This is a genomic window from Agrobacterium sp. ST15.16.055 (genome assembly GCF_027956555.1).
Lineage (GTDB): Bacteria > Pseudomonadota > Alphaproteobacteria > Rhizobiales > Rhizobiaceae > Agrobacterium > Agrobacterium salinitolerans.
On the sequence record NZ_JAQKGN010000003.1, the window covers coordinates 172,072 to 285,369 of the forward strand.

Annotated in this window: 110 protein-coding genes, 2 tRNA genes and 2 pseudogenes (2 of these 114 cut by a window edge); 66 read left to right on the forward strand and 48 right to left on the reverse strand. The window is 59.6% G+C overall.

Translation table 11 applies throughout. From position 1 onward, the window contains the following. Positions 1-43 carry the end of a UDP-glucose 4-epimerase GalE gene (galE, locus tag PL599_RS06815; protein ID WP_142912717.1) on the forward strand. Its footprint begins 989 nt before the window's first position, so the window shows 43 of its 1,032 coding nt (coding positions 990-1,032); the start codon falls outside the window, past its left edge; it ends in the stop codon at positions 41-43. Between the two features lie 12 nt (positions 44-55). Here galE and PL599_RS06820 read toward each other — a convergent pair whose 3' ends face one another. The 10 genes from PL599_RS06820 to PL599_RS06865 all read right to left on the reverse strand — a co-directional run bounded on the left by PL599_RS06820 (position 56) and on the right by PL599_RS06865 (position 6,905). Further along, positions 56-892 (reverse strand): DUF6030 family protein, encoded by an 837-nt coding sequence (locus PL599_RS06820; protein ID WP_269823350.1) that lies wholly within the window; start codon positions 890-892, stop codon positions 56-58. A 147-nt stretch (positions 893-1,039) separates the two neighbouring features. Next, entirely contained in the window at positions 1,040-1,267 is a 228-nt protein-coding gene (gene yacG / locus PL599_RS06825) for a DNA gyrase inhibitor YacG (protein ID WP_269823349.1), read from the reverse strand. Positions 1,268-1,270: 3 nt separating this feature from the next. Then, positions 1,271-1,894: a Maf-like protein gene (locus PL599_RS06830; protein WP_077985417.1), complete on the reverse strand. Its 624-nt coding sequence runs from the start codon at positions 1,892-1,894 to the stop codon at positions 1,271-1,273. A 33-nt stretch (positions 1,895-1,927) separates the two neighbouring features. Next, a complete protein-coding gene (infA, locus tag PL599_RS06835) occupies positions 1,928-2,146 on the reverse strand; it encodes a translation initiation factor IF-1 (protein WP_003503453.1) in 219 nt (72 codons plus the stop codon). Positions 2,147-2,289: 143 nt separating this feature from the next. Continuing rightward, positions 2,290-2,778, reverse strand: coding sequence for an arsenate-mycothiol transferase ArsC (locus PL599_RS06840; protein ID WP_004432476.1), 489 nt, complete (start codon positions 2,776-2,778; stop codon positions 2,290-2,292). A gap of 2 nt (positions 2,779-2,780) precedes the next feature. Further along, positions 2,781-3,254 carry a UPF0262 family protein gene (locus tag PL599_RS06845; protein WP_137409753.1) on the reverse strand — a complete coding sequence of 158 codons (474 nt, stop codon included), beginning with the start codon at positions 3,252-3,254 and terminating at the stop codon, positions 2,781-2,783. A gap of 3 nt (positions 3,255-3,257) precedes the next feature. Beyond that, positions 3,258-4,556, reverse strand: coding sequence for a histidinol dehydrogenase (gene hisD, locus PL599_RS06850; RefSeq protein ID WP_269823348.1), 1,299 nt, complete (start codon positions 4,554-4,556; stop codon positions 3,258-3,260). Positions 4,557-4,689: 133 nt separating this feature from the next. Further along, positions 4,690-5,130, reverse strand: coding sequence for a DUF2948 family protein (locus PL599_RS06855; RefSeq protein WP_269823347.1), 441 nt, complete (start codon positions 5,128-5,130; stop codon positions 4,690-4,692). Between the two features lie 114 nt (positions 5,131-5,244). Further along, entirely contained in the window at positions 5,245-6,537 is a 1,293-nt protein-coding gene (gene murA, locus PL599_RS06860; protein WP_077985421.1) for a UDP-N-acetylglucosamine 1-carboxyvinyltransferase, read from the reverse strand. Between the two features lie 101 nt (positions 6,538-6,638). Then, positions 6,639-6,905 carry a hypothetical protein gene (locus tag PL599_RS06865; protein WP_077985422.1) on the reverse strand — a complete coding sequence of 89 codons (267 nt, stop codon included), beginning with the start codon at positions 6,903-6,905 and terminating at the stop codon, positions 6,639-6,641. A 155-nt stretch (positions 6,906-7,060) separates the two neighbouring features. On the opposite strand from PL599_RS06865, the gene PL599_RS06870 reads away from it, so the two are divergent. Beyond that, positions 7,061-7,135, forward strand: a tRNA-Thr gene (locus PL599_RS06870). A 188-nt stretch (positions 7,136-7,323) separates the two neighbouring features. Here the strand turns inward: PL599_RS06870 and PL599_RS06875 are convergent. From PL599_RS06875 to flgB, 13 genes and pseudogenes are all read right to left on the reverse strand, one after another. After that, positions 7,324-8,265, reverse strand: coding sequence for a flagellin N-terminal helical domain-containing protein (locus PL599_RS06875; RefSeq protein WP_077985423.1), 942 nt, complete (start codon positions 8,263-8,265; stop codon positions 7,324-7,326). Between the two features lie 241 nt (positions 8,266-8,506). Beyond that, entirely contained in the window at positions 8,507-9,469 is a 963-nt protein-coding gene (locus PL599_RS06880) for a flagellin N-terminal helical domain-containing protein (protein ID WP_269823346.1), read from the reverse strand. A 405-nt stretch (positions 9,470-9,874) separates the two neighbouring features. Continuing rightward, entirely contained in the window at positions 9,875-10,750 is an 876-nt protein-coding gene (locus PL599_RS06885; protein WP_077983415.1) for a flagellin N-terminal helical domain-containing protein, read from the reverse strand. Between the two features lie 372 nt (positions 10,751-11,122). Next, positions 11,123-11,860, reverse strand: a complete 738-nt coding sequence (fliP, locus tag PL599_RS06890; RefSeq protein WP_059760555.1) for a flagellar type III secretion system pore protein FliP — start codon at positions 11,858-11,860, stop codon at positions 11,123-11,125. After that, entirely contained in the window at positions 11,857-12,357 is a 501-nt protein-coding gene (locus tag PL599_RS06895; RefSeq protein ID WP_077983414.1) for a flagellar basal body-associated FliL family protein, read from the reverse strand. Before PL599_RS06895 ends, fliP begins: the two co-directional genes overlap by 4 nt. Before the next feature lie 27 nt (positions 12,358-12,384). Beyond that, positions 12,385-13,104 (reverse strand): flagellar basal body L-ring protein FlgH, encoded by a 720-nt coding sequence (gene flgH, locus PL599_RS06900; protein WP_077983413.1) that lies wholly within the window; start codon positions 13,102-13,104, stop codon positions 12,385-12,387. Beyond that, positions 13,101-13,637 carry a MotE family protein gene (locus PL599_RS06905; RefSeq protein WP_077983412.1) on the reverse strand — a complete coding sequence of 179 codons (537 nt, stop codon included), beginning with the start codon at positions 13,635-13,637 and terminating at the stop codon, positions 13,101-13,103. Before PL599_RS06905 ends, flgH begins: the two co-directional genes overlap by 4 nt. After that, positions 13,634-14,686: pseudogene (locus tag PL599_RS06910) on the reverse strand (flagellar basal body P-ring protein FlgI); the annotation flags it as partial. The gene PL599_RS06905 and the pseudogene PL599_RS06910, both read right to left, overlap by 4 nt. A 65-nt stretch (positions 14,687-14,751) precedes the next feature. Next, positions 14,752-15,240, reverse strand: a complete 489-nt coding sequence (gene flgA / locus PL599_RS06915) for a flagellar basal body P-ring formation chaperone FlgA (RefSeq protein WP_080791378.1) — start codon at positions 15,238-15,240, stop codon at positions 14,752-14,754. Between the two features lie 20 nt (positions 15,241-15,260). Next, positions 15,261-16,049 (reverse strand): flagellar basal-body rod protein FlgG, encoded by a 789-nt coding sequence (gene flgG, locus PL599_RS06920; protein WP_077983409.1) that lies wholly within the window; start codon positions 16,047-16,049, stop codon positions 15,261-15,263. A 17-nt stretch (positions 16,050-16,066) separates the two neighbouring features. Next, positions 16,067-16,402, reverse strand: a complete 336-nt coding sequence (locus PL599_RS06925; RefSeq protein WP_142912753.1) for a flagellar hook-basal body complex protein FliE — start codon at positions 16,400-16,402, stop codon at positions 16,067-16,069. Next, complete coding sequence (gene flgC, locus PL599_RS06930) at positions 16,399-16,818, reverse strand: flagellar basal body rod protein FlgC (RefSeq protein ID WP_065114841.1); 420 nt, start codon at positions 16,816-16,818, stop codon at positions 16,399-16,401. The genes PL599_RS06925 and flgC overlap by 4 nt, the downstream gene beginning before the upstream one ends. Positions 16,819-16,821: 3 nt before the next feature. Continuing rightward, complete coding sequence (gene flgB, locus PL599_RS06935) at positions 16,822-17,214, reverse strand: flagellar basal body rod protein FlgB (protein WP_077983438.1); 393 nt, start codon at positions 17,212-17,214, stop codon at positions 16,822-16,824. 284 nt (positions 17,215-17,498) lie between these two features. Here flgB and PL599_RS06940 point away from each other — a divergent pair, with 284 nt between their 5' ends. After that, positions 17,499-18,149 (forward strand): LysE family translocator, encoded by a 651-nt coding sequence (locus tag PL599_RS06940; protein ID WP_080791375.1) that lies wholly within the window; start codon positions 17,499-17,501, stop codon positions 18,147-18,149. Between the two features lie 166 nt (positions 18,150-18,315). Here the strand turns inward: PL599_RS06940 and PL599_RS06945 are convergent, their stop codons facing one another. From PL599_RS06945 to PL599_RS06960, 4 genes are read right to left on the reverse strand one after another with little or no spacing between them, the layout of a single operon-like run. Beyond that, a complete protein-coding gene (locus PL599_RS06945) occupies positions 18,316-18,879 on the reverse strand; it encodes a hypothetical protein (protein WP_137409759.1) in 564 nt (187 codons plus the stop codon). A 3-nt stretch (positions 18,880-18,882) separates the two neighbouring features. Beyond that, positions 18,883-20,289: a flagellar protein export ATPase FliI gene (gene fliI / locus PL599_RS06950; RefSeq protein WP_077983407.1), complete on the reverse strand. Its 1,407-nt coding sequence runs from the start codon at positions 20,287-20,289 to the stop codon at positions 18,883-18,885. A gap of 11 nt (positions 20,290-20,300) precedes the next feature. Then, on the reverse strand, positions 20,301-21,035 hold the full coding sequence (flgF, locus tag PL599_RS06955) for a flagellar basal-body rod protein FlgF (protein WP_065114846.1): 735 nt from the start codon (positions 21,033-21,035) through the stop codon (positions 20,301-20,303). Between the two features lies 1 nt (position 21,036). Then, entirely contained in the window at positions 21,037-21,816 is a 780-nt protein-coding gene (locus PL599_RS06960; RefSeq protein WP_089153245.1) for a DUF1217 domain-containing protein, read from the reverse strand. A gap of 186 nt (positions 21,817-22,002) precedes the next feature. Here PL599_RS06960 and motA point away from each other — a divergent pair, with 186 nt between their 5' ends. The 29 genes from motA (at position 22,003) to PL599_RS07105 (ending at position 49,496) form a co-directional block, all read left to right on the forward strand. Beyond that, complete coding sequence (gene motA, locus PL599_RS06965) at positions 22,003-22,875, forward strand: flagellar motor stator protein MotA (RefSeq protein WP_020010426.1); 873 nt, start codon at positions 22,003-22,005, stop codon at positions 22,873-22,875. Beyond that, positions 22,872-23,831 carry a FliM/FliN family flagellar motor switch protein gene (locus PL599_RS06970; protein ID WP_162520463.1) on the forward strand — a complete coding sequence of 320 codons (960 nt, stop codon included), beginning with the start codon at positions 22,872-22,874 and terminating at the stop codon, positions 23,829-23,831. The genes motA and PL599_RS06970 overlap by 4 nt, the downstream gene beginning before the upstream one ends. Positions 23,832-23,895: 64 nt before the next feature. Beyond that, positions 23,896-24,435: a flagellar motor switch protein FliN gene (gene fliN, locus PL599_RS06975; RefSeq protein ID WP_077983405.1), complete on the forward strand. Its 540-nt coding sequence runs from the start codon at positions 23,896-23,898 to the stop codon at positions 24,433-24,435. 27 nt (positions 24,436-24,462) lie between these two features. Beyond that, positions 24,463-25,506, forward strand: coding sequence for a flagellar motor switch protein FliG (gene fliG, locus PL599_RS06980; RefSeq protein ID WP_077983404.1), 1,044 nt, complete (start codon positions 24,463-24,465; stop codon positions 25,504-25,506). Positions 25,507-25,631: 125 nt separating this feature from the next. Further along, positions 25,632-26,714, forward strand: a complete 1,083-nt coding sequence (gene flhB / locus PL599_RS06985) for a flagellar biosynthesis protein FlhB (protein WP_077983403.1) — start codon at positions 25,632-25,634, stop codon at positions 26,712-26,714. Positions 26,715-26,719: 5 nt separating this feature from the next. Beyond that, entirely contained in the window at positions 26,720-27,157 is a 438-nt protein-coding gene (locus PL599_RS06990; RefSeq protein ID WP_269823344.1) for a hypothetical protein, read from the forward strand. 308 nt (positions 27,158-27,465) lie between these two features. Next, positions 27,466-28,758 (forward strand): flagellin N-terminal helical domain-containing protein, encoded by a 1,293-nt coding sequence (locus tag PL599_RS06995; RefSeq protein ID WP_271358944.1) that lies wholly within the window; start codon positions 27,466-27,468, stop codon positions 28,756-28,758. 311 nt (positions 28,759-29,069) lie between these two features. Beyond that, positions 29,070-29,720 carry a hypothetical protein gene (locus tag PL599_RS07000; protein ID WP_269823343.1) on the forward strand — a complete coding sequence of 217 codons (651 nt, stop codon included), beginning with the start codon at positions 29,070-29,072 and terminating at the stop codon, positions 29,718-29,720. Beyond that, positions 29,717-31,024 carry a MotB family protein gene (locus tag PL599_RS07005; RefSeq protein ID WP_077983399.1) on the forward strand — a complete coding sequence of 436 codons (1,308 nt, stop codon included), beginning with the start codon at positions 29,717-29,719 and terminating at the stop codon, positions 31,022-31,024. Before PL599_RS07000 ends, PL599_RS07005 begins: the two co-directional genes overlap by 4 nt. After that, positions 31,021-32,298, forward strand: coding sequence for a chemotaxis protein MotC (gene motC, locus PL599_RS07010; RefSeq protein WP_269823342.1), 1,278 nt, complete (start codon positions 31,021-31,023; stop codon positions 32,296-32,298). The genes PL599_RS07005 and motC overlap by 4 nt, the downstream gene beginning before the upstream one ends. After that, positions 32,295-33,656: a flagellar hook-length control protein FliK gene (gene fliK, locus PL599_RS07015; protein WP_269823341.1), complete on the forward strand. Its 1,362-nt coding sequence runs from the start codon at positions 32,295-32,297 to the stop codon at positions 33,654-33,656. Before motC ends, fliK begins: the two co-directional genes overlap by 4 nt. Further along, positions 33,604-34,170, forward strand: a complete 567-nt coding sequence (locus tag PL599_RS07020) for a lytic transglycosylase domain-containing protein (RefSeq protein WP_162520464.1) — start codon at positions 33,604-33,606, stop codon at positions 34,168-34,170. The genes fliK and PL599_RS07020 overlap by 53 nt, the downstream gene beginning before the upstream one ends. A gap of 282 nt (positions 34,171-34,452) precedes the next feature. Then, positions 34,453-35,124, forward strand: a complete 672-nt coding sequence (locus tag PL599_RS07025; protein ID WP_046800597.1) for a response regulator transcription factor — start codon at positions 34,453-34,455, stop codon at positions 35,122-35,124. A gap of 105 nt (positions 35,125-35,229) precedes the next feature. Continuing rightward, positions 35,230-36,510 carry a flagellar hook protein FlgE gene (locus PL599_RS07030; RefSeq protein WP_077983396.1) on the forward strand — a complete coding sequence of 427 codons (1,281 nt, stop codon included), beginning with the start codon at positions 35,230-35,232 and terminating at the stop codon, positions 36,508-36,510. A gap of 22 nt (positions 36,511-36,532) precedes the next feature. Further along, positions 36,533-38,011 (forward strand): flagellar hook-associated protein FlgK, encoded by a 1,479-nt coding sequence (flgK, locus tag PL599_RS07035; RefSeq protein WP_269823340.1) that lies wholly within the window; start codon positions 36,533-36,535, stop codon positions 38,009-38,011. Between the two features lie 3 nt (positions 38,012-38,014). Then, complete coding sequence (locus tag PL599_RS07040) at positions 38,015-39,118, forward strand: flagellar hook-associated family protein (protein ID WP_077983394.1); 1,104 nt, start codon at positions 38,015-38,017, stop codon at positions 39,116-39,118. Positions 39,119-39,152: 34 nt separating this feature from the next. Then, on the forward strand, positions 39,153-39,497 hold the full coding sequence (gene flaF / locus PL599_RS07045) for a flagellar biosynthesis regulator FlaF (protein WP_063949721.1): 345 nt from the start codon (positions 39,153-39,155) through the stop codon (positions 39,495-39,497). Then, a complete protein-coding gene (gene flbT, locus PL599_RS07050; RefSeq protein ID WP_004432543.1) occupies positions 39,494-39,943 on the forward strand; it encodes a flagellar biosynthesis repressor FlbT in 450 nt (149 codons plus the stop codon). The genes flaF and flbT overlap by 4 nt, the downstream gene beginning before the upstream one ends. Further along, complete coding sequence (gene flgD, locus PL599_RS07055; protein ID WP_077983393.1) at positions 39,934-40,404, forward strand: flagellar hook assembly protein FlgD; 471 nt, start codon at positions 39,934-39,936, stop codon at positions 40,402-40,404. The genes flbT and flgD overlap by 10 nt, the downstream gene beginning before the upstream one ends. Before the next feature lie 48 nt (positions 40,405-40,452). Then, positions 40,453-40,719 (forward strand): flagellar biosynthesis protein FliQ, encoded by a 267-nt coding sequence (gene fliQ / locus PL599_RS07060; protein ID WP_077983392.1) that lies wholly within the window; start codon positions 40,453-40,455, stop codon positions 40,717-40,719. A 158-nt stretch (positions 40,720-40,877) separates the two neighbouring features. After that, positions 40,878-42,965, forward strand: a complete 2,088-nt coding sequence (gene flhA / locus PL599_RS07065; RefSeq protein ID WP_137409769.1) for a flagellar biosynthesis protein FlhA — start codon at positions 40,878-40,880, stop codon at positions 42,963-42,965. Further along, positions 42,962-43,717, forward strand: coding sequence for a flagellar biosynthetic protein FliR (fliR, locus tag PL599_RS07070; protein WP_077983391.1), 756 nt, complete (start codon positions 42,962-42,964; stop codon positions 43,715-43,717). The genes flhA and fliR overlap by 4 nt, the downstream gene beginning before the upstream one ends. Positions 43,718-43,732: 15 nt before the next feature. Beyond that, positions 43,733-44,152, forward strand: coding sequence for a hypothetical protein (locus PL599_RS07075; protein ID WP_142912763.1), 420 nt, complete (start codon positions 43,733-43,735; stop codon positions 44,150-44,152). Between the two features lie 114 nt (positions 44,153-44,266). Next, positions 44,267-44,824 (forward strand): rod-binding protein, encoded by a 558-nt coding sequence (locus PL599_RS07080; RefSeq protein ID WP_003503348.1) that lies wholly within the window; start codon positions 44,267-44,269, stop codon positions 44,822-44,824. A gap of 29 nt (positions 44,825-44,853) precedes the next feature. After that, on the forward strand, positions 44,854-45,222 hold the full coding sequence (locus tag PL599_RS07085) for a hypothetical protein (RefSeq protein ID WP_077983432.1): 369 nt from the start codon (positions 44,854-44,856) through the stop codon (positions 45,220-45,222). Then, the gene (locus tag PL599_RS07090) at positions 45,222-45,755 is read left to right on the forward strand and encodes a flagellar basal body-associated FliL family protein (protein ID WP_077983389.1); all 534 of its coding nucleotides are present in this window, start codon (positions 45,222-45,224) and stop codon (positions 45,753-45,755) included. Before PL599_RS07085 ends, PL599_RS07090 begins: the two co-directional genes overlap by 1 nt. 202 nt (positions 45,756-45,957) lie before the next feature. Beyond that, positions 45,958-46,632 (forward strand): WecB/TagA/CpsF family glycosyltransferase, encoded by a 675-nt coding sequence (locus tag PL599_RS07095; RefSeq protein ID WP_077983388.1) that lies wholly within the window; start codon positions 45,958-45,960, stop codon positions 46,630-46,632. A gap of 114 nt (positions 46,633-46,746) precedes the next feature. Continuing rightward, the gene (locus PL599_RS07100; RefSeq protein ID WP_271358945.1) at positions 46,747-48,519 is read left to right on the forward strand and encodes a hypothetical protein; all 1,773 of its coding nucleotides are present in this window, start codon (positions 46,747-46,749) and stop codon (positions 48,517-48,519) included. 77 nt (positions 48,520-48,596) lie between these two features. Beyond that, positions 48,597-49,496, forward strand: coding sequence for a bifunctional methylenetetrahydrofolate dehydrogenase/methenyltetrahydrofolate cyclohydrolase (locus PL599_RS07105; RefSeq protein WP_269823337.1), 900 nt, complete (start codon positions 48,597-48,599; stop codon positions 49,494-49,496). An 18-nt stretch (positions 49,497-49,514) separates the two neighbouring features. On the opposite strand, the gene PL599_RS07110 is transcribed toward PL599_RS07105, so the two are convergent. Beyond that, positions 49,515-50,540: a LacI family DNA-binding transcriptional regulator gene (locus PL599_RS07110; protein ID WP_269823336.1), complete on the reverse strand. Its 1,026-nt coding sequence runs from the start codon at positions 50,538-50,540 to the stop codon at positions 49,515-49,517. A gap of 274 nt (positions 50,541-50,814) precedes the next feature. Between PL599_RS07110 and PL599_RS07115 the strand changes: the two genes are divergently transcribed. The 8 genes and pseudogenes from PL599_RS07115 (at position 50,815) to PL599_RS07150 (ending at position 58,538) form a co-directional block, all read left to right on the forward strand. After that, complete coding sequence (locus PL599_RS07115) at positions 50,815-52,176, forward strand: ABC transporter substrate-binding protein (RefSeq protein WP_269823335.1); 1,362 nt, start codon at positions 50,815-50,817, stop codon at positions 52,174-52,176. Between the two features lie 102 nt (positions 52,177-52,278). Then, positions 52,279-53,292, forward strand: a complete 1,014-nt coding sequence (locus PL599_RS07120) for a carbohydrate ABC transporter permease (protein ID WP_077983385.1) — start codon at positions 52,279-52,281, stop codon at positions 53,290-53,292. 1 nt (position 53,293) lies between these two features. Continuing rightward, positions 53,294-54,454, forward strand: coding sequence for a carbohydrate ABC transporter permease (locus PL599_RS07125; protein ID WP_269823334.1), 1,161 nt, complete (start codon positions 53,294-53,296; stop codon positions 54,452-54,454). A 37-nt stretch (positions 54,455-54,491) separates the two neighbouring features. Then, on the forward strand, positions 54,492-56,147 hold the full coding sequence (gene bglA, locus PL599_RS07130) for a beta-galactosidase BglA (RefSeq protein WP_137410954.1): 1,656 nt from the start codon (positions 54,492-54,494) through the stop codon (positions 56,145-56,147). A gap of 20 nt (positions 56,148-56,167) precedes the next feature. After that, positions 56,168-57,256, forward strand: a complete 1,089-nt coding sequence (locus PL599_RS07135) for an ABC transporter ATP-binding protein (protein ID WP_077983382.1) — start codon at positions 56,168-56,170, stop codon at positions 57,254-57,256. Between the two features lie 239 nt (positions 57,257-57,495). Continuing rightward, positions 57,496-57,852 carry a hypothetical protein gene (locus PL599_RS07140; protein WP_162520486.1) on the forward strand — a complete coding sequence of 119 codons (357 nt, stop codon included), beginning with the start codon at positions 57,496-57,498 and terminating at the stop codon, positions 57,850-57,852. A 125-nt stretch (positions 57,853-57,977) separates the two neighbouring features. After that, positions 57,978-58,241, forward strand: a complete 264-nt coding sequence (locus tag PL599_RS07145) for a type II toxin-antitoxin system ParD family antitoxin (protein ID WP_142912770.1) — start codon at positions 57,978-57,980, stop codon at positions 58,239-58,241. Continuing rightward, a pseudogene (locus PL599_RS07150) lies at positions 58,238-58,538 on the forward strand (type II toxin-antitoxin system RelE/ParE family toxin). Before PL599_RS07145 ends, PL599_RS07150 begins: the two are co-directional and overlap by 4 nt. Before the next feature lie 108 nt (positions 58,539-58,646). On the opposite strand, the gene PL599_RS07155 reads toward PL599_RS07150, so the two are convergent. The 7 genes from PL599_RS07155 to PL599_RS07185 form a co-directional block, all read right to left on the reverse strand. Further along, positions 58,647-59,987: a metallophosphoesterase gene (locus PL599_RS07155; RefSeq protein ID WP_271358946.1), complete on the reverse strand. Its 1,341-nt coding sequence runs from the start codon at positions 59,985-59,987 to the stop codon at positions 58,647-58,649. 196 nt (positions 59,988-60,183) lie between these two features. After that, a complete protein-coding gene (edd, locus tag PL599_RS07160; RefSeq protein WP_077983378.1) occupies positions 60,184-62,004 on the reverse strand; it encodes a phosphogluconate dehydratase in 1,821 nt (606 codons plus the stop codon). A gap of 125 nt (positions 62,005-62,129) precedes the next feature. Beyond that, positions 62,130-62,828, reverse strand: a complete 699-nt coding sequence (pgl, locus tag PL599_RS07165; protein ID WP_269823331.1) for a 6-phosphogluconolactonase — start codon at positions 62,826-62,828, stop codon at positions 62,130-62,132. 10 nt (positions 62,829-62,838) lie between these two features. Next, complete coding sequence (gene zwf, locus PL599_RS07170; RefSeq protein WP_269823330.1) at positions 62,839-64,314, reverse strand: glucose-6-phosphate dehydrogenase; 1,476 nt, start codon at positions 64,312-64,314, stop codon at positions 62,839-62,841. A gap of 78 nt (positions 64,315-64,392) precedes the next feature. Beyond that, positions 64,393-64,779 carry a hypothetical protein gene (locus PL599_RS07175; protein ID WP_142912773.1) on the reverse strand — a complete coding sequence of 129 codons (387 nt, stop codon included), beginning with the start codon at positions 64,777-64,779 and terminating at the stop codon, positions 64,393-64,395. Positions 64,780-64,806: 27 nt separating this feature from the next. After that, positions 64,807-66,093 carry an NAD(P)/FAD-dependent oxidoreductase gene (locus tag PL599_RS07180; protein ID WP_142912774.1) on the reverse strand — a complete coding sequence of 429 codons (1,287 nt, stop codon included), beginning with the start codon at positions 66,091-66,093 and terminating at the stop codon, positions 64,807-64,809. Positions 66,094-66,105: 12 nt separating this feature from the next. Beyond that, positions 66,106-67,545: a glutamine synthetase family protein gene (locus PL599_RS07185; RefSeq protein WP_142912775.1), complete on the reverse strand. Its 1,440-nt coding sequence runs from the start codon at positions 67,543-67,545 to the stop codon at positions 66,106-66,108. Between the two features lie 123 nt (positions 67,546-67,668). Between PL599_RS07185 and PL599_RS07190 the strand changes: the two genes are divergently transcribed. Next, on the forward strand, positions 67,669-68,853 hold the full coding sequence (locus PL599_RS07190; RefSeq protein ID WP_269823329.1) for an NAD(P)/FAD-dependent oxidoreductase: 1,185 nt from the start codon (positions 67,669-67,671) through the stop codon (positions 68,851-68,853). Between the two features lie 236 nt (positions 68,854-69,089). Here the strand turns inward: PL599_RS07190 and PL599_RS07195 are convergent, their stop codons facing one another. Continuing rightward, the gene (locus PL599_RS07195) at positions 69,090-69,320 is read right to left on the reverse strand and encodes a hypothetical protein (protein WP_244634897.1); all 231 of its coding nucleotides are present in this window, start codon (positions 69,318-69,320) and stop codon (positions 69,090-69,092) included. Between the two features lie 83 nt (positions 69,321-69,403). Here PL599_RS07195 and PL599_RS07200 point away from each other — a divergent pair, with 83 nt between their 5' ends. Together PL599_RS07200 and PL599_RS07205 are read left to right on the forward strand one after the other, a co-directional pair. Beyond that, positions 69,404-70,276: a LysR family transcriptional regulator gene (locus PL599_RS07200; protein ID WP_269823328.1), complete on the forward strand. Its 873-nt coding sequence runs from the start codon at positions 69,404-69,406 to the stop codon at positions 70,274-70,276. Between the two features lie 111 nt (positions 70,277-70,387). After that, positions 70,388-70,741, forward strand: a complete 354-nt coding sequence (locus tag PL599_RS07205; RefSeq protein ID WP_269823327.1) for a hypothetical protein — start codon at positions 70,388-70,390, stop codon at positions 70,739-70,741. Between the two features lie 64 nt (positions 70,742-70,805). Here the strand turns inward: PL599_RS07205 and PL599_RS07210 are convergent, their stop codons facing one another. Both PL599_RS07210 and aceA read right to left on the reverse strand, forming a co-directional pair. Continuing rightward, a complete protein-coding gene (locus PL599_RS07210) occupies positions 70,806-71,063 on the reverse strand; it encodes an SMc00767 family acetate metabolism repressor (RefSeq protein WP_003493954.1) in 258 nt (85 codons plus the stop codon). A gap of 84 nt (positions 71,064-71,147) precedes the next feature. Then, a complete protein-coding gene (aceA, locus tag PL599_RS07215; protein ID WP_269823326.1) occupies positions 71,148-72,437 on the reverse strand; it encodes an isocitrate lyase in 1,290 nt (429 codons plus the stop codon). A 253-nt stretch (positions 72,438-72,690) separates the two neighbouring features. Between aceA and PL599_RS07220 the strand changes: the two genes are divergently transcribed. The 5 genes from PL599_RS07220 (at position 72,691) to PL599_RS07240 (ending at position 78,491) form a co-directional block, all read left to right on the forward strand. Further along, complete coding sequence (locus PL599_RS07220) at positions 72,691-74,106, forward strand: helix-turn-helix domain-containing protein (RefSeq protein ID WP_077983369.1); 1,416 nt, start codon at positions 72,691-72,693, stop codon at positions 74,104-74,106. Between the two features lie 152 nt (positions 74,107-74,258). Further along, entirely contained in the window at positions 74,259-75,356 is a 1,098-nt protein-coding gene (locus PL599_RS07225; protein WP_269823325.1) for a polyamine ABC transporter substrate-binding protein, read from the forward strand. Positions 75,357-75,596: 240 nt separating this feature from the next. Beyond that, positions 75,597-76,754, forward strand: coding sequence for an ABC transporter ATP-binding protein (locus tag PL599_RS07230; RefSeq protein WP_077983367.1), 1,158 nt, complete (start codon positions 75,597-75,599; stop codon positions 76,752-76,754). An 11-nt stretch (positions 76,755-76,765) separates the two neighbouring features. After that, a complete protein-coding gene (locus PL599_RS07235; RefSeq protein ID WP_173988157.1) occupies positions 76,766-77,674 on the forward strand; it encodes an ABC transporter permease subunit in 909 nt (302 codons plus the stop codon). Between the two features lie 4 nt (positions 77,675-77,678). After that, positions 77,679-78,491: an ABC transporter permease gene (locus PL599_RS07240; RefSeq protein ID WP_004432617.1), complete on the forward strand. Its 813-nt coding sequence runs from the start codon at positions 77,679-77,681 to the stop codon at positions 78,489-78,491. A 310-nt stretch (positions 78,492-78,801) separates the two neighbouring features. Here PL599_RS07240 and PL599_RS07245 read toward each other — a convergent pair whose 3' ends face one another. Both PL599_RS07245 and PL599_RS07250 read right to left on the reverse strand, forming a co-directional pair. Then, positions 78,802-80,466, reverse strand: a complete 1,665-nt coding sequence (locus PL599_RS07245; RefSeq protein ID WP_269823324.1) for an ABC transporter permease — start codon at positions 80,464-80,466, stop codon at positions 78,802-78,804. 78 nt (positions 80,467-80,544) lie between these two features. Further along, on the reverse strand, positions 80,545-84,318 hold the full coding sequence (locus tag PL599_RS07250) for an ATP-binding protein (protein WP_269823323.1): 3,774 nt from the start codon (positions 84,316-84,318) through the stop codon (positions 80,545-80,547). Positions 84,319-84,633: 315 nt separating this feature from the next. Here PL599_RS07250 and PL599_RS07255 point away from each other — a divergent pair. The 3 genes from PL599_RS07255 (at position 84,634) to PL599_RS07265 (ending at position 87,338) form a co-directional block, all read left to right on the forward strand. Next, positions 84,634-84,710: transfer RNA gene (locus tag PL599_RS07255), tRNA-His, on the forward strand. A gap of 277 nt (positions 84,711-84,987) precedes the next feature. After that, the gene (locus tag PL599_RS07260; protein ID WP_162520467.1) at positions 84,988-86,601 is read left to right on the forward strand and encodes a Ppx/GppA phosphatase family protein; all 1,614 of its coding nucleotides are present in this window, start codon (positions 84,988-84,990) and stop codon (positions 86,599-86,601) included. Continuing rightward, a complete protein-coding gene (locus tag PL599_RS07265; RefSeq protein WP_191217058.1) occupies positions 86,598-87,338 on the forward strand; it encodes an RlmE family RNA methyltransferase in 741 nt (246 codons plus the stop codon). The genes PL599_RS07260 and PL599_RS07265 overlap by 4 nt, the downstream gene beginning before the upstream one ends. Positions 87,339-87,410: 72 nt before the next feature. On the opposite strand, the gene PL599_RS07270 is transcribed toward PL599_RS07265, so the two are convergent. After that, positions 87,411-88,808: an MDR family MFS transporter gene (locus PL599_RS07270; RefSeq protein WP_271358947.1), complete on the reverse strand. Its 1,398-nt coding sequence runs from the start codon at positions 88,806-88,808 to the stop codon at positions 87,411-87,413. Positions 88,809-89,018: 210 nt separating this feature from the next. Between PL599_RS07270 and PL599_RS07275 the strand changes: the two genes are divergently transcribed. The 5 genes from PL599_RS07275 to PL599_RS07295 all read left to right on the forward strand — a co-directional run bounded on the left by PL599_RS07275 (position 89,019) and on the right by PL599_RS07295 (position 94,496). Next, the gene (locus tag PL599_RS07275; RefSeq protein WP_170985445.1) at positions 89,019-90,020 is read left to right on the forward strand and encodes an MBL fold metallo-hydrolase; all 1,002 of its coding nucleotides are present in this window, start codon (positions 89,019-89,021) and stop codon (positions 90,018-90,020) included. A 284-nt stretch (positions 90,021-90,304) separates the two neighbouring features. Beyond that, on the forward strand, positions 90,305-91,810 hold the full coding sequence (gene guaB, locus PL599_RS07280) for an IMP dehydrogenase (protein ID WP_020812622.1): 1,506 nt from the start codon (positions 90,305-90,307) through the stop codon (positions 91,808-91,810). A gap of 112 nt (positions 91,811-91,922) precedes the next feature. Next, positions 91,923-92,324 (forward strand): MAPEG family protein, encoded by a 402-nt coding sequence (locus tag PL599_RS07285; RefSeq protein WP_162520487.1) that lies wholly within the window; start codon positions 91,923-91,925, stop codon positions 92,322-92,324. 149 nt (positions 92,325-92,473) lie between these two features. Then, positions 92,474-93,502: an alcohol dehydrogenase AdhP gene (gene adhP, locus PL599_RS07290; protein WP_077983357.1), complete on the forward strand. Its 1,029-nt coding sequence runs from the start codon at positions 92,474-92,476 to the stop codon at positions 93,500-93,502. Between the two features lie 118 nt (positions 93,503-93,620). After that, positions 93,621-94,496, forward strand: coding sequence for a dienelactone hydrolase family protein (locus tag PL599_RS07295; protein ID WP_271358948.1), 876 nt, complete (start codon positions 93,621-93,623; stop codon positions 94,494-94,496). 234 nt (positions 94,497-94,730) lie between these two features. On the opposite strand, the gene moaB is transcribed toward PL599_RS07295, so the two are convergent. The 4 genes from moaB to PL599_RS07315 form a co-directional block, all read right to left on the reverse strand. Beyond that, a complete protein-coding gene (moaB, locus tag PL599_RS07300) occupies positions 94,731-95,276 on the reverse strand; it encodes a molybdenum cofactor biosynthesis protein B (protein ID WP_269833345.1) in 546 nt (181 codons plus the stop codon). A gap of 26 nt (positions 95,277-95,302) precedes the next feature. Continuing rightward, a complete protein-coding gene (locus tag PL599_RS07305) occupies positions 95,303-96,187 on the reverse strand; it encodes a 4-(cytidine 5'-diphospho)-2-C-methyl-D-erythritol kinase (RefSeq protein WP_271358949.1) in 885 nt (294 codons plus the stop codon). Positions 96,188-96,193: 6 nt separating this feature from the next. After that, positions 96,194-98,089, reverse strand: coding sequence for a tetratricopeptide repeat protein (locus PL599_RS07310; RefSeq protein WP_271358950.1), 1,896 nt, complete (start codon positions 98,087-98,089; stop codon positions 96,194-96,196). A 141-nt stretch (positions 98,090-98,230) separates the two neighbouring features. Continuing rightward, positions 98,231-99,247 (reverse strand): polyprenyl synthetase family protein, encoded by a 1,017-nt coding sequence (locus tag PL599_RS07315; protein ID WP_271358951.1) that lies wholly within the window; start codon positions 99,245-99,247, stop codon positions 98,231-98,233. A 111-nt stretch (positions 99,248-99,358) separates the two neighbouring features. On the opposite strand from PL599_RS07315, the gene PL599_RS07320 reads away from it, so the two are divergent. The 10 genes from PL599_RS07320 to PL599_RS07365 all read left to right on the forward strand — a co-directional run bounded on the left by PL599_RS07320 (position 99,359) and on the right by PL599_RS07365 (position 109,566). Then, complete coding sequence (locus PL599_RS07320; protein ID WP_020813603.1) at positions 99,359-99,589, forward strand: putative signal transducing protein; 231 nt, start codon at positions 99,359-99,361, stop codon at positions 99,587-99,589. A gap of 6 nt (positions 99,590-99,595) precedes the next feature. Continuing rightward, positions 99,596-100,396, forward strand: a complete 801-nt coding sequence (locus PL599_RS07325; protein WP_271358954.1) for a tRNA1(Val) (adenine(37)-N6)-methyltransferase — start codon at positions 99,596-99,598, stop codon at positions 100,394-100,396. A 91-nt stretch (positions 100,397-100,487) separates the two neighbouring features. Next, positions 100,488-101,354 (forward strand): S49 family peptidase, encoded by an 867-nt coding sequence (locus PL599_RS07330; RefSeq protein WP_162520471.1) that lies wholly within the window; start codon positions 100,488-100,490, stop codon positions 101,352-101,354. A gap of 20 nt (positions 101,355-101,374) precedes the next feature. Continuing rightward, the gene (locus PL599_RS07335) at positions 101,375-101,569 is read left to right on the forward strand and encodes an NfeD family protein (protein ID WP_003503256.1); all 195 of its coding nucleotides are present in this window, start codon (positions 101,375-101,377) and stop codon (positions 101,567-101,569) included. 130 nt (positions 101,570-101,699) lie between these two features. After that, a complete protein-coding gene (locus tag PL599_RS07340) occupies positions 101,700-102,632 on the forward strand; it encodes a glycine--tRNA ligase subunit alpha (RefSeq protein WP_077767818.1) in 933 nt (310 codons plus the stop codon). Positions 102,633-102,710: 78 nt separating this feature from the next. Then, positions 102,711-103,262, forward strand: coding sequence for a LemA family protein (locus PL599_RS07345; protein WP_020010489.1), 552 nt, complete (start codon positions 102,711-102,713; stop codon positions 103,260-103,262). Positions 103,263-103,349: 87 nt separating this feature from the next. After that, the gene (locus PL599_RS07350) at positions 103,350-104,627 is read left to right on the forward strand and encodes a 3-phosphoshikimate 1-carboxyvinyltransferase (protein ID WP_269823319.1); all 1,278 of its coding nucleotides are present in this window, start codon (positions 103,350-103,352) and stop codon (positions 104,625-104,627) included. Positions 104,628-104,649: 22 nt separating this feature from the next. Continuing rightward, entirely contained in the window at positions 104,650-106,587 is a 1,938-nt protein-coding gene (locus PL599_RS07355) for a DUF2207 domain-containing protein (RefSeq protein WP_269823318.1), read from the forward strand. Positions 106,588-106,685: 98 nt separating this feature from the next. Continuing rightward, positions 106,686-108,839: a glycine--tRNA ligase subunit beta gene (gene glyS / locus PL599_RS07360; RefSeq protein WP_269823317.1), complete on the forward strand. Its 2,154-nt coding sequence runs from the start codon at positions 106,686-106,688 to the stop codon at positions 108,837-108,839. A 232-nt stretch (positions 108,840-109,071) separates the two neighbouring features. Beyond that, positions 109,072-109,566, forward strand: a complete 495-nt coding sequence (locus tag PL599_RS07365; RefSeq protein WP_269823316.1) for a DUF523 domain-containing protein — start codon at positions 109,072-109,074, stop codon at positions 109,564-109,566. Between the two features lie 57 nt (positions 109,567-109,623). Here the strand turns inward: PL599_RS07365 and PL599_RS07370 are convergent, their stop codons facing one another. The 3 genes from PL599_RS07370 to purD all read right to left on the reverse strand — a co-directional run. Next, complete coding sequence (locus PL599_RS07370) at positions 109,624-111,447, reverse strand: methyl-accepting chemotaxis protein (protein ID WP_269823315.1); 1,824 nt, start codon at positions 111,445-111,447, stop codon at positions 109,624-109,626. 327 nt (positions 111,448-111,774) lie between these two features. Continuing rightward, positions 111,775-112,284, reverse strand: coding sequence for a plant virulence effector HPE1-like domain-containing protein (locus PL599_RS07375; RefSeq protein ID WP_269823314.1), 510 nt, complete (start codon positions 112,282-112,284; stop codon positions 111,775-111,777). 157 nt (positions 112,285-112,441) lie between these two features. Then, positions 112,442-113,298: the 3' portion of a phosphoribosylamine--glycine ligase gene (gene purD, locus PL599_RS07380; RefSeq protein WP_269823313.1), read on the reverse strand. 415 nt of this gene lie beyond the right edge of the window; only the last 857 of its 1,272 coding nucleotides appear in the window; its start codon lies off the right edge, out of view — the gene reads right to left on this strand; the stop codon is at positions 112,442-112,444.

A 113,298-nucleotide genomic window follows, 5' to 3' on the forward strand; every position in this document is an offset into this window, starting at 1 on the left:
CAGGATTCCGCCGGTGCGGCGCAAGCTGGCTGCAATAGGCTGAGCGGCCTTCGCCTTACCGTACACGGTCTTTCTTGGCGGAAGCATAGATCGCCGGCCGATCCGGTGGAGCGGCTGGGCTAAGCCAGCGATCCCGGTCGAAGAAACTGCGTGTCAGCTTCAACCCCGGCGATTGTTCGCTTGCGAGCAAAATCACGTTCAGGCGGTGCGGCGCCGTTGGTTCCGGTTTTATGGAAACCGAAATACCGAAATGTTGTGCCTGATAGGGCTGCATCCGGCGTGCCGGCTCAAGCATGTCCGCCAAATCGGCCCAGCGTGTCTGTCCGATAATCATGGCGACCGCTTCATCGAGCTTTGACAGAACGGTCGCTCCGTCCGGTGTCTTGGGCGCGACGGCCTTCATCCTGATGGAGCGAATTTGTCCCGAGGCTTCCCCCCTTATTTCGAGAAAGAGCGATGCCCGCTCGGCTGGGTCTGATGCGTTTCCTGCCGCAAGATCGGCCATGCATTCGAAATTGCGGATGTTGACCGGGCTCGCGTGCCAGCCCTGTGGGTTGGAAAAACCTGCGGCAGTAATGCGGCCGCAAAGCTCCTTGCCGGGAACAACGAAATCGCGGGCAAAAGATGCCCTGTCGCCCGCTTGCTCGAATTTCAGCAGGTGGGGCGGCAGAGAGACTTTTGGGGCAACCGATTTTTGCCGTTTGACGGGCTTCATCTTCGGCGGTGGTTCCACGGAGCCTGTGGTGGATGCCAGATTGAGATAAATCAGCAGGCTTTTGAGATGTTTCCTGTCATTGGCCAGCAGCACCGTTGCGCCGATGGCAAGGCAAACGGCCAGCACCGCAAACAGCAGCACGCCATGGCTCACTCTCTTCTGCAAGCCCGCGTCCATCGCAAGACCTCAAGGCTGGCGGGGGAGGGCGTCAGCCGGTTCTGATATGGCTTTTCGGGCCGTTGGTAGCCCGGTGAATATTCGGTTCGAGCGGTCGCTCTGAAAATTTTATGCAATTCACTGCCGAAGTTTCCGGCGATGCGGGCTCTATTCGGCGTTATTCTTGCCGCTGTCCTGTCCGCTGGCGCTGCTTTCATCGTCCGCAACCGGAATGGCGTAGGAGCCGTTCAGCCAGCGGGCAAGATCGAGCGAGCGGCAGCGATCCGAACAGAAAGGATAGTCTTCGCGTGTCGAGGGCCGCCCGCATTCAGGGCATGGCTGGGATTTGCGAAGCGGGGTGACGGTTCCGGCGCCTTCAGTGGTGGACTTTGCCATGGCCTATCCTTCGAGCCAGCCCGAAGTCACTTCAAATCCTTCTCCAGAAAGAAGCGACATGGTTTCGTAAAGCGGCAGGCCGACGACATTGGTATAGGAGCCGGTCAGTTTCTGTACGAATGCGCCGGCAATGCCCTGGATACCATAAGCTCCCGCTTTGCCGCGCCACTGGCCCGAGGAGATGTAAGCCTCGATCTCGCGCGTGGAGAGGCGCTTGAAGCGCACCTTGGTCTCCGCCACCTTCTGCCGGATTTTGCCACCGGGGGTCACAAGACAGATGCCGGTATAGACCCAATGGCTGCGCCCCGAGAGAAGATGCAGCGCCGCGGAGGCCTCTTCCGTATATTCAGCCTTGCCGACGATGCGGCGACCGACGGCGACCACCGTATCGGATCCCAGGACATAGGCGTCTTTCCACGCCTGCTCGTTCTTCAGCGCCGTCTGCGCGGCTTCCGCCTTCTGCAATGACAGACGGCGGCAGAGCGTGCGCGGGTGCTCGAGCTTGGCCGGCGTCTCGTCAATATCCATCGGCATTAGACGTGCAGGCTCGATGCCGATCTGATGCAGCAGCTCCAGACGCCGCGGCGAGCCGGATGCCAGAACGAGCTTTTGTTTTGAATTGGTCATTGCGCTGCCCGGGCGTCCGATGCGGAAAATGGATTACTTGAAGCGATAGGTGATGCGGCCCTTGGTGAGGTCGTAAGGCGTCATTTCGACCAGCACCTTGTCGCCCGCCAGAACGCGGATACGGTTCTTGCGCATGCGGCCCGCCGTGTGGGCGATGATTTCGTGGTCGTTCTCAAGCTTCACGCGGAATGTTGCGTTCGGCAGCAATTCGGTTACGATGCCCGGGAATTCAAGGACTTCTTCTTTTGTCATGTAAGGGTTTTCTTCCTGTTGATAGTGCCGGACATATCGAGTCCGGGAAAATTGCGCGGAAACTACACAATCCCGGCACATTTGTGAACCTCTAAAGCATCGGCTTGGAAATCGCGATTGATTTTAACAGGCCGAGGCAGTTTTCAGTCTTTTGAAAGCGTATCCGCCACCGGCTGCTGCCGCCTCGGCAGTCGTTCCGAGATCAGCTTAGCCAGATGGTCCCGTACCTCGCGATAGGCGTCGAGGATCTGCTCGCGCGTGCCTGTGATCACCGTCGGGTCCATGGTCGGCCAATAGACCACGTCCAGTGAATTCGAGCGCGTCAGTTCCAGTGCGGCATGATGGGCTTCGGGTGTCAATGTAATGATCAGATCGAAAAAATCATCCTCGATCTCGTCAAGAGTGCGTGGTTTGTGCTTGCCGAGCGAAAATCCCTGCTCTTCCAGCACCGCATCCACGAAAGGATCGCGCTCGCCGGCCCGCACGCCTGCCGACTGTATATAGATGCCGGGCGCCACCAGCCGTTTGGCGATGACCTCCGCCATGGGGGAACGGATGGAGTTCATGCCGCACATGAAGAGGACCGATTTGGGCGCTCGCCCCTCGTTTGGTGCTGCGGCAGGATCGATCATCTCTAACCCCGCCAATAAAGCACACAGACAAGGGTGAAGAGGCGGCGCGCCGTGTCGAAATCTATCCTGATCTTGCCGGAAAGCCGGTCCATCAGCGTCTGCGAGCCGTCATTGTGAATGCCGCGCCGGCCCATGTCGATAGCCTCGATCTGGCTCGGCGTAGAGGAGCGGATCGCCTCGTAATAGCTTTCGCAGATCAGGAAATAATCCTTGATGATGCGGCGGAACGGCGTCAGCGACAGAATATGGGTCGCGACATCCTTCTCGTCTTCGGTGCGGATTGAGAAAACCAGCTTGGAATCGACCAGCGATATATGCAGCCGATAGGGGCCGCCATCATGGCCGAAGGGTTCGAAGCTGTTTTCTTCAATCAGATCGAAAATGGCGACGGCGCGTTCATGCTCAACGTCGGGCGTGGACCGGCCGATGCTGTCGTCCAGTACCACGTCGCAGAGCCGGAAATCGCCTGAAGCCATCGCTTAACTTTCCGGATTGAGGCGAATGGAGACCGAACGCGCATGCGCATCCAGTCCCTCGGAGCGGGCAAGGGTGATCGCCGCGGGCGCAAGCTGTCGCAACTGCTCCGGCCCGAGCCGCAGGATCGACGTGCGCTTGACGAAATCCAGCACCGAAAGTCCGGAGGAGAAGCGCGCCGACCGCGCCGTCGGCAGCACGTGGTTGGAACCGCCGACATAATCGCCGATTACTTCGGGTGTATGACGCCCGACGAAGATTGCTCCCGCATTGCGGATGTGGGCCATCAGCGCATCCGGGTCATCGACGGCAAGTTCCAGATGCTCGGCGGCGATGCGGTTGGCGAGCGGAATGGCGTCGGCGAGATTTTCGACCAGGATGACCGCGCCGAAATCTGCCCAGCTTGCCGCCGCCGTCTCGGAGCGTGACAGGCGCTTCAACTGCCGCTCGACAGCCGCTTCAACGGCCTTGCCGAGTTCGGCGTTGTCGGTGATGAGGATGGACTGCGCGCCGCGATCGTGCTCCGCCTGCGCCAGAAGATCGGCGGCCAGCCAGTCCGGATCATTGTCCTTGTCGGCGATGACAAGCACTTCGGAAGGCCCGGCGATCATGTCGATGCCGACGGTGCCGAAGACCTGGCGTTTTGCGGCCGCCACATAGGCATTGCCGGGGCCGACGATCTTGGCGACCGGCGCGATGGTTTGCGTGCCATAGGCAAGTGCGGCCACAGCCTGCGCGCCGCCGATGCGATAGATTTCCTCGACGCCCGCAATACGCGCCGCAGCCAGCACCGCCGGATTGACCGCGCCGCCATTGGCCGGCACGACCATGACGATGCGCTCCACACCGGCAACCTTGGCCGGCACCGCGTTCATCAGGACGGAGCTTGGATAGCTGGCGGTGCCACCCGGCACATAAAGGCCGACGGCCTCGATGGCGGTCCAGCGCGAGCCGAGGCCCACGCCGATCTCGTCCTCGTAGATGTCATCCTTCGGCATCTGCCGTGCATGGTGTTTTTCGATACGACGGGCGGCAAGTTCAAGCGCCTCGATCACGCTGCTGTCGACGGCGGCAAAGGCCGCGTCGATTTCATCCGCCGTGACACGCATCGAAACCTTGGTGAAATCGATGCCGTCGAATTTCTGGGAATAATGGGCAAGGGCCTCATCGCCGCGATGGCGGACATCGTCGATGATGTCGCGAACGGTTGCGTTGACGTCTTCGGAAACTTCTCTCTTGGTTGTCAGGAAGGTCGCGAATTTCTGTTCGAAATCAGCCGATGCCCGCTCCAGCCAGATTGCCACGCCATTACCCTTTCATAGTCCCCGCGGGTGGACCCGCGAGGTGCACGAACTCACCGCAGAAAAATTGCGGCTCTGGTATGTGGCATAAATCGAAACGGTGACGAAAGGCAACCGTTGCAATGGCGCGGTGTGCTTATTCGCTGTCTGGATGATGCGGTTTGGCAGCCGTTTCCCATGCGCCGCTCACATCGGTCAATTGCGCCTCGATGCATTCGACATCAAGAGCGATGGTGCCGCCGCCGGAAAGCGCCAGTTCCACAAGGCCATCAGGGCCTTCGCCGTTTGGTTTGAAGCGCATCGCAAGAAGCGAAAGCACCTGCTCCCTGTCGGCAAGATTGATTGACTGCGAGCGAACGGCGGAGACGCGTTTCAGGAAAACGACGCTGCGGCAGCGTTCCGGCGGCAGGTTCTTTTTGTCAGTGCTTTCCCAGACGAAACGGTTGGCGGAAAGCGTGAATTGGCCATGCCTCGGCTCGAAGGCGACATCCTTCAGCTTGAAGACACTGTCCTGCATATGCGTCGAAATGACGGAGAGATCTTCAGTATCCAGCGCGAGTAATTTCAGGCCGCTCATCTTTTTCTTCCTTCTTCTGCGGTGCGGACCGCTATTTCCATGACTTACATTGGAAATAGGCAGTCCGGGCCCACTCTGCAACGGGTAGAAAACGGATGAGCGGCGAAGACAGGATCAATCGCTGACGCGTTCGACCAGCGCACCGCAGCGGTTGAGCTTTTCCTCAAGGCGTTCGAAGCCGCGATCCAGGTGGTAGACGCGCGACACCATGGTTTCGCCTTCCGCCACGAGGCCGGCAATGACCAGCGATACGGAAGCGCGCAGGTCGGTCGCCATGACAGGCGCGCCCTTCAGGCGGGAGACGCCTTCGATGCGGGCCATCTGGCCGGAAAGCGAAATCTTCGCACCGAGACGGGCGAGTTCCTGCACATGCATGAAGCGGTTTTCAAAGATGGTTTCGGTGATGTGGGAGACGCCCTGCGAACGGGTCATCAGCGCCATGAACTGTGCCTGCAGGTCGGTGGGGAAGCCGGGGAAAGGTTCGGTGACGATATCGACCGGCTGGATGCCGTTGCCGTTGCGCACGACGCGAAGGCCGGTCTCCGTCTCGCTGATCGTGGCGCCTGCAAGCCTGAGCGTGTCGAGCGCGTTGTCCAGCAGCGCTGCGCGCGTGCCTTCCAGCACCACGTCACCGCCGGTCATTGCCACTGCCATGGCATAGGTGCCGGTTTCGATACGATCCGGCAGAACGCGATGGCGCGCGCCGGAGAGAGAGGTAACGCCTTCGATGGTGATGGTGGAGGTGCCGGCGCCTTCGATCTTCGCACCCATGGCGATCAGGCACTGGGCCAGATCGACCACTTCCGGCTCGCGCGCGGCGTTGTGGATGACGGTGGTGCCGCGGGCAAGGCTTGCCGCCATCAGCATCACATGTGTCGCGCCGACGGAAACTTTCGGGAAGGTATAGACAGCGCCGATCAGGCCGCCCTTGGGAGCGGTGGCGTTGATGTAGCCGCCATCGATCTCCATCGTTGCGCCGAGCGCCTGCAGGCCCTCGATGAACAGGTCGACCGGGCGCGTGCCGATGGCGCAGCCGCCGGGCAGCGAAACGCGGGCGCGGCCCTCACGTGCCAGAAGCGGGCCGATGACCCAGAAGCTTGCGCGCATCTTGGACACCAGCTCGTAAGGTGCGGTGGTATCGACAATGGTGCGGCAGGTGAAATGCACGGTGCGGGAATAGGCCTCGCCCTGGCTTTCGCGGCGACCGTTGACTGAAATATCCACGCCGTGATTGCCGAGAATGCGGATGAGCTGCTCCACGTCAGCCAGATGCGGGACGTTTTCGAGCGTCAGAGTATCGCTGGTGAGAAGCGATGCGATCATCAACGGCAAGGCGGCGTTTTTTGCGCCGGAGATGGGGATGACGCCGTTGAGCTTGTTGCCACCCGTAATTCTGATGCGATCCATGCGTCCCTACGGGCCTGTGCCCGCCTTTCTATCGTGCCTTGCGGAAAGGCGTGTCCTTAGACCAGTTTCCGCGGCGTTTCAATTTTATGCTGGTGAATTCTCTATGAGGATGATTCGTCCGTTTTTGCGGCAGGCAGGCCAATCGTCTGGTCTTCTTCGCCTGCGCGGCGCGCACGAACCTGCTGTTTGCGCTTCAAAAGATTTTCACGAAGCTTCTTGGCCGCGCGCGCCTTGCGCTCCGCCTCGCGCTGTCGTGCCTTTTCGCCCGGCCCCGCCTGAAGCTTGCCATCGGTCTCCGGGACGGATGCCTCCGCGGAAGCACCGGCGGAAAGCGCTGCCTTTGCCTGTTTGTCATGATGTTCGTTCATAGAATGAGCAATATCTGAAAAATGCATTTTTCAACAGGGGGCACGCTTTTTTGCCCCGCTGGATGAAGAATATCGTTTTGCGACTTGCGCTCGTCAAAAACCTATGGCAATAGGCCGCCACGCTTGATGCTGAAGCAAACGCTTCGGCACCGGATGCTGCTATAGCTCAGGGGTAGAGCACTCCCTTGGTAAGGGAGAGGCCGAGAGTTCAAATCTCTCTAGCAGCACCATTTCTCTCCAAAGTTTCAAATGTTTACATGGTTGTTGAACCTGTCGCCTGCGGCTGCATGATCCATGCGTGTGCCACGCAGTTTGCGGCAAATGGAAAACCGCGCCCCTTGCGAAGCGCGGTTTCCACATCCGAATATTCTGTTGCTGCCAGAGCGGGACGAAACCGCCCGTAGCCAACGGGCGCCGCTTACTGGCGGAATAGCGACAGGATATTTTCGGAACTGGTATTGGCGATGGAGAGCGACTGGATGCCAAGCTGCTGCTGTGTCTGAAGAGCCTTGAGCTTGGTGGATTCTTCGTTCATGTCCGCATCGACGAGACGGCCGATGCCCTTGTCGATGGAGTCGGTGAGTTTTGAGACGAAGTCTTCCTGCAGGCCGATGCGCATCTTGATGGAACCGAGAGCGGCGGATGCGCTGCTGATCGACTGAAATGCCGTTTCGACATCGGTGAGAAGGTTCCCGATAGTGTAGGTCGGCGGCGTTGCAGAATTGAAGAGCTTGAGATCGATATTCCATACGGAAATGCCGGACGCCGTGCCGGGCTGGCCGATGATGCCCTTTGTCGTGTCAAGCGTTGCGGGCGAGCCGGTCAGGCCGAAAAGCACATTGGCGGTTGTTGTGCCGGCGGTGGTGTCGACAAGCGTATAGTCCGTTTTCGTGACGCTGACGGTGCCGGCGCCATCGCGCACAAAACCGGAAACGACGGTCTTGGCGCCGGTGCCCAGCAGCCAGTTTTCGCCACTGAAAGATGCACCCTGTGCAATCGATTCGAGCTGTTTTTTCAGCTGGTCGATTTCTTCCTGGATTTTGGTCTTGTCGACACCCTCTTCGGTTGCCGCGACGATTTTCGACTTGATTTCCTTGACGACTTCGACGGTGCTTTCCATCGCGGAATAAGCGACATCGACCTTGGCGGCGCCAAGCCCCAGCGCATCCTGAACGGCGGACAGAGCCATGTTATCGGAACGCATGGTCGTCGCGATCGACCAATAGGCGGCGTTATCGGAGGCCGATTTTACCCGCAGGCCCGAAGAGACACGGGATTGGGTTTCTTCGAGCTGGCCGCTGATGGCGCGCAGGGTTTGAAGCGCCGACATGGCGGCGACATTCGTGATAATGCTTGTCATAATTGCCCCTCTGAGCTGGCTAAATGGGAAGGGACATTCCGGGATCGCCGGAAACGACTGAGCGGCGTGATGCCTGTTAACCTCTTTTTCGTCTTGGTTAACGAGTCGTTTCGATGCGCTGATTTAGCCGTGATTTGGTTAATGAACTCTTAATCTAGAAATCTCTTAATTTTTCGGGGCCATTGGACAAACAAAAACCGCGCCTTTCGGCGCGGTTGATTTTTTCGCTTTCGGTCTTCGATTAACGGAAGAGCGACAGGATGCTTTCGGAGTTGCTGTTGGCGATCGAGAGAGCCTGAACGCCGAGCTGCTGCTGGGTCTGCAGAGCCTTAAGGCGGGTGGATTCTTCGTTCATGTCAGCGTCCACGAGGCGGCCGACGCCCTTGTCGATGGAGTCGGACAGCTTGGAAGCGAAATCTTCCTGCAAGCCGATACGCATGGAGAGCGAACCGAGCTTTGCTGCAGCGCTCGTCATTGCCTTCAGGGCGTTTTCAACCAGCGTCAAGGCTTCGGCCATGTTGGTGGCGCGGTCTGCGGCTGCATACTGGGTGATATTAAGCGTGTAGACGGACTGGGCGGCGACAGTTGTGAATGTTCCGGTCGTGCCGAGAATGCCGGTCGTGTCGGGGACGCCTGCCGAGTCGACCGAGCCGAAGAGCGTATTGCCGGTAGCGGTGCTGTCGAGGGCGTATTTCGTGGTCGTGACGTTAACGGCGCCACCGGTGGAGCGAACGAAGCCGGCAACGACCGACTTGTCCGGGGCCGTGCCGGGTGTTGCTGCGCCGAGGGTCGAAGCGCCTACCAGCCAGTTTTCGCCGTAGAAGGATGCGCCCTGTGCGATCGATGCGAGCTGCTTCTGGAGCTGGCCGATTTCTTCCTGAACCTTGGTGCGGTCGACGCCTTCTTCCGTTGCCGTGACCAGCTTTGCCTTGATTTCCTTCACGACTTCGATTGCCGATTCCATACCGGCAGAAGCGGTGTCTACCTTGGCGGCGCCGAGGCCGAGAGCGTCGGAAACCGAGGAAAGCGCCATGTTGTCGGAGCGCATTGTGGTCGCGATCGACCAGTAAGCAGCATTGTCCGCAGCTTCGCCAACGCGAAGGCCGGAGGAAACGCGTGCCTGGGTGGATTCCATGTTCTGGCCGATAGAGCGCAGGGTCTGGAGCGCAGACATTGCTGCGACATTCGTGATAATGCTCGTCATAGTAGTGTGCCCCTTGAATGGCTGATTAAAGAAGGGACATTCCGGTTTCACCGGGAACGGCGTACAGCATCATGCCTGCTAACTGGCTGATTTTTAACGTTAGCTCGCCGTTTCGATGTGCATTAGGTAACGCGGGTTTGGTTAATGAATTGATAAGCGCGGAAAGAAATTCATCCCGGAAAATTTAAAATTGCAACTCTCGCGCGCACGCGCGCGTATCCCCGAAAGTTTAAGAAAAAGATAAGGCCGCATCCGTTTCCGGATGCGGCCTCGTGGATGCATTCAGTCCGATTCAGCCTTTCGGACCTTTATGCTTTCTATCCCAATCCGCGTTCGGTCAGCCCCCGTTTGCTTATGGGAAGAAATGGATCCCCCAGCCCCGAAGGGCTATGAGAAGCTCGGCTCTTAGCGGAAGAGCGACAGGATGTTCTGCGAGTCGCTGTTGGCGATCGACAGAGCCTGGATTGCCAGCTGCTGCTGCGTCTGCAGAGCCTTCAGCTTGGTGGACTCTTCGTTCATGTCGGCGTCGACGAGGCGGCCAATGCCCTTTTCGAGGGAGTCGGAGAGCTTCGTTGCGAAGTCCTGCTGCAGGTCGATACGCATGGAAACAGAGCCGAGCTTGGCGCCAGCGCTGGTCATCGCCTTCAGAGCGGCTTCGACGGTGCTGAGGTTGGTTGCGACGGTTGCATCGGTCGTCGTCGCGTCCATGTTCGCCAGAGCGTAGGTGGCGCCCAGAATACCGCCGGTGCCGGCAGCAGCTTCGAACAGTACGTTGGTTGCCGAAAGTGTATAAGCCGTCGTCTTAACGGACGTCGTGCCGTCAGCAGCGCGGACGAAGCCGGAAACCACGGTTTTGTTCGCGGAGCTGAGATCATTGAGCAGCCAGTTTTCGCCGTTGAACGAACCGCTTTCCGCGATCGAAATAAGCTGCGACTTCAACTGGGTGATTTCTTCCTGGATCTTGCCGCGGTCCGCAGTCTGTTCGCTGGCGGCAACGTATTTGTTCTTGATTTCCTTCACGACGTCGATAGCAGCTTCCATGCCTGCATAGGCCGTGTCTACTTTCGCAGCGCCGAGGCCGAGGGCGTCCTGAACGGCACCAAGAGCTTCATTGTCCGAACGCATGGTCGTTGCGATCGACCAGTAAGCAGCGTTGTCGGTAGCCGAGCCGACGCGCAGACCGGAGGAGATGCGGCCCTGCGTGTCTTCCATGTTGGAAGCAATCGAGCGGAGAGTCTGGAGAGCGGCGGTTGCGCCGACATTGGTGAGAATGCTTGCCATAATAAATGTGTCCCTTGTTTTTACGAAATACTGGAGTGGGGACATTCCGGACTTGGTATTACCGGTCGCAACGTTTCGGCTTCATGCCACTCGGTTCAGAAATTCTTAGTTTCGGAAACCAAACCCGCTGCGTGTGATTGGAATTTCGCAGCGAAAAATTGCGCAATTATTAATTTGGGCGCCAAGAAATACTGGAAAATACTTATGGTTACTGAGTTATTTAGTTAAATGGTGATTTTTATGTTTATAAATATAGTTACTCAGGCCCTAGGGAAAATGGTAAACAAAGCATCAAAATGCGAAAACCCCGCTGCCGTTGGGCTGCGGGGTTAAAAAACAGGGTTAACGGGTGTCAATCCGGCACAAAGGCCGTCAGTTGAACGATCTGACGAGGCTGCCGACAAGCAGGTTCCAGCCGTCGATCAGCACGAAGAACAAAATCTTGAACGGCAGGGAGATGGAGGTGGGCGGCAGCATCATCATGCCCATTGCCATGGTGATGGTGGCGACGATCAGATCGATGACCAGAAACGGCAGGATGATGAGGAAGCCGATCTCGAAACCGCGCCGGATTTCCGACAGCATGAAGGCCGGAACCAGCACGCGGTAGTCGACGACATTGTCGGTCATCACTTCCTGTCCGCGCTCGCGGGCGATGTCCACGAACAGCTTCAGATCCTTGTCACGCGTATTGGCGTTCATGAAAGTACGGAAGGGCTCCGCGATGCGCTGCACGGCCTGCTGTTCGTTGATCTGGTTCTGCAGAAGCGGCTGTACGCCGTCGGTCCAGGCTTTGTCGAAGGTGGGCGACATGACGTAGAAGGTCATGAACATCGCCATCGACAGCAGGATCATGTTGGAAGGGGTCGAAGCCAGTCCCATGCCGGATCTGAGGATCGAGAAGGCGATCACGAAGCGCGGAAAGCTCGTGACCATGATCAGGATGCCCGGCGCGACGGACAGAACCGTCAGCAGGCCGAAGGTGCGGATGATCCACGCCGCGACGGAGCCGTCTATCTGCGTGTTGAACAGATCGGACGGGAATTGCTGGGCACTGGCAAGGCCCGGCAAAGCGAGAAGGACGGCGATGGTTACAAGAAATCGAATCATTCGATGACAAAGGTCCGGAACATGACCTTGGATACGCGCCCTTGAGAGCGCAGGTCAACTCGTTCCTGAATGTCATCCTTAAGATATTGAAAGCCGCGCGGGCCTTCGAGCTGCTGAAGGGAAACGGTCCGGACATAGGCGAGAATATCCTGGTGTATATCTTCCGCCAGCCCCACCTCGACCGGCCCCTTGAACATCAGCGCCACTTCCAGCCGCACCCAGTTCGTCGAGGGATAGGCGAGGTTGGTGGTGATGGGATCGAGCTGGACGATGCCGTTCGCCTCAGCCGAGATTTTCTCGATGCCCTCGTCCTTTTTCTCACCGTGCCCGCCGGCAGCGGCCGTGGCATGGGCCTCCGCGCCGGCGATCTTCGGCGCGATCATGCCGCCCACGAGCCAGCCGCCGCCCGCACCGACCAGGGTGAGGATGGCAACGCCTGCGATGGTCATGACCAGAGGGGAGGATTTTTTCTTGCCCTCTACCTGTTCGTTTTCCATGGGTCAGTCCGTTCCCGTGTACCGGCGTCAGAGCGGCGAGAACAGGTCGACGACCTGTTGCCCGACCGGGGGCTGTTGCACTTCCGTCAGACGTCCGCGGCCGCCATAGGAGATTCGTGCTTCGGCGATACGCTCGTAGGAGATCATGTTCTGGGCGTCGACATCCTGCGGCCGGACGATACCGCCGACGTTGAGGATGCGGATTTCGTGGTTCACGCGCACTTCCTGCGAGCCGCTGATGATGAGGTTGCCGTTTTCCAGAATGCCGGTCACCACGGCGGCCACCAGCAGCGTCAGCTTTTCGGAACGCTTGGTCTTGCCCTTCGCCTGGGTGTCGGTGTCGGAGCCGTATTTGATGCTCGAGTCTGCTTCCGGGGTCCAGCCGAAGATTTCGGCCTTGGCCTTCCAGTTCAGGCCGCTGGCATTGGTGCGGTTGCGCTCGGTCTCATTGTCGAAATCGGCCTTGTCATTGATCTGGATGTTGACGGTCAGAATGTCGCCGATGTTGAGCGCGCGAAGGTCCTTGAACAGCGCGCCCTGGCTGTCGCTCCACAGCGAATAGCCGCTGGCCATGTGCTTCGGCTGCTTGGGATACATGCCCATCTGCGGCGTCTGGCTGAATTGCAGGCCGCTGCCGATCGGGCTCATCGCGGGCGCGTTGCCGATTTCCTTCAGGGTCTGGTTGTTCTGGCAGCCGGCAAGCAGAGCGAGCGGCAGGAGGAGGGCCGGAAGACGACGCGCGGTCATGAAGGATCCTTCGAAGTGTTTTTGTCGGTTGCCTGCGACATGATGCCGGCGACGGTTGCGGCTTTCGCCGCATCCATTTCGCTGAGGATCAGGCCGGATTGGCGCGGCGGCAGCTGCATGATGATGGCGGCGGCGATCTCCACATGCATCTTTTCGAGCTGGGGTGCTGCGGCATCCGGCTTCATCGTCTTGTAGACATCAACAAGATTGGCTTTCGCCTGGGCGAGAAAATGTTCGCGGCGCGCCAGCCAGTCCTCATATTCCGCCTTGCGGTCTTCCAGCACGGCAATGCGCTCGTTGACGTCGGACTGCAGCTTTTCCAGCTCCTGCTTCTGCATAAGATAACGCTGGTCGCGGGCCGCATCGGCGATGTTGGTGCAGAATTTCTGGATTTCATCCTGCGTGCTGAGTTCGGACACCACATTCTGCTGGCTTTCCGCGCCAGCGGCCGGCAGAAGGAATAGCAGCGAGGCGACGGCCGCGAAGCGAGTAAGGCCATTCGGGAATATGTTTTTCTTCTGATGTTCCATCATTGCAGCACAAGCTCCGCCTGAAGGGCACCAGCGGATTTGATGCCTTGCAGAATGGCGATGATACCGTCCGCCTTGAGCCCGATGCTGTTGAGACCGGCAACCAGTGTGCGAAGGTCGGGACCTTCGACGATGGCGACCTTGCTGCCTTCCTGCATGGCCATGATATCCGTCTGCGGCTGCACGGCTGTCTGGCCGCGCGAAAATGGCGCCGGCTGGATGACCTGCGGCGATTCCGTCACCTGCACGGTCAGCGTTCCGTAGCTGACGGCGACGCGGGAAATGCGCACATCCGCACCGATGACGATGGTGCCGGTACGTTCGTTGATGACGACCTTGGCAGGCGTATCCGTCTCGACCGTCAGATTTTCGATTTCCGCCATCAGTCGCGTCAGATCAGCGGTGCGCGGCTTCTGCACCGCAATTTCCTGCGAATCGCGCGGCTCGGCGATGCCATCTCCGTAACGGGCGCGGGCAAAGGCGTTGACGACATCCGCGACCCGCACGGCCGTCGAGAAGTCCGGGTTGCGCAGCTGAAGGACCAGATTGACCGAATCCTTGAACTTGGACGGCAGTTCGCGCTCGATGATCGCACCGTTCGGCACGCGGGCGGAGGTGGTGACGCCCTGCGTCAGCGTCGCGGCATCGCCCTGTGCGGAAAAGCCGTTGACGATCAGCGCACCCTGTGCGACCGCGTAAATCTGGCCGTCTGCGCCCGAAAGCGAGGTCATGATGAGCGTGCCGCCGCGCAGCGACGAGGCGTCGCCCAGCGAGCTGACTGTCACGTCAACACGGCTGCCGGGGCTGGCGAAGGGTGGCAGATTGGTTGTCACCATCACGGCGGCGATGTTCTTGGCGTTCGACTGGCCGCCCTGCGTGGTGATGCCGAGGTTTTGCAGCATCGCGCGCATGGATTGCTCGGTAAACGGCGAGGAGCGCAGGCTGTCGCCTGTGCCCTGCAGGCCGACCACGAGACCGTAGCCGATCAGCTGGTTGTCGCGCCCGGCCTGCAGCGATGCGATATCCTTGATACGGGATGTATCCGCATGGGCTGCGGGCAGCGAGAGGAAAGGTTGGGCCGAAAACAGAACGGCCGCGGCCAGGATACGAAGCACTCTCATTTCGCCATCACCTGAATGGTTCCGTCCCTCATGACCGTGCCGCTGACCATCACGCCGGAATCGATGTTGCGTACCCGCACGACTTCGCCGAGCGAGCCATCGGTCATCGGCGTCCCCGAAGCCATCAGCGTCATATTGCCGATTGTGAAGACGAGTTTGACGCTGGTGCCGCGCGTGACGAGCGACGGTTCGCGCAAGGCGGCAACGGGGATCGTGCGGCCGGGAAGCAGGGTCTGCTTGGAGATCATGCCTTCCACTTCGCTGATATCGCTCGCATAACCCGAGGAAATATTGGGATTGGTCACTTCGACAGGCTTCACCTGGTCAGGCGAGATGGTCTCGCCCGGATAGATGGTGCGCGTCGGGACCAGCGCCATCGGCGCCTGTGCAAGGGCGGGGGCAAGCGCCCCCAGCGAAAAGGCAGACGCAAGGCACATACGGACGAGCGCCGTTCTGCTGCTGCTATGTTTCCGGCCAAACCTCATGTTCGCCTGCCTTTCCGTTCTTACTTCAGGTTCTTGCTGACAATCGAAGCCATTTCGTCAGCGGTGGTGATGACCTTGGAATTCATCTCGTAGGCGCGCTGCGCCGTGATCAGATCGGTGATTTCCTTGACGGCGTCGACGTTCGAGCCTTCGAGGTAGGATTGCTTGATGTAGCCGTAGCTCGGATCATCAGGCACGCCGACGACCGCGTCGCCGGAGGCCGGCGTCTGGGCGAAGAGGTTGTCGCCCAGCGGCTTCAGGCCTGCTTCATTGGCGAAGTTGGCGATGGTCAGCTGGCCGAGTTCGGTGAAATCGGTGGCATTGCCGATGCGGGCCGTGACCTGACCCGTGCGGGTCACGGTGATGTCCTGCGCGTCCGTCGGGATATTGATGTTCGGGATGACGTTATAGCCGTCGACCGTCACCAGATTACCGTCGGCATTCTTGTTGAAGGCGCCTGCGCGGCTGTAAAGCGTCGAACCGTCGGCCGCCTCGATCTGGAACCAGCCCTGGCCGATGATCGCGACGTCCAGCTTGTTGCCGGTCTCGATCAGATTGCCCTGGGTGTGGATGTTGCGCACGGCCGAGGTCTGTACGCCGAGGCCGATATTGGCGCCCTCGGGCACGATCGCCTGGTTGGCGCGGTTCGGCACGCCCTGCATGCGCTCGGTCTGGTAAAGAAGGTCGGTGAACTCCGCACGCGCGCGCTTGTAGCCGGTGGTGTTGATGTTGGCGATGTTGTTGGCAATGACTTCCAGATTGGTCTGCTGGGCGTCCATACCGGTGGCAGCGATGGCAAGAGCTCTCATGTCAATATTCCTGTGGGCTAGATCTGCATTTTGGTAATGTCGAGATAGGCCGACACGATCTTGTCTCGGAGCGCGATGGCGGTCTGCAGCGACTGTTCGGCCGAAAGCATGGCATCGACCACTTCACGCGTGTTCGCCTTGCCCTGAATGCCTTCGAAGGAAGCGACTTCCGCCTTCTTCAGATTGTTCATCGCATCCAGCGATATATTGCCGAGAACGCTGGCGAAGCTTGCGCCCGTCTGCTGGGCGGGCGTCGTCTGCTCGCTGCCGAAAACGCTTTCCGTCAGCGAGGAAATACCGCTTGCGCCGCGGGTGAGCGAAAGGGAACTGACTTGCTTGATACCGTCGATCATTGCGATGCCTTCAGAAGGTCGATTGTGGAGGCGACGAGGTCGCGCGTCTGGCGGATGACCTGAAGGTTGGCGTCGTAGCTGCGGTTGGCTTCGCGCATGTCCGCCATTTCAATCAGGATGTTGACGTTGGGCATCTTCACCATGCCGTTGCTGTCTGCGGCCGGGTTGCCGGGGTCGTATTCGTTGATGAAATCGCCACGGTCGACGCCGAGCTTCTTCACCGTCACGCGCTCTACGCCGCTGACGCGGTCGAGCTCGGACCCGAAGGTGACGGTCTTGCGGCGATAGGGGTCGGCGCCGGGGGTGTCGCCGGTGGATCTGGCGTTGGCAATGTTTTCCGAAACAATGCGCAGGCGCGTGGACTGCACTTCGAGACCGCTGCCGGCGATCTTGCTCGCCGCACTCAAGGGATCCATGGCTTACCTCTTAACCGTCATCAGCATCATGCGATGGAAGGATTTGACGAGATTGGCGTTCAGCTCGTACTGCCGCTTGATCTCGCCGGTCTTGGTCATTTCTTCAGCGAGCGCGACCGAATTGCCGGACTCCTGCATGCCGATCTCGTTGTTGATCGGGTTGTCGCGCACTGCGATATTGTCGCTGAGGGTGCTCTCGCCGAAGTGGGCAGGGTTGGTCCTCGCCATGCCGACTTGCTGGCTGGTGGCCTGCATGACCGCTTCGAAAGGGCTGACATCCTTGGCGTGGAACTTGGGTGTGTTGGCGTTGGCGATGTTGGTCGCCACGACTTCCTGCCGCACGCTCAGCCATTCCGCTTGGCGGGATGCCAGTTCGAACAGTTGAATCGGTTGCATAGACTTCTCCATCTCGTATGCCCCGAACCTACGGGGCTAATCTTGCGTCAGACTTGCGGGGAGGGGAGACGGCGCTGGCCAAAGGCCGGAAGCGGGACGGAAGAGGGTCTGCCGAAGATAAAAGCGCATGTCTCCATTGCGGCACGCGTCGCTTTGAATGACCAAATGCGGCTGTCACGCCCATTCCAGAGAGCGCCGCGCAGGGTGGCTCGGAAGCGGTTTCGATTCACCTTGAACGCGGCCCGATATTAGCGCTAGAGTGGTGAGAACGATGGGAGACAATCATGGATCTGGTAATTCCAAGTGCCGCCAATCTCGGCCTGTTCATCAGCGCCACGCTGGTGCTGCTTCTCGTGCCCGGCCCCGCAGTCCTTTATATCTTCGCACGCTCGGTCGAGCAGGGTCGTTCCGCCGGTCTTGTTTCAATCCTTGGCATCCATACGGCGACACTCGTTCATGTCGTTGCTGCCGCTGTCGGATTGTCGGCGCTGCTCGCCTCGTCTGCGCTCGCCTTCAGCGTGGTGAAATATGCCGGTGCGGCCTATCTGATCTGGCTTGGCCTCAAAAAGCTCTTCGGCTCGTCGGACATTCCCGATATCGAGGGCGGTTTGCCGACGCGCAGCCGCATGCGCATCTTTCGCGAGGGCTTCATCGTCAACCTCCTCAATCCGAAGACGGCCTTGTTCTTTCTGGCTTTCCTGCCGCAGTTCGTTGAGGTCGGAAGGGGCCATGTGGCAATGCAGATCGCTTTTCTCGGCATTCTCTACACGGTGATCGGCGTTTTGACGGATGGGACATATGCCCTTGTGGCGGGAACGGCCGGCAACTGGCTGAAGCGCAGCCCGGTTTATCTCAGCGCTGAACGTTGGGTCAGCGGTTTCGTCTATATCGGTCTCGGTGTGACGGCGGCTTTTGCCGGCAACCAGAGAAAATAAACCGCAGGACTCGCAGAGCCGTCCCTGACGGCTACTGCGGGGACAGCCCAGATTACCGATGGAATGCCGCCGCGAAGGGGTCTTTGCGGCGGTCATCGGGAAGTTTTGCTTTGGGAGTGTTGTCACCGAGATGCGCAACGCGGCCTTCCGCTCACGGGTGGCCGGACTATTTTTCCGGATGATAGGTTCTTCCGGAGGACGTCTCTATCAACCACTCGCCGTTGCGTTGCTCGATCTTCGTCAGCAGCGCATTGTCAGGCAGGGTAGAACCTACCCTCACCATATACATGCCCGAACCGTCCTCAATTAGGGCGCGGCCATTGGAGACATGCAGCAGACGGAACGATGTCTGGCCGGGGAAGGGCTGATCTTCAATGCCCGCTGCCAGGTCGTTCTGTTTTTCCTTGCCGCCTGCGTTCACGGTGGCCGTCGTCAGCATGTCGGGCAGATCCGCCGGCGGCGGGGTGTCTTCCTTGTTGCGGTTGGTCATGGCCATCGGCGAAACGCTGAAGACTTCCCGCGGCCCGGTATGGGGCAGATCGCGCGTGCGATCGCCGCCCGCCACCTTCATGCCGAATTTTTCTTCATTGAAAAACACGTACCAGGGGAAAAAGGCTGCTGCAGCGGCGAGCCCGATGCCCGTCCATGCGAGAATACGGTCGGGTGTAAAGAAAACGGGCTTCGGCAGCACGTCTTCATCGTGGCTATTGTCGTTCCGCTTTTTCCTCACGGGTCAGCCTCTCATTCTCGGGGTTACCTGCGGCTGACCGTTCTGCGCGCCGCCGCGCAATGCGGTCGCCAGGTCGGCATAGGCATCCAGCGCTGCCGGCTCGCTCGGCAGTTGTTTCAACGTTTCATAGATGATCGGCACCTGCTTCACCGCCATGTCGAGATCGGGGTCGGTACCGGGCCGATAACCGCCGATGAGGCGAAGATCGCGCGTTTCCTCGAAGCGATGCACCAGCGCCTTGAGGCGCGAGACCAGCTTTTCCTGATCCGGTGTCCAGGCCTTCTTGGCGAGACGGGAGATCGAGGCGAGCGGATTGATCGGCGGGTAACGGCCTTCTTCGGCAAGGCTGCGGTCAAGCACGATATGACCGTCGAGAATACCGCGGGTCGAATCGGCAATCGGATCGTTATGATTGTCGCCATCCACGAGGATGGAGACGATGGCGGTGATGGTGCCGGTGCCTTCGGCGCCCGGTCCCGCCCGTTCCAGCAGTCGCGGCAGTTCGGTAAAGACCGAAGCGGGATAACCGCGTGCGACAGGCGGTTCGCCCGAAGCGACCGCCACTTCGCGGATCGCATGGGCAAATCGCGTCACGCTGTCGATGATGAGAAGAACATTGTCGCCCTGATCGCGAAAATGCTCGGCGATGGTAACGGCGGAAAGCGGGGCCATCTTGCGCAGCATCGGGCTTTCATCGCTTGTCGCAACGACGGCGATGGACTTGCTCATGTTCTCGCCCATTGTGTCTTCGATGAACTCGCGCACTTCACGGCCGCGTTCGCCGACAAGCGCAATCACCACCTTGTCGAAGGCATCTGCCTTGGCGAGCATTGACAGCAACGTGGATTTACCGACGCCGGAGCCAGCAAAAATGCCGAGGCGCTGGCCGAGGCAAAGCGGCGAGAAGATATCGATAGCGCGAACACCCGTCTTAAAGGGTGTCTCTACGCGCTTGCGGGTCATCGAGGGTGGTGCGTTGTTTGAAATCGAGCGGCGTTCAATGCCCGGCGCAAGCGGCCCCTGATTGTCGATGGGTTCGCCCAGCGCGTTGATCGTGCGGCCGCACCAGCTGTTGTCGGGCGCGACGCGGAAAGCGCCCTTGCGGATGACGGTGTCGTGAATGCCGATCGGCTCGCCGGGCTCGATGGGGCAGACATAGCAGATGTCCGGCTCCACGCGCACCACTTCGCCGAGATGAATGCCGGTCGCGCTGCGATGGGCGACGAATTCACCGAGCCGCACATGCCGCGACAGGCCGGAAACCGTATAGTGCCCGGCGGCGATGGTGCGGACATGACCGCCATGCGCAACCGAGAACTCCGGATCGGCATAATGCCCGGCGAGGCTCGCCAGCTGCGCGAGCTTCGGTGAAATGGCATCAGCCGAGAGCATGGATTCCGGCATTGTCATCAGTCAGTTCCTCAACGCGCGCCGCCAAGCGTCTTGATGCCCTCGCCGAAGGTCGATTCGGTATCGCGCATCAGCGAGGAGATGCTTTCAAAGGCGCGGTTGACCTGGATGAGCTGGGTCATCTGGGAAATGCCGTTGACGTTCGACTGCTCGAGGTAACCCTGAACGACGCCGACTTCATGGTTGTTGACCACCGGAACCGGCTGGGCCACCGGCTTCACGCCGCTATTGGGATGACGCAGGAAACCCTGCGAAAAATCCGCCTGAAAGATGCCGAGGGTAGCGACGATGTTTTCGTTCTGCCGGATGGCTCCATCGAGACCGACGGTGATCGGGCCGCCATTCGGATTGAGCTGGATCGGACCGCCGCCGGCATCGAGAACGGGATAACCGCTCGAGGAAATGAGCGCGCCGTCCGGACGCATGGTGAAACGGCCGTCGCGGGTCAGAATCTGGCCATCGGGGGTATCCAGCGAAAACCAGGCGTCGCCCTTGATGGCAAAATCGAAGGAATTGCCAGTCTGCTCGAAAGCGCCCTGACGAGTGGAAAGATAGTCGTTGCCCTGCGAAACGAAGGCCACCCGAGCGTTCATGTCATTGTGATTCTTGGCGACCATTTCGTCGAATTTCACTTCGGACCCGCGAAAACCGACGGTGTTCACATTCGCCATATTGTCGGAAATGGTGGTGAGACGGCGCTCCAGCGCTATCTGTGAGGAGAGGGCGACATATAGTCCGGATTGCATATCATTTGCCTCCGAGTTTCAGGGAGTTGATCGAGATCAGCAGGTCAGGGGAAATGCCGTAGCCGCTGGAGGAGCCGAAAACGGCCAAAGGGTCGTAGGTCGTCGAGGGGTTTTGCATTTCCCACATGATGGTGAAACGCTCGAGCAGCTTTCCAACCTTTTCGGGGTCCTGCAGATCCTTGATATTGATGCTCTTTTCGATGAGCGCCGCCTGTTTGTCGATGTCGGCGGCGGAAAATGCGTCGGGGAGGTTGAACGTTGTGCGAAACACCTGCGCGAGCGCGTCGTCGGCGAGAAAATCGAGGCCGGATGTGATGGTTGATGCCTTGCGTTCGAAATAAAGGGCGAGCCGGACACCGTTATTGTCATCACCGGCTTCCTGTTCCAGGGTCTGGCGCGTGTATTTGCTGATGACGCCCGTTTGGGCCGCGTCGACCGAAGTCGCCGCTGCGCCCAGGCCGGCAAAATCCAGCGACTTCGCAAAATCTGCATAACGGCTGTCGGAAAGCTTGTTGGCGAAAGCGTCCTTGTCCGAGGCGCCTTCCGTCAGCACCTTGCGGATGAAGGCCTTCGCATAGGCCATGTCCTCAAGGCCGTGGGCCTTCAGCGCGTAATTGTAAAGGCGCGTATCGGCCATGAAGTCGTCGATGGATTTCACGTCGCCGATCTTCGCACGATAATATTCGGTCTCGCGCGCCACGTCGGGCTGTTCCGACACCCGCTCAAGCGATTTGCCGATATCCTGACTGATCAGTCTGTAGCTGGTGTAGGTGGAAGTCACTGAACTGCCGCTCTCGTTTGATCCCGATCTCAAGGCGCACGTCCGCCTTTGTAGGCATATTGCCGTGGCTTGCTTGTGCGAAACTGGCTGGAGACAGGAATGCGAGAGCGGCTTTGCGGACAGGTTCACGCAAGCCACATTTTTTAGACATGGCGCCATGGAACACTGTTCGGGCGTGGTCGATCAATGAATATTGTAATTGGACTTATAATCACCTTCGGCTGCATCATCGGCGGCTACATGGCGATGGGCGGTCATCTGGACGTGCTGGTTCAGCCGTTCGAATTGATGATCATCGGCGGCGCCGGTCTCGGCGGCTTCATCATGGCGAACCCCATGAAAGTCGTGAAGGATTCGGGCAAGGCGCTCGGCGAGGCCTTCAAGCATTCGGTCCCGAAGGAGCGAAACTATCTCGACGTGCTCGGCGTGCTCTATTCGCTGATGCGCGACCTGCGCACGAAATCGCGCAACGAGATCGAGGCCCATATCGACAATCCGGAAGAATCCTCGATTTTCCAGAGCGCGCCATCGGTTCTGAAGAACAAGGAATTGACCTCGTTCATCTGCGACTATGTTCGCCTCATCATCATCGGCAACGCCCGAAGCCACGAAATCGAGGCGCTGATGGATGAGGAAATCGAAACCATCCTGAACGACAAGCTGAAACCTTATCACGCGATTACCACCATGGGGGATTCCTTCCCTGCCATTGGTATCGTCGCGGCGGTTCTCGGCGTTATCAAGGCCATGGGCAAGATCAACGAATCGCCGGAAGTGCTGGGCGGCCTCATCGGCGCCGCGCTCGTCGGCACCATGCTCGGCATCATCCTGTCCTACTCGATCTGCAACCCGCTGGCGTCCCAGGTCAAGATCGTCCGCACCAAGCAGCACCGCCTCTACATCATCGTCAAGCAGACGCTGATCGCTTACATGAACGGCTCGGTGCCGCAGGTCGCACTCGAATATGGCCGCAAGACCATCTCCAACTACGAGCGGCCATCTATTGACGCCGTCGAGCAGGAGATGATGAACCCCGGCGGCGAAAACAAGGCGGCATGACGATGGCAAAAGCTGCAGCGCAACAAGCACCGGCCATCGACACGGCCCTTCTGGCAAAGTTGACGGGCGGATTATCCGATCGCAAGACGATCGCCAAGATCGGTTCCGATATCGGCCATCTCTACAGCGAGTTCCTGCCAGACATCTTCCACAGCGAGACCGGCATCGCGATCGACGTCGAATATGTCGGTTCCGAATCGGGACTGATGACCGATCTCATCGCCAATGTCGGGAGCAATGTCGCGGTTGCCGATTGTTCCCTGCGCAACTGGTGCCCCAATTTCATGATGACGGTCGGCAACGGTTTCGTCATCGCGCTCATGGAGCGCATGCTGGGCGCGTCGCCGGACATGATTGGCGAGCCGGACGAGCGCAGCCTCTCCCATATCGAGCTTGATCTCGCGGCCATGGTTCTTGGCCGCATCGCAGGTGTCCTGCGCTCCGGTGTCAACGCGCCGGGCGGATTTGAGGCAACCATCGATCCGCCATTCAATTCCAACGGCAAAAGCGCCTTCGACGAGATGATCGCCGGCCTTTACGGCGTGACCATCCGCCTGAAGGTCGATATTGGCAAGGTATCGTCGGAGTTCTCGCTGATCGTGCCGCAGCGCGCCCTGCTCAAGACTTCCATCGTCGCCCCCAAGGCTTCAGCCCAGGCGCTGAAGAAGCAGGAGGAATGGATGGAAATGATTTCGGAGCAGGTGAAGCGATCACAGGTCACGCTCGAGGCGCGCATCAAGCTCGAAACACTGACGCTCAGGACGATTTCCAAGCTGGTGGCCGGCGATGTCATTCCGTTTCAGGCTCTGAAGCAGGACGATATCGGCGTTGAGGTCAGCGCCAACGGTTCCAAGCTCTACAATTGCGAATTCGGCAAGTCCGGCGACCGCTACATGGTTCGGGTGAAGAACAATGTCAGCACTGACGACGAGATCTTACGACATTTGATGGGTTAAAATCCTGCCCGGCCTTCGAGGATTTGGGCAGGTTGACGCAAGTTTCAAAGGGAATAATCAGCGCATGGCTACGAAGAAAACACCTGTGACCGATGATGCGGCGCTGCCGTCGTTTGAAGACGACGGCGACCTCGACCAGGCTATCGGCGATCTGCGTGGCGTCCTCAAGACGGATGCGGAAGGCTCGCTCTCCGATTTCGGCGACTTCGGCGATTTCGGAACGACGGACGAGGTTTCGACGGACACCGATCTTTCCGCCTTCGGTGGCGGAACGGACGATTTTGCTATGGACGATTTTGCCGCCGCCCCGCAGGTTGCGGGTGTGAAGGCGCCGCTTGGCAGCGGATTGTCCGAAAACATGGAAATGATCATGGACATCCCGATCGATGTCCAGATCGTTCTTGGCACCAGCAGAATGCTCGTTTCGGGGCTGATGAGCCTTGAAGAAGGAGCAACGATCGCACTCGACCGCAAGATCGGCGAGCCGGTTGAAATCATGGTGAATGGCCGCCGTATTGCGCGCGGTGAGATAACGGTTCTGGAAGACGACGATACGCGCTTCGGCGTAAAATTGATTGAAGTACTGAGTACGAAGAAAGCCTGATCCCTGTGGGGACGGAGAGGAAAGACCATGATGGACTTCGAGGATTTCGGTAACCCCATTGCGGGCAAGCCGTTGTCTCAGGCCGACAAGGCGGCCGCGGTGCTTCTTGCCATGGGCAAGGGCGTCGCCGGCAAGCTGCTGAAGTTTTTCACGCAGCACGAATTGCAGATGATCATTTCCTCGGCTCAGACCCTGCGCGTCATTCCTCCGGATGAGCTCGCGCAGATCGTGGCGGAATTCGAAGACCTGTTCACGGAAGGAACGGGCCTGATGGACAATGCCAAGGCAATCGAAAGCATTCTCGAAGAAGGGCTGACACCGGAAGAAGTCGACAGCCTTCTCGGTCGCCGCGCGGCCTTCCAGGCCTATGAAGCGTCGATCTGGGACCGTCTTCAGGAAGCCGAGCCGGAATTCGTCGGCAAGTTCCTGTTGCGCGAGCATCCGCAGACCATCGCTTATATTCTCTCCATGCTGCCTTCCTCTTTTGGCGCCAAGGTTCTCCTGACCATTCCGGAAGAGCAACGCGCCGACATCATGAACCGTACGGTAAACATGAAGGAAGTCAGCCCGACCGCCGCGCAGATCATCGAGAAGCGCGTGGTCAACCTCATCAACGAGATCGAGGCCGAGCGCAATGCCGGCGGCTCGACAAAGGTTGCCGATCTGATGAACGAACTGGACAAGCCGCAGGTCGACACGTTGCTCAGCTCGCTCGAAACGCTCAGCAAGGAAGCCGCAAACAAGGTCAAGCCGAAGATCTTCCTCTTCGACGACCTCATGTTCATGCCGCAGCGCAGCCGCGTCCTGCTGCTCAACGATGTTTCGGCGGATGTTCTGACCATGGCGCTACGCGGCGCCACGATGGAAATCAAGGAATGCGTGCTTTCCAGCATCAGCCCGCGCCAGCGCCGTATGATCGAATCGGACCTTTCCGTGCCGCAAGCCTCGATCAATACCCGCGAAGTGGCGATCGCACGCCGCGCCGTCGCTCAAGAAGCGATCCGGCTCGCCAATTCCGGCCAGATCCAGCTGAAGGAAGCCGCCGCGGACGAACAGTCGGCCGCCGCTTAAGCGGAAGCCGGTTGATAACCCGCCTCCAGGGCGGAGCCGGCCATTGCGATGGCCGGCCACGAACGCTAGTTTCGGGATGACGGCCTGCCGGGATCGGCGGGCCTTTTTTATTTCGGGAACGTGCCTTGGCAGACGATCAGGACAAGGACAGTAAAACAGAAGACCCCACGGAGAAAAAACTTCGTGATGCGGCGGAAAAAGGCAATCTTCCATTTTCGCGCGAAGTGCCGATCTTTGCGTCGTCGCTCGCCTTTTACTGCTATCTGGTTTTTTTCCTGCCCGATGGTGCCGGCCGTCTCGGTGTCACCCTGAAGGACCTGTTCGGCCAGCCCGAACAATGGAACCTCAGCACCCGGCCGGATGCCCTGTCGCTGCTCTATTTTCTCGGCACGTCCGTTGCTTACCTGCTCATGCCGGCCATGATCATGTTCATCGTTTTCGGGCTTGCCTCGTCTTTCCTGCAGAACCTGCCGTCGCCGGTGCTGGAGCGGGTGCGTCCGCAATGGTCACGCATTTCACCGGCAAAAGGCTTCACCCGTATCTATAGCAAGCAGGGCTTTGTGGAATTCGCCAAATCGGTGTTCAAGATCATGATCGTTTCGGTCATCATGTTCTTCGCGCTTCGCGGTGATTTCTACAGCCTCATCGATCTGATGTTTTCCGATCCGCAGGTGATTTTCGTCCGGTTGGTTGAAATCGTCAAGAAAATGATGGTGGTCATCCTGCTCTCGACAGCGCTGCTCGCCGCCGTGGACGTCTTGTGGACGCGCCATCATTGGTTCAGCCAGCTGAAAATGACGAAGCATGAGGTGAAGGAAGAATACAAGCAGTCGCAGGGTGACCCGGTGGTCAAGTCCCGCCAGCGCTCGATCGCCCGCGACCGTGCCCGCCGCCGCATGATCAACAACGTGCCGCGCGCGACACTCGTCATCGCCAACCCGACACACTTTGCGGTAGCACTGCGTTACGTGCGCGAAGAAGGAGACGCACCTGTCGTCGTTGCCAAGGGTCAGGACCTTATCGCATTGAAAATCCGCGAGATTGCGGAAGAAAACAATATCCCTGTTTTTGAAGACCCACCGCTTGCACGCTCCATGTTTGCGCAAGTCTCGGTAGATAGTGTGATTCCACCAGCCTTCTACAAGGCTGTGGCGGAGCTCGTTCATCGGGTTTACGCCATGAAGTCATCGAAAATACGGGTTCAATAAAACCAATGAAAAAATCCGCCTATTCCGAACAGCGGGAAATGATCGTCGCAGAGGCGATCAACCCGATCGCCACCGAATTACGCTTGTTAGACCCGGCCGACCTGATTTCGCTGCTCCGATTCGAGTGCTACGGCAGCATCGCCGACCTCGTTTCCTCGGCGGCGGAGCTTTATTACCATCCTGGTACGATCAATTTCGGCACCGGCGGCGAATATAAGCTCGAATGGGAAGGCGCGCCGGAGATCGTTCTCGATCTCGAGCTGAAGCCGAAGGGCGCCACGGTCTATGCGCGATTGACACTCGCCAACGAGCATGCGGTGATCGAGATCAATCACGTCTCGTTTCAGAACCCTTCCGAAAACCCGGACGAGAATACCGAGTTTCTCCGCCACAGCCTGGCTGCTGCCCGATTCGTGGCCACCCGTCAGGGCGAAGCGGCTTAACCGTATCAGCCGCCACATCTTTTCATCAAGTAAGTTGCGCTCGTTCATATCACGGGCGCAACCGCGTTTTTCCGGTGCGTTTTGATCCGGGCTTGCCCGAAGCCTGCCGGTTTATGCGAAACCCGGATGCGAAGGTCAGGAACGCCTTGCAAATCAGTCTCGTTGTTTGTTACCTATCGCATTAACGATTTGTTAACGAACGGCAGGTCGCGGTGGTCGGTTCAGACCATTGGCGATGCGCATGATGCTTCTGCTCGTTGTCGGTACCGCGCCGGATTTCTTTTTAAATTTTGAGTTGGGTGGACCCCATGACCAGCATTTTGACCAATGCGGCGGCGATGGCCGCGCTGCAAACCCTGCGCATGATCGACAAGAGCCTCGAGACAACACAGGCGCGCGTATCTTCCGGCTACCGTGTCGAGACGGCCGCGGATAATGCGGCCTACTGGTCCATTGCAACGACGATGCGCTCCGACAATAATGCGCTTTCGGCCGTGCAGGATGCTTTGGGTCTGGGAGCCGCCAAGGTCGATACCGCCTATGATGCGCTTGAAAGCACGATTGAGGTTGTCAAGCAGATCAAGGCCAAGCTCGTTGCGGCTTACGGCGTGGGCGCCGACCGCAGCAAGATTCAGGATGAAATCAAACAGCTTCAGGAACAGCTGAAGAGCATCTCCGAATCGGCCTCCTTCTCGGGTGAAAATTGGCTGCAGGCCAGCATCAGCAACGGCGGCACGCCGCCGGTTGAAGAAGCGATCTTCAAAAAGGTCGTTGCATCCTTCACGCGCACGGGCTCGGGCAATGTCGGGGTCACCACCGTCGACTACACGCTCGACGGCAGCACCGTGCTTTTCGACCTCAGTGGCGGAAAGCTCGGGATTCTCGACAAGAACGCCGTTTTTGTCAGCAAGACGGAATATGAAGTCACCCAGACGTCAACGACTGCTGGCACGACGACGGATACGAGTTATGTCGTGCCGAAGCTGACCGATGCACAGATCGGCGCGCTGAATGCCGCGACGGCGGATACGAATACCGATCCGAATGTCTACGGCAACGGAACCGACAATTATCTGCGACTCGCCGAAAATGTATGGGTCAAGGTGACGGCGACAGATCCGTCCAGCGGCGGCGTCACCGTTTCCCCAGCCTATCGTGACACCGGCAGCAACGACTGGTTTTACGACACCAGCAGTGGAACGGCTTCAACCGGTCGTTCCCTCGAGTTTTCCGTCTCCACCCTCGATCTCGCCAAGCTTGACGTCGTCGCGGCAGCGATGGGCGGTTTTGCCGGCGGCGGCACGACCTATACCGATGCCGACGCCATCGACATGATGATGTCTTTCGTGGACAAGCGGCTTGAGGCGATGACCAGCACGGCTTCCAGCCTGGGTTCGCTGCAGAGCCGCATCAGCATGCAGGACAATTTCGTCTCCAGCCTGATGGATGTGATCGACAAGGGCGTTGGCCGACTCGTCGATGCTGACATGAACGAGGAATCGACCAGATTGAAAGCGCTGCAGACGCAGCAGCAGCTCGGCATCCAGGCGCTCTCCATCGCCAACGCCAATGCGGAAAATATCCTCCAGCTCTTCAAGTAACGGGTCTGGCCGGCGGGGCACGAGAGGGGATGGAGGGGCGCAGGCTTGCTGATCGAGCCCGCCTTCATCTTCGCACAAGTTTGAACACCTAACGTCGGGTCAATATGGGGCGGATTGCATGGCGTGATCTGGCCGGGAAACGTGGAAGAGACGGGCAGGGTAGCAAGGATGACGGTGGTGCCGCCAAACGGCTTAGAGCATTTCCAGGAAAAGTGGGTTCCGGTTTTCCGTCCGGAAATGCGACAGAACGCGTCAGATCGCAGGCAGCGAAACATGTACCGCCCCTTTGGCCTGTTTTGCTGGGGGCGGGCATGAGCGCGTCCATTGCACGATATCTCAAGGACTTCGGTGACACGCAGCCTGCCGGGATGGCCTTTGGCGATCCATTGGCGGATGTCGACGCCACATCCGCTTTTGTCGATCTCGCAACGGGTTTGGATGACTTCGAAACCGTCGATGTTGAAGGTGAAAAACAGGCGGCTTACGCCCGCGGTCGCGAAGACGCCACCCGTGAGATCACTGAAAAGATGCAGGCGGAGAGGGAAGAGCTGATCGCTGCCCATACGGCCGAGCTGGAAACCCTGCGTTCGGGCCATCTTGAAGAAATCGCAGCTTCCCTGTCCCGGGGGCTGCGCGAGGGCATCGACGCGATTGCGGCCAATCTCAGCGAGCAGACCGCCAATATCCTTGCTCCGGTCCTGACGGAAAAGCTGTCGCTCAAGGCGGTCTCCGCGCTGGCGGATGTGGTGCGTAGCGCCATGCCGGATGGCGAAGAGGTCACGCTTGTCGTGAAAGGCCCGAAAGATTTGTTCGAGCGGCTGAAGACGCAGCCGGGCTTTGAAGAAGAAACGATGAAATTTACCGAGACCGCCGATATCGATCTTTCTGTCGAGCTGGGTGAAAGCGTGTTTGTGACGCGCATGTCCGCCTGGGCGTCCAGTCTTCGCAAGGTGATGAAATGAGTGAAGGCGAAAATCACCACCACGGCAAGAACGAGATCATCATCGTCAAGCGCCACAAGGGCGGGCATGACGGCGCCCATGGCGGTGCGTGGAAAATCGCCTATGCTGACTTCATGACGGCGATGATGGCGTTCTTCCTCGTGATGTGGCTGGTCAATGCCGCCAACGAGGAAACCAAGGCCTCGGTCGCGAGCTACTTTAACCCTATCAAGCTATCCGATGAGAAACCCTCGTCCAAGGGGTTGGAAAAGCCTGTCGATAAGGAAGAGGGCGTCCAGAAGAAGGATCAGTCCAACATCCAGGCGGAAAAAGTCACCAAAGGCTCCGCTGCGGCGACGGGCGAAGATCTGACCTCCCAGACCGGTGAACAGTCGAATTTCTCCGAAGCGGACTTTTTCGAAAATCCTTACTCCGTGCTCGCCGAAATTGCCCAGCAGGTGGGGCAGCAGGCCAATGTCAGCGCCAAGGGCGAGGGCGGCGCTGCTGATTCCGGCCCGGCGACGGGCGCTAGCGGCGGTGAAGCCTATCGCGATCCCTTCGATCCCGATTTCTGGACTCAGCAGGTGAAAATCACCCGCGCCGATCAACCGCAAAAACCGGTTGAACAGCAGCAACTCGCCGAGAACAAGCAAGAGGATGCGGCCGAAAACGCTCAGGCGGTCGCACTTAAGGCGTCCGAGACACCGGCCGACAACGCGGAAGACGGCAAGTCGATGGAAGTCGCTGCCGTGGTGCCGCAGCAGCGTCCGGACGCCGCAGAGCAGGCAGCGCTTGCGCAGCCGAAGCCGGATGAGCCGCGACAGGCAAGCGATGTTGAGCAAAAGGCGAGCGACGCCGACTGGGAAAAGGCCGACACGCTGCGTGAGGAGATCGAAAAGCAAATCTCAGGCATCACCGGCAGGCTTTCCGAAGGTCTGGTGGTGACGCCGGCGGAAGGCGGCTTGCTGCTTACCATTTCCGACCAGACGGAAACGCCGATGTTCAATATCGGATCGGCCGTTCCCCGGCGTGAAATGGTTCTGGCCATGGAAAAAATCGGTAAACTGCTTCAGGAGCGCGGCGGCAGCGTGGTGATCCGCGGCCATACCGACGGACGGCAGTTCAAGGGCGAGGCCAATGACAACTGGCGGCTCTCCATGGATCGCGCTCACAGCGCCTATTACATGCTGGTGCGCGGTGGTCTGTCGGAAGAGCGGGTAAAGCAGGTCTCGGGTTTTGCGGACCGCAGATTGCAGGTGCCGGCAGACCCTATGGCGGACGCCAACCGCCGCATCGAAATTCTGCTTGAGGCCGATCGGGGGTGAAAGTGACGAAAACCTCGAAACGCTGGCTTCTTCTTGCGGCGACGCTTTGCGGTCTCGGCTCCGAGCCGGGCAGGGCGTTGTCGCAGTCGCAAGACAATCTCATGCCCTATTCCATGCTGCGCTCGCTGCAATTCGTGCAGGATTCGGTCGCCATGGGCGACCATTCCGCCTCGGAAATGCAGCGATTTCTACTCCAGACCATCGATGAGCGGCTGAAGAGCGCGCCTTCGGCGATCTTCAAGGATCCGCGCAATGTCGATGCGGCGCTCATCTATGCGATGAGCGGCGGCAATCCGTCCACGCTGGAGTTTCTGGTCGCGCGCGATGTAGATGGCAATTTCGACAGCCGCGTCGCCGATGTCCTGCGCAAATACCTCTCCGGCAAGGGAACCCTTGTCGCGCAGAGCATTGCGGCCATGGTGCCGGAATATCGCGGCAAGCGGATTGGCGCCTATCTGGCGCTGATCAGCGGGAATGTGACAATCCCGCGCGATCCGCTGGCTGCGCTCGGTTTTTACGACATCGCCCGGCTCGAAGCGCCGGGCACCATCGTCGAGGAGGCCGCATTGCGCCGCTCGCTCGCCATTGCGGTCGAGGACGGCGATGCGGCGCGCGGCGTCGAGTATGCGCAGCGTTATGCGCGGCGGTTCCTGCATTCGCCCTATGCCAGCCAGTTCGCAGACCTTCTGGTTTCGCTGGTGGTCAAGCGCGCCGATTCCATCGGCCATGAGGCGATACAGGAAACCTTTGCCATGATGGATACGGAAAGGCAGAAGGAAGCCTATCTGCGGCTTTCGCGGCTGGCGGCGATCAGCGGCAAGGATTCACTGGCGCGCATGGCGGCGTTGAAGGCGAAGGCGCTGTCTCCGGCACTGCCGGGTGAGCCGGAAGTGCAGGCCAATCTCTATGAAAGCCTTTCCAATATCGGCACGCCCGATGTGGTGAGCGCGATCGAGACAATCGGGCAAATTCCCGAAGCGCAGCTTTCGGATCGGGACAAGGCCTTGCGGGAGGCGGCAAGGACGATTGCCGACCAGGTGGTTCGTCCTCCCTCCCCGCAGACCGGTGTTGAGGCCGAGACTGCGGCCGCGAATGAGACCGGGCGGGATCCGCCCGAAAATGAGGCGGGCGCTGCCGATGCAAAAAGCATATGGCGGGTCGAAACCCAGAAGGTTGACGACGAGGGCGATAATGTGCGGCAGCTCGTGACGAGCGGCCGCAGCAAGCTCGATGAAATCGACAGCCTGTTGAAGAAAGGCGAGGGGGCACCATGATCGACGCAACCATCAACACGATAGTGAATGCGCCGCCATCCGATCCGCGCGCCGGCGGCGCCAGTGTCAGGGACGACGCCAAAGGCGGCAGTTTCGGTGATGCCCTTTCCACGGTCCGGGACGAGCGCCCGCCGCACGCGCTGCATTCGCGGCGTCAGCAGGACGAAAATCCGGCTGAAGGACAGCAGTCGCAGCCCGATGGCGAGGCGGAAAAGATGGATGTCCCGGTCAAGCGCCCCCCAACATTTCTCAATGCGATGGTCAAGGAGCATGCCGGCGAAGGTCGTGTCCAGGAGGCCGTGGCCGAGTTTCAAAACGCTGTGAAAACGGTCCGCGCGACGCCGGAAAACGGCAAGACGGGCAAGAAGCTCAAAGACAACGTCGACAAGGGCGCCGAAGCGGCGGACGATGCGATCGATCCGAAGTTGACGGAACTGCAGATGGCGACGGCCGCTGCCGCCGATATGGCGACCGCCAAGACACCGCTTGAGGAGATTGCCCAGGCGATTGCCGGTAAGGCCGACACGGTTAAATCAGACCGGGGTGAACCCGTCCGGAGCAAGGCCGAGCACTCGATCAAGGACATGCCGACAGGGATTGCACCCGCCGGTAACGAGGCGGGTTCGGGTTCGGAAAACGAGGGCGACGCCGCGGCATTCCGTTTTTCCTCGCCGCGTTCGGGCGCGGCCCGTGCTTTGGATATGAGCACGGTTCAGCGTGACGGCCGTGTCGAGTTCGACGCGCGGGAAAGCACCGGCAAGACGACCGACACCATAACGGTTCTCGATTCACGGCGGTTCATTGGCCTCGCGCCTTCGACCAACGCCTCGGCTCTGACGGGCCTGATCGTCAATGATCCGGAATGGGTGAGCGCCATGCAGCCCGGTTCGTCGCTGTCCAATGCGGCGGCCCAGAGCAGCACAGGCAAGGTCGTCCATACGCTGAAGCTGCACATGACGCCGATCGAGCTTGGGTCGGTGACGATGTCACTGCGTCTTGCCGGTGACGAGCTTTCCGTTCACATGACGGTGGAGAGTGTTGCGGCCTATAAAAAGCTGCAGGAAGACAGCAAGAGCATCCTCGACGGCCTCAAGGCCCAGGGGCTGACGGTCGACAACATCACTATCAGCGTCGCTTCTTCCGACAAGAGTGACCAAACGGGCACACAAGGCAACAATCAGCAAAATCAGCAGGCGCAGCAGCAGGGGCAGCAAGCCGCCGCCGGGCGCAACCGTGACGAGTCCGGGGCGCGCGGCGACCGGCAAGGCAATGGCAATAATTTGGGGGTGCATAATGAAGGCATGGATGGCGCTCTTGGGTCTGCCCGCACTTCTGCTGACAATGGCGTCTACCTCTGACAACGCGTCCGCTTCGGCAACATCAGGTGTCTGCGAAAGAGAGATTCAGTCGGCGGCACGCAAATATGGCGTGCCGGAGGGAATTCTCTATTCGGTGGGGCTGACCGAAACGGGCCGCAAGGGACGGCTCGACCCTAACGCCATGAATATTGAGGGAAAACCGGTATTTGCCGCCTCCACCGAGGAGGCTTTGACCACTTTCGAGGCGGCGAAGCGCAACGGCGCGAAGCTAATCGACCTCGGATGCATGCAGATCAATCATTATTTTCATGGCGAAAACTTCGCATCCGCGCGGGAAATGTTCGATCCGCGCCGCAATGTGGAATATGCCGCCATGTTCCTGCGCAACCTTCACAACAGGCATGAAACCTGGACCATGGCGGTCGCCCGTTATCACGCCGGCCCGAACAATGACCCGGCACAGAAGAAATATGTCTGCCGTGTCATCGCCAATCTGGTGGCGACAGGCTACGGGAAATGGACCCCCAATGCGAAAAGTTTCTGTGACGGATAACAACCTGAAATTGCTTTCAGACGTTGCGGGACTGGTATTTCGAAATGTGGCGATAGATTGATCGAAAAAAGGCGCTTCAAGCGGTTTTTTCGGAATTTTGAAATTTCTACACAAAAATTTTGTGCCATATATGGTTAATACCCACTATATATAGATCAAATCGGCACAAAATGGTTAATCAATTATTAATATCTATCGATGATTTTCTACAGTTGTTCGTGAATCCCCCGATTCGTACCAATGCCACATTGGAAAACACCACACTGATTCGGAGGCGGACGAATGATCGTAGTGGTTGATGAGCGCGAGCTCGTTAAAGACGGCTATACATCTCTATTTGGGCGTGAGGGCATTCCCTCGACCGGGTTCGATCCGGTCGAATTCGGGGAGTGGGTCTCGACGGCGGCGGAAAGCGATCTTGCGGCTGTTGAAGCCTTCCTGATCGGCCAGGGCGACCGGAGCTTTTCTTTGCCGAAGGCGATCAGGGATCGCACGACGGCCCCGGTGATCGCGGTCAGCGACCAGCCCTCGCTGGAATCGACGCTGGCGCTTTTCGACAGCGGCGTTGACGATGTCGTGCGCAAGCCGGTGCACCCCCGTGAGATCCTTGCGCGTGCAGCGGCGATCCGTCGCCGATTGCAGGTCATCTCGAATTTTACCGATGCGGGGCCGATCCGGGTTTTCTCTGATGGCCGCGACCCGGAGGTGGGTGGTGAAGTGTTCCCCTTGCCGCGCCGTGAGCGCCGCATCCTCGAATACTTGATCGCCAATCGCGGACGCCGCGTTTCCAAGACGCAGATTTTCAATGCCATCTACGGCATCTTCGATGACGACGTCGAAGAGAACGTCGTCGAAAGCCATATCAGCAAGCTGCGCAAGAAGCTGCGCAAGAAGCTTGGCTACGATCCGGTCGATTCCAAGCGGTTCCTCGGCTACAGCATCGACTGGCAGTGATTTTCATTGACCCGCGTGGTCTTTTTCAAACGCGGTATTTCAGACAGCTTCACGCAAGCCAAACGCTTTACCTTCTCCCTGAAAGATGACCACGAGGGTTTTTGAATGAGTATTTTCGGCACTATGCGAACCGGTGTGTCCGGCATGAATGCACAGGCGAACAAGCTGGGCACCGTGGGCGATAACATCGCCAACGCAAGCACCACCGGTTACAAGCGCGCATCGACGTCATTCTCTTCGCTCGTTCTGCCCTCCTCGTCGGGCAGCTATGCGTCCGGCGGCGTGCAGTCCAACGTTCGCTACAGCATTTCGGAGCAGGGCAACCTCTCTTACACCACCTCGAGCACCGACCTTGCTGTTCAGGGCAACGGCTTTTTCGTGGTTCAGGACGGCGCAGGCACGCCCTATCTCACGCGTGCCGGCTCTTTCGTGAAGAACTCGGAAGGCTATCTGGAAAACGCGGCTGGTTTTCAGCTGATGGGTTATCCTTACGGTTCCAATCCGCCGGCGGCTGTCGTTAACGGCTTTACGGGTCTTGAGGCCATCAACGTCAATAATTTCGGCCTGACTGCATCGCCCTCCACGCAGGGCAGTTTCCCGGCCAATCTTAACCGTGACGATACGGCTGTGGCGGCTGCGTCGCTTCCAAGCACCAACTCCGCGACTGCGACGTTCGGCAACAAGACTTCGTTGACGGCATTCGATAGCGGCGGTGCGAAGGTACTTTACGATTTCTATTACACGAAGACCGCAGACAATACCTGGGAAGTTGCGGTTTATCGTCAGGATCAGTCGACGAATGGCGGATTCCCCTACACGGCAACTGCGCCTGCGACGCTTGTCCAGGAAACGGTGACCCTCACTTTCGATCCCGCCACCAACAAGCTCACGACCACGTCGCCCACGTCAATCACGATTAATGACAGCAACAGCGGTGTGGCGCAGGCGATCAACATTGATCTGTCTGAAATGACGCAATTCTCGACCAAGTTTACGCCTGGCACCGCAATTCTGGACGGCAACGGCCCAAGCCAGATCAAGGATGTGGAAATCGGCAAGGATGGCGTGGTAACGGCGGTCTATCAGGATGGTGGTCGCCGCAACATTTACCAGCTGGCGCTGGCCACGGTACCGAGCGTCGACAATCTCAGCCCGCAGAACGGCAACGTCTATCTGCCGAGCAACGAGTCGGGTGTCGTTACCATCGGCTTCCCGCAATCGGGCAGCTTCGGTTACATCCAGAAGGGTGCGCTGGAAGGCTCGAACGTCGATATCGCCAGCGAACTCACCGACATGATTGAATCCCAGCGTATCTACACAGCGAATTCGAAAGTCTTCCAGACTGGATCGGATTTGATGGACGTCCTGATCAATCTGAAGAGATAATACTTCTCACGAGGACAGATGAATGTCGCTCACGTCAGCAATGAATACTGCGCAATCGATTTTCAATAACACAGGTAAGCAGACCGACGTTACTTCGAAAAACATTGCCAATGTCGGTAATGCGAACTACGTCAAGCGAACCGCCATTCTTGGCACGACCATGGCCGGAGCGAGTATCGTCTCCAATGGCCGTGCCCAGAATGAAAGTCTTTTCAGGCAGACGATTTCCAGTTCTTCTCTCGCTTCCGGCCAGAATACGGTTCTGACCGGTCTTGAGGAAATGAAGAGCATTTTCGGCGGCAACGATTATGAGAGTTCGCCGGCCACCTATATGAAGGAACTGCTGAAGAGCCTGGACGCTTACGCCGCCAAGCCGAGCGATGCCGCTCTGGCCGCAACGGCGGTCACCTCGGCTATTGATGTCGCCAGTTCCCTGAACAAGGCCTCGAGCGAATTGCAGTCGATGCGTCTGCGTGCCGACAAGGAAATCGCCCTTCAGGTCGACAAGTTGAACGGGCTGCTTGCAAAGTTCGAGGAAGCCAATAACGAGGTCAAGGCGCAGACGGCGATCGGCGGCGATCCAAGCGACGCACTCGACCAGCGCGAGACGCTTCTCAAGGATATTTCCTCCATTATCGGCATCAATGTCGTCAATCGTCCCAACAACGATGTAGCGCTTTATACGACGGATGGCGCGACGCTGTTCGAAATCGTGCCGCGCAGCGTCACTTTCAAAACGCAGCCGGGCTATGATGCGACGACCACGGGCAACGCAATCTATGTCGATGGCGTAGCGCTGAAGGCTGGCAGCGGCAGCAACACGACGGCGGAGGGGTCGCTTCAGGGCCTGATGCAGGTTCGTGACGATCTGGCTCCGACGATGCAGAGCCAGCTCGATGAAATCGCCCGAGGCCTCATTACCATGTTTGCGGAAAAGCCGGCGGATTCCACCAGCGGCCTGCCGGACATGCCGGGTCTCTTCACTTACGGCTCGCCGGCGGCGACCACCATTCCGGCAGACGGGATTGTCTCTCCTGGGCTCGCAGCGAGCATTACCGTCAACCCGGCGTTAATTATTTCCAAAGGTGGCAATCCGGAATTGTTGCGTGACGGCGGTATCAACGGTACCGATTACGTGATCAATACCGCAACCTCGGGGGGAACCGGCTTCTCCGAGCTGATCCGCAGCTATGTTACTGCTTTTGACGCGCCCATGAATTTTGCCGCGTCGACACGTATCGATACGAATACCAGCATCCTGAAATACGGCACCAACTCGATGGGGTGGCTTGAACAGGAACGTTCCGGTGCGACTTCGGCGAACGAAGCGAAAAGCGCGCTTTATGAGCGCTCCGCCACGTCCTATTCGAACAACACGGCGGTCAGCCTGGACGAGGAGTTGTCGCTGCTCATGGATATCGAGCAATCCTACAAGGCCGCGACCAAACTGGTGACGACCGTTGATGAAATGCTCAAGTCCCTGATGGACATGGTGAGGTAAACGATGAAAACGTCATTCATTTCATCGCTGGCGATGCAGAACAGCATGCGCAGCACCATCCTCAAGGCTCAGCTTGAGATGACCAATCTCAATACCGAGTTGACGACGGGCAAGCATGCCGATCTTGGCGTGACACTGGGCGCCAACACCGCCCGCAGCCTCGATCTCAATCGCGATATCGACCGCATTACCTCGCTGGTCAGCGTCAATTCGATTGCAACACAACGCCTCAAATCCTCGCAGACTGCGCTGGACGGTATGGCGAAGGCCGCGCAGGAGATTCAGAAGGTTCTGGTCCCCAATACCAGCAGTGAAGCACCGACGCTGTCGACGGTTGCCCAGACCATCTCGAATGCGTTCAACAACTTCACCAGCTTCGCCAATACGGCGGTCAATGGCGAATATCTGTTCTCCGGCATCAATACGGATGTGAAGCCCGTCGATGACTATTTCGCAGATGGATCTCCGCTGAAGGAAGCCTATGAGACGGAACTGAACGCGTTCATGGCGGCGCAGACGCCGCCGGTGGGTGATTTCGCCAGCCTGTCGAAAACACAGGTCGAAGCCTTCATGACGCATATCGAAGGCGTGTTCAACGGTACGACCACGGTCACGAACCCGCCACACAGCAGCCTGACGGCCGGCCAGAACTATGATTTCTGGACGACCTTCGGTTCGAAGGCGAGCGACACCAACATGACGAGCCGCATCAGCCAGAACGAGGTTGTCGAAACGTCGAGCAACAGCAACTCGCAGGGCATGCGTTATTTCGCCTTGACCGCGATGACGTCAATGACCTTCCTCGACGCGAAGGTGGACAGCGGCGTCCGCGAAATGGTGGCGATGAAGTCGGTGACCAATATCGGCACCGCCATCAACGGTCTGAACCAGCAGCAAAGCCAGCTCGGTCTTTCCGAAAGCCGTGTCTCGAAAGCCAATGATTCGCTGGAGGCCCAGAAAAAGATCATCGAAACGCATCTCTTGGATATCGAGGGGATCGATACCTATGAGGCGAAGACACGCCTCGACCTGCTGCAGCAGCAGATTGAAATCGCATACAGCCTCACGTCGCGCCTGCAAAAAATGAGTCTGGTCAACTACCTCTGATGATCAGGGGTGGCGGCAGATAAAGGATACATGAATGTACCAGTTTTCCTACGCCGAAATCATGGAGGATGGTGTCGCCAACGCGAAAGATCGCGAGCGGCAGGCGTTGACCAAATCGATCGAACTTCTGGTGGAGGCGAGGGACTCCTCCTCGCAGCGGCCGACGATTGAGGCACTTTTTTACACTCGCCGTGTCTGGATACGCTTCATTGAAGATCTCAAACAGCCGGACAACCAGCTTGCCATCGAGCTCAGAGCCAATCTGATCTCCATCGCGATCTGGATTTTGAAAGAGTGCGAACTGATCCGGAAACGTCAGTCGACGAATTTCCAGGGCATAATTGACGTGACAACCATCATCAGGGATGGACTGAAATGAAAAGTACACTTCGGATTTCGCTGAAATCGGGCGAAAAGATCTTCATCAACGGCGCAGTTCTGCGTGTGGATCGCAAGGTAGCGCTCGAATTCCTGAACGATGTCACGTTCCTGCTCGAAAACCACGTTCTGCAGCCCGATCAGGCGACGACGCCGCTCAGACAGCTGTATTTCATCGCGCAGATGATCCTCATCAACCCGGAAGGGCGCGAGCAGTCCACCAACATGTTCCGCAAGTCGGTCAGCATGCTCTTGAACTGCTTCCAGCACGACGAGGTTCTGGCGGAACTGAAGCGGATCGACGGGCTTGTCGCATCCGGCAAGGCTTTCGAAGCGCTGAAAGCCATTCGCGGTCTCTACCCGATCGAGGAGAAAATCCTCAACAATCAGGAGATGACCCCCGCAACGATCGAACAGATTCGCAAGGAGATCGCACCATGGCGGTAGATGCAGTCAATTCGGCAGCGGCAAACCCCTGGGCGAATGCCGGCGCCAGCAGCAGCGACAAGAACGCGGCTTCGCTGAACTATGACAGTTTCCTGAAGCTCCTCATCGCGCAGATGAAGAACCAGGATCCGACCAGCCCGATGGATGCCGGCGAGCAGATGTCGCAGCTGGCAAGCTTCTCGCAGGTCGAGCAGACCATCAAGACCAACACCCATCTGAAGAGCATGCTGCAGGCGGAAGCCCTGACGCGCGCCTCCGATCTGGTTGGCAAGACGGTCAAGAGCGCCGACGACACCGTCACCGGCGTGGTGAAGGAAGTCGAGGTCTATTCGGACGGTGTTGTGGCCATCACCGAAGCTGGTGACAAGGTGCTGCTGCAGGCTGGCGTGACCTTCTCCAATGGCCCGATTACGAGTACATCTGATAGCGGAACCGATTCGGATAGCGCGACTGGTTCCTGACATTGAAGAGGCGGTATGACGCCGCCTTTATGAAACAAGGATGCGACGATGAACGAGGCAGATGCGCTTGATATCATGCAGGCGGCAGTCTGGACTGTTCTCGTCGCGGCCGGTCCGGCGGTTCTCGCCGCCATGATCGTCGGTGTCGTCATCGCCTTTATTCAGGCCCTGACCCAGGTTCAGGAAATGACGCTGACCTTCGTTCCCAAAATCGTAACGATCATGATCGTTCTCGGCGTCGCCGCCCCCTTTGTGGGCGCGCAGATATCGCTCTTTTCCAATCTCGTCTTTTCCCGCATCCAGTCCGGCTTCTGACCTTCGTTCGATCCCGATGCCACCCTCGCGCAAGCTTCAGCGGCTAGGGATAGGCGCGAAGCATCGGTCCGGATTGTGTGCGCTTTTCGAAAACCGGTGCTTCGGAACCGTGCGGCGGCTTTTCCGTCGCCCTTCTCATGAAGAGACAGGACGAAATCATGGCGCAACCACCAGTCATTTCCTTACCGAAGGTCAGTCCGAGCGCGCGTGATATCGGCTTCGCCCTCGGCATTGTGGCGATCCTCTGCGTCCTCTTCCTGCCCATTCCGGTCATGCTGGTCGATATTGGCCTTGCCTTTTCGATCGCGCTCTCGGTCCTTATCCTCATGGTGGCGCTCTGGATCCAGCGGCCCCTGGACTTCTCGTCTTTCCCGACCGTGCTGCTGATAGCGACCATGATTCGCCTGTCGCTGAACATTGCGACAACGCGCGTCATTCTCTCGCACGGCAGCGAGGGGCCGACGGCGGCCGGCGGCGTCATTGCGGGTTTCTCCAGTCTCGTCATGTCCGGCGATTTCGTGATCGGTCTGATTGTTTTCATGATCCTGATCACGGTCAACTTCATCGTCATTACCAAGGGTGCGACGCGTATCGCGGAAGTCGGCGCGCGCTTCACCCTCGACGCCATCCCTGGCAAGCAGATGTCGATCGACGCGGATCTCTCCGCCGGCATCATCGATGAAAAGGAAGCCCAGCGCCGCCGCCGCGAACTGGAAGAAGAAAGCTCCTTCTTCGGCTCGATGGACGGCGCCTCCAAGTTCGTTCGTGGCGACGCCATCGCCGGCCTCATCGTCACCGCGATCAATATCTTCGGCGGTATCATCATCGGTTATTTCCGCCACGGCATGCCCATCGGCGAAGCGGCCGACGTCTTCGTCAAACTTTCGGTCGGCGACGGTATTGTCTCGCAGATTCCGGCCCTGATCGTATCGCTCGCCGCCGGCCTTCTGGTCTCGCGCGGCGGCACCGCCGGCTCGACGGACCAGGCCGTTGTCAATCAGCTGAGCGGCTATCCGCGTGCGCTGATGGTTTCAGCCATGCTGATGGGCCTGCTGGCCATCATTCCAGGCCTGCCGTTCCTGCCCTTCATCTTCCTCGGCGGCATCATGGCTTTTGGCAGCTGGTATATTCCACGCCAGGCCGAAGCCGAAAGCGCCCTTCGTCGGCAGGAAGAGGAGAACAAGGTTCTCCAGAACACCGAGGCGGAGAAGGATTCCGTCAAGCAGGTACTGAAGACCGCCGAGATCGAGCTCGCGCTTGGCAAGCAGGTTTCCACCCGCCTTCTTGGCGCGCATCAGGAACTGGCTTTCCGTGTCGGCAAGATGCGCAAGAAATTCGCGAGCCAGTATGGTTTCGTCGTGCCGGAGATCAAGGTCTCCGACGACATCATGATCCAGGAAAAAGCTTACCAGATCCGCGTCCATGGCACGACGATCGCCTCCAGCAACCTGCGTGTGGGGGATGTCCTCGTGGTGACTGGGGCAGGGCGCAAGCCGAGCATTCCCGGCGACGAAATCCGCGAACCCGCTTTCGGCATGCCTGCGGTCTCGATCCTCGAAACCTTCACCGAAGATCTCAAGCGCGAAGGCTTCCATCCGATCGATAACGTCTCCGTGGTGCTGACCCATCTGAGCGAGGTCATCCGCAACAACCTGCCGCAGCTTCTGTCTTACAAGGATGTCAAAATCCTCATCGACAGGCTCGACCCCGAATACAAAAAGCTGGCCGACGAGATTTGCTCGTCACACATGTCCTATTCCGGCCTGCAGGCGGTTCTGAAGCTGCTGCTCGCCGAACGCGTGTCGATACGCAACCTGCATCTCATTCTCGAAGCGGTTGCAGAACTCGCGCCGCATGTGCGCAAGACGGAACAGATCGTCGAACATGTTCGGGTGCGCATGTCGCAGCAGCTCTGCGGCGATCTGGCCGACAATGGCGTGCTGCGCGTCCTGCGCCTCGGCAACAAATGGGACATGGTCTTCCATCAGGCGCTCAAGCGCGACCAGAAGGGCGAAATTGTCGAATTCGATATCGATCCCCGCCATCTCGAGGAGTTTTCCGAGCAGGCGTCGAAAGTTATCCGTGAATTCATGGATCGCGGCCTGCCCTTTGTCCTTGTAACCTCGCCGGAAACGCGGTCCTATGTGCGCATGATTATCGAGCGACTCTTTGCGACCCTGCCGGTTCTTTCGCATGTGGAACTGGCCAAGGGTCTCGAGATCAAGATTCTGGGCGCCATTTCATGATAACCGACCCGCAGGGGACAATCATTGCATTGTTCCTTGCCATCTGCCGTATCGGCGCATGCTTCATGACCATGCCGGGCTTTTCAAGCTCGCGCATTTCGCCGCAGATTCGCATGCTTCTGTGCGTTGCTGTGTCCATGGCGCTCCTGCCTGTGCTATGGGACACGATCTATCCGAAAGTTTCCGGCGCAAGCCAGGGCACGGTCGTCGGCCTCATCTTCACCGAGGTCGTCATCGGTTCGATGTATGGCCTGATCGCGCGGTTCTACACGCTCGGCTTCCAGTTTACCGGCGCGGTCATCGGCGCTTCCATTGGCCTCAGTGCGCCGGGTGGCGCCGATGTCATTGAAGACGTGCAGGAAAACCAGATATCCAATTTCATCACTTTCGGCGGCCTGCTGGTTCTGTTCATATTCGATTTCCACCATATCGTCCTCAAGGCGCTGGTGGATTCCTATACCGCCACACCGGTCGGCGCGCTGATCAGCGGCCAGAAAATGCTGATTACGCTGACCGACACGCTCAGGGCTTCCTTTTCCATCATGCTGCGCCTTGCCAGCCCCTTCGTGATCTATGGCTTGATGTTTAACGTCGCGGTCGGCCTCATCAACAAGCTCGCGCCGCAGATTCCGGTCTTCTTTATATCGACGCCCTTCGTTCTCGCGGGGGGTATTTTCATGCTGTACCTGTCGGTCGCAGCCCTTATCCGTCAGTTCGTGGATGGTTTCGGCCCCGTCTTTATCGGCTTTTGATCGGGAGAAGACATTATGGCTTCGGACAAACGCTCGGAAAAACTCAAACGTCTGGTAACGGTTCAGCGGCACATGGAAAAAATGGCCGAGGTGGAACTGGCCGACACCACCCGCGCCCGTACCGAAGTGGCGCAATCCATGGAGAGCGTGCTGGAGGCCATGAGTTCCATGGAGCCGGTGCATCAGACATTCTCCCGGCACTATTCGGACCGCTACGGCCGTCTCGTCGTCCAGGACCGCCAGCTTGAGGGCGTTCAGCAATTTCAGGAAAACAAGGTTCTGAAGGAAAAGACCAAGGCAGACCGGCTGGAGGACAGGATGCACCTCGCGCGCGATCTTGAGCAGCGCGAGGCCGACGATAATGCAATCTATGATTTGTTAGAAATTACGAATGTTTCCCAGACACCAGCCTCCAGCAAGGTTGGCGATCCATAATCTGTCCCATTGTTGCATCGCGGGCGTTCTTGAGGACGTTTCCGGCGATGTTTCTTGATTGAGCGAATGCGCCGGCTTTTGCGCCGAGCATTCGTCAGCTCGGGAGATCTGGACGTGGCGATATCGGTGATAAGCGATCTGGTGATGGATGTGGTTCGCGCTGCGGACCCCCAGGAAGTTCAGGTCGCGCAGGAAAAACTCAAGGCGAACAAGGCGGCTTTTGCCGCAACCAGCCTTGCCGATGCCGGCAAGGGTTTCGGTGCCGCGGTCGATATGCTGGATGGCGCTTCCTCGAAGGCTGGCCTCGGCGACACCAATATTCGCGCGGCCCGCACCGAAATCCCGGAAACCTACCGCAAATATGAAGCCTCGGTACTCCAGACCTTCGTGGCCAACATGCTGCCGAAAGACAGCGAGGAAGTTTACGGCAAGGGCAATGCCGGCGAGATCTGGAAAAGCATGATGGCCGAACAGTTTGCTGACACGATCTCCAGGAATGGCGGCGTCGGCATTGCGGAGCAGGCTTACAAGGATGCGTTGCGGAAAGCCGAAAGCAAAGGCATTACCGACGTATCGATGAATGAAAAAGACCATAATGCTGCAATTCGGATGGTGGCGGAGTTCGAGCGGCAGGTCCTCGGCGTTTCCAATGAGAAAACGGACGAGGCTTGAGAATGAAAAACCCTAACGAGGAGACAAGCATGGACCTTATGTCGAACGACCACCGTATCCAATCCGTTCTCGGCCGCCTTGAGATGATCATCGACAATGAGAACGACAATATCGGTAAAGACCCCAAGTTCGACTTCAAGGTATCCAACGCCCACAAGAGCCGTTGCCTCTATGAGCTGACGATGCTGTTTCGCGATACGCCGCGCGAGGAAATCGCCGCCGGTTACATGGAACAGGTCAGGGGCATCAAGTCCAAGCTCGCCACCAATGCCAGCCGCGTCGAGGCGCATCTGAATGCGGTTCGCGCCGTTGCGGATTTGCTCAAGAACGCGCTCCAGGAAGCCGATACGGACGGCACCTATTCGCAGGAACAGTTCATGTACGGCGCAGCCTCCTGATGTTGAAGCTTCTTGTCACCGGCGTCTGGGTTTGCGCCGTCACGCTCGGCGCGGTGTATTTCTCCGTCCAGTTGGCGACGGCGCCCGCACCGGATGAGGCGGGGGCAAAAAAGGCCAATCTGCAACTGGTCAAGGGCGAAAGCATCACGATCCCCGTCATCAATGACGGCGGGGTGAACGGCTATTTCCTCAGCCGTATTTCGCTGCGCGTCGACAAGACCAAGATGGCGAAGATCGAGCTGCCGGCAACGCAGTTGATGACGGACGAACTGTTCACGCTGCTTGCGGGTTCTTCCATGGTCAATATCGCCAATATTTCCACCTTCGATCCCGAAGCCTTCAAGCAGCGCATCCGCGAGGGGCTGAACAAAAGGCTCGATGACGAGGTGGTCGAGGATGTGCTGATCGAACAGCTGGATTATCTGTCGAAAGCCGATATCCGCGAGCAGGACGGCAATGGCACGCCCCGTTCGGTCAAGCTCGTCGAGGGCGAGAAGGCCGAAGCCGGCAAAGAAGCGACGCCAAGCCACTGACGACCGGGGGGCGAGGGGCGTCGGCCAGATAGGGGATGTGGAGCATCCTTCTGGTTAATTGTCTCTTGCCGCATCCCCAGGCATTAGAGAGATTGCTTTCAGGCTAAATTCAACCAGCACCTGTATAACAAACCCATGAACCACCATCCCGCAGGCCATGCGTCGGATCGGTGGCGACGGCTTTGGCATTTGGGGGTTGGCAATGAGTTTCGCGTCAGGTCTCGCGCGGTCGGGATCGCAACGGAATATCCACGGACTGCGCGTCTGTGATCTCGATTGGAATGGGGCGCTGGAATTGATCAGCGGCAGGGCGTCTGCCTGTGAGGGGCATACGATGCTGTCCTTTCTCACCATCGAAAAGGTGAAGCTTTCGCTTAAGGACAACGCCTACCGGCAGATTCTTGAGAGCTGTCTGCTCTTGCCGCAGGGAAAGGCAATGAGGGCCGCTGCGCGCAACGAGAATGGCGAGCCTTTGTCTGCACCCATCGACGGCGTCGCCTTCACCATGGCGCTTCTGACCTATATGGCCGTGCCGAAGCGTATCGGTGTGGCGGGAGATGATTCGGCGCAGATCGGCGAGGTTCTTGCCAGGTTGCGGGCGCATGCGCCCTGGCACGATTTCGTCATGCTGAACCGCGATGCTTCGGCTGTTAAGGTGGATGTTCTGCTCGCGGGAATGTTGAAGGAAAACCAGGAAACATGGCTGCACCGCACCGTCAGCAGCGAGAATGCGCGGGTCACGATTGCGGTTGGGCAACTGTTCAAGGTCCTGTCTTCGGAAGTGGCCGGCATGCCGGAAATTTTCCGCAAGCTTCACATGAGCTGGCTCTACAGCCTTTGCGCCGAACCCTGGCACATCGCGCTCGGCAAGAGCTGAGGCCGTTCTCGCAGGCGCTGCGTTAACCATTTGTTTGCCACGATCCTTTAACCTCTCGTAAGGTTTTAACAGTCGCCCGTGGCGGGCGGCGCCGAGGGCGGCAGACGGCTTCAGATGGTTGATGACAATCCGGACATGATGGCGATCCGCCTTGACGAGGATGATGTCGCTACGCCCGTATCGCAATGGCGCAGACATTGCCGTCGGCTCATGACGTCCGGTTGCATCGCCGCCGCCGCCGTTGTCGGTGCTGCCCTTCCGCTTCTGCTCGTCGATTCGGGCTTTCGCGGTTATGTTTCGCAAGCCCGGATCGAGGTTATCCAGACCGCTTACGATGCCCCGGATGCCGTCCGCTTTCTGGCGATGGCGCGTCGTACGCTGCTTTCTACCTCCGGGCTCGACCGTATAACCGTCGATCTTAAGCTGAAGTCGGCCGATATGGTCGGCGTTCGCAATCAGGGCGAGCTTGGCCTGCTTTTCGACCTTCTGACCGGCGCGGATGCGCGCCCGTTATCCGAGCGGGAGGCGCTGAACGGCGCGGTGGGAGAAGCGATCCGGCTGGAACTGACCCCGGATGAAAACACGCTGATCGTGACCGGTAAGGCCGCGACGCCGGACGCCGCCATGCGACTGACCGATTATCTTTCGATGCGCGTCATCGCGGATGGCAAGGCCGGCACTATGACGCCCGCCATGCGCGAGACGGAAAGGGCGCGGGCAAGGCTCGATGAGGCGGAAGCGGCGCTGAACGGTTTCCAGATGCGCCACGGTGACGCGGTGATGGCCGAGGCGCAGCAACTCGAGCAGCAGCTGCGCGACGTAAACGACAGTCTGGCGCGTAGCACCCGGCAGCAACTGTCCATCCAGGCCGATCTGACAGCGGCTTCGGCCCTGAAGCCGAATGATGTATTTGCGAAGCCTTTGCCGGGCGGTACGGGTTTTTCGGTACTTGAGGATGTCAGGCAGAAGTATTCGACCGCCAGCATGGCGCTTGCTGCGGTTTCGGTCGATTACGGCCCGAAACATCCCCGCCGCATCGCCGCCCAGAATGCGGTGGATGCCGCACAGGCGCTTGCCGGCCCCGCCTTGCGGCAATTGCTGGAAGGCCTGCGGGCGGATGAAAAGCGCATCTCTCAGGAGATCGCGGCCGCCAATGGCGAGCAAAAGAAGTATCTCGACCGCCTCAATGAGCTGGGTGTCGCCCCCGGCGAGTTTTCCAGATTGCAGGGGGAACTGGACACGGCGCGAAATGCCTATCTGGAGGCAAGCGAACGCCGCGACCTCTCCGCATCCGCCACGCCCGCGCTCGAAACCCGTTTGACCAAGAAGGCCGCACCGGGCGAGTTGACCCGCGACCTGCCGCAGGCCGCCATGTTGGCGGGCGGCGGTGCATTGATCGGCCTGCTGGGCAGTCTCTATCTCCTGAGCTATCGTCGTCACGACGAGGAAGAGGAGGGCGCATTGCTCATCGAAGAGGGCGCGGAACATCCATCCTCCGTCGAGCCGTCGATTGAGTCTCTGCAGGTTTCCGAATTCGAACCGATCGAACCGGCTGTGTTCGAGGATCTGCAGAATCTTGCCGCAGGGGACAACATCGAGCCGGAGGAAGACGGCTTTGCCGACTATTACGGCGAGGCCGTCAATGACGACGACATGCCGCTGGACGAGCGCGTGCGGCAGGTGCTGATGGGCAACCGCACGGTCAGGAGTGCTGATCCGGCCCCTTACGGACTTCCTCCGCTTCTGGCTGACGCCCTTGCCGGGCACGTCGATCATGCCCAGGCCGAAGCAGAGGAACTGATGGAATTGCGACGCGAACTGGCGTTCCTGAGGGAGTGTCTTACCGATTACGCCGATCGCCGCGAAGACTACCGCAAAACAGCCTGAAAACGCCGCATTTTAGCTTGCATTCCTGTGGCGGGGGCACCATACGGAGCCGACGTAACCCAGCAGGAGCAGGACGCATGGCAGTTGTGATTGACGGGAAGGCGAAGGCGGCTTCGGTAACGGAGGCGGCCCGCAAATCGGCAGAAGCGCTTGAGGTGGAAAAGGGCGTAAAGCCTGGTCTCGCGGTTGTCATTGTCGGAAATGATCCGGCCAGCCATGCTTACGTGAACTCCAAGAGCAAGATGGCCAAGCAATGCGGTTTCAACTCCATCCAGCACACGCTGCCGGAAGAAACCACGCAAGCTGATCTCCTGAAGCTTGTCGGCGAACTGAACGCCGATGCCACCATTCACGGTATTCTGGTACAGCTGCCGCTGCCGAAACACTTCAATTCTGACGAGATCATCCAGTCGATCCTACCCGAAAAGGATGTCGATGGTCTGAGCGTGCTCAACGCCGGCAAGCTCGCGACCGGCGATCTCGCCACCGGCCTCATCTCCTGCACGCCCGCCGGCGCCATGCTTCTGGTGCGCGGCATTCACGGCGACGACCTTTCCGGCCTCAACGCCGTCGTCATCGGCCGCTCGAACCTGTTCGGCAAGCCTATGGGCCAGCTTCTGCTGAATGCCAATGCCACGGTGACCATGGCGCATTCCCGCACCAAGGATCTGGCCGGCATCTGCAAGACCGCGGATATTCTCGTCGCGGCGGTCGGTCGCGCCGCAATGGTGAAGGGTGACTGGGTAAAATCGGGTGCGACCGTCATCGATGTCGGCATCAACCGCATCCCCGCGCCGGAAAAGGGCGAAGGCAAGTCGAAGCTGGTGGGCGATGTCGCTTATGACGAGGTGAGCGCGGTTGCTGCCGCCATCACGCCTGTTCCCGGCGGCGTCGGCCCGATGACCATCGCCATGCTGATGGCCAACACCGTCATCGCCGCCCATCGCGCGCTGGGCCTGACCGCGCCGAAATTCTAAGCGGTTGGAAACGGCCGGCTACGCTTTCGGAGCCGGCCCCGTCGAGGCACGCACCACCAGTTCCGCCTTCCAGAGTTCCTGATGCGGTTCCGTCTGGTTGAGCTTGATGCGATTGATCAGACGCTGACCCACGCGCATCCCGGCTGCCCTCAGCGACGAGCGCGTGGTGGTCAGCGGCACGGAGAAATTATCCGGCTTCAAAAGCGGCAGCACGTCGTCATGGGCGATCAGCGAAATATCCTTGCCGGGTTTCAGGCCGCGCTGGTTGAGAGAACGGATCGCGCCGAGCGCAAGCGCGGTACTGGCACAGAGAATGGCGGTCGGCTTTTCCGGCCGTGACAGCAACGCTTCCATGCCGAGATAACCTTCCTCATCGGTCATGCTGCTGTGTCTCTTGTTGTTCGCATGCAATGTCAGGCCATGTGCCGAAAGCGCCTTTTCCACCCCGAGACAGCGCCGATAGGTGAAATCATAACCCTCCGGGCCGTTCAGCAGCCCGATCCGCGTGTGGCCAAGCTGGAGGAGAAGCTGGGTCGCATCGCGAAACGCGCCCTCATTGTCCACGTCGAGATAGGGATAGTCCTCCTCCACGCCGACGGAGCGGCCATGGACGAGGAAGGGCAGGGAGAGCGACTGCAACATGGCGATGCGCGGGTCGTTCTTCTTCATATAGGCGAGATAGATGCCATCGACGCTGCCGTTTGTGGCGAGCCCCCGCAGAGCTTCGCGCTCCTTTTCCGGCTCGGTGGGCATGATCACGAGATGAAAGCCGCTGCGCGACGCCTCTTCACCGAGGCCGCTCAGGAATTCACCGAAATGCACGTCGGAACGGTGGTGTTCGCCAATCGGCATGACAAGTCCGATGGAGCCGACCTTGCCCGTCGCCAGCCGTTGCGCTGCCGCATTCGGGCGATATCCCGTCTTTTCGGCAGCTTCCATGACGCGGCGGCGCGTTTCGGCGCTGACCTCCGGATAGCCGTTGAGCGCCCTGCTGATGGTCGTCTGCGAAATGCCCAGCAGTTGCGACAACTGTTTCAGGTTCATGTCTATAATTTCCTCCATGCGCGCGCCTAAGAATACGGCAAAGCCTCTCCTCAATTCCCAAAGCGCTTTAGATTTTTACCAGCCTCCACTGCATTTCTCAATCGAAAAGGATAGCCGCCTTCCGAATTAAATATGACTATTTATAAGGCTCTGCAACGTTTCCGAACAAAGAGCCTCTTGACTCTGTCTTAATGACAATGAGATGAATAGGCAGCCAAAGCGCTTTGATTGGAGAGGACGCTTTGAGCCTTTTATGTGATGGGAGGTAAATCACATGCAGAAGACTCTTTTGGCGACAGCTGCCGTCATGGCTTTGCTGTCCGGTGCGGCCTTTGCCGCCGACCTTAAATTTGCACCCGGCGGCGACGCCAAGTTCAACTGGAAAAGCTACGAGGACTTCAAGGCGGCCCATGCCGACCTGAAAGGTCAGACGCTGACGATTTTCGGTCCGTGGCGTGGTGAAGACGAGGCCCTGTTCCAGTCGGTACTTGCCTATTTTGCCGATGCGACCGGCGTGAATGTCCGTTATTCCTCGTCGGAAAACTACGAGCAGCAGATCGTCATCGATACGCAGGCGGGTTCGCCGCCCAATATCGCCATCCTGCCGCAGCCCGGTCTTCTGGCCGATCTCGCCGCCAAGGGCTTCCTCGTGCCGCTCGGCGACGAGACCGCGAATTGGGTCAAGGAAAATTACGGCGCCGGCCAGTCCTGGGTCGATCTCGGCAGCTACAAGGGCAAGGACGGCAACAAGGCCTATTTCGCTTTCCCCTTCAAGGCGGATGTGAAGTCGCTCGTCTGGTATGTGCCTGAGAACTTCGAGGAAGCGGGCTATAAAGTGCCCGAGACCATGGAAGACCTGTTCAAGCTGACGGACCAGATCGTTGCCGATGGCGGCACGCCCTGGTGCATCGGCCTCGGCTCCGGCGGCGCTACCGGCTGGCCGGCGACCGACTGGGTGGAAGACCTGATGCTGCGCACGCAGCCGCTCGACGTTTACCAGAAATGGACGACCAACGAGGTCAAGTTCACCGATCCGGCCGTGGTCGAGGCGATCAACGAATTCGGCAAATTCGCCAAGAACGAAAAATACGTCAGCGGCGGCGTCGCGGCCGTGGCCTCCACCGACTTCCGTGACAGCCCCAAGGGCCTCTTCGACATTCCGCCGAAGTGCTACCTGCACCATCAGGCGTCGTTCATTCCGTCCTTCTTCCCTGAGGGCACCAAGGTCGGCACGGATGCGGATTTCTTCTACATGCCGACTTACGCGTCCAAGCCTGAACTCGGCAAGCCGGTTCTCGGCGCCGGCACGCTCGTCACCATCACCAAGGAAGCGCCTGCCGCCAAGGCATTCGTTGAATTCCTGCAAACGCCGATCGCCCACGAGGTCTGGATGGCTCAGTCGAGCTTCCTGACGCCCTATAAGGGTGTGAATGTCGATGCCTATGCCAATGAGCAGATGAAGCGGCAGGGCGAAATCCTCACGACTGCGACCAGCTTCGGCTTCGATGGTTCCGACCTGATGCCCGGCAAAATCGGCGCCGGCGCGTTCTGGACCGGCATGATCGATTTCGTCGGCGGCAAGTCCGCCGACCAGGTCGCCGCCGATATCCAGAAGGCCTGGGACGGCCTGAAGTAAAATCGGATCAGGCCCGGCGGTTTGCTGCCGGGCCTTAACCAACGGAACGGCCCCGACGACCGCATAAATCAGCGCGGCGCGGAGAGGATCAAGGGAGGGAACATGGCTCAACAACTCGTGTCAGCCATCGGCGTCATGGTGGCGGGCGTTTTTGCTTGCGCTGCCTATTATTGGCTATCCGACAAGGCGCTGCAGGCGATCTTTCCCGTCCGCTCGGGAGACGTCATTCACGCATCCCGCAATCTCAATCGCCGCGCCGCCGTCCGGCCCTGGCTGTTCATTGGCCCCGCGTTGATCCTTCTGCTGGTCTATCTGGTGTACCCTGTCATCGCCACGCTGATCCTGTCCTTTTATGATCGGACCGGCAGCGAATTCGTTGGGCTTGCCAATTATCGCTGGGCGATTTTCGATGCCGGTTTCCGCCAGTCGATCTTCAACAATATCCTCTGGCTCGCTGTCGTACCGGCCGCCTGCACCTTCTTCGGCCTCGTCATCGCTGTCATGACCGACCGCATCTGGTGGGGCAACATCGCCAAATCCATCGTTTTCATGCCGATGGCGATCTCCTTCGTCGGCGCGTCCGTCATCTGGAAATTCATCTACGAATACCGCGCCGAGGGGCAGGTGCAGATCGGCCTGCTCAACGCCGTCGTCGAATTTTTCGGCGGCAGCCCGGAAGTGTGGATTTCCATGCCCTTCTGGAACAATTTCTTCCTGATGGTGATCCTCATCTGGATTCAGACCGGTTTCGCCATGGTCATCCTGTCCGCAGCCCTGCGCGGCATTCCGGAAGAAACCATCGAGGCGGCGGTCATTGATGGCGCCAATGGCTGGCAGATTTTCTGGAAGATCATGGTTCCGCAGATCTGGGGCACCATCGCCGTCGTCTGGACGACGATTACCATTCTCGTGCTCAAGGTCTTCGATATCGTGCTCACCATGACCAACGGCCAGTGGAACACGATGGTTCTCGCCAATCTCATGTTCGACTGGATGTTCCGCGGCGGCGGAGACAGCGGCCGAAGTGCCGTCATCGCGCTCATCATCATGGCGGCCGTCACCCCGATCATGGTCTGGAACATCCGCCAGGCGAACCGCGAGATGGAGGGCCGCTGAGATGAACATCGTCAAACGTTTTCGCCGCGTCGGCCTGCCGCGCCTCATCGTCCACGCCAGCGTCCTCGTCGTCGTGCTTCTCTGGCTCCTGCCCACGCTCGGCATTCTCGTCAGCTCGCTGCGCGACAAGGACCAGATTACCGTATCCGGCTGGTGGACGGCCTTCTCCAGTTCCGAACAGACTTCTGCGGTTCGCCTCGCCGATGCTTCCGTGCAGAAGCAGGACGGCAGCCGCTACGTGATCTCCGGCAACGTCTTTGAAAACGGTCAGGGCGGCAAGGTCGCCGCCTTCGGCGTCCGTGTGCAGGAACCCACAGCCTTCAAAGCCGGGGAGGCTGCTGATATCGGTGATGGCGAGACACTTCTCGTCAATTCGGACGGCAGCTACGAATACAGCAAGGCCTCAAGCTTCGAGGGCTCTCGAGGCAAGCGCGTCTATATTTCCGTCGCCACGCCGCCGGTCTTCACGCTCGATAATTATCGCACGGTCCTGACCTCGGAAGGCATCGGCCAGTCTTTCGTCAACTCGCTCACGGTAGCGGTGCCGGCAACCGTCATCCCGATCCTGATTGCCGCCTTTGCCGCCTATGCGCTGTCATGGATGAGTTTTTCCGGCCGCAATCTCTTGATTGCCATGGTGGTGGGCCTCATCGTCGTGCCGTTGCAGATGTCGCTCATCCCGCTTTTGCGGCTCTATAACGAAATCGGCACCATCTTCGGCGTGCCGTCCAAGACCTATGCCGGCATCTGGCTGGCGCATACCGCCTTTGGCCTGCCGCTCGCCATCTATCTGTTGCGCAACTATATTTCCGGCCTGCCGAAGGAGATCATCGAAAGCGCCCGTGTGGATGGCGCGAGCGATTTCGAAATCTTCGTCAAGATCATCCTGCCGCTGTCCTTCCCGGCGCTCGCCTCCTTCGCCATCTTCCAGTTCCTCTGGACCTGGAACGACCTGCTCGTCGCCATGGTCTTCCTTGGCACGCAGAAGAACGAACTCGTGCTGACGGGTGCGCTCAACGCGCTGCTCGGCTCGCGTGGCGGCAACTGGGAAATCCTTACCGCCTCGGCCTTTGTTACCATCATCGTGCCGCTTGGCGTTTTCTTTGCTCTTCAACGTTATCTCGTGCGTGGCCTGCTGGCAGGCTCCGTCAAGGGAGGCTGATCAATCCATGAACGCCCATACCTCACAGGACACTTCCATGACCGCTTCGGTGACTTCCGCTTTGACGCCCAACAAGGACTGGTGGCGCGGCGCCGTTATCTATCAGATCTACCCGCGCTCCTATCAGGACTCCAATGGCGACGGCATCGGCGATCTCAAGGGCATCACCGACCGGCTGGCGCATATCGCCAATCTGGGTGCCGATGCGATCTGGATTTCGCCCTTCTTCACCTCGCCGATGAAGGATTTCGGATACGACGTCTCGAATTATGTCGATGTCGACCCGATGTTCGGCACGCTTGCCGATTTCGACGGGTTGATTGCCGAAGCCCACCGCCTCGGTATCCGCGTCATGATCGATCTCGTTCTGTCGCACACGTCCGACCAGCATCCGTGGTTCGTGGAAAGCCGCGCCAGCCGCAACAATCCGAAAGCGGACTGGTACGTCTGGTCTGACGCCAAACCGGATGGCACGCCGCCCAACAACTGGCTGTCGATCTTCGGCGGTTCGGGCTGGCAGTGGGACCCGACCCGCATGCAATATTACATGCACAACTTCCTGACCTCGCAGCCGGACCTCAACCTGCATAATCCGGAGGTGCAGGAAGAGCTGTTGAACATCACCCGTTTTTGGCTGAAGCGCGGCGTCGACGGTTTCCGCCTGGATACCATCAATTTCTATTTCCACGACCTTGAGCTGCGCGACAACCCGGCGCTGGCGCCGGAACGACGCAACGCCTCGACGGCACCTGCCGTTAATCCCTATAACTTCCAGGAACATCTCTACGACAAGAATCGCCCGGAAAATATCGCGTTCCTGAAGCGCTTCCGCGCGGTGCTGGACGAATTCCCTGACATCGCCGCTGTGGGTGAAGTCGGCGATAGCCAGCGCGGTCTCGAAATCGTCGGCGAATATACGTCGGGCGATGACAAGATGCAGATGTGCTACGCCTTCGAATTCCTCGCACCGGACGCGCTCACCCCGCAGCGCGTCGCCGATGTGCAGGCGGATTTTGCGAGAGCCGCGCCGGAAGGCTGGGCTTGCTGGGCCTTCTCCAACCACGATGTCGTGCGCCATGTCAGCCGTTGGGGCGAGCATGTCGAAGATAAGGACGCCTTTGCCAAGGTGCTTTCGGCGCTGCTGATGACGCAGCGCGGTTCCGTCTGCATCTATGAGGGCGAAGAACTCGGCCTCACCGAAGCCGATATCGCTTTCGAGGATTTGCAGGATCCCTATGGCATCCAGTTCTGGCCGGAATTCAAGGGCCGCGACGGCTGCCGCACGCCGATGGTGTGGGATGCGGGCCATGCGCAGGCCGGCTTCTCGACCGCCGACAGGACGTGGCTGCCCATTCCGGCCGAGCATAAGCAGCGCGCCGTCAGTGCCCAGCAGGGCAATGAAGCATCAGTGCTTGAGCACTATCGCCGTTTTCTGGCTTTCCGCAAAAAACACCCCGCTTTTGCCAAGGGCGGTATCGAATTCCAGCCGGTTGAGGGCGAAGTGCTGAGCTACACCCGCACGTTCGGCAACGAAACCGTGCTATGCCTCTTCAATCTCGCCGCAACGCCGGCAAAGGCCACGCTGCCGGAAGGGAACTGGGAGGTTCTTGAAGGCCACGGCTTTGCAAGCGGTCTTGAAGGCAGAAGCGTAGAACTTCCGGCATGGGGCGCATTCTTCGCCCGTTACGCCTGACAGATGAGGGAGGAACACCCATGACAAGTCTCGTTCTCAAGGATATCCGCAAATCATACGGGCAGGTGAAAGTCCTGCACGGCATCGATCTTTCGATCGAACAGGGCGAATTCATCGTTTTCGTCGGTCCGTCCGGCTGCGGAAAATCGACGCTGCTGCGCATGATCGCCGGGCTAGAGGAAATCACCGGCGGCGAGATGTTCATCGACGGCCAGCTCGTCAACGAAATCCCGCCCTCGCGTCGCGGCATCGCCATGGTGTTCCAGTCCTATGCGCTCTATCCGCATATGACAGTTTACGACAACATGGCCTTCGGCATGAAGATCGCCAAGGAAAACAAGCAGGAAATCGACCGCCGCGTTCGCGCCGCCGCCGAAATCCTGCAGCTGACGCAATATCTGGAGCGTCTGCCAAAGGCACTCTCCGGTGGCCAGAGACAGCGTGTCGCCATCGGCCGCGCCATCTGCCGCAATCCGAAAGTCTTCCTGTTCGATGAGCCGCTCTCGAATCTCGATGCGGCGCTGCGTGTCGCCACGCGCATTGAAATCGCGAAGCTCAACGAGCAGATGGCCGATACGACGATGATCTACGTCACCCATGACCAGGTGGAGGCGATGACGCTGGCTGACCGTATCGTGGTTCTGAATGCCGGCCGCGTGGAGCAGGTCGGGGCGCCGCTCGAACTTTACGAGAACCCGGCCAATCTCTTCGTGGCGAAATTCATCGGCTCGCCGGCCATGAACATCATCGAAGGGAAGATCGTCGGGACCGGCGAGCGGACGTCGATCGAGCTGGCCGGCGGCAAGACGCTTGCCGTCAATGTTCCAACCCCCGCATCCGAACAGGGCAAGGCCGCAAGCTTCGGTGTGCGGCCGGAAGATCTGAGCATCGTCACCGGTGATGATTATCTTTTCGAAGGGAAAGTGTCGATTGTCGAGGCTCTGGGCGAGGTGACGCTTCTGTATCTCGAAGCGCCGAAGGGCCAGGAGCCCATCATCGTCAAGGCACCGGGCATTGTCTCGGTCGCCAAGGGGCAAACCCTGCGTTTCGCCGCGCCGCAGGAAAAGCTTCACCTCTTTAATGCCGAGGGCAAGACCTACCGCGTCTGATTGCAGTCGACCCCCAAAACACCCCGGAACGTCCTCGTTCCGGGGTGTTTTGCGGAGCTTTTTACGGTTGTGGAAAAATAACGGAAATGTCCCGCTCTCGGTCTGTTTAAGCCTGCGCTGATATGAATTGTTAAAGACTATGACCTAGTCTCGATCCATTGATCGAGCATGGGAGTCTGGGCGTGCAGAGCGGTACGGGTGTCATCAGGAACCATTACCTGAGCAAGGAAGAATCCTTCATGTATGACCGCGAAAACCGGTTCCGCATGGAAGATACCATGAATGCGGCACGCATCGAATATACCGAAAAGGCCGTGATGCACATGGCGGCGCGCCGCTGCGATGTCATCCGCATCTCCCAGACCGAAGCGGTGCTGGCGCTGCTGACGAAATACAATCTGCCGAACCAGTTCTATCTCGATATTCCCGACGCTCGCATCACCAAGATCGGCTGCGTGATGTTGCGCGTCAACGCCAATAACACGATCCACGTCCGCTTCCTGCGCATGCTGACACAGAAGGAACTGGACCGCATTTTCGTGTTCAGCACACATCCCGCACACAGGGAACGCAAGCTCGATATCAGGTCGTTCTGAGACCATCTGCGGATCGGCGAAAATGGTTTAACCGGCTGTTTCGACCCTCCGCATCACCCCGTGTCATATCCAGCCGTTGCTAACTATTATCACGGGATGATATAGGTGGTGGAAAGGATATGGCTATGGCAAGCAGTGCAAATCTCGGTCGTCATCTGGAAACTTATGTTTCAGACCTTGTGAAGTCGGGGCGTTATAATTCTCGCAGCGAGGTGTTGCGGGAGGGTGTTCGGCTGGTGGAAGAGCGTGAGAAGAAACTCGCCGCTCTTGATCTGGCAATTGCGCGCGGACTTGCAGACGCAGATGCGGGACGCGTGACGCCAATCAAGGACGTTGCATCGCAACTTAGCGCGAAGTACCGAAAAATTGCGGAAGAAAGCGGGCTGTGATCGTCGTTCTCACCGACGAGGCCAAGGCAGACCTTGAACGCATCGGTGATTTTATTGCGGCTGATAATCCGCGACGCGCAGAAACATTCGTTGTCGAATTGCTGGACCGATGTTCAAGGCTGGCGGAGATGCCTCGTGCTTATCCGCTGGTGGCCCGTTACGAGCAAACCGGTGTTCGTCGCCGTCCTTATGAAAACTACCTTGTTTTTTTATCGTGTTACCGGAACACGGGTTGAAATTCTGCACATTCTGAACGGTGCACAGGATCACGAACCCATCCTCTTCCCGCAAGACTGATTCACACATCGATCCCGAAAACGCGGCATGAATCAAGAATTTGCAGGCTCTTGCCGACTGTCTCTGCCTTCGATGCCTGTGAGCTTAAGAAAGCCCGCCCAGAACCGTCTACTTCAGTTTCACATCCGGCACCTCGGTGAAGGTCAGGTCGCCGCGGCCGAAATAGGATTTCTGGTTGGTCGCGGACCAGTCGTTGCAGACCAGCTTGTAGCGCCCTTTCTTCTCCGGCTTTTCCGGCATGGCGTAGAGATAGTCGCCGGTGCGCGCTGTGAGCGGGATGTCGCCATCCTGGTTGCATCGCTTGAGGATTTGCGCTAGCGCCTCGCCGTCCACTTCCGTCACCATCAGCTTGCCGTCGAAACGCAGCGAGGCGTTGAAATCGTAACGGCGAATCTCGCCCTCGGGCAGGCCCGCACCGAAGGAGGTGTGGCCGACGAAGCCGACATCCGCGCCAGTTTTGGCGGCGATAAGCTGCGCCACATGGCGGCCCGCCTCGTCGACGGTCATCGCCTTCGCCGATTTGCCGACAACTTCCCGTTCTTCCGCAGTCAGGTGTTTATCAAGCGTCTGCTCGATCAGGGCCGTGAGGGCAGGGGATGCGGGAGCGCCGCGATCGATGGAGATCGTCTCGATGGCCGCAGCCTTGCCGGGAGCCGCAATGGTCGCCACCGTCATGGAGGTGCACCATGAGCCGGTATGGACATAGCGGGTGGCGCCCTGTTCATGCACGAAGCTCAGATGGTCATGGCCGCCGACAAGCAGGGTGCCATCCGGCAGCAGCGGCAGGATATCACGGTCTGCGACGACGCCGGCATGGCTGAGAACAATGTTGATCGCACCGGGTTTGACGATGCCAGGAAGATTGGCCTTGGCCCATTCCACGGGCTGCGGAATGTCGAGCATTTCGCGCGTGGCCTTCGGGTAGGTGTTGATCGCATTGGTGGCGAAGCCTGCCACGACGACCCGCTGCTCAGCGACGCTCACCTCGGCGCTATCAGCCGCATAGAGTTTGCCGCTGCGCTTGTCGATGATGTTGGAAAGCACGGTTATGCCGAGCGCCTGGGCGCGGCTGACGAAATTGGCGAGATCATTGTCGATATCGGGTTCATGATTGCCGATATTGATGACCGTGGGGGCAAGCTTGGCGAGCGTCGCAAGGAAGGTCCATTCGATTTCGCCGGCCGAACGTGTGGCCACAGCGTTGCCGAGTTCGAAAAGATCGCCATTCAACAGGATGATGTGGGGCGTCTTGTCGGCGGCGATACGCGTTTCAATGGCCGCGAGAAGCTGGCCGATACGCTCATAGGCCGAATGCAGGTCGGAGATGACGATGGCGCGAAGGGCTACATCCTGCGCCATAACGGGCGTGGCCGCCACCAGCAGCGGCAGCATGGCGGTGCCTGCCATAAGCTTCAGCACGTCGCGGCGTTTGCTTGAAAAAATCGTCATGTCATTGCCCCATCATCCGAAACTGCGCCGTCGTCCACGGTCGGCTGGAGAAGGCCCTATAGGGCGATCGTCACAGCCGCATGACAAGTCTGACGTTTAGGATGTGGGAAATAAAGCGGATTCTCTCGGTATCCCGGCGACACCGCAAAGCAGGGTTGAAAGGCGAAAGCCGCATCCGGCCTTCGCCTCCACAAAATCAATGGAAGAGCACGCTGGCGCCCTGATCGGCCGGGCCGGCATTGCGGCGGAAAGGGGCGAAAAGTTCGCGACCCATGCCCCATTCATTACCGGAAAGATCGGCCCGCGCCGGTTCGCGTTTTGCCAGCTCGGCGGCGGAAACCAGCACCTCGAGCGAGCCGGAAATGGCGTCGAGACGGATGATATCGCCGTCGCGGATGAGCGAGATCGGGCCGCAATCGGAAGCCTCAGGCGTGACATGGATGGCGGCAGGCACCTTGCCGGAGGCGCCGGACATGCGCCCGTCCGTCACCAGCGCCACCTTGAAGCCGCGATCCTGCAGCACGCCAAGCGGCGGCGTCAGGCGGTGCAGCTCCGGCATGCCGTTGGCCTTCGGTCCCTGGAAGCGGACGACTGCGATGAAATCGCGGTTGAGCTTGCCGTCCTTGAAGGCGTCCTGAAGTTCCTGTTGGTCGTGGAAAACGATCGCCGGTGCTTCGATGATGTGGCGTTCCGGCTTGACGGCGGAAATCTTGATGACCGATTTGCCGAGATTGCCCGTCAGCATCTTCAGGCCGCCCGTTGGCTGGAACGGGGTTTCGATGCTGGAAAGAACCTTCGGGTCGTGGCTCTGTTCGGGTGAGGGCTGGCGGGTGACGGCGCCCTTCTCGTCCAGCAGGGCATCCACGGTGTAGGCTGCAAGCCCCTGTCCGAAGACTGTGCGAACATCGTCATGCACGAAGCCCTGCTTCAGGAGCTGCTTGATGAGGAAGCCCATGCCGCCGGCGGCGTGGAAATGGTTCACATCCGCAAGACCGTTGGGATAGACGCGGGCGAGCAGCGGCACGATGTCCGAAAGATCGGAAATATCCTGCCAGGTGAGGATGATGCCGGCGGCACGCGCCATGGCGATCAGATGCATGGTGTGGTTGGTGGAGCCGCCCGTCGCATGCAGGCCGACGACACCGTTGACGACCGACCGCTCGTCGATCATCTCGCCAGCGGGCGTGAATTCATTGCCCTGCGCGGTGATGGCGAGAGCTCGCTTGGTGGCCTCGCGGGTCAGCGCGTCACGCAGTGGCGTGCCGGGATTGATGAAGGACGAACCAGGCATGTGGAAGCCCATGATTTCCATCAGCATCTGGTTGGAATTGGCGGTGCCGTAGAAGGTGCAGGTGCCGGGGCCGTGGTAGGATTTGGATTCCGCTTCGAGCAGCTCGGCGCGACCGACCTTGCCTTCGGCATAGAGCTGACGAATACGCGACTTCTCGTCATTCGGCAGGCCTGACGTCATCGGGCCGGCGGGAACGAAGACCGCGGGCAGGTGACCGAAGGCGAGGGCCGCGATCACGAGGCCGGGCACGATCTTGTCGCATACGCCGAGATAGAGAGCCGCATCGAACATGTTGTGCGACAGACCGATACCGGCAGCCATGGCGATTGCATCGCGGGAAAACAGCGAAAGCTCCATGCCGGGCTGCCCCTGGGTCACGCCATCGCACATGGCGGGAACCGCGCCTGCCACCTGCGCTATGCCGCCTGCTTCCCTGGCCGCATCACGGATGATCGCCGGGAAGGTCTCATAGGGCTGGTGAGCCGACAGCATGTCGTTATAGGCGGTGATGATGCCGAGATTGGGAACCCGGTCGCCGGCAAGGATGTCCTTGTCGGCGGGGGAACAGACGGCAAATCCATGTGCAAGATTGCCGCAGGAAAGCACGGAACGGTGAACGCCTTTGGAAACCTGCAGCCGCAGCCGCTCGAGATAGGTCTCGCGGTAGGGCTTGGAACGTTCGACGATGCGGGCGGTAATGGCCTGAATGCGGGAATCGGCGGACATGGGCGTTCATCCTGTTCGTTGGTCGGCAACCGGCGTTCCGGGAGGTGAGCGGCCGGTTGTCGTGGTTCAGTCTTCATGTCTTCGGGGCGCGTGTCGCGGGCCGCAGAGGCGGCAACCGCACTGGCTCATGGCGCCCAGTATATATCCACTGGCGTTTCCGCCCGGTTCAGCACGGCGCGGACGGGCATTTCATCCTCATCCTCACCGGACTGCGCTTTCTCCAGCGTCGCCTTCTTGGCCGCACCTTCGATATGCAGCACCAGAAACTCGGCATCGTGCAGGCTGGAGAAGTTGAAGGTCAACCGCTCCTCGCCGGCATTTTCCGCCGCCATGGTCAGAACGCCGCGCGGTTCATCGAGATCGAGCGCTTCGTAGAGATTATCTCCACCGGGGAAGAACGATGCCGTGTGGCCATCCGTTCCCATGCCGAGAATGACGACATCGAAGGGATCGCAGATCGCTTCGGTCTTGACCGTCGCAAGGGTTGCGGCATCTTCCGGCGAGGCCGCCGGCTGGAACAGCGGCACGAAATAAGCCGCCTTCGCCTTGTCCTGCAAAAGGTTTTCGGCGACGAGACGATGGTTCGACCGGTCGCTTTCCGGTGGCACGAAACGCTCGTCCACCAGCGTCACGCTGATATTGGGCCAGTCGAGATCGTGTTTGGAAAGCGCCTGAAAAAACAGCTTCGGTGTCGACCCGCCGGAGACCGCAATGCTCGCGGTCCCCCGTTCCTTGGTTGCCGCATCAAGGCGTTTGGCAACCTCCGCGGCAAGCGCGGTGGCCAGCGCTGAGGGAGTGTCGAAGACGTGAATGGTTTCGCTCATCGCGCGGCCCTCAGTCGGCATCGTGCCAGGTGCGGCCGTCGCGCTCGATCAGTGCGATCGAGCCGCTCGGACCCCAGGTGCCGGCCGTGTAACCCTGCACGCCCTGGCCAAGTTCTTCCCAGCTCTTGAGGATCGGATCGACCCAGTCCCAGGCCGCCTCGACTTCGTCGCGGCGCATGAAGAGCGTCTGGTTGGAACGGATGGTATCCATCAACAGCCGCTCATAGGCATCGGGGCTGCGCACGTTGAAGGCTTCCGCAAAGCTCATATCCAGCGACACCTGACGCAGGCGCATGCCGCCCGGGCCGGGATCCTTGATGAGGAGCGACTGCTTGACGCCTTCATCCGGCTGCAGGCGAATGACCAGCTTGTTGGCCTCGATCTTTCCGGCCGCATCGTCGAAGATCGAATGCGGAATCTGCTTGAAGGTGACGACGATTTCCGAAACGCGGGTCGCGAGGCGTTTTCCCGTGCGGATGTAGAAGGGAACGCCCGCCCAGCGCCAGTTGGCGATTTCAGCCTTGATGGCGACGAAAGTTTCGGTATTGGAAACGCCGCCTTCCAGCTCTTCCAGATAGCCTTTGACCGGGCCACCGGCGGAAGCGCCGGCGCGGTACTGGCCGCGAACGGTCAGCTTTTCGACATTACTGGTATCGATCGGCTTCAGCGAACGCAGGACCTTCAGCTTTTCGTCGCGCACGGCTTCGGCATTCATGGAAGCGGGTGGCTCCATGGCGACGAGGCAAAGAAGCTGGAGGATATGGTTCTGAACCATGTCGCGCAGCGCACCGGCCTTGTCGTAATAACCGGCGCGGCCTTCAAGACCAACCGCTTCGGCAACGGTAATCTGCACATGGTCGATATGGGCGGAATTCCACAGCGGCTCGTAAAGCGCGTTGGCGAAACGCAGCGCCATCAGATTCTGCACCGTCTCCTTGCCGAGATAGTGGTCGATGCGGAAGATCTGCTCTTCCTTGAAGACGTGGCCGATGGTGTCGTTGAGTTCCTGGGCGGAGGCGAGATCGCGGCCGATCGGCTTTTCCACGACGATGCGGGTCGAACGGGTGATCAGCTTGTGCTCACGGATCTTGTCGGCGATATCGCCGAAAATGCCCGGTGCGACGGCCAGATAAAAGGCGCGCACGCGCTCCTTGCCCTCGTCCAGCAGCTTCTTCAGCACATCCCAGCCATTGTTGCCCTTGGCATCAACAGGCACATAAAAAAGCCTGTTCAGGAACACGGCAACCTGCGCGTCGTCATATTCGCCGGTCTTCAGGTGCTCCTTCAGCGCGTCTTGCGCGAATTTGCGATATTCCTCATGGGTCATAACCGAACGCGATGCGCCGATGATGCGGGTCGGCTCCGTGAACTGGCCTTCGACCTGCCGGTGATAAAGGGCCGGCAGAAGCTTGCGCTCGGCAAGATCGCCCGTGCCGCCGAAAACGACACAATCAAAAGGTTCAACAGGAATGATCTGACTGCTCATATCGATTCTCTCGATCTTCAAAGGTTGGGGCATCAATAATCTAATCGATTTAAAAATGCCAGACTCAGTTATGTGAAATTATGAATTTTGGTTCGGCCGTAGGCCGTAAGTGGAATGGGTTGCGTTTCGGAAGATGCCTTTTGCCGGCGGCGGCACCGAAAAGAAGAACAGTACCATGAGAGCGGCAATCCCCCGCCAGAACGGATGGATGGCGTCCGTCCTTCCGAGGTCGTGGCTTTGCTCGATGCTATCCAATAACATCTGCGCTTCCTCGACTTGTCGTGCAGCTACGCGAATTTCTATTCCACCGAGAGCGACAGTGTAATGCCAGAATATCGAGGCGAAGTGGCTCGGCAGCGCAAGCGTTGGCACTCCATATGCCCGCAGGAAAGACGCCGTCACTACGGTTTCTGCTAGCCCGTAGCCTGTTGCAACAGTGACAAGCCCGTCATCCGCTCTTTGCATCGAACCTCCTTGTTTCATACTGAAGGATCAGAACCTGTCCCGCAACGCGAACCACGACAACGCCAGAAAGAGCAGCGGCGCGCGGAGCGACGCCCCACCGGGGAAGGCGGGCACTTTCAGCCGCGCGAAGGGCGCCAGCATGTCCTTTTTACCGAGGACCAGATCGGCATAAAGCTTGCCACAATAATTCGACAGCATCACCCCGTGGCCGGAATATCCGCCGATGGAGGTGACGCCGGGCATGACCTCGCGCACGAAGACCGACCGTGGAAGTGTGATGCCGACGGAGCCGCCCCAGGAATGGGTGACTTCGACGGCCTTCAGCTCGGGATAGATTTCAGCGATCTGCCGACGGATATGGCTTGAAATATCGCGCGGCGCATCGGCCGTATAGGCCTCGCGCCCGCCGAACAGTAACCGGTTGTCGGCCGTCTTGCGGAAGTAGCGCACCACGAAACGGGAGTCGGCCACGGCCTCCCGGTCGGGAATGATGTCAGGAAACGCATCCAGCGGCGCGGTGGCGCCGATAAAGGAACGGATCGGCATTATATGGGCGGCTGTTACCGGTTCCAGATTGCCGATATAGGCATTGGTCGCAATCAACACCCGTGGCGCGGTGATCGTACCGAAAGGGGTTTCGATGATGGTCTTGCCGCCCACTTGCCGGATGGATTTCGCCGGCGTCATTTCATAAATGTCGGCGCCGGCATCTTTCGCCGCCTTAGCCAGCCCCACCAGCAGCTTCAGCGGGTGGATATGGCCGGTGCCGGTATCGCGCGTGCCGCCGAAGTAATGGGTGGAGCCCACGCGTTTACGCGCCTCGCCGCGTTCCATGTAGGAAATATGCGAATAGCCGTAGCGATTGTTCATCGCATCGACACTTCGGCGATAATCATCCTCGTAGGCGGCCTTGTGCGCCACATAGAGCTGCCCGGGAAGATATTCCATGTCGATGCCGCGGCTGACGGCGAAGCCGCGCAGGTAGTTTTTGGCGTCCTCGGCAATGTCGAACAGCAGCTTCGATTGCTCGAAACCGATCTCTTCTTCCATCTCGTCGGGGAAGGAACGCTGGCCGGTGCCGAACTGCCCGCCATTGCGGCCCGAAGCGCCATCGCCGAAACGATGCGCTTCGATGAGGGCGACGGAGACACCGTTTTCGGCGAGGTTACAGGCGGCCTGAAGGCCGGTATAACCGCCGCCGATGATCGCGACATCCACCTGCTTCGACCCGTCGAGGGTGGGATAGTCAGGCCGCTCGCCGACGGTTGCCTGATACCAGGATAGTCCCGGCGCAATCGGGCTTTGCCATGTCATGCTCGTGGTTCCTCACACGTTGAGAAGCAGAAACTCGCGCTCCCAGGGGCTGATGACCTGCATGAAGGTCTCGAATTCCCCGCGTTTCAGGCCGGCATAAAGGCCCACGAATTCATGGCCGAACACCCGGTCGAACTGCTCCTCGCCTTCCAGCAGGGCAACGGCTTCAAGCAGGCCGCGCGGCAGGTCGATGGAGCCTTCATTTGCCGTATCGGCGGTCGGTTCGGTCGGCTCGATATTGTTGACGATGCCGAGCCAGCCGCAGCCGAGCGAGGCGGCAAGCGCCAGATAGGGGTTGGCGTCCGAGCTCGGCAGTCGGTTTTCGACACGCCGCGCCTGCGGGCCGGAAATCGGCACCCGGAAAGCCGTGGTGCGGTTGTCGTAACCCCAGGCATTGTTGACCGGGCAGGCCATGTCGGGCGTCAGGCGGCGATAGGAGTTCACATAGGGCGCCAGCATGACGAGAGCGTTCGGAACATAACGCTGCATGCCGCCCACGAAGGAGAAGAATTCTTTCGAGGGGCTGCCATCAGGATTGGAAAAGATGTTGCGGCCGCTGTCGATTTCCACCACCGATTGGTGGATATGCATGGCCGAACCCGGCTGGCCCTGCATCGGCTTGGCCATGAAGGTGGCGTAGATGCCGTGTTTCAGCGCCGCCTCGCGAATGGTGCGCTTGAACAGGAATACCTGGTCGGCAAGCTCGATCGGATCGCCGTGGCGCAGGTTGATTTCCAGCTGCGCCGGACCTTCCTCATGGATCAGCGTATCGATCTCGAGGCCCTGTTTTTCGGAGAAATGGTAGATATCGTCGATCAGCTCGTCGAATTCGTTGATGCCGGCGATGGAATAGCTCTGACCGCCAACGATGGAGCGTCCGGACCGGCCCTTCGGCGGATGCAGCGGATAGTCAGGGTCGTCATTCATGGCGACGAGGTAGAATTCGATTTCCGGCGCCACGACCGGTTTCCAGCCCTTTTCGGTATAGAGCGACAAGACGTTCTTCAAAACGTTGCGCGGCGTGTAGGGCACGAAATTGCCTTCCGCGTCCACCACGTCGCAGATCACCTGCGCGGTGGGGTCCGTTTCCCACGGCACGACGGAGAGCGTCGAAAGATCCGGCACCAGCTTAAGGTCGCTGTCGCGCGGCTCATAGCGGAAATTCGCCGTCTCATCGGGATATTCGCCTGATATCGTGTGGCGGTAGAGCGCGGACGGCAGGGCGAGCGAGGTGTCGCCCGTGAATTTCGCCGTCGGCATCATCTTGCCGCGCGCAACCCCGGCAAGGTCTGGCGTGATGCATTCTATGTCTTCGATCCCGCGCGCGCGCAGCCATTGCGCGGCTTCGCGCCAGGAGGAAACGCCACGGGTGGAGGAAAGATCGAGGGGAGGGGACTTCTTTGCCATGGTTGCCTGTTTCTTCGGGCGGAGCATGGTTTTTTTGGCGGGCATGTATCACCGGGTCTGTGTTTCTGGTGGAGCCATCATAACCGTAGTTTGGCAATTGGCGAGGGGGAAAGCGCCATTGACAAGCGGCGGCACTTGGAAAAGAGGAAAGGAAACGGATCGGATGGAATGATGGCAGAGAAATGTGACGTGCTGATTTTGGGGGCGGGCGCCGCCGGCATGATGTGCGCCGTCCGCGCCGGCCAGCGCGGCCGCTCCGTCGTCGTTCTCGACCATGCGAAAGCGCCGGGCGAAAAGATTCGCATCTCCGGCGGCGGCCGCTGCAACTTCACCAACATCCATGCCGGGCCGAAGAATTATCTGTCCGCCAATCCGCATTTCGCCAAATCCGCGCTCGCTCGTTATACGCCGCGCGATTTCATTGCTCTCGTCGAAAAACACCGCATCGCCTGGCACGAAAAGACGCTCGGACAGCTCTTCTGCGACGACAGCGCCAAGGACATCATCCGCATGCTGTTGGCCGAAATGCAGGCAGTGAATGCGAAATTGCGGCTCGAAACATCAGTCTCGGCCGTCACCCATGATGGCGCCCGTTTTCGCGTGACGACCTCAGGCGGCGTCATCGAGGCGGAAAGCCTTGTCGTCGCGACGGGCGGCAAGTCCATCCCTAAAATGGGCGCGACCGGTTTTGCCTATCAGATCGCCGAACAATTCGGCCTCAAGCTCATCGAAACGCGCCCCGGCCTCGTGCCGCTGACGCTCGATCCTGCCGCGCTGGAGAGGCTGAGCCCGCTTGCCGGTGTCGCCGTTCCGGCCGAAGTTTCCCATGGCAAAACCGCTTTCAACGAAGCGCTGCTGTTCACCCATCGTGGTTTAAGCGGCCCGTCGATCCTGCAAATCTCCTCCTATTGGCGCGAAGGCGATGTCATCCGCCTGAAACTGGAGCCGGCGCGCGATATCCTCGCCTTGCTAAAGGAAGCGAAACAGAAGAACGGCCGCCAGTCGGCCCAGACCGCTCTGGCGGAAATCCTGCCGAAACGGCTGGCCCAGCATGTCGTCGAAAAATCAGGCCTGACCGGCAATCTTGCCGATATATCAGACAAGGCTCTGGCGAGTTTGGCGAATGAGGTGCAGGACTGGCAGATCAAACCCGCCGGGTCCGAAGGCTACCGCACGGCGGAAGTCACGCTTGGTGGTGTGGACACGACCGGCCTCGATTCCCGCAGCATGGCGGCAAAATCCGTGCCCGGCCTCTACTTCATCGGCGAATGTGTCGATGTCACCGGCTGGCTCGGCGGTTACAATTTCCAGTGGGCCTGGGCGTCCGGGCAGGCGGCCGGTGAATTCGCGTAACGCCGCGCCCGTTAAGACCTTGTTAAGGGGCGTGGAGTCATCCTGATCAAATGCCAGCAAAGCCGGATCGCTCAATGATCCCGCTGCACATGATGTCCTGCTGGAGGCCCTCAACAGGGCATGGGTCGGTTGAGTTTTTCGTCAGGAACCCGCGCATGAACAGATCCGCACATCGCCGCCCTCGCGCCATTGCCATCGCCCGCACTGACAACGAGAGCAGGCAGCTGACCTTTCGCCTAACTGCAATCGCAGCCGGTGCTCTGGCTGCCCTGATCGCTCTTTTTCACTGAAGTCCGGCGTCTCGCTCTTACCATTCCCGCAATCGCGCTGAAAAGCCGCGACAGACGCGATGCCGCAGCCATGTCCGTATAGAATTTGTCTTCCTGCAGGATGGCTTCCCGCCGCGTGCGTGGTTTTAGATTATCAATGATAATCTGTGCTGCATAAAACGCGTGCAGATCGTCCATGTCGCTCTCCTTGTTACGGAAGGCCATGATGCACGCCGTTTTTTGTTTTATCTGCGTAAGAAAATGCGCTACGTTTTTCACCAATGAAAAATGTCACCTGGGATTCCTACCAGCTTTTTCTCGATGTATCACGCAGCGGTGGCCTGACGGGTGCTGCCGCGTTGACGGGTTTAAGCCCGGCAACTGTCGGGCGGCGCATGGTCGAGCTGGAGGAGCGCATCGGCAAGGCCCTCTTCCTGCGCAGCCAGACCGGATACGCCCTGACGGCGGATGGCCGCGCGTTGTTCGACCGGCTTCAGGCGATGGAGAATGCAGCCAAGGACATCGAGGGATGGCAGAAGGCGTCGTTGGCGTCTTCCATCGTTCGTATTGCCGTCGGCACCTGGAATGCCTGGCTGCTGGCAGTGAATTTCTCCGCCATCTGCACGGATCGCGATGATTTCCGCATCGATCTTTTCATTGCCGAACAGCGGGCCTCTCTGGCGCATCGCGAAAACGACATCGGCATCCGCGCCTTTGAGCCGCAGGAGCGTAACCTTGCTGCCATCAAGACGGGGGAGGTGGCCTATGCGCCCTACAGGCTGCGCAATGCTGCCGCCACTGTAACCGACCGTTGGTTGGCGGTGGCGGAAGAGAGCGCCATTTCCAACTATCTGCGCTGGCCGCATGAGAACCGCCGCAACGATATTGCCGTGACGGTGAACCGGCCGGTGGCGCTGCTCGATCTGGTGCTGGCCGGGGCCGGGGTCGCCGTGCTTCCCTGTTTCGTCGGCGATGCGGATGCGCGGCTTCTTCGTGAAGGCGGCGAAATCGAACGACTCCGCCACAATCAATGGATCGTCATGAACAATGACGATCGCCACCGCCGCGATATCAGGACGGTGGCGGATCGGATGACCCGTCTCATCAAGGGGCATTCCGATCTATATGCCGGACGCAAGAGGCGCCCGGCATGAAAAGGCTGTCATTGGTTGTGTATAATTAATATCGATAATTTTTGGTTGCATATGCCTCAAATTAGCTTTAGGTTGTTTTTGTATAGTTAACTCTTTTAGGTTGAGGCCGCCATGATAGTTTCAGCATCCTATTTAAATGCAATGTCCGCAGCAGGAACGCCGGAAGAAGCAGCAAAGCTTTTTTATGCAGCAGTCAGCAGGGGTCTCGCAGCAATCGTAGCCGACGCTCTTTCGCAATCTGTAACGGCAGTTGCGCCGGCAGCCGCAGGCACCAAGATCGCGGGTTGGGAAAAGCTCGTGGGGGGCGTGACGATGCAGTTGGCGTGGGAATCTCCGGCCATTCTGAATCCGATTCCTCTAACGCAGCTGTCCTGCTTTGCTCCCTATGCACCTCAACTCCAGGGTAACGTCGAGGCGATGGGCGTCAATGTAAGCGTCGGCGTTTCCTTATCTGCGAGCTTCTGAGGCGTTTCTTCTCAGTTTTGCATTAAGGACCGGAGCATCGATTATGATGCTCCGGTCTTTCGTTTCAGGCGGCGGCACTTCCCTGCGCAACGATGACGGGGATCAGCAGATCGCCCCAGTTGCCGCCGCCGCCATGGTGGCGGGCCGAGCGGACGAGCTCGACGGAAACACCGGCCTCGACGGCTTTCATGACGGCCTGGTTGAGGCGGTGCAGATCATTGGCCAGCATGCGGATGGCGGCCTGCTGATCCTGCGTCATGGCGGAGGATTGCTCCTCGGCGCGTTCCTTGACGTGGGTCTTGATGGGGTTGTGGGCATTCATGGCATTTCTCCTCTCATTATTGTCAGGGGTTTTTGATCCGGTTTGCAAGCCCTTCCCTGTGGTGGGAAGGGCGGTTTTCTCGATTTATTCCGCCGCCGGGCGGAACTGGTCATGCTCGGTGGATTCCTTCATGGCTGTCGTGGACGACGTGCCGCCGGAAATGGCGAGCGATACGGCGTCGAAATAGCCGGTGCCGACTTCGCGCTGGTGCTTGGTGGCGGTGTAACCGTTCACTTCCGCTGCGAATTCCGCCTCCTGAAGCTCGGAATAGGCCGCCATCTGCCGGTCCTTGTAGCCGCGCGCCAGTTCGAACATGCCGAAATTCAGCTGGTGGAAACCGGCAAGCGTGATGAACTGGAACTTGTAGCCCATCGCACCGAGTTCCCGCTGGAACTTGGCGATCGTTGCGTCGTCGAGGTTCTTTTTCCAGTTGAACGACGGCGAGCAATTGTAAGCCAGCTTCTTGCCGGGATGCACCTTGTGCACGCCTTCCGCAAACCGGCGCGCCTGTTCGAGATCCGGCTTTGACGTTTCGCACCAGATCAGGTCGCAATAGGGCGCATAAGCAACGGCGCGGGCGATGCAGGGCTCAAGACCGTTCTTGACCTGATAGAAGCCCTCGACGGTGCGCCCGACATCGTAATCCACAAACGGACGGTCGCGCTCATCGATATCGGAGGTCAGAAGCTTGGCGGCCTCCGCATCCGTGCGGGCGATAACCAGCGTCGGCACACCCATGACATCAGCCGCAAGCCGCGCCGCCGTCAGGTTGCGGATATGTGCCGCCGTCGGTATCAGCACCTTGCCGCCGAGATGCCCGCATTTCTTTTCCGATGCCAGCTGGTCTTCATAATGAACGCCCGCCGCACCCGCCTCGATGAAGGCCTTCATGATCTCGAAAGCATTGAGCGGCCCGCCGAAACCGGCCTCCGCATCGGCAACGATCGGCGCAAACCAGGTGTCGACCGAAAGGCCCTTGCCCTCCGCCGTCTCGATCTGGTCGGCGCGCTGCAAGGTGCGGTTAATGCGCTTTGCCAGTTCCGGCGCCGCATTGGCGGGGTAAAGCGACTGGTCGGGATACATGGCCGATGCCGTGTTGGCGTCCGCCGCAACCTGCCAGCCCGAGAGATAGATCGCCTTCAGCCCGGCGCGAACCATCTGCATGGCCTGATTGCCGGAAAGCGCGCCGAGCGCATTGACGAAATTTTCCTCGTTGATCAGCTTCCACAGCCGGTTTGCGCCCATTTCGGCCAGCGAATGGCGGATGTCGACGGAGCCGCGCAGCCTCTCCACATCGGCGGCGGTGTAGGTACGCTCGATGCCGTCAAAACGTCCCTGCGGTGCACCCGGAACAAGCTTGTAAAAATCAGTCATACTTCTCTCTCCCAAGATAAATACAGTTTCAAGAACGGGCGACTGTGCATTGCGTGCGCCGCCGTTCGATGTGACTACATTTACATTTTTCGAGATTTGAGCGCCAGAACAAACATAAAAACAGTGACTTGAAAGAGGTTATCCTGTAGGATGCGTGACAGGGTGGAGCTGTAAAATTGTAAATTTTGTAAAAGACTTTGGCCCCACGAGTTTGTAACAGACTTGTATGAGTCGCGGATGGGGAGGTGAGGCTGTGTCGGAAAACAAGATTTTTGCCGGGCCGCGTGTGCGCCGCATTCGCAACGGTCTGGCGTTGACGCAAACGGCGATGGCCGAGGCGCTGGCGATCTCGCCGTCTTATCTCAACCTCATCGAGCGCAACCAGCGGCCGCTCACCGTGCAGCTGCTTTTGAAGCTTGCCTCCGTCTACAAGGTCGATCTGGATGACCTGCAGGGAGAGAGTGCCGGTTCCGCCGGGCAGCTGCGCGAGGTCTTTGCCGATCCGCTGCTTGCGGGCGAGGTGCCGTCGCCGCAGGAACTGATCGAGGTTGCCGATGCCGCGCCCAATGCGGCAAGCGGTGTCCTCAAGCTTTACCGGGCCTACCGGGAACAGGCGCAGCGCCTTTCCGATCTCTCCGATCTTCTGGCGCGGGAGGGGCATGAGACGGCGCTTTCCTCCACCCGCCTGCCGATCGACGAGGTACGGCATGTCTTTGAAAACAGGCCGGCCTATTTCCACACCATCGATGCGGCGGCCGAAGAACTCCACAAACACCTGTCGGCGGGCGACGATCTGGCTTCGGGGCTGAGGGCATGGCTTCAGAAAAACCATGGCATCGTGGTCCGCACTCTGCCGGTTCATGCCATGCCGAACCTCAGGCGGCGTTATGACCGCCATTCGATGCGGCTGTTTTTATCCGAACGCCTGTCCCAGCCGGATCAGCTGAGGGAAATGGCCATGGAGACCTGTCTTCTGGCGCTTCGCGAAGAAATCGGCAGGGAACTGGAGGCGCTGAGCCTGAAAGGGGAAGAGGCAAGGCGCATCGCCCGCTTCGAACTGGCGCGTTACGCCGCCCATGCGTTGATGATGCCCTATGGCGCGTTCCTGAACGCCGCCCAGCGGGCGAAATACGATCTCGAGGTTTTGCGGTCGCGCTTCAACGTTTCTTTCGAACAGGCGGCAAACCGTCTTGTCAGCCTGCAACGGCCGTCAGCAGCGGCGATCCCGTTTTTCCTGATGGAAATCGACAATGCCGGCAACCGTTTCCGCCTTGCAGGGGCCAGCGGTTTTCCACGGGCGCGTTTTGGCGGCCTCTGTCCGCGGCTCAACATCCATGCCGCCTTCGCACAGCCGGGACAGGTGCTGGTGGAAGCAGTTGAGATGCCGGATGGCGACGCGTTCCTCACTGTGTCGCGCACGCTGGAAGGCCCGCAGGCGGGTTTCGGCGAAAGGGTGCGGCGAACGGCCGTGCTTCTCGGCTGCGATCTCGCCCAGGCCGGAGACACCGTCTATGGCCCGGCCGCCTCGGGTGCTGCGCCCGTCGCCGTCGGGCCTTCGTGCCGGCTGTGCGAAAGGCAGGGCTGTCTGTCGCGGGCGGAAGCGCCGCTGACGCGGCCGCTGGGGCTCGATGAAATGGTCACCGGTCTTAGTGTTTTCGACTTCCAGTAGGTGTTTCCATTCGCATTTTTGCAGCCGGAACACATTTGATTGAAAATGCTGTGCTGCACATTTCCCGCTTGCTCCCTTTTGTTTTCCTTTCTAGTCTCTCCAAAAAAAGGGGATCACGCTTCCACCGTGAGGATGCGTTAACAGGAGACATCATGAAAAACCGTTCTCTCCGTCTGACCTTGGCTCTCACCACCGCGCTCATTGCAGCAGGCTCGGCAATGGCCCAGGAGAAGGTCGTCCACGTCTATAACTGGTCGGATTATATCGACGAATCGATCCTTACCGATTTCACCAAGGAAACCGGTATCAAGGTCGTCTATGACGTTTTCGACAGCAACGAGCTTGTGGAAACCAAGCTTCTGGCCGGCAGCTCCGGTTATGATGTCGTGGTGCCCACCGGCCCCTTCCTCGCCCGCCAGATCAATGCCGGCGTGTTCCAGAAACTCGACAAGTCCAAGTTGCCGAATCTAAAGAACATGTGGCCCGAGGTTTCCGAGCGTCTGGCCAAATACGACCCCGGCAACGAGTATGCCGTGAACTACATGTGGGGCACCACCGGCATCGGCTATAATGTCGCCAAGGTGAAGGCGGCGCTCGGCGATGTTCCGGTCGACAGCTGGGATATTCTCTTCAAGCCGGAGAATGCCGAAAAGCTGAAATCCTGCGGCATCAATATTCTCGATGCGTCGGACGAGACCTTCGCCATCGCCATGAACTATCTCGGCAAGAATCCGGATAGCAAGGAAACCGCCGATCTCGAGGCGGGCGGCGACGTCTACATGAAGATCCGCCCCTATGTGAAGACCTTCAATTCCTCGGCCTATATCGATGAACTGGCGAACGGCGACAGCTGCATCACCATCGGCTGGTCGGGCGATATCCTGCAGGCGAAGAGCCGCGCCGAGGAAGCCAAGAACGGCGTCGAGGTGAACTACGTCATTCCGAAGGAAGGCACCTACATGTGGTTCGACAACCTTGCCATCCCGGCGGATGCCAAGAATGTCGAGGAAGCCCACGCCTTCATCAACTATCTGATGCGGCCGGAAGTCATCGCCAAGGCCTCCAACTATGTTCAGTATGCGAATGGCAATCTCGCGGCGCAGGCGGTGATGGATGAGTCCGTCGTCAAGAACCCGGCGGTCTATCCCGATGCCGAGACGCTGAAGAAGCTCTTCACCATCTCGCCCTATGGACCGAAGGAACAGCGTGTCCTGAACCGCGTCTGGACGCAGATAAAGACCGGTAGCTAAGCAGATTTGGGATGGGGTGGATTCTATCCACCCCCATTCCTGTGCTTGCCACAGTTGCCAGCGACCTGACGTCTGTCAGGTCAGATGAAGTCTTTTCAGCCCAAGGACTTGGGTTGGCTGGTTCCCTGTGACATCCTCGGGTTTGTTCCGGGGAACAGGAATGAAGACAGTGGAATGGCATCGATACGGCCTCCTGGTCGTATAGGTTGTCGATGGGTTCTTGGGTGAAACGGGGCGGGCATGGCAAAGACACTTGGACCGGTCAAACGCAAATTTAGCCCTTGGGACAATCCCGATGCGGTGCCCTTCATCCGCTTTGAAAACGTCACCAAACGTTTTGGCGATTTCGTCGCCGTCAACAATCTGACGCTGGATATCTATGAACGCGAGTTCTTCTCGCTGCTCGGCCCCTCCGGCTGCGGCAAGACCACGCTGATGCGCATGCTGGCCGGTTTCGAGGAACCGACCGAGGGCCGCATCCTGCTGCAGGGCAAGGATATTTCCGGCGTTCCGCCCTATAAGCGGCCCACCAACATGATGTTCCAGTCCTACGCGCTTTTCCCGCATATGTCGGTGGAAAAGAACGTCGCTTTCGGTCTGGAGCAGGACGGCCTGCCCAAGGCGGACATTTCCGCCCGCGTCGAGGAAATGCTGCGGCTCGTCAAACTCAGTGAATTTGCCAAACGCAAGCCAAGCCAGCTGTCCGGTGGCCAGCGCCAGCGTGTGGCGCTTGCCCGCTCGCTTGCCAAGCGGCCCAAGGTGCTTCTGCTGGATGAACCGCTCGGTGCGCTCGACAAGAAGCTGCGCGAGGAAACGCAATTCGAACTGATGGATATCCAGACCAATCTCGGCCTTACCTTCCTCATCGTCACCCACGATCAGGAAGAAGCGATGACGGTCTCGGACCGCATCGCGGTCATGGACAAGGGCAATGTCGTGCAGGTGGCGACACCAGCCGAGATTTATGAAGCGCCGAATAGCCGCTATGTGGCGGATTTCATCGGCGATATCAATATTTTTGACGCCAATGTCGTCGCCAATGCCTCCGATATCGGAAAGCCCGGCCCGGTGACGCTGGATTGCGAAGGGCTGAAGGTGGCGGTGGAGCAGGAATGTGCTGCCGCGATCGGCAGTCAGGTGGCTTTCGCCATCCGCCCCGAAAAAGTCCGCATCTCGCTCGACCAGCCCGCCGATAGCAGCGTCAATTCCGCCTATGGCGAGGTCTGGGATATCGGTTATCTCGGCGACTTCTCCGTCTTCATCGTCAAGCTTGCCGATGGCCGCGTCATCCGCGCCGCGCAGGCGAATGTCTCGCGTCTCGTGGATCGCCCGATCACCTTTGGCGATATGGTGTGGCTGAACTGGAAGCCGGATTCCGGCCTCGTCCTGACGCGCTGAGGGAGGTTTCGATGGCGATCACCACTCCTGAAAACCGGCAAAGCCCCTGGCGCTGGCTGGTCGTCGCGGTTCCCTATGTCTGGCTGCTGCTGTTTTTCGCAGCGCCCTTTTTCATCATTTTCAAAATATCGCTGTCGGATACGGCAATCTCCATGCCGCCCTATACGCCGGTCTTCGAAGGATTTTCGAAGCTCGGCGCGTTTTTCTCGCAGTTGGATTTCGAAAACTACCTGTTTTTGACGGAAGACCCGCTCTATATCGACGCTTATCTTTCGTCGTTGCGCATCGCACTCATCTCCACCTTCCTGTTGTTGCTGATCGGTTATCCCATGGCGCTTGCCATGGCGCGTTCGCCATCATCCGTCCGCCCGACGCTGGTAATGCTGGTTATCCTGCCGTTCTGGACCTCGTTCCTGATCCGCGTTTACGCCTGGATCGGTATTCTGAAGCCCGAAGGTCTACTGACGGTGCTGTTTCAGTGGCTCGGGTTTCTGGGGCCGGACCAGCAGGTCAACATCTTCCGCACCGAGACGGCGATCTTCATCGGCATCGTTTATTCCTATCTGCCCTTCATGGTGCTGCCGCTCTATTCGGCGCTGGAAAAGCTCGACAATACGCTGCTGGAAGCGGCGGCCGATCTCGGTTGCCCGCCATGGAAAGCTTTCTGGAAGATTACCTTCCCGCTGTCGCTGCCGGGCGTCGTGGCCGGATCGATGATCTGCTTCATTCCGATAACAGGGGAATTCGTCATCCCCGATCTGCTTGGCGGCGCCCAGACGCTGATGATCGGCAAGACGTTGTGGACGGAATTCTTCGGCAACCGCGACTGGCCCTTGGCATCCGCCGTCGCCGTGCTGCTTCTCATCTTGCTGGTGGTGCCCATCGCCATCTTCCAGAACCAGCAGAAGAAGGCGGGGTGAGGCCATGAAGCGTGGAAAATTCGACATTACCGTCCTCACCCTCGGTTTTGCCTTTCTTTATATCCCGATCATCATCCTGATCGTTTATTCCTTCAACGCCTCGAAGCTCGTCACCGTCTGGGGCGGCTTTTCGCTGCAATGGTATCGCTCCATGTGGTCGAACCAGGGGCTGATGGATGCGGCCTGGGTGACGCTGCGCGTCGGTATCCTCAGCGCCACCATCGGCACAATTCTCGGAACGCTTGCGGCGCTGTCGCTGACGCGGTTCGCGCGGTTTCCGGGCCGGGTGCTGTTTTCCGGCATGATCTATGCGCCGCTCGTCATGCCGGAAGTGATCACCGGCCTGTCGCTCCTGTTGCTCTTCGTGGCCGTCGGGGTGGATCGCGGTTTCTGGACGGTGGTTATAGCCCATACGACTTTCACCATGTGTTACGTGGCGATTGTCGTGCAGTCGCGGCTCCTGACCTTCGATCGCAGTCTTGAGGAAGCAGCGCTCGATCTTGGCTGCCCACCGGTCAAGACCTTCTTCCGCATCACCCTGCCGCTCATTTTTCCCGCCGTCATCGCCGGCTGGATGCTGGCCTTCACGCTGTCGCTGGACGATCTGGTGATCGCCAGCTTCGCCACCGGCCCCGGCGCAACCACGCTGCCGATCAAGATCTATTCGCAGGTTCGCCTCGGCGTAACGCCGGAAATCAACGCCATCTGCACGATCCTGATCGGGCTCGTCACCATCGGCGTGATTGTCGCCTCCATCGCTTCCAAACGCACGGAATTGCAGCGGATGCGGGACGAACATGCGGCGGCACGGAACTGATCGAATATCCTGCGTCAATTTTTACGCGTTACTGTTGAAATCGCGAGAAAAGTAGAAGCTGTTAATTTAGTTTCGGCGTTTTACGGTCTCAGAATAGGAATTTTCGTGGGTAATTGATCGATTTTGGTTTTAACTGCTTGTTAATAGGAGTTGGCGGAAAGTAAACCCAACGCAGGGCCGTCAAATTTTTGATAGCCGGGACTGATAATTTCCATATGGCGAGATTGTCCCCCTTTCTCTCGTTGAAAAGCACAACTCATTCAGGCGGCCGCAAGGCCGCCTTTCTTTTTGCCGCAAAGGCCCGCGCCACTCAGCGATTTTCGGGATGATCCATGGATTTCGAGACGAGAAGCACGGGAATAAGTCCGGCAATGATGATGATGATCGCCGGCACGGCCGCATCCTGCACCCTTGCGCGCGACGCATCCTCATAAACCAGCGTGGCCAGCGTGTTGAAGCCGAATGGCCGGAGCAGGATGGTGGCCGGCAGTTCCTTCATGGATTCGATCAGGACGAGCAGAAAAGCCGTCAGCGCTGCGGGCCGCATGTTGGGCAACAGCACCTTGAACAGCGTCTGTGTCCGGTTGCGCCCAAGCGTCCGCGAGGCCATGTCGATATGCGGAGAGAGCTTGTGGAAACCGGCATCGAGCGTACCCTCCGCCATGGTCATGAAGCGCACGGCATGGGCGTAAATGATGGCGAAGGCGGTGCCGGAGAGCAGCAGCCCGGTGGAAAAGACGAAATGTGCGCGTATGAAGCTGTCGACGCCATTGTCGAGGCTGGCCAGCGGAATGAGGACGCCGATGGCAAGCACGGTTCCCGGCGCGCCATATCCCATGGAGCCGAGGCGCGCCGCCACTTTTGAGAGGCGCGAGCGCTCGGTGCGGATGGCATAGGAAAACACGAAAGCGGCAATCAGGGTCACGAAGGCGGCAGAAAGCGAGACTTCGAGACTGTGTCCGAGTGCTTTCAGAAGCTTCGGCGCAAACAGCGCATCGAGCCTTCTGGTGGCGTAACCGCCCAGCACGATGACGGGAATCAAAAAGCCGCTCGCCACGGGAACGAAGCATAGAAGGCTCGCGCCCCAGCGCCGCCAGCCGGCAAGCACCTTCAGCCGGTGGCGCTGCGCCATGCTTGTCGCTTTCGGCGCGCCGAAACGCTGCTTTTCCCGCGCATTGCGCTCGATGACGATCAGCGCACCGACGATGACGAGGATGACGGCGGCGATCTGCGTCGCATTGGCGAGGTTGCCGCGATTGAGCCAGGTTTCGTAGATGGTGAAAGTCAGCGTCTGAACGCCGAGATATTCAACCGCGCCGATATCGTTCAGCGTTTCCATCAGGACCAGAGAAAGCCCGATGGCGATGGCCGGCCGGGCCATCGGCAATTGCACGGAGAAGAACACGTTCAACGGTTTTGCGCCAAGCGTGCGGGCCGCTTCGGCCGCAAACCGTCCCTGCATGGAAAAGGCGGCGCGGGCCGAGAGATAAACGTAAGGATAGAGGACCGAGCTCAGTACGATCACGGCGCCGCCAAGCGATCGTATGTCCGGAAACCAGTAATCGCGGATGCTGTGATACCCGAAAGCGGCGCGCAACGCGCTCTGCACCGGGCCGGTAAAGTCGAGAAACTCGCCAAACGCATAGGCGGCGAGATAGGAAGGGATGGCGAGCGGCAGGACGAGCGCCGCGGACAATAACCGCCGCAGTGGAAATTCGAAGGTGGTGACAAGCCAGGCGCAGACGATGCCGAAGAAAGCCGTCGTCGCGGCCGTCAGCCCCAGCAACATGAAGGTGCGAAACCCGGCGCGCGGCAGGACATTGACGAGAAGATGCTGCCATCCCTCCGTGGTGCCCGTCAGCGCCAGCCAGAAGATCGCCAGAATGGGCATGGCGGCAATGGCCGCGACGATGACCGCCGTGATGGGCAACACCGAGAAGCGTCTTGTTGCCGGAAGGGAAACCGTCATGGACATGCCAGTCTACTGTCGTGCAAAGGCCTCAACCGGCGACCATGGTGCCGGCGGCTCTCGCATTGCTACGCCCGCATGGCCTCAGTTGGCAAGAACCCGCTGCGACGGAAAGGTAATTTCCACCAGCGTGCCTTCATTCGGCGTGGAGGTGATGGAGAAATTCGCCCGGTTGGCGTCCACCATGGCTTTGGTCAGCGGCAGGCCGAGTCCGGTGCCGTCACCGCGTACACGCTTGCCGGACGAAGCCACTTGCCGGAACGGCTTCATCGCCTGTTCCAGTTCCGCCCGGGTCATGCCGATGCCGGTGTCGCGAATGCGCAGCGACACGCTGCCATTGGCCTCATAGGCGGTGGACACCACGATCTGGCCGCCGGAAGGCGTGAAGCGGATGGCGTTGGACAGGATGTTCAGCACGATCTGCTTGATCGAACGCAGGTCGGCGACGATTTGCGGCACGGATTGCGCAAGCGCGGTGCGGATGATGACGCGCTGGTTATTGGCCTGCGGCTGCACCAGCGAGACCGCCTCGGCCACCGTTTCATTAAGCGGCACGGCAATGAAATCCACATCCATCTGCCCGGCCTCGATCTTGGAGATATCGAGCAGATCGTTGACGATGTCGAGCACATGCCGGCCCGAACGGCCGATATCATTGGCATATTCCACATAACGCGGATTGCCGATCGGCCCGAAACGCTCGGTCGCCATCATGTCGGAGAAACCGATGATGGCGTTGAGCGGCGTGCGGATTTCATGGCTGACGCGCGCCAGGAAATCAGTCTTGTGGGCATTGGCGGTTTCCGCAGCCCGCTTGGCGTTGCGCAGTTCTTCTTCCGTGCGCTTCCACTGGGTGATATCGCGGATAACCACGCAATAGCCATGCGAGGATTTTAGCCGGCCGATGGTCATGAACAGCGGCAGGAAGCCGCCGGAGGCTTCGCGGCCGATCACTTCGCGGCCGTCGTTCAGCACGCTGGCGACACCGTTATTGGCAAGGCCGGAGAGATAATCCAGCACGGCGCGCTGGCTCTCATGGGCAAAGAGGGTGACGAAAGGCTTGCCGGCGATTTCAGCATTGTCATAGTTGAACAGCGCGCTGGCGGAACGGTTGAGCGAGCGGATTTCGCCTTCGTCTCCCAGAAGCACAACCCCGTCGGTGGCTGTTTCCAGAATGGAATGCAGCTCCTCCACTTCCCCCTGCAACAGGGAGAGGCTGCCTGCTTCCGCACCTTCGGCGTCGCCAGTGGCAATATTTTCGTTGGCTGCTGCAACCGGCGCCTGCTTTTCCTCAAGCGGCACCAAAGACAGCATCAGCGCCTTGGTCTCTTCCCAGCGGATAGACTGCAACCGCGCCTTGACGGGAATGATGTCGTTTTCGGCGCTCACGACCACCATGCCGCCTTCATTGTCCGGCATTTCTTCCAGCTCCTGCCGCTGCAGCAGCGCTTCCAGACCCCCCACCTCTTCGAGTTCGTCGAGAGAACCATAGCCTGTCAAGCGCAGGAAATCCGGATTGGCGTGGATCAGCCTGTCGCCGGCATGCACCAGAAGCGCCACGGGCATCTGGTCCAGCGTCTCGGCCGTCAAGGCATTCGCGGGGTGAACGGATGGGCTGACCATGGCGGCGGCAATATCGGCAGCCGGCCGCTCGTCAGCCGCAGGTTCCTGCTTTTCGTCGGAACCGCTTTCATCCGCGGGTGCACGAATGGCCGCAGGCTGCTCGCCACGAACATAATCGGCGAAAAGATCGTCTTCCTCCGCTGGCTCGGTTTTATTGCCGTCATTTTCCGTTTCGGAGGGCGCGCTTTCCGAAGCATCCGCATCGATATCCCGCTGGATATCCTGCATGATCGGCTCAGCGGAGATGGCCTCCTCATCCGTTTCCCGGTCTTCTTCGCAAGCAGCATCCGCCGGCGCAAGGGCTCTGCCGATTTCGCGGAAGGCGGCCTGCTCGCCTGCGGTCAGCCCCTCGCGGGAGCGCGAGCGGCGCTCCTCCAGATGGACGACCTTGTCGGAATAGGCCGGTTCCAGAGCGGGCGCCGCAACCGGCGCTTCGAATTCCGGCGGGGTATAATCATGGTGCTGTTCTTCTGCCGAAACCACGTCCGATGCACCATCCGCCGCATCGGCTTGCGTTACCGGGGCCTCATCATCAGCGATGGAACTTGCGTCTTGCGCCGCGTCGTCATCCTCATCGATAAAAGCCAGCAATTCGTGGCTTTCATCCTCGATGGCGTGCTGCGGCAGGGCTTCCGCCGGATCTGCCTCTTCGCCGTTGAGGAAGGTCAGGCCGGTGGCATGCGGGTCTTCGGCGGCGTCGGCAAGCCGCACGATGCCGAAACCGCGGAAACCGTCGAATTCGCGGGAGCGCGTATAGGTGGGCAGGGCGGCAAGATCGATCGGCACCATCAGCGATGTGCCTTCCACCGGCCAGTAGATCGTCTTGCCCGACCATGTGTCGCGTCGGCCGAGAAGCTCGCGGATCTTGCCGTCGGGATCGAGATTGAACAGGGCCGCGACATCGGCAAAGCCCATGCCTTCAACGGCAGCCGCCTTGGCGCCCACCGCCTCCGCGAATTCATGCGAGATCGAACTGAAGCGTCCTTCCGCATCGATTTTCCAGACGAAACGGGAAGCGCGCGCACCGGCATTGAAAACAAAAGGCTGCGCTTCTGCGCCAGCGCCGACATCCGTCTCTTCGGTCTCCGTTTCCGCCGCTACCTCCTCATGCGCCGCAGGAGCAGCTTCTGACGGCGCGGTTTCGACGATTTCATCGTAAGCAACTGCGTTTTCTTCGGCCCGGGCTTCTTCGGCAGGGGCATCGGCGATTGCCCGCTCGGTTAAGGGCGCTTCTGCTTCATCCTCATCGAGTTCGAAAAGATCGGCGATGTCGTCCGTCATCGCCACATTCGCAGCGGTGTCGGCGTCCTGCGCGGAAAGCGCCGCCGGGGTTTCCGTTTCGTCTTCCGGCAGGGACAGGACGCTGCCGTCATCCTGCTGCGCTGGCGCTTCTTCTTCGGGATCGACCGGCAGTTCCTGTACCTCTTCCACATCCTTGATGCCGGCAACAGCGTCGAGCACGGAATCGAAGGAGGTTGCAGCGGCAACAGTCTTGGCCTCCGCAACCGGCAGGGCTGGCGCTTCCTGCGGCCTGTCTTCGAAAAAACCATTGACGGGATCGAGTGTTCCCAGCGCGGTTTCGACCACGAACATTAGGTTCAGTTCGGGCGATGTCGCGATCTGGCCGGTGGCCGCGGGCAGATAACCCTTGCCGGTCGGCACCGGCCGCTTGACGAGATGGCCGGGCTGTCCGGCCGCCATCTTCACCAGCGTCCGCGCTGTGTGGGGCGTAATACCGAGAGAAGAAAAGCCGGGGGAAGCAGCGACAATCTCGTTCTCGCCGTTCAGAACCGCCATATGGATATCGGGGTCGTCGAACCCTTCGATCATGCGCCGGGCGCATTCCGCCGTGTCGGGTGCGGCCTGATCGGTGAGGGCGGAAAACAGGATGGCGGGCTGGCCGGGTTCGGCCTCGATGACTTCCGCGCGCGCGGTAACGGCAAGGCTGCGGAAACCCGAGGTGATGCGAATGGTAAACGGCAGGCTGTCGCCCGCTTTGGAAAGCCGCGCCGCCGCGGCCGCCAGTTGCCGGAAGGTCACGTCCTGCGGTTTCGGGCCCTGTTCCAGAAAATCATAGACCATCGGCGTGCCAAACAGCGCCGCACCCCGGCCATTGGCCCAAAGGGCGTTTTTAAGGTCGAGCGAGAACAACGCCATGGCCTCGCCGCGCCCGAAACCGTCACGCACCCGTTCATGTACTGCGATATCGATAAAGGGATACTGGACGGCGGGCATGTCGAAACCTATTCTGGCACTACCGGACCTCGCGGGCTTTCGGCTTCCTCATGAAGCTCTAAACGTAAACCCGCCGAGGCATCACGTTAACAGAATTTTAAATAACTTCACAGGGCGATCCGGTCCACCATCCGCCGGATGAATCGCCAAATAGAGTTAACGTCAACAGGCCGCCGCGGCCTCTTAGTGACAATCCGGCCCATTGAAAAGAGCTTGCCTTTCTTCGCCTTTTTTCGCAAAATTCGAACAGGCACTTGCAAATGGGCAAAACACCTTTTATGTCACCCCCCGTGACGCCGCTTCGGCGTTTCATGTGCGGTTGTAGCTCAGTTGGTTAGAGCGCAGGTTTGTGGCACCTGAGGTCGGTGGTTCGACCCCACTCAACCGTACCATTCCCCTCTCCCAGTAAGTTTATATGTCACAAGGACTTACCGGGAGAGGGGAGTATTTTCTCCACATTGGTGCCCTTTCATGACTTGTGGGTGTCCGCGCAAGGCCCGGCGACGAGCTGACCTGCCTTCCGATTTCGAAAGCATCCGGAAATCATAGCCGCGATCGTGACGATGCTCGCCCAGCCTTGGCGAGGCATCAGCCCTTCCCACAAGACGCCTGCCAAAAACCATTTGGCTAAAATCGCTTGCGCTGGTATTGTCGGCCCAACGAAACCTTATGAAAGCCAGCAGCATAGCGTCTACGCTTGTGCGCGGCGAAATGGACAAGACAGTGATCGACCCCGGAAACGGCCCAAAGCCGTCGGAACAAGGGGCGTCGGTGGCGAACAAAGGGAAAGCGAAGCGATCCCGTCGTGGCAAGAAACACAAGCGTGACGGTCAGCCCCGTGACGCTGCTGTGCTGTCGCATGATGTTGCCGCAGATGTTCCGGCCGGTTCCTCCTACGTATCGGCTCTTGAGCCGGATGCCGAGCCGCGCAAGAGAAAGCGTCGCAGGCGCTCTCGCGGCAAGGGTGCTTCACAGCAGGCTGCCCCAGCTTCCACCGTGCAGGCGCAGGGTTCAGCTGCAACAGATGCTGCCAATCCATCCTCCGTGCCGCCGGGCGCAGGGCGAAAGTCGCGCCACCGCAAGCGTGGTCATCGCGATCCACAGGGTCGTCCGCTGGTTCCCACCCATGCGCCGAAACACGTTGGCAAGCAGAACGGCCGGGCAGGAGGGGTCGGGCAGGACCCGCATCGACAATCCGAACTATCCGCCCGCCATGCCGGTCGCCAGCACGAGCATGGCCAGGAGCCGCCGGCGGATATGTATGCGGCGCTCGATCTCGGCACCAATAATTGCCGGCTTCTAATCGCGCAGCCGACGAGGCCCGGCCAGTTTCGGGTCGTCGACGCCTTTTCGCGCATCGTCCGGCTGGGCGAGGGGCTGGTGTCGAGCGGCCGGCTTTCCGACGACGCCATGGATCGAGCTGTCGAGGCGCTGAAAGTCTGCTCCGCGAAGCTTTCCGGTCGTCCGATCAGGCGCATGCGGCTCATTGCCACCGAGGCCTGCCGCGCTGCGTCGAATGGCGAGGAGTTTCTGGCGCGAGTTACGCGGGAGACGGGACTGAAGCTCGAAATTATCAGCCGCGAGACTGAAGCTCGCCTTGCGGTGTCCGGCTGCGCCTCGCTTGTCGGGCGTGAAGCGCGCTCTGTCGTGCTGTTCGATATTGGTGGCGGATCGTCGGAAATCGCCGTTATCAAGGTCGGGGAAAATCGCTCGAACCGGCTCGCCAATCACATCACCCACTGGACCTCGTTGCCGGTCGGTGTCGTCACGCTTTCGGAACGTCATGGCGGGCGCGATGTGACGCCGGATGTTTTCGCCGCCATGGTGGGGGAAGTCGAAGGGCTGCTCGACGCCTTCCACTGCCCGCCTCTCGCGCCGCAGACCCATCACGAGGATTTTCACCTGATCGGGACCTCGGGCACCGTGACGACGCTTGCCGGCGTCCATCTCGATCTGCCACGCTATGACCGCCGCAAGGTGGATGGCCTCTGGCTTTCCGATGCCGAGGTGACAGCCATGCAGGACAAGCTTCTGGCATGGGATTTCGCGGGCCGCGCTGCCAATGCCTGTATCGGGCCTGACAGGGCCGATCTGGTTCTGGCCGGCTGCGCCATCCTTGAGGCCATTCGCCGCCGCTGGCCGGCGCGGCGCATGCGCGTGGCGGATCGCGGCCTTCGCGAAGGCCTGCTGACGGATATGATGGCGGATGACGGCGCATGGCGGCGCAACCGGATAAGGCGCATGCAGATGGCACGGCAGGACAGGACGGAAGGTTTGACATGAGCAAGGCGCCGACAAGCAACAATCGCACCGGCCGCAAGATCGGCCAGAAGGTCAAGAAGACCAAGCTAAAGGCCTCGTCGCGCCGCTGGCTGGAACGTCATATCAATGACCCTTATGTGCAGCGCGCCAGGCTTGAGGGCTATCGCGCCCGCGCCGCCTTCAAGCTGTTGGAAATCAACGACAAGCATGAGATTCTGAAGGGCGCACGCCGCATCATCGATCTTGGCGCCGCACCCGGCAGCTGGTCGCAGATCGCCTCCAAGGTGACGGATTCGACAGAAGATGACATTCGCGTTGCGGCCATCGATTTCCTCGAGATCGATCCTATTCCCGGCGTGAAAATCCTGCAGCTGGACTTCCTCGATCCGAGCGCGCCGGAAAAGCTGATGGAGGCCGTCGGCGGTACGCCTGATCTGGTGCTGTCGGATATGGCCGCGCCCACCACCGGGCACCAGAAGACCGACCACATCCGCACCATGCATCTGTGCGAAGTCGCGGCCGATTTTGCCGTTCAGGTGCTGGCGGAGGGCGGGCACTTCCTTGCCAAGACCTTCCAGGGCGGCACGGAAAAGCAGCTGCTGGACATGCTCAAGAAGAACTTCAAGCAGGTCTTGCATATCAAACCGGCCTCGTCACGTTCGGAGTCGGTGGAAATGTTCCTGCTTGCCAAACACTTCAAGGGCCGCAAGAACGCGCCGCAGGTCGATGTGGAGGCCGGAGAGGCTTCCGAAGACTAGCGCATCGGACAGAAAGCCATATTCGATTTTTGTCCGTCCTTTGTGCGCCCAAACGGGCGCACGGCGCTTTAATCACTCCGCCGGTTGCGAGACCTTGCCGCGGTGGCCGGAGACGGCCGCCCCGGCATTGCCGTCCATGCGGATGATCGGCACGATGGCGAACAGCGATACCAGTGCGACGATAGTGAAAGCGATGTGGAAATCGGCGAGCTGCAGGTGCGTGCCGGACATCGTGCTGCTGACTTCCAGAATGGAGGCGGCGAAAGCCACGCCCAGCGCGAGGCTGATCTGCTGCAACACCGACGCCATCGAGGTCGCCTGGCTGGCCTGCCTGTCCTCGATATCGGAATAGCTGAGCGCATTCGACCCGGTGAAGAAGAAGGACCGGGCAAATCCTGCCGTCACCAGAAAGACCATGATGAGCGGATAAGGCGTTTCCGGGGTGAAGAAGCTGTTGGCAAGCGTCGTGCAGGCACCGACGATGCCGGCCCCGATCAGCGTCGAGCGAAATCCGGTTGCCGCAAACACTCGCTTGGCCATGAATTTCGTGGTGATCGCGCCGATTGCGCCGGCAAAGGTGATCATGCCCGACTGGAACGGGTTCAGCCCGAAACCGATCTGCAGCATCAGCGGCATCAGGAAGGGTATGGCGCCCGTGGAAATGCGGAAAACGGTGCCGCCGACGGAAGCCGCCCGGAAGGTCGCGTTCTGAAAGATGCGAAAATCCAGAATGGGGGCAGGGTGCCGTGCGGCGTGGCGCAGATAAAGAAAACCGCAGATGAAACCGATGATGGTCGAGGCGATGCCGATTGCCGGCGGCAGCGCGGGCAGGCTGACGACGGAGAGGCCGAACACCACGCCGGAGGCGGCAATGCCTGAAAGCACGAAGCCCTTACCGTCCATCGGCGGCGGATTTGTCGTTTCGATTTCCGGCAGGAAGATCGTCGACAGCCAGATGCCAATGATACCGATCGGCACGTTGATGAGGAAAATCCAGTGCCATGAAAAATAGGTGGTAATGAAACCGCCGATGGGCGGTCCGGTGAGCGGTCCGACGAGCCCGGGGATCGTCAGCAGCGCCATGGCGGAGACGAGTTCGCTGCGCTTGGTCGTGCGCAAAAGCACGAGACGTCCGACGGGTGTCATCATGGCCCCGCCCATGCCCTGCAGGAAACGCGACAGCACGAATTCGAACACCGAGGACGACACCGCGCAGCAGATCGACCCCACCACAAAAACGCCGATGGCGAAACGGAAGATTTTCTTCGCGCCATATTTGTCGGCCATCCAGCCGCTGATGGGAATGAAGATCGCCAGCGCCACCATATAGGCCGTCAATGCGAGCTTGAGCGTGATCGGGCCGACATGAAGATCGGCGGCAATTGCCGGCAGCGAGGTGGCGATGACGGTGGAGTCCATCTGCTCCATAAAGAGAGCGACTGCCAGGATGAGTGGAATGATGCGGTTCATTGAGGCTGCCTGCGGCTTTCCGCTGCGACAAAGGATATCGCCGTTCCTCCTACGCCTGATAACCCGGCTTGCCAACACGTTAATTATCAATTTCTCAAGTTCCGATCAAACCTGCGTGAGGCCGGTTTTCTTGCAACTTTCTCGCTCTATTGTCCGTTGGGTGAGTTCAGTTGGCAATCACGGCCAGTTGGCGATATCGGGAGTAAGATAATGACCAAATCCTTCAGCATGAGCAGACGTGGCCTCATCGGTGCGGCGGGCGCAAGCGTTCTCGGTGCGCCAATTTTGATGGTGCGCAACGCAAATGCCCAGACCAGCCAGCCGCAGACTTCCATGGAGATAGAACACGCGATGCCACCTGAAACCAACCGCTTCAAGCTCGGCAATTTCGAAGTGCTGGTGGTGAAGGATGGCGCACGCGCGGCCCCCAATCCCGGCGAGACCTTCGGTACGGATCAATCGCCCGAGACGGTTGGAAAATTGCTGGAAGACAATTTTCTGCCGAAAGAGCAATTCGTCAATTCCTTCTCGCCGGTCCTCGTCAATACCGGCACCGATCTCGTGCTGTTCGATACCGGTTTCGGTGAAGCCGGGCGCGGTGCGGGCAATGGCCGGTTGATCGAGGGCATGGCGGCCGCCGGTTATACTCCAGAAGATGTGACCGTGGTGGTGCTGACCCACATGCATGGCGATCATATTGGCGGGCTGATGGAGAAGGGCGTACCGGCTTTTTCTAAGGCCCGCTATGTGTTCGGCCAGGTGGAATATGATTTCTGGACAGACGACAAGCGCGTCGGCACGCCGGCGGAAGGCGGTCACAAGGGCGTTCTTACAAACGTCAAGCCGCTGGCGGAAAAGGCGAGCTTCATTGGCGACGGCGCCAGCGTCGTATCCGGGATTACCGGCGTGGCGGCCTTCGGTCACTCACCGGGGCACATGATCTTCCGTGTCGAATCGGAAGGCAAACAACTCATCCTGACGGCGGATACCGCCAACCATTTCGTCCTTTCCCTGCAAAAGCCAGACTGGGAGGTGAAGTTCGACATGGACAAGGCGGCAGCCGCTGCGACCCGCAAGAAGGTCTATGACATGATCGCCACTGACCGCTTGCCTTTCCTTGGGTATCACATGCCTTTCCCGGCGGTCGGTTACGCGGAAAAGCTGGATACGGGTTATCGCTTCGTGCCGAAATCCTATCAGTTCGACATCTAATGCATGTCGCGCAAAAGTGTTCAGCGGTTTTGCGATAACGACATGCATAAAAACAAGCAGTTATAGCGCGTCGTGTGGGGCAAGGACCCACACGACGCGCTATAACGTCTGCTGCAATGCAGCAACAAAGAAAGCCCGGAAGGCAATTCCGGGTTTTTTCTATTCCCTTCCTGTCATGAACGTGTTACCAGCCCTCGCCAACTTCCAAGCAATCCTTGCAGGGCGCCGGGGTGAACTTTTCGTTCCGGAACGGCCACGCATTTTCAGTATGAAGGAATTTGGTCATGGCACGCATCATTCAAACACCCACTGGTTTGGACGCTCTCACATTTGACGATGTGTTGCTGCAACCCGGACATTCCGAGGTTATGCCGGGACAGACGAATATCGCCACCCGCATTGCCCGCGATATCGATCTGAACCTGCCTATCCTCTCTTCCGCCATGGATACGGTGACCGAAGGCCGTCTTGCCATCGCCATGGCCCAGGCCGGCGGCATCGGCGTCATCCACCGCAACCTGACCCCCATCGAACAGGCCGAAGAAGTCCGGCAGGTGAAGAAGTTCGAAAGCGGTATGGTCGTCAACCCGGTCACCATCGGCCCGGATGCGACGCTTGCAGAAGCACAGGCCTTGATGAAGGCGCACGGCATTTCCGGTATTCCGGTGGTTGAAAACGGCGGGTCCGGCGGCCACAAGAACGGTCGCCTCGTCGGCATTCTGACCAACCGCGACGTGCGCTTCGCCTCCGATCCGCAGCAGAAGATCTATGAGCTGATGACCCGCGAAAATCTGGTCACGGTCAAGGAAAGCAGCGTCGATCAGCAGGAAGCGCGCCGCCTGCTGCACAAGCACCGCATCGAAAAGCTGCTGGTGGTGGATGGAAAAGGCAATTGCGTCGGCCTCATCACCGTCAAGGATATCGAGAAGTCGCAGTTGAACCCCAACGCCACCAAGGATGCGCAGGGCCGTCTTCGAGCTGCCGCTGCCATCAGCGTTGGTGCCGATGCCATCGAGCGCGCGGAGCGCCTCATCGATGCCGGCGTCGACCTTCTGGTCGTGGATACCGCGCACGGCCATTCGCAGCGCGTGCTCGATGCCGTTTCAGTGGTTAAGAAGATGTCGAACTCGGTTCGCATCATCGCCGGCAATGTCGCGACAGCCGACGGCACCAAGGCGCTGATCGATGCCGGCGCCGATGGCGTCAAGGTCGGTATCGGCCCCGGCTCCATCTGCACCACCCGCATCGTCGCCGGCGTCGGCGTTCCGCAGCTTGCGGCCATCATGTCGTCGGTCGAAGTCGCCAATGCGGCTGATATTCCTGTTATCGCCGATGGCGGCATCAAGTTCTCGGGCGATCTGGCCAAGGCAATCGCCGCCGGGGCTTCCGCCGTCATGATCGGCTCGCTGCTTGCCGGCACGGATGAAAGCCCGGGCGAAGTGTTCCTGTATCAGGGCCGTTCCTTCAAGGCCTATCGCGGCATGGGCTCTGTCGGTGCCATGGCCCGCGGTTCGGCAGACCGCTATTTCCAGGCGGAAGTGCGCGACACGCTGAAGCTCGTGCCTGAAGGCATCGAAGGTCAGGTTCCCTACAAGGGCCCGGTTTCCGGCGTGCTGCACCAGCTGGCCGGTGGCCTGAAGGCCGCCATGGGTTATGTCGGCGGCAGCAACATCAAGGAATTCCAGGAACGCGCCACCTTCGTTCGCATCTCCAGCGCGGGCCTGCGCGAAAGCCACGCCCATGACGTGACGATCACCCGCGAAAGCCCGAACTACCCCGGCGCGGTTTGATCTTTCGAGGCGAATCCGTAAAAGGATACTAAGTATTTGGCGCTCCCCGATTCATGCCGGATCGGGGAGCGTTTTGATGATTGGAGAAGAAAGCATGTCACCCACGACCGCAATGTTCTGGCCGATGATCGCCCATGTCTTTCTGGTCTTCTGGCTTTACGCGCTCCTGATCGTCCGGCGTAACAAATACACCTTCAAGGATCGCGAATCCGCGATCAAGCTGCGCGACCGCGGCGAGGAAGCGCGCGAAAGCTATCTGGTGAACCGCAATATCGCCAACCAGTTCGAGCTGCCGGTCCTGTTCCACATTGCGTGCCTGCTACTTTACATCACGGATGCGGACAATATCGTCACCGTCGTTCTGGCATGGCTGTTCGTGCTCTCGCGTTATGCTCATTCCTATGTCCATGTCACCAGCAATCGCCTGCGTCAACGCGGCGCGTTGTTCGGCATCGGCTTTGCGCTGGTCGTCTGCCTGTGGGCATGGCTCGCCATATGGTTGGCACTGGAATAAATCAGCACCGTGAGGTTGCCTCATAAGTGAGACAATCCCGCCTTGCAAAATGCTCCGATTTGCGATGGGTCAATTCCATGACGCCCCATCCCCGCTAATCTCCGCTTGCCGTCGAGGATTTCTGGCGGACAGAGATTAGGGAGTATGTCATGACTAAGACAATGAAGGCGGCGGTTGTCCGCGCATTTGGAAAACCGCTGACCATTGAGGAAGTGGCGATACCGGATCCCGGTCCCGGTGAGATTCTCATCAACTACAAGGCGACGGGCATTTGCCATACCGACCTGCACGCCGCAACGGGTGACTGGCCGGTCAAGCCCAATCCGCCCTTCATTCCCGGCCACGAAGGTGTGGGTTACGTCGCCAAGATCGGCGCTGGCGTCACCGGCATCAAGGAAGGCGACCGTGCCGGAACGCCCTGGCTCTACACCGCTTGCGGATGCTGCATTCCCTGCCGCACGGGCTGGGAAACGCTGTGCCCAAGCCAGAAGAATTCCGGCTATTCCGTCAATGGAAGCTTTGCTGAATATGGCCTTGCCGATCCGAAATTCGTTGGCCGCCTGCCGGATAATCTCGATTTCGGCCCGGCTGCACCGGTGCTCTGCGCCGGCGTTACCGTCTATAAGGGGCTGAAGGAAACCGAGGTCAGGCCCGGTGAGTGGGTGGTCATTTCAGGCATTGGCGGGCTTGGCCACATGGCCGTGCAATATGCCAAGGCCATGGGCATGCATGTCGTTGCCGCCGATATTTTCGATGACAAGCTGGCGCTTGCGAAAAAGCTCGGAGCCGATGTCGTCGTCAATGGTCGCGCGCCTGACGCGGTGGAGCAGGTGCAGAAGGCGACCGGCGGCGTCCACGGCGCGCTGGTGACGGCGGTGTCGCCAAAGGCCATGGAGCAGGCCTACGGCTTCCTGCGCTCCAAGGGCACCATGGCGCTTGTCGGCCTGCCGCCGGGCTTCATCTCCATTCCGGTTTTCGACACGGTGCTGAAGCGCATCACGGTACGCGGTTCCATCGTTGGCACACGGCAGGATCTGGAGGAGGCGCTGACCTTTGCCGGCGAAGGCAAGGTGGCCGCCCACTTCTCGTGGGACAAGCTCGAAAACATCAATGACATCTTCCACCGCATGGAAGAGGGCAAGATTGACGGCCGTATTGTCGTGGATCTCGCCGCCTGATGTGAAAAACCGGAGGGGGCGCTCACGCAAATGTGTGGCGCCGCTCGCCCCCGCCTCGTTCCCCGCCCTGCGATCTGCGCTATCTTTCCGCATCCGCGCGTTCAAGGAGGATAGAGCGATGGACAAGCCCAAGATCACGCAGGCCATGATCGACGCTTACGATGAATATACCCATCTCAGCCTCGACCGCCGCAAATTCATGGAAAAGCTCACCGTGCTGGCCGGGTCAGGTGCTGCGGCCGCGGCCATCGCCCCGCTTCTTTCGGCCAACAGCGCCCATGCGGCGGTCATCGCGGCCGATGACGACAGGATCGTTGCCGAAGAGGTGACCTATCCCGCCCCCGGCGGTGAGATAAAGGGTTACCTCGTTACGCCGAAATCCGCTTCCGGTCCCATCGGCTCAGTTATCGTCATCCACGAAAACCGCGGCTTGAACGATCATATTCGTGACGTGGCAAGACGGGTGGCGCTCGCCGGTTTCCGGGCGCTTGCGGTCGATTTCCTCTCACCGCAGGGCGGCACGCCCGCCGATGAGGAGAAGGCGCGGCAGATGTTCAGCGGTCTCGACATGGATGCGACCGTCGACAATGCCGAAGCGGGCCGGGTATGGCTTGCGGCGCGGCAGGGGGCGAATGGCAAGGTCGGTGCTGTCGGTTTCTGCTGGGGCGGCGGGCTGGTCAACCGTTTCGCCACCAAATCGGCAGGCCTGAATGCCGGCGTCGCCTATTACGGCCAGCAGGCCCCGGCGGCCGATGTACCTGCCATCAAGGCGCCGCTGCTTTTGCACTATGCGGGTCTCGATGAGCGCATCAATGCCGGCATCGACGCCTATAAGAAGGCGCTGGAGGAAAACGGCAAGACCTTCGAAATCTTCGTTTACGACGGCGTCAACCATGCTTTCAATAATGACACGTCCTCGGCTCGTTATGACAAGGCGGCGGCTGATCTTGCTTGGGAGCGGACGGTGGAGTTTTTCAAAAAATATCTGGGGTGATGGTTTTTTTGTCGTGCATCGTCTGCGAACCGGATGTGCGTGGGGCTTTACCCCCCTCTGCCCTGCCGGGCATCTCCCCCTCAAGGGGGGAGATCGGCAAGAGGCTCTCTTGTCGCTTCATTCTCAAGCTTCAAGATGGACGAGACATCGCCGCAGATCGATCTCCCCCCTTGAGGGGGAGATGCCCGGCAGGGCAGAGGGGGGTAAAGCCCCGCATACCCTCGATCCGTTGATCTAAACGCCGCCAGCCCCACGCTTCAAATGCTCATCCAGCCTCGGCATGATTTCCACGAAGTTACACGGCAGATGACGATAGTCGAGCTGCGCCTTGAGAATACCGTCCCACGCATCCTTGCAAGCCCCCGGTGACCCCGGCAGCACGAAGATGAAGGTGGCGTTCGCCACGCCACCGGTCGCACGTGACTGGATGGTGGCGGTGCCGATCTTCTCATAGGAAATGCGATGGAAAAGTGCGGAAAACCCGTCCATGCGTTTTTCGAACAGTGGCTCCAGTGCCTCGGGCGTCACGTCGCGGCCGGTAAAGCCGGTGCCGCCGGTCGTGATGACCACGTCCACGCCTTCAGACAAAGTCCATTCGCGCACCGTGTCTGCGATCGCCGTCTTATCGTCAGGCACGATGGCGCGGGCCGCGAGCCTGTGGCCCGCTTCTTCCAGCCTTGCGACGAGCGTGTCGCCGGACTTGTCGTTCTCCAGCGTGCGGCTGTCCGAAACAGTCAGAACCGCAATGCCAAGGGGAATGAAGGGTCTATCGCCTGCCATGGCCTTATCCTCGAAATATCCGGCCCTCAAATGGTCCGCGTTGCGTGAAAATACCAGCCGGGACGTTTTTTCCGAAGCGATGTTTCCGCGTTTTTGGCGGCATCGAAGGAATGAAAAATCCCGAAACAGGTTGCCCCGGAACCGGACATGCGAACAAGGGCCGCCCCTTCTTCAGACAGCAGCCCGGTTATCTCCGCGATTTCCGGCAGCAACGCCTGTGCCGGCGGCTGAAGATCGTTACGGCTTTGGGCAAGAAAATCCATCCAGCCAATCGTCGCAGGGTCGGGCAGCGGCGGATTGGTCTTGTTCTGCAATCGCCGGAAAATCTCCGGCGTCGAAACCGCTTTCAGCGGATTGGCCATAACAATGGATAGTTCCGGCAGATCAGTGAGCGGTTCGATGTCCTCGCCGATGCCGCGAGCGATCAAGGATCGGCTCTCAAGGCACATCGGCACATCCGCGCCGAGCGTCAATGCCATTGGTGCAAGCGTATCCGGTGCGATAGCGGCACGCCAGTGCCGCAAAAGCCCCCGCAGTGTCGCCGCCGCATCCGCCGAGCCGCCGCCTATGCCGGAAGCCACCGGCAGGTTCTTTTCAAGATGAATGGCAACCGGGGGTGCCGGTTGACCTGTCGATGCGAGCGCATCGCGCAACAGGTCCCTGGCGCGGGTGACGAGGTTATCGCCGCCATCGCCCGCACGCAAAAGATCGCCGAAGGGGCCGGAGATGGAGAAACTGTCGGCATCGGCGTTGCAAATACGGATAGTGTCGCCGGCTTCGGTAAAGGTCACCAGCGTTTCGAGCAGGTGATACCCATCCGCTCGCTGGCCGGTCACATGCAGCGCCAGATTGATCTTGGCCGGGGCCGCCTCGATGGTCTCAGCGGCCCCGGAAACCTCATGCCCGCGCATGCGGCGTCAGGATTTCTTGTCCGGAGTGGCAGCCGGTGCCGGTGCCGGAGGAGCCGGCGGCTGTGGCGTGACTTCCTTCTTGGCGGTATTTTCGGCATCCTTTTCGACAGGCGGCAGGCCGTTGGCGATCTTTTCCTTCACCTTGGCCTTGTCCACGTCGTCGCTGTCGCCGATCAATGCGCGGTTCCACTGATAGACCGCCTCGATCTTGCGGCCGACCCGCCAGTAGGCGTCGCCCAGATGGTCGTTGATGGTGGGATCGCCAGCTTTCAGTTCGATCGCCCGTTCCAGCTCGGTCACGGCTTCATCGAAATCGCCAAGGCGATAATGCGCCCAGCCGAGAGAATCGACAATATAGCCGTCATTCGGCCGAAGCTCGACGGCACGGCTGATCATCTTCATGCCTTCATCGAGATTGATGCCCTTGTCCACCCAGGAATAACCCAGATAGTTCAGAACCTGCGGCTGTTCCGGGTTCAGTTCCAGCGCCCGCTTGAAATTCGGTTCTGCCTTGTCCCATTCCTTCAGCCGTTCATAGGCGATGCCGCGCTGGAAGAAGATGGACCAGTCGGATTTCTGCGGCACGGAACCGATGACCTCGATGGCCTTGTCGTAGTTCTCGGCCATTGCCTTGTAGTCCTTGGCGTCGGAAAGCACGCTGCCATAGGCGAGATAGGAACGGATGTCCTTCGGGTCGGATTCGAGCAGCGATTTGAGATGCTTGCGCGCCTCATCCACCTTGCCCGTCTGCGCGAGCGTCAGTCCGAGCTGCAGCTCGGAGATGCGATACATCGGCGAATCCTTCGGCACCTCGCGATAGAAGGCAATGGCGCGGTCAGGCTGTTTCAGCGCTTCTGAAAGGCCGCCGAGAAGGATGAGCGTATCCGGGCTTTTCGGATCGAGCGCGCGCGACGTCTGCAGATAAAGCGTCACGATCTCTTCGGCGCCTTCGCGGTTCAGCGCGCCGGCGATGGAGAACATGACGCTGGCGGCGCCCTCCACGGCATTGGTGATCTGCTGTTCCGGCTTCTCACCGTTTTCGATGGACTGGCGAAGCGCCTTCAGCGGCGCGTAATTCGGCGCGAAAGTGTCCCCGACCGCAATCGCATCTAGCGCCTTCTGCTTGTTGCCGGCGGAAGCCTCCAGCCGGGCAAGCGCCATCACCGCGCGCATATAGGTATCGGAGGCGGTTGCCCCGCCTTCGCGGTCCGTCACCGCTTCGTTGAGGCTTTTGCGGGCCGCTTCATTGTTGCCGGAAACAAGGGCGATGGCCGCCGCATTATATTTCTGGAAGATCGAAATCCAGCCCGGGCCCTTCATATTATTGACCAGAGCCAGCGCTTCCTTCGGCTTGCCGGAACCGGCGCGCGCCCATGCCGTCAAAAGCGTATTGACCATGCGGTCGAGATCGTTCGGACCGTTATATTTCAGAATTTTCTCGGCCTTGGCGAATTCCTTGTCCTTGATGGCGTCGAGACCGCGCACGATGGTCGTCACGCGCTCCACCGAGGTATCGTCCTTCATCGAATCGGCGATCTTCGCGCCAGCCTCGAAATTGCCGCTCAAAAGTTCGGCGATCATCAGCCGCTGGCGGATTTCCGTATTGGCTGGATCGAATTCCAGCGCCTTTTTATAAAGCGAAATCGCGGTGGGATAATCTTGATCGACATCGGCATTGCGCCCGGCGAGGAAGGCGCCGGAGAAGGTGTTCACCTTGGCCGGATCGAACGTAACAGCCTTGTTTTCCGGTGTCGCCTTCGCCTCCGCAAAGCCGGGGCTTGCACCCGCGCCGATTGCGAGAGCAGCGGCAAGAGCCGCGCTGCAGAGAAGACGGAGTGCTGGTTTACGCCGCATGAGGGAACCTTTGCCTTTGTGCAGAAGCACGGAAAAATCAGTTTCCATTGTTGGTCACGATAGAATGGCTTTTTTGAAGCAGCCCCGCAAGAAATTATGGCCCCGGCCACAATCACGCCTTGCGAAGAAGCTGGCCTGGAACATTGGGCGGACGGTCTTTTCCATCCGCCATTCGTCCGGCCTGCGGCGTCAGTTCAGACGCTCGATGCAGAAGTCGATCACTTCCAGAAGCGCATCTTTCCAGGGGCTCTGCGGCAGGGGCGCCAGCGCGTCGCGGGCAATGGTGCCGTAATGCGTGGCGCGGCCGATCGTGTCGCCAAGACCGTTATATTTGGTGATCAGGCCAAGCGCCTTTTCGAGGTTCGCGTCGCTGCTTTCGCCCTTTTCGATTGCCGTGCGCCAGAAAGCGCGCTCATCCTGCGTGCCGCGACGATAGGAGAGGATGACCGGCAGGGTGATCTTGCCTTCGCGGAAGTCGTCACCGGTATTTTTGCCGAGATCGGCGGACTTTCCGCCGTAGTCAAGGACATCGTCGACCAGCTGGAAGGCGAGGCCGAGATTCATGCCGTAGGATTTCAGCGCGCTGCGGGTCGCCTTGTCGGTCTTGGCGACGATGGGGCCGACTTCCGCCGCCGCCGCAAAAAGGGCGGCCGTTTTGGCGCGAATCACCTGCAGATAATCGTCTTCGGTGGTTTCCATGTTCTTGGCGACCGAAAGCTGCAACACCTCGCCTTCGGCAATCACCGAGGCGGCTGTGGACAGCACGTCGAGCGCATCCAGCGAACCGACATGCACCATCATGCGGAACGCCTGACCGAGCAGGAAGTCGCCGACGAGAACGCTCGCCTGGTTGCCCCAGATGGTGCGGGCGGTGGATTTGCCGCGGCGCAGATCGCTTTCATCCACCACATCGTCATGCAGAAGCGTGGCCGTGTGCATGAACTCCACGCTGGTGGCGAGCTTGATGTGGTGATCGCCCTCGTAACCGAACATTGAGGCCGAGGCGAGCGTCAGCATTGGCCGCAGGCGCTTGCCGCCGGACGAGATGAGGTGGTTGGCTACCTCGGGTATCATCTGGACATCGGAACCGGCCTTGGAAAGGATAAGCTGGTTCACCCGTTCCATGTCAGGACGGGTCAGATCGACAAGCGGCTTGACGGATGCGAGTTTGTTTTTGCTTTCTTCAAGCGGTATGACGACGCCCAAGGGACAGGACTCCAGTTCGAATTTGAAGTCGACAATAAAAACTGACGCCTTGCGCGGCAAGGGGCGAATTGCCGCTAGCCATTCAAAAAGATGGGAATTTAAGGTCTATCCATGCGTGAACTGATCCGAACCAACGACGCCGTGCTGCTCTCCTTCGCTGAAAGCCTGATGAGGGATGCCGGCATCCATTGCCTCATCGCCGATCAGGCGATGAGCATTCTGGAGGGATCGCTCGGTCTTTTGCCGCGCAGGTTTCTGGTGGAGGAAGATCGGGCCGACCAGGCCCGCCGCATTCTCATTGATGCCGGGCTCGGCGACGAGCTGCGCAACGAAGAGGCGTGAACGGCGGTGAGCGACGGCATTTCCGAAACCATCGACGCCTTTCACCGGGGTCGCTTTCACATCGTTCAGCCGAAGGGCAGGGGGCACAGGGCGGGTATGGATGCCATGCTTCTGGCCTCGCTGGTGGCGGATGACCGCGCCTGCCGGATCGCCGATCTCGGCGCGGGTGCGGGTGCGGCCGGCATGGCGGTTGCGGCGCGGCTCGAAAAGGCGCAGGTGACGCTCTATGAACGCTCGCCGGAAATGGTTCAATTTGCTCGCCGCAGCCTCGAATTGCCCGAGAATGCCGCGTTTTCCGCGCGGGTGAATGTGTGCGAGGCGGATGTGACGCTGCGTGCGAAAGCGCGTGTCGCGGCCGGATTGCCCGACGATCATTTCCATCACGTCATCATGAACCCGCCCTATAATGATGCGGGCGACCGTCGCACGCCGGACGCCCTGAAAGCCGAAGCGCACGCCATGACCGATGGCCTGTTCGAAGACTGGATCAGGACGGCGGGCGCGATCATGGTGCCGGGCGGGCAGCTTTCCCTGATTTCAAGGCCGCAATCGGTGGCGGAGATTATCGCCGCCTGCGGCAGCCGTTTCGGCGGCCTCGAAATCACCCTCATCCACCCGCGCCCTGGCGAGGACGCGGTGCGCATGCTCGTCACCGCCATCAAGGGTTCGCGAGCGCGGCTGTCCTTCCGCGCGCCGCTCATCATGCATGAGACCGGCAGCCATGCCTTCACCCCCTTCGTCGATGACCTGAACAATGGCCGCACCGCCTATTCGCGTAATGTAAGGGCAATCCGGACCGCGTCATAAATATCGCCGTTCCGCCGGCCGCAAACCATTGTGTTTTCCGGGGCGATACATACATCCCTGACGAACGGATAAATGCTGCGAGGATTGAGTAGTGGGTTTTCTGAAGTATCTGGTGCCGAAACGCTTTCGTAAAAAAGAGCTCGTCATCCCGGTTGTGCGCATGCAGGGCGCAATCATGGCCGGCGGCAACCAGTTCCGCCCCGCCCTCAATCTCGCTTCCTATGCGCCGCTTCTGGAAAAGGCCTTCGCCGTCAAGGATGCGCCGGCTATCGCCATTTCGCTCAATTCGCCCGGCGGTTCGCCGGTGCAGGCGCGGATGATCTATAACCGCATCCGCCAGCTCGCCGAGGAAAAGGAAAAGAAAGTCCTGATCTTCGTGGAGGATGTTGCAGCCTCCGGCGGTTACATGATCGCGCTTGCCGGCGATGAGATCATCGCCGATCCCACTTCCATCGTCGGTTCTATCGGCGTCGTTTCCGGCGGTTTCGGTTTTCCGGAAATGCTGAAGAAGATCGGCGTGGAGCGCCGTGTCTATACGGCGGGCGAGAACAAGGTCATCCTCGATCCCTTTCAGCCGGAAAAGGAAGGCGATATCGACTACCTGAAGTCGTTGCAGGTCGAGATCCACAATGTCTTCATCGATATGGTCAAGATGCGCCGCGGCTCGAAGCTGAAGGGCGATGAGACGATCTTCTCCGGCCTGTTCTGGACCGGCATGCGCGGCCTGGACCTCGGCCTGATCGACGGGCTTGGCGACATGCGGGAAGTTCTGCGCCGCCGTTACGGGACAAAGGTCAAGCTTCAACTCGTCAGCGGCGGGCGTTCGCTGTTCGGCAAAAAAGTGCCTGGCGTGAATGCGGCACTCGGCCTCAATGCCGAAAGGCTCGCGGCAGGCGCCGTCTCGGGTCTTGCGGAGGTTGCCGAAGAAAAGGCATTGTGGTCGCGTTTCGGTCTATGATGTCGCGGGAATAGGGCCTTATGGCGCAGCTCATTACAATTATTCTTCTGGTGGTCGGATCCGTCATCCTTTACCGCCGCTTCGTTCGCGATGCGGAAAAGCTGTCGGCGAAATCCAAGCAGCGCGAAAAGGAACGCGAAACCGGCGCCATCGGCACGCTGATCAAGGACCCCGAAACCGGTGAATACCGCGTGAAGCGTGAGGATGAGACGTAAGCCGGTGTCTCCACGCATAAATCCTTGACCCCCAAGCCATGCCGTGGCACCAGTCCGCATCCGAAGTAAGTCACTGCTTACTTATCCTCCTAACGCCGCGATGACTGAAATGACCGATATTCCCGACCATATGAACCCCAAGCGTTCCTTTCAGGCACTGATCCTGACGCTGCACAATTACTGGGCCGACAAGGGCTGCGCGGTGTTGCAGCCTTACGATATGGAAGTGGGCGCTGGTACGTTTCATCCGGCAACGACGCTGCGCGCGCTGGGCCCGAAGCCGTGGAAGGCCGCTTATGTGCAGCCGTCGCGCCGGCCTTCCGATGGTCGTTATGGTGAAAACCCCAACCGTTTGCAGCATTATTACCAGTATCAGGTCATTCTGAAGCCCAACCCGTCCAACCTTCAGGAACTCTATCTCGGTTCGCTGAAGGCCATCGGTCTCGATCCGCTGTTGCATGACGTGCGCTTCGTCGAAGACGACTGGGAAAGCCCGACGCTCGGCGCCTGGGGTCTCGGCTGGGAATGCTGGTGTGACGGCATGGAAGTCTCGCAATTCACCTACTTCCAGCAGGTCTGCGGCATCGAATGCTCGCCTGTCGCCGGTGAACTGACCTATGGTCTGGAGCGTCTGGCCATGTATGTTCAGGGCGTCGACAATGTCTATGACCTGAACTTCAACGGTCGCGAGGGCGAAGAGAAGATTTCCTATGGCGACGTCTTCCTGCAAGCCGAGCAGGAATATTCCCGCCACAACTTCGAATTTGCCGATACCGCCATGCTGCATCGCCATTTCATCGACGCCGAAAAGGAATGCCAGGCGCTTCTCGCCGCCGGTGCGCCGGGTGATAACGATAATCAGCGCCTGCACAAATGCGTGTTCCCGGCCTATGACCAGTGCATCAAGGCCAGCCATGTTTTCAACCTTCTGGATGCGCGCGGCGTAATTTCGGTCACGGAACGCCAGAGCTATATCCTGCGCGTGCGCACGCTGGCGAAAGCCTGCGGCGAAGCCTTCCTGCTGACGGATGCGGGCGGGGTGAACTGGAACAGGGCCGCCTGAACGTCTATGTAAGGCGGGGCAACAGTCTAACGTGCGGACGCCACCATGGTGTCCGCGCCTCTTGAGGAGGGGTCGGGAATGTTCATCACGCTGGCAATCATCGCGGCAATCGCGCTCTATGTCGTCTTCATCTATAACGGCCTCGTCAAGGCGCGGCAGATGAAGGAAGAGGCGTGGTCGGGCATTGACGTGCAGTTGAAGCGCCGCGCCGATCTCATTCCCAATCTCATCGAGACCGTGAAGGGCTACGCGGCGCATGAGAAAAGCACCTTCGAGGAGGTGATTGCCATGCGCAACCGGGCGCAGGCCGTGCCGGCGGGTGATGTCGAAGGCCGCGCCCAGGCGGAAGGCCTGCTGTCGCAGGCGCTCGGCAAACTCTTTGCGCTCGCCGAAGCCTATCCCGATCTGAAGGCCAATACGAACTTTCTGGAATTGCAGCGGTCGCTGGAAACCATCGAGGGCGAACTCCAGATGTCGCGCCGTTATTATAATGGCGCCGCGCGCGATCTGAACGTCAAGGTGGAAAGCTTCCCGTCCAATCTGGTGGCGGGCCAGTTCGGTTTTGCCAAGGCGCCCTATTTCGAGATCGAAAACCCGGCCGACCGCGCCGTGCCGACGGTGAAATTCTAAGCTCACTGTTCTTCCGGCGGCTTAAAACCACCCGTTCAAATTCCGATAATCCGGCTCTTCGCCGCATTCTTTGACAAGACGACAATCATGATCGAACTGACCATCGCCCCGCCCGGCCATCCGCTTTCCGGTAAGGTCGAGCCGCCCGGCTCCAAATCCATCACCAACCGCGCGCTTCTCCTGGCTGGTCTTGCCAAGGGCAAAAGCCACCTGACCGGCGCGCTGAAAAGCGACGATACGCTTTATATGGCCGAAGCCCTGCGCGAGATGGGTGTCAAGGTAACCGAACCTGACGCCACTACCTTCGTGGTGGAAGGCACGGGTGTACTTCAGCAGCCGGAAAAGCCGCTTTTCCTTGGAAATGCCGGCACCGCAACGCGCTTCCTAACCGCCGCTGCCGCACTTGTGGACGGCGCCGTCATCATCGATGGCGATGAGCACATGCGCAAACGCCCGATCATGCCGCTGGTGGAGGCCCTGCGCTCCCTCGGTGTCGAAGCGGAAGCGCCGACCGGTTGCCCGCCCGTCACCGTCTGCGGCAAGGGTACTGGGTTCCCGAAGGGCAGCGTCACCATCGACGCCAATCTTTCCAGCCAATATGTGTCGGCGCTTCTGATGGCGGCCGCCTGCGGCGACAAGCCTGTCGATATCATCCTCAAGGGCGAGGAAATCGGCGCGAAGGGCTATATTGATCTCACCACATCGGCCATGGAAGCCTTCGGCGCGAAGGTGGAGCGGGTGAGCAACGCCATCTGGCGCGTGCATCCGACCGGTTACACGGCGACCGATTTCCACATTGAGCCGGATGCCTCCGCCGCCACCTATCTCTGGGGTGCGGAACTTCTGACCGGCGGCGCAATCGATATCGGCACGCCCGCCGATAAATTCACCCAGCCGGATGCCAAGGCCTATGAGGTCATGGCGCAGTTTCCGCATCTGCCCGCCGAAATCGACGGTTCGCAGATGCAGGATGCCATTCCGACCATTGCCGTTCTCGCCGCCTTCAATGAGACACCGGTGCGTTTCGTCGGCATCGCCAATCTGCGCGTCAAGGAATGTGACCGTATCCGCGCCGTATCGCTCGGCCTCAACGAAATCCGTGAAGGTCTGGCGCATGAGGAAGGCGACGACCTGATCGTGCATTCCGATCCGGCGCTCGCCGGGCAGACGGTCGATGCCTCCATCGATACCTTCGCCGATCACCGCATCGCCATGAGCTTTGCGCTGGCGGCGCTGAAGATCGGCGGCATTGCCATCCAGAATCCGGCCTGCGTCGGCAAGACCTATCCCGGTTACTGGAAAGCGCTCGCTTCGCTCGGCGTCGAGTACACCGAAAAGGAAAGCGCTGCCGAGCCGCAGCACTGAAGCCATCAAGGAGGGATCGCCTGTGAAGACCACCGCCGCAAGACTTCTCGCGCTGCTCGTCTTCCTGGGCGTGGCCTGCCCGGCCTTTGCGGAAGAATTTATCCGCTCCTATCATTCCGTCGTCGAGGTTGCGAAGAGTGGCGAACTGACGGTGACGGAAACCATCACCGCCCGTGCCGAAGGACGAAACATCAAGCGCGGCATCTTCCGCGATTTCCCGCTTTACGCGATGGATGCCAATAACCGCCGGACCAAGGTGGATTTCAACGTCGTTTCGGTGGAGCGCGATGGTTCCCCGGAGAACTGGCGCACCGAGAATATCGATGGCGGCATCCGCATCTATACCGGCAGCGCCGAGCGTTTTCTGCCGACCGGCGAACATATCTTCCAGATCACCTACACCACCGCCCGGCAGATTCGTTATTTCAGCGACTATGACGAACTCACCTGGAATGTTACCGGCAATGGCTGGCAATTCCCGATGGGCGAAATTTCCGCCACCATCACGCTGCCGCAGGGTGTGAAGGCCACCGACACTGCCGTTTTCACCGGTCCACTCGGTGCCAAAGGCAAGGATGCTCGCATTTTGAGCGAAGGCAACGAGGTGTTTTTCGCCTCCACCCGCCCGTTTTCAGTGGGCGAGGGCATGACAGTTGCCGTGAAGTTGCCGAAGGGCGCCATTGCCGCCCCCGACTCCTCCCAGGAGGCAGGTTGGTGGCTACGTGACAATCTTGCCATCCTGCTTTCGGGCGGCGGGCTTTTCGCAGTGCTGCTCTATTATCTGCGAGCATGGTTCGCGGTCGGCCGTGATCCGGCCAAGGGCGTAGTCGTGCCGCGCTGGGATGCGCCGGAGGGGCTTTCGCCGGCTCTGGTCAATTACGTCGATAACAGGGGTTTCTCAGGTGCCGGCTGGACGGCGCTCTCTGCCTCGGCCCTTGATCTTGCGGTCAAGGGTTATGTCGTTCTGGAGGATTTGAAGAACGCCATCGTCATTCGCCGCACGGAAAAGGCAACCGCTGCCGATCTGCCGAGCGGGCAGAAGACGCTGCTTGCCTCCATCGGCGGTTCGGGGAAGGCGCTGACCATCGACAAGGCCCATGGGGCGGAGGTGGAAAAGGTCGGAAAACAGTTCCGCGCGGCGATAGAGAAAGAACATCGCGGCAAATATTACCGCAGCAATGCCGGTTACACCGTCTTCGGCATCTTCCTCAGCATCGCCCTCATCGTCGCGACGTTGATCTTTGGCGATCTGGATGAAAGCGCCATTGCCGCCGTGCTGGTCTTCGGCTTTTTCGCCTTCTTCTTCAGCATCCTGTCGATCGGCATCGGCCGGCAGTTCTCGCGCGGCGCCCCGCTGCGCAAGCGGATCGGTGGCATCGTCATGCTGGCCTTTGCCGGTTTCGTGGCCTTTTCAGCCATTGGCGGCATCGCCACGCAAATCCTGCTGGATGTCACCCATGACACCAAGTCGCTGGCGCTGGCCGCCATCGGCGGCATCGTGCTCACCAATGCGCTGTTCCTGTTCCTGATGGGCGCGCCGACGCCGCTCGGCCGCAAGCTGATGGACGGTATCGAAGGTCTCAGAACCTATCTGACGCTGGCGGAAAAAGACCGGATGAACATGGCCGGCGCGCCCGCCATGTCGCCGCAGCATTTCGAGACATTGCTGCCCTATGCGGTGGCGCTCGGCGTCGAAAAACCGTGGAGCCGCACCTTCGAGGCCTGGCTTGCGACCGCCGCTGCCGGGGCCGCGGCTGCAAGTTATGCGCCCGGCTGGTATGCGGGCAGCAATTACGGCAGTTTTGGCGACAGGATCGGCGGCTTTTCGACCTCCATGGCCAATACCATCGCCTCCACCATTCCCCAGCCCGTCAGCTCTTCCGGCTCCAGCTTTTCGGGCGGTGGCGGCGGCGGTTTTTCTGGCTCCGGCGGCGGTGGCGGTGGCGGCGGCGGCTGGTAACGTCCGCTGGCGCTAATTTAACCGATAGCTGGTGACTTTTGCCGCTGGTCTTGCTAAGTCCGCGACACTCTTTTGCAACAGATTAAAGTCCTTATCCCATGCCCGATCTTCTGCTTGAACTTCGCTCCGAGGAAATCCCCGCCCGCATGCAGCGCAAGGCGGCGGGCGATCTGAAGAAACTCGTCACCGATGCGCTTGTGGAGAGAGGGCTTACCTATGAGGGTGCGCGCGAATATTGGACGCCGCGCCGCCTGACGCTGGATATTCGCGGCCTCAATGCCCGTTCTGCCGATGTGCGTGAAGAAAAGAAGGGTCCGCGTACCGACGCCAATGAAAAAGCCATCGAAGGCTTTCTGCGCGGCGCTGGCCTAAATGATATCTCGGAAGCCCAGGTGGTTTCCGATCCGAAGAAGGGCGATTTCTATGTCGCCATTATCAACAAGCCCGGCCGCCCGGCGGAAGAGATCATCGCCGAGGTTATGCCCGGTATCATCCGCTCCTTCCCCTGGCCGAAATCCATGCGCTCCGGCCCGGCCTCGATGCCCAAGGGTTCCAGCTACGGCGGCATCGAAGGCAAGGGCTCGGAAAGCCTGCGCTGGGTGCGTCCGCTGCAATCCATCGTCTGCCTGTTCGGCCCCGAACATGACGAAACGCAGGTCATTCCCTTCGTCATCGACGGCATCGTCGCCGGCAACGTCACCTATGGCCATCGGTTCCACGCACCGGGTCCCATCACCGTGCGCCGTTTCGAGGACTATGTCTCGAGCCTCGAAAAGGCGAAGGTCGTGCTGGATGCCGAGCGCCGCAAGGACATCATCCTGCACGACGCCAAGGATCTGGCGTTCGCCAACGGTCTTGAGCTGGTGGAAGACGAGGGCCTGCTCGAAGAAGTCTCCGGCCTCGTCGAATGGCCGCAGGTGCTGATGGGCACCTTCGAAGAGGATTACCTGCAAATCCCGGCGGAAATCATTCGCCTCACCATCAAGACCAACCAGAAGTGTTTCGTCACCCGCAATCAGGGTGCGGAAGAGGGGCTTTCCAACCGCTTCATTCTGATCTCGAACATCGAGGCAAGTGACGGCGGCAAGGAAATCATCCATGGCAATGGCAAGGTCGTTCGCGCCCGCCTGTCGGATGCCCGCCATTTCTGGAACCGTGACCAGGGCGATCTGCCCGATCTGGAAACGCTCAAGGATTCGGCTGCGAAATTCGACCTCGATCTGAAGAAGCCGCTCGACCAGCGCATGGCAAAGCTCGATGCGCTCAACGTCACTTTCCACGCTAAACTCGGCACGCAGGGCGAGCGTGTGGCTCGCATTCGCGAACTTGCCAAGGCGCTGGCTCCAGTCGTCGGTGCCGATGCTGATCTTGTGGACCGCGCCGTGGTGCTGGCGAAAGCCGACCTGCGCACGGAAGCAGTGGGCGAATTCCCCGAGCTTCAGGGTCTGATGGGCCGCAAATATGCGGCCTTGCAGGGCGAGAATGAAAGCGTCGCGGCTGCGATTGAAGACCATTACAAGCCGCAGGGTCCCTCTGACCGCTTGCCGGCCGACAAGGTGGCGATCACGGTGGCTCTGGCTGACAAGCTCGATACGCTCGTCGGTTTCTGGGCCATCGATGAAAAACCGACCGGCTCCAAGGATCCCTTTGCCCTGCGTCGTGCGGCGCTGGGCGTGGTTCGTATTCTGCTTGAGAAGAATGTGCGCCTACCGCTCTTGAGCGTGGCGAAGGACCCGGATCTCCTCTCCTTCTTCCACGACCGCCTGAAAGTCTATCTCCGCGATCTCGGCGCCCGTTACGATCTGATCGACGCCGTCCTCACACCCGAATCCGACGATCTCCTGATGATCGCCCGCCGTGTCGAGGCGCTGACCGCCTTTATCACCGGTGAGGATGGCCGGAACCTACTGGCCGGTGCAAAGCGCGCCACCCAGCTTCTGGCCGCCGAGGAAAAGAAGGGCACCGTGGTGGCCGATGGCGTCTCGGAAGAACTCTTGAAGCTCGATGCTGAAAAAGCGCTTTACGCGGCGATCAAGACCGCTTCTGCGGATGCCGCAAAGGCCGTCGAAGGCGAGGATTTTCGCTCGGCCATGCAGGCGCTTTCGACGCTTCGCGCGCCCGTCGACAAGTTTTTCGAGGATGTGCTCGTCAACGATGAAGATGCGGCCATCCGCGCTAACCGTCTGGCGCTGCTGAAGGCTATCCGCGAAGCGACTGGGACGGTTGCGGATTTCTCGAAGATTGCCGGGTGAGAACATGGGGGTAAACGGGCATTGCAGAATGCTGGGTTTCACCCCCCTCTGTCCTGCCGGACATCTCCCCCTCAAGGGGGGAGATCGACCAGTCGCGACCTCTTAGCCACATTGAACGTTTCGGGAAGAGCGGGGAGCATGCCTCTCGCCGATCTCCCCCCTTGAGGGGGAGATGCCCGGCAGGGCAGAGGGGGGTAAGCTACGGTCTCGACTGCCGCAGGATGAGTTCCCATTGACCCACACACATCCCAAAATCCTCATCAGCGCCTGCCTCCTCGGCCAACCCGTCCGCTACGACGGCAAGGGCAAACCTCTATCCCACCCGGCAATCGAGCGCTGGCGGAAGGAGGGCAGGCTGGTGACCATCTGTCCGGAAATGGCGGGTGGCATGCCCGTGCCGCGCCCGCCGGCGGAAATCGAGAACGGTGCCTCCGGCCTCGATGTGCTGGAGGGTCGCGCCCGCGTGCTGGAAGTGACCGGCGGCGATGTCACGGCGCAATTTATCGCCGGTGCGGAAAGGGCGCTGGCCTTCGCCAGGGCCAATGGCTGTACTTACGCGCTGCTGATCGACGGCAGTCCGTCCTGCGGATCGGTTGCGATCTACGACGGTTCGTTTTCGGGCGTCAAACACGCGGGCAATGGCGTGACGGCGGCGCTGCTCGAAAAAGCCGGTATTGCGGTCTTTTCCCCGGCCGATATCGACCGGCTGGATGCGCTGACCCATTGAAATAAAGAGCGCCGGAGTTCCCCCCGGCGCCGTTTTTATCGATAGCTCTCGGGCCAATCACCCCGCCATGCGCATCCGCTCTGCCATCCCATGCAACTGGTGGCTGGAGGAGACGCGGAAGCCGCGGATGAGGTTCAGCAGCTCTTCGGTATCGACGGCCAGCGCTTCCGCCGAAGCGGTGGTCTCTTCCGCCATCGCCGCATTGTGCTGGGTGGCGACATCGAGCTGGTTGAGCGACGAGGAGATCGAGCGCAGCGTCGTATCCTGTTCGGCGGCCGAATGGGCGATCTTGCTGACGATCTCGTTGGCGGATTTGATCTGGTCCGAAATGCGTTTCAGCGCATCGCCAGCCTCGCCGACAAGGCGCACGCCGTTTTCCACCTGGGCGGAAGAGCGGGCGATCTGGTCCTTGATCTCCTTGGCGGCGGCGGCGGATTTCTGCGCCAGTTCGCGCACTTCCTGCGCCACCACGGCAAAGCCCTTGCCGGCCTCACCGGCGCGTGCCGCTTCCACACCGGCATTCAGCGCCAGAAGATTGGTCTGGAAAGCGATGTCGTCGATCACGCCGATGATGTTTGAGATCTGATCGGATGACTGTTCGATACCGCTCATCGCCGTGATCGCTTCTTCCACCACCCGGTCGCTGCGGATGGCTTCGGAGCTGACGGTGGTGACGCGCTTGGCGGCGTCGGCCGCCCCTTCCGCCGTCTGGCGCACCGCAACCGTCAATTCATCAAGAGCGGCCGAGGTTTCTTCCAGATTTGCTGCCTGCCGTTCGGTGCGCTGCGAAAGCTCGTTAGAGGCCTTGCGGATTTCCTCCTTGGAGCCGCCGATGTCGATGCTCTTGGAGTTCACTTTGGCCATGGCGGCATCGAGATGGATCAGGGCCTCGTTGAAATTGTCGCGCAACGCCGCGTAACGGTTGCCGAGATCGCCGCAACGTACGGTCAGATCGCCGCCGGCGAGCTTCTCCAGCGCCTCGCCAATGGTGGTGACGACGCGCGCCTGCAGTTCCGCCTCGTCGCGCTGCATGTCGAGATTGTTTTGGCGCTCGGCATTGAGCTGCCGCTGCTGTTCTTCCTCACGGCGCTGCATGGCATGGCGCTCGCGCACCTTGTCCTGAAGCGAGGCGGTGGCCTTGGCCATCATGCCCACTTCGTTTGTCAGGCCGGTATGGGGAATGGCGAGCGAAACGTTCTCATTGGCCACTTCCCCGAGCGCCCGGTGAATATCGCCAAGCGGCTTCGAAATGCCACGGATGACATAGAAGGCGGCGGCAAGCGCCAGCACGAATATGGCGACGCCCATGGACAGCGCCTTCATCACATCGCCGCGCACTTGTGCGTTCAGGTCGTCGATGTAAACGCCTGTCACGACCACCACCTGCCAGGGGTCGAAGGCAAGCGCATAGGCGCTCTTGGCGTAGTCATTGCCTTCCATGCCGGGCTTCGGACCGTAAAAATCCGTCTGGCCGCCGCCATTGCGGCCAAGCCGCACCAGTTCGTCACGATAGGCGAAACCCTTGCTGTCAGGCTTGCCCTTGAAGTTTTCGCCGACGCGCTTGGCATCGGGGTGGAACTTCATCGTCACGTCATAGTCGTAACCGAACAGATAGCCGTCCGGCGTGAAGCGCATGGCGCTGACGGTGGCGTAAGCCTGTTTCATGGCTTCGTCGCGCGAAAGTGTTCCGGCCGTTTCCTTGTCGTGGAAGGATTGCAGGATGGAAATGGCCGATTGCACCTGCGTCCGCAGCATGCCGTAGCGTTCCTCATAGATAGCATCGGTGGCGGATTTCAGCTGGTAAAACGTCGCCACGGCGAAGGCGGCCATCAGGGCCAACACGAGAACGATCAGTTGACGGGAAATGGAAAGGTTCTTCATGGGCGCTCACAAGCGTTTGGAATCGCGCGCCTGAAAATGCCGCGCGGTACCGATGTTTCGGAGAGGGGAGAGGCGCATGATGCGCGATAAAAAGGGCCGAAAGCGCGTATCCGCGCCGTGGCCTCATCCTGTGCTGCATCGCACTATAAAATCACTTAGCGGCTAAAAATTTGAATAAATATTTAATTAGCGAAGGCTTTATGAGGCTTCGTGCGCAGAATAAGCGGCGGAGAAAGCAACATTCTCCGCATGGTTGCGGCGTCGTTTTGGGAATGCAGCGATGACGCGATTACTTGACATTCGTCATAATCAAGCGTCATCGGCCGGTCAGTTGCCGCGCAATTTGAAATCCGGGAACTGGGGCGCGCCGATTACCGAGGCGCTGGTCGGCTCGGCTGCATTTGCGGTGGAAAGTTCCTTGACGGCTGCCGTGGTCGTCGTCACGTCGATACCGGCCGGTGTCGAAACCGTCTCAACCGGATGTGCCGCGGGCTCGGCCTCGTCATAGGTCGCAATCGCCGTGCTGGAGGTTTCCGCCATCCATGCCGGATTGGTGCTGACGAAGGTGACGGGCGCGCCGCCAAGCCAGGCTTCGGTGCGCACCAGGGTGCGCTTGCCGTCGACTTCGCGCATTTCCGTGTGCTGCGTGCCCGGCTCAATGGAGGGAACGGCATAACCTTGCGCCACGGCTTTTGCCTTCATGGGTTTGCAGCCCGCGCAATCGCGACGAATGAAGCTGCCATTGGCCACATGCACGCCGTTTATATATTCGATGGAAGACGCCATCGCCGACCCGCCGGTCAGCGCGATAACAGCTGTCAGAAAAAGACGACGCATCGAAAAACCCCCGAAATGACGGCGCGGCCTCGTGGTCGAGACACAGTGCGCCATTCAATGTTCCGGCAAGTATTACCGATGTTTCGTTTCCATCGGGTCAGTAAACTTGGTAAAAATTGAACGAAATATTCGCGTCCAATCCCGTTTGCCTTCAGGATCAGGCCTTTTCGCGGGCGACGGCCTGCCAGCCGATATCGCGGCGGCAGAAGCCGTTTTCCCACTCCACCTTGTCGGCCAACGCATAAGCGCGTGCCTGCGCTTCCGTCACGGTCTTTCCAAGGGCGGTGACGTTCAGTACGCGTCCACCCGTGGCCACCAGCCCGCCATCCTTCAGCGCGGTTCCGGCATGGAACACCTTCGCCTCTTCGCTGGCCTCGGGAATATGGGTGATCGGCGTGTTCTTGTCGTAAGCGCCGGGATAGCCCTTCGAGGCGAGGACGACGGTCAGCGCCGCATCGTCGTGCCATTCGGCCTCAACCTTGTCCAGCGTGCCGGTGGCGGTGGCATAGAGGATCGGCAGCAGATCGCTTTTCAGGCGCATCATCAGCACCTGGCATTCGGGGTCGCCGAAACGGACGTTATATTCGATCAGTTCCGGACCCTTGGCGGTAATCATCAACCCGGCGAAGAACACGCCGGAGAAGGGATTGCCATCCTTGGCCATGCCCGAGATCGTCGGCTCGATGATCTCCTTCATGGTGCGCTCCACCATATCAGGTGTCATGACAGGGGCGGGGGAATAAGCGCCCATGCCGCCGGTATTCGGACCGGTATCGCCATCGCCGACGCGCTTGTGATCCTGTGCGGTGGCGAGCGCCAACGCGGTCTTGCCGTCGGACAGGCAGAAGAAGCTCGCTTCCTCACCGTCGAGGAAAGCTTCCACCACAACCTCGGCGCCAGCCGCGCCGAAAGCGCCGTCGAAACAGTCGTCAATCGCGGCAAGCGCTTCCGCTTCCGTCATGGCCACGGTCACGCCCTTGCCGGCGGCAAGCCCGTCGGCCTTTATGACGATGG

What these genes read in the sequence shown, in the direction of transcription:
- PL599_RS06820 (WP_269823350.1), bottom strand. Translation starts at nt 892, where the DNA reads ATGGACGCGGGCTTGCAGAAGAGAGTGAGCCATGGCGTGCTGCTGTTT.
- yacG (WP_269823349.1), bottom strand. Translation starts at nt 1,267, where the DNA reads ATGGCAAAGTCCACCACTGAAGGCGCCGGAACCGTCACCCCGCTTCGC.
- PL599_RS06830 (WP_077985417.1), bottom strand. Translation starts at nt 1,894, where the DNA reads ATGACCAATTCAAAACAAAAGCTCGTTCTGGCATCCGGCTCGCCGCGG.
- infA (WP_003503453.1), bottom strand. Translation starts at nt 2,146, where the DNA reads ATGACAAAAGAAGAAGTCCTTGAATTCCCGGGCATCGTAACCGAATTG.
- PL599_RS06840 (WP_004432476.1), bottom strand. Translation starts at nt 2,778, where the DNA reads ATGATCGATCCTGCCGCAGCACCAAACGAGGGGCGAGCGCCCAAATCG.
- PL599_RS06845 (WP_137409753.1), bottom strand. Translation starts at nt 3,254, where the DNA reads ATGGCTTCAGGCGATTTCCGGCTCTGCGACGTGGTACTGGACGACAGC.
- PL599_RS06855 (WP_269823347.1), bottom strand. Translation starts at nt 5,130, where the DNA reads ATGAGCGGCCTGAAATTACTCGCGCTGGATACTGAAGATCTCTCCGTC.
- murA (WP_077985421.1), bottom strand. Translation starts at nt 6,537, where the DNA reads ATGGATCGCATCAGAATTACGGGTGGCAACAAGCTCAACGGCGTCATC.
- PL599_RS06865 (WP_077985422.1), bottom strand. Translation starts at nt 6,905, where the DNA reads ATGAACGAACATCATGACAAACAGGCAAAGGCAGCGCTTTCCGCCGGT.
- PL599_RS06875 (WP_077985423.1), bottom strand. Translation starts at nt 8,265, where the DNA reads ATGACAAGCATTATCACGAATGTCGCCGCCATGTCGGCGCTTCAAACC.
- PL599_RS06880 (WP_269823346.1), bottom strand. Translation starts at nt 9,469, where the DNA reads ATGACGAGCATTATCACGAATGTCGCAGCAATGTCTGCGCTCCAGACC.
- PL599_RS06885 (WP_077983415.1), bottom strand. Translation starts at nt 10,750, where the DNA reads ATGGCAAGCATTCTCACCAATGTCGGCGCAACCGCCGCTCTCCAGACT.
- fliP (WP_059760555.1), bottom strand. Translation starts at nt 11,860, where the DNA reads ATGATTCGATTTCTTGTAACCATCGCCGTCCTTCTCGCTTTGCCGGGC.
- PL599_RS06895 (WP_077983414.1), bottom strand. Translation starts at nt 12,357, where the DNA reads ATGGAAAACGAACAGGTAGAGGGCAAGAAAAAATCCTCCCCTCTGGTC.
- flgH (WP_077983413.1), bottom strand. Translation starts at nt 13,104, where the DNA reads ATGACCGCGCGTCGTCTTCCGGCCCTCCTCCTGCCGCTCGCTCTGCTT.
- PL599_RS06905 (WP_077983412.1), bottom strand. Translation starts at nt 13,637, where the DNA reads ATGATGGAACATCAGAAGAAAAACATATTCCCGAATGGCCTTACTCGC.
- flgA (WP_080791378.1), bottom strand. Translation starts at nt 15,240, where the DNA reads ATGAGGTTTGGCCGGAAACATAGCAGCAGCAGAACGGCGCTCGTCCGT.
- flgG (WP_077983409.1), bottom strand. Translation starts at nt 16,049, where the DNA reads ATGAGAGCTCTTGCCATCGCTGCCACCGGTATGGACGCCCAGCAGACC.
- PL599_RS06925 (WP_142912753.1), bottom strand. Translation starts at nt 16,402, where the DNA reads ATGATCGACGGTATCAAGCAAGTCAGTTCCCTTTCGCTCACCCGCGGC.
- flgC (WP_065114841.1), bottom strand. Translation starts at nt 16,818, where the DNA reads ATGGATCCCTTGAGTGCGGCGAGCAAGATCGCCGGCAGCGGTCTCGAA.
- flgB (WP_077983438.1), bottom strand. Translation starts at nt 17,214, where the DNA reads ATGCAACCGATTCAACTGTTCGAACTGGCATCCCGCCAAGCGGAATGG.
- PL599_RS06940 (WP_080791375.1), top strand. Translation starts at nt 17,499, where the DNA reads ATGGATCTGGTAATTCCAAGTGCCGCCAATCTCGGCCTGTTCATCAGC.
- fliI (WP_077983407.1), bottom strand. Translation starts at nt 20,289, where the DNA reads ATGACAATGCCGGAATCCATGCTCTCGGCTGATGCCATTTCACCGAAG.
- flgF (WP_065114846.1), bottom strand. Translation starts at nt 21,035, where the DNA reads ATGCAATCCGGACTATATGTCGCCCTCTCCTCACAGATAGCGCTGGAG.
- motA (WP_020010426.1), top strand. Translation starts at nt 22,003, where the DNA reads ATGAATATTGTAATTGGACTTATAATCACCTTCGGCTGCATCATCGGC.
- PL599_RS06970 (WP_162520463.1), top strand. Translation starts at nt 22,872, where the DNA reads ATGACGATGGCAAAAGCTGCAGCGCAACAAGCACCGGCCATCGACACG.
- fliN (WP_077983405.1), top strand. Translation starts at nt 23,896, where the DNA reads ATGGCTACGAAGAAAACACCTGTGACCGATGATGCGGCGCTGCCGTCG.
- fliG (WP_077983404.1), top strand. Translation starts at nt 24,463, where the DNA reads ATGATGGACTTCGAGGATTTCGGTAACCCCATTGCGGGCAAGCCGTTG.
- PL599_RS06990 (WP_269823344.1), top strand. Translation starts at nt 26,720, where the DNA reads ATGAAAAAATCCGCCTATTCCGAACAGCGGGAAATGATCGTCGCAGAG.
- PL599_RS06995 (WP_271358944.1), top strand. Translation starts at nt 27,466, where the DNA reads ATGACCAGCATTTTGACCAATGCGGCGGCGATGGCCGCGCTGCAAACC.
- PL599_RS07000 (WP_269823343.1), top strand. Translation starts at nt 29,070, where the DNA reads ATGAGCGCGTCCATTGCACGATATCTCAAGGACTTCGGTGACACGCAG.
- PL599_RS07005 (WP_077983399.1), top strand. Translation starts at nt 29,717, where the DNA reads ATGAGTGAAGGCGAAAATCACCACCACGGCAAGAACGAGATCATCATC.
- fliK (WP_269823341.1), top strand. Translation starts at nt 32,295, where the DNA reads ATGATCGACGCAACCATCAACACGATAGTGAATGCGCCGCCATCCGAT.
- PL599_RS07020 (WP_162520464.1), top strand. Translation starts at nt 33,604, where the DNA reads ATGGCGCTCTTGGGTCTGCCCGCACTTCTGCTGACAATGGCGTCTACC.
- PL599_RS07025 (WP_046800597.1), top strand. Translation starts at nt 34,453, where the DNA reads ATGATCGTAGTGGTTGATGAGCGCGAGCTCGTTAAAGACGGCTATACA.
- PL599_RS07030 (WP_077983396.1), top strand. Translation starts at nt 35,230, where the DNA reads ATGAGTATTTTCGGCACTATGCGAACCGGTGTGTCCGGCATGAATGCA.
- flgK (WP_269823340.1), top strand. Translation starts at nt 36,533, where the DNA reads ATGTCGCTCACGTCAGCAATGAATACTGCGCAATCGATTTTCAATAAC.
- PL599_RS07040 (WP_077983394.1), top strand. Translation starts at nt 38,015, where the DNA reads ATGAAAACGTCATTCATTTCATCGCTGGCGATGCAGAACAGCATGCGC.
- flaF (WP_063949721.1), top strand. Translation starts at nt 39,153, where the DNA reads ATGTACCAGTTTTCCTACGCCGAAATCATGGAGGATGGTGTCGCCAAC.
- flbT (WP_004432543.1), top strand. Translation starts at nt 39,494, where the DNA reads ATGAAAAGTACACTTCGGATTTCGCTGAAATCGGGCGAAAAGATCTTC.
- flgD (WP_077983393.1), top strand. Translation starts at nt 39,934, where the DNA reads ATGGCGGTAGATGCAGTCAATTCGGCAGCGGCAAACCCCTGGGCGAAT.
- fliQ (WP_077983392.1), top strand. Translation starts at nt 40,453, where the DNA reads ATGAACGAGGCAGATGCGCTTGATATCATGCAGGCGGCAGTCTGGACT.
- flhA (WP_137409769.1), top strand. Translation starts at nt 40,878, where the DNA reads ATGGCGCAACCACCAGTCATTTCCTTACCGAAGGTCAGTCCGAGCGCG.
- fliR (WP_077983391.1), top strand. Translation starts at nt 42,962, where the DNA reads ATGATAACCGACCCGCAGGGGACAATCATTGCATTGTTCCTTGCCATC.
- PL599_RS07075 (WP_142912763.1), top strand. Translation starts at nt 43,733, where the DNA reads ATGGCTTCGGACAAACGCTCGGAAAAACTCAAACGTCTGGTAACGGTT.
- PL599_RS07085 (WP_077983432.1), top strand. Translation starts at nt 44,854, where the DNA reads ATGGACCTTATGTCGAACGACCACCGTATCCAATCCGTTCTCGGCCGC.
- PL599_RS07090 (WP_077983389.1), top strand. Translation starts at nt 45,222, where the DNA reads ATGTTGAAGCTTCTTGTCACCGGCGTCTGGGTTTGCGCCGTCACGCTC.
- PL599_RS07095 (WP_077983388.1), top strand. Translation starts at nt 45,958, where the DNA reads ATGAGTTTCGCGTCAGGTCTCGCGCGGTCGGGATCGCAACGGAATATC.
- PL599_RS07100 (WP_271358945.1), top strand. Translation starts at nt 46,747, where the DNA reads ATGGTTGATGACAATCCGGACATGATGGCGATCCGCCTTGACGAGGAT.
- PL599_RS07105 (WP_269823337.1), top strand. Translation starts at nt 48,597, where the DNA reads ATGGCAGTTGTGATTGACGGGAAGGCGAAGGCGGCTTCGGTAACGGAG.
- PL599_RS07110 (WP_269823336.1), bottom strand. Translation starts at nt 50,540, where the DNA reads ATGAACCTGAAACAGTTGTCGCAACTGCTGGGCATTTCGCAGACGACC.
- PL599_RS07115 (WP_269823335.1), top strand. Translation starts at nt 50,815, where the DNA reads ATGCAGAAGACTCTTTTGGCGACAGCTGCCGTCATGGCTTTGCTGTCC.
- PL599_RS07120 (WP_077983385.1), top strand. Translation starts at nt 52,279, where the DNA reads ATGGCTCAACAACTCGTGTCAGCCATCGGCGTCATGGTGGCGGGCGTT.
- PL599_RS07125 (WP_269823334.1), top strand. Translation starts at nt 53,294, where the DNA reads ATGAACATCGTCAAACGTTTTCGCCGCGTCGGCCTGCCGCGCCTCATC.
- bglA (WP_137410954.1), top strand. Translation starts at nt 54,492, where the DNA reads ATGACCGCTTCGGTGACTTCCGCTTTGACGCCCAACAAGGACTGGTGG.
- PL599_RS07135 (WP_077983382.1), top strand. Translation starts at nt 56,168, where the DNA reads ATGACAAGTCTCGTTCTCAAGGATATCCGCAAATCATACGGGCAGGTG.
- PL599_RS07140 (WP_162520486.1), top strand. Translation starts at nt 57,496, where the DNA reads ATGTATGACCGCGAAAACCGGTTCCGCATGGAAGATACCATGAATGCG.
- PL599_RS07145 (WP_142912770.1), top strand. Translation starts at nt 57,978, where the DNA reads ATGGCAAGCAGTGCAAATCTCGGTCGTCATCTGGAAACTTATGTTTCA.
- PL599_RS07155 (WP_271358946.1), bottom strand. Translation starts at nt 59,987, where the DNA reads ATGACGATTTTTTCAAGCAAACGCCGCGACGTGCTGAAGCTTATGGCA.
- edd (WP_077983378.1), bottom strand. Translation starts at nt 62,004, where the DNA reads ATGTCCGCCGATTCCCGCATTCAGGCCATTACCGCCCGCATCGTCGAA.
- pgl (WP_269823331.1), bottom strand. Translation starts at nt 62,828, where the DNA reads ATGAGCGAAACCATTCACGTCTTCGACACTCCCTCAGCGCTGGCCACC.
- zwf (WP_269823330.1), bottom strand. Translation starts at nt 64,314, where the DNA reads ATGAGCAGTCAGATCATTCCTGTTGAACCTTTTGATTGTGTCGTTTTC.
- PL599_RS07175 (WP_142912773.1), bottom strand. Translation starts at nt 64,779, where the DNA reads ATGCAAAGAGCGGATGACGGGCTTGTCACTGTTGCAACAGGCTACGGG.
- PL599_RS07180 (WP_142912774.1), bottom strand. Translation starts at nt 66,093, where the DNA reads ATGACATGGCAAAGCCCGATTGCGCCGGGACTATCCTGGTATCAGGCA.
- PL599_RS07185 (WP_142912775.1), bottom strand. Translation starts at nt 67,545, where the DNA reads ATGCCCGCCAAAAAAACCATGCTCCGCCCGAAGAAACAGGCAACCATG.
- PL599_RS07190 (WP_269823329.1), top strand. Translation starts at nt 67,669, where the DNA reads ATGATGGCAGAGAAATGTGACGTGCTGATTTTGGGGGCGGGCGCCGCC.
- PL599_RS07195 (WP_244634897.1), bottom strand. Translation starts at nt 69,320, where the DNA reads ATGGACGATCTGCACGCGTTTTATGCAGCACAGATTATCATTGATAAT.
- PL599_RS07200 (WP_269823328.1), top strand. Translation starts at nt 69,404, where the DNA reads ATGAAAAATGTCACCTGGGATTCCTACCAGCTTTTTCTCGATGTATCA.
- PL599_RS07205 (WP_269823327.1), top strand. Translation starts at nt 70,388, where the DNA reads ATGATAGTTTCAGCATCCTATTTAAATGCAATGTCCGCAGCAGGAACG.
- PL599_RS07210 (WP_003493954.1), bottom strand. Translation starts at nt 71,063, where the DNA reads ATGAATGCCCACAACCCCATCAAGACCCACGTCAAGGAACGCGCCGAG.
- aceA (WP_269823326.1), bottom strand. Translation starts at nt 72,437, where the DNA reads ATGACTGATTTTTACAAGCTTGTTCCGGGTGCACCGCAGGGACGTTTT.
- PL599_RS07225 (WP_269823325.1), top strand. Translation starts at nt 74,259, where the DNA reads ATGAAAAACCGTTCTCTCCGTCTGACCTTGGCTCTCACCACCGCGCTC.
- PL599_RS07230 (WP_077983367.1), top strand. Translation starts at nt 75,597, where the DNA reads ATGGCAAAGACACTTGGACCGGTCAAACGCAAATTTAGCCCTTGGGAC.
- PL599_RS07235 (WP_173988157.1), top strand. Translation starts at nt 76,766, where the DNA reads ATGGCGATCACCACTCCTGAAAACCGGCAAAGCCCCTGGCGCTGGCTG.
- PL599_RS07240 (WP_004432617.1), top strand. Translation starts at nt 77,679, where the DNA reads ATGAAGCGTGGAAAATTCGACATTACCGTCCTCACCCTCGGTTTTGCC.
- PL599_RS07245 (WP_269823324.1), bottom strand. Translation starts at nt 80,466, where the DNA reads ATGTCCATGACGGTTTCCCTTCCGGCAACAAGACGCTTCTCGGTGTTG.
- PL599_RS07250 (WP_269823323.1), bottom strand. Translation starts at nt 84,318, where the DNA reads ATGCCCGCCGTCCAGTATCCCTTTATCGATATCGCAGTACATGAACGG.
- PL599_RS07260 (WP_162520467.1), top strand. Translation starts at nt 84,988, where the DNA reads ATGAAAGCCAGCAGCATAGCGTCTACGCTTGTGCGCGGCGAAATGGAC.
- PL599_RS07265 (WP_191217058.1), top strand. Translation starts at nt 86,598, where the DNA reads ATGAGCAAGGCGCCGACAAGCAACAATCGCACCGGCCGCAAGATCGGC.
- PL599_RS07270 (WP_271358947.1), bottom strand. Translation starts at nt 88,808, where the DNA reads ATGAACCGCATCATTCCACTCATCCTGGCAGTCGCTCTCTTTATGGAG.
- PL599_RS07275 (WP_170985445.1), top strand. Translation starts at nt 89,019, where the DNA reads ATGACCAAATCCTTCAGCATGAGCAGACGTGGCCTCATCGGTGCGGCG.
- guaB (WP_020812622.1), top strand. Translation starts at nt 90,305, where the DNA reads ATGGCACGCATCATTCAAACACCCACTGGTTTGGACGCTCTCACATTT.
- PL599_RS07285 (WP_162520487.1), top strand. Translation starts at nt 91,923, where the DNA reads ATGTTCTGGCCGATGATCGCCCATGTCTTTCTGGTCTTCTGGCTTTAC.
- adhP (WP_077983357.1), top strand. Translation starts at nt 92,474, where the DNA reads ATGACTAAGACAATGAAGGCGGCGGTTGTCCGCGCATTTGGAAAACCG.
- PL599_RS07295 (WP_271358948.1), top strand. Translation starts at nt 93,621, where the DNA reads ATGGACAAGCCCAAGATCACGCAGGCCATGATCGACGCTTACGATGAA.
- moaB (WP_269833345.1), bottom strand. Translation starts at nt 95,276, where the DNA reads ATGGCAGGCGATAGACCCTTCATTCCCCTTGGCATTGCGGTTCTGACT.
- PL599_RS07305 (WP_271358949.1), bottom strand. Translation starts at nt 96,187, where the DNA reads ATGCGCGGGCATGAGGTTTCCGGGGCCGCTGAGACCATCGAGGCGGCC.
- PL599_RS07310 (WP_271358950.1), bottom strand. Translation starts at nt 98,089, where the DNA reads ATGGAAACTGATTTTTCCGTGCTTCTGCACAAAGGCAAAGGTTCCCTC.
- PL599_RS07320 (WP_020813603.1), top strand. Translation starts at nt 99,359, where the DNA reads ATGCGTGAACTGATCCGAACCAACGACGCCGTGCTGCTCTCCTTCGCT.
- PL599_RS07335 (WP_003503256.1), top strand. Translation starts at nt 101,375, where the DNA reads ATGGCGCAGCTCATTACAATTATTCTTCTGGTGGTCGGATCCGTCATC.
- PL599_RS07340 (WP_077767818.1), top strand. Translation starts at nt 101,700, where the DNA reads ATGAACCCCAAGCGTTCCTTTCAGGCACTGATCCTGACGCTGCACAAT.
- PL599_RS07345 (WP_020010489.1), top strand. Translation starts at nt 102,711, where the DNA reads ATGTTCATCACGCTGGCAATCATCGCGGCAATCGCGCTCTATGTCGTC.
- PL599_RS07350 (WP_269823319.1), top strand. Translation starts at nt 103,350, where the DNA reads ATGATCGAACTGACCATCGCCCCGCCCGGCCATCCGCTTTCCGGTAAG.
- glyS (WP_269823317.1), top strand. Translation starts at nt 106,686, where the DNA reads ATGCCCGATCTTCTGCTTGAACTTCGCTCCGAGGAAATCCCCGCCCGC.
- PL599_RS07370 (WP_269823315.1), bottom strand. Translation starts at nt 111,447, where the DNA reads ATGAAGAACCTTTCCATTTCCCGTCAACTGATCGTTCTCGTGTTGGCC.
- PL599_RS07375 (WP_269823314.1), bottom strand. Translation starts at nt 112,284, where the DNA reads ATGCGTCGTCTTTTTCTGACAGCTGTTATCGCGCTGACCGGCGGGTCG.